The organism is Croceibacterium soli, assembly GCF_009828065.1.
Lineage (GTDB): Bacteria > Pseudomonadota > Alphaproteobacteria > Sphingomonadales > Sphingomonadaceae > Croceibacterium_B > Croceibacterium_B soli.
Window position 1 is genome coordinate 109,796 of sequence record NZ_WTYK01000005.1, and the last position, 114,915, is coordinate 224,710.

Annotated in this window: 96 protein-coding genes, 1 tRNA gene, 1 pseudogene and 1 riboswitch (2 of these 99 only partly in view); of the genes and pseudogenes, 38 read left to right on the forward strand and 60 right to left on the reverse strand. The window is 63.6% G+C overall.

Going from position 1 to position 114,915, the window contains the following annotated elements:
- Positions 1-533, reverse strand: partial view of a DUF4142 domain-containing protein gene (locus GRI75_RS10005; protein WP_160746837.1) — the 5' portion only. Its footprint begins 31 nt before the window's first position; the window shows 533 of its 564 coding nt (coding positions 1-533); the start codon lies at positions 531-533; the stop codon falls past the left edge of the window.
- Positions 534-697: 164 nt separating this feature from the next.
- On the opposite strand from GRI75_RS10005, the gene GRI75_RS10010 reads away from it, so the two are divergent.
- The gene (locus GRI75_RS10010; RefSeq protein WP_160746838.1) at positions 698-1,123 is read left to right on the forward strand and encodes an OsmC family protein; all 426 of its coding nucleotides are present in this window, start codon (positions 698-700) and stop codon (positions 1,121-1,123) included.
- 78 nt (positions 1,124-1,201) lie between these two features.
- Positions 1,202-1,336, forward strand: coding sequence for a hypothetical protein (locus GRI75_RS14695; protein WP_268891522.1), 135 nt, complete (start codon positions 1,202-1,204; stop codon positions 1,334-1,336).
- A 15-nt stretch (positions 1,337-1,351) separates the two neighbouring features.
- On the opposite strand, the gene GRI75_RS14450 is transcribed toward GRI75_RS14695, so the two are convergent.
- The gene (locus GRI75_RS14450; protein WP_202389697.1) at positions 1,352-1,507 is read right to left on the reverse strand and encodes a hypothetical protein; all 156 of its coding nucleotides are present in this window, start codon (positions 1,505-1,507) and stop codon (positions 1,352-1,354) included.
- 96 nt (positions 1,508-1,603) lie between these two features.
- On the opposite strand from GRI75_RS14450, the gene GRI75_RS10015 reads away from it, so the two are divergent.
- A complete protein-coding gene (locus GRI75_RS10015; RefSeq protein ID WP_160746839.1) occupies positions 1,604-2,065 on the forward strand; it encodes a YaiI/YqxD family protein in 462 nt (153 codons plus the stop codon).
- 294 nt (positions 2,066-2,359) lie between these two features.
- On the opposite strand, the gene GRI75_RS10020 is transcribed toward GRI75_RS10015, so the two are convergent.
- From GRI75_RS10020 to thiC, 6 genes are all read right to left on the reverse strand, one after another.
- Positions 2,360-2,674: a YciI-like protein gene (locus GRI75_RS10020; RefSeq protein ID WP_160746840.1), complete on the reverse strand. Its 315-nt coding sequence runs from the start codon at positions 2,672-2,674 to the stop codon at positions 2,360-2,362.
- 368 nt (positions 2,675-3,042) lie between these two features.
- Positions 3,043-3,420, reverse strand: coding sequence for a VOC family protein (locus GRI75_RS10025; RefSeq protein ID WP_160746841.1), 378 nt, complete (start codon positions 3,418-3,420; stop codon positions 3,043-3,045).
- Between the two features lie 635 nt (positions 3,421-4,055).
- Entirely contained in the window at positions 4,056-4,286 is a 231-nt protein-coding gene (locus GRI75_RS10030; RefSeq protein WP_202389698.1) for a helix-turn-helix domain-containing protein, read from the reverse strand.
- 49 nt (positions 4,287-4,335) lie between these two features.
- Positions 4,336-4,644 carry a HigA family addiction module antitoxin gene (locus GRI75_RS10035; protein WP_160746843.1) on the reverse strand — a complete coding sequence of 103 codons (309 nt, stop codon included), beginning with the start codon at positions 4,642-4,644 and terminating at the stop codon, positions 4,336-4,338.
- Positions 4,644-4,922 (reverse strand): type II toxin-antitoxin system RelE/ParE family toxin, encoded by a 279-nt coding sequence (locus tag GRI75_RS10040; protein ID WP_160746844.1) that lies wholly within the window; start codon positions 4,920-4,922, stop codon positions 4,644-4,646. The genes GRI75_RS10035 and GRI75_RS10040 overlap by 1 nt, the downstream gene beginning before the upstream one ends.
- Positions 4,923-5,085: 163 nt before the next feature.
- Positions 5,086-7,002, reverse strand: a complete 1,917-nt coding sequence (thiC, locus tag GRI75_RS10045) for a phosphomethylpyrimidine synthase ThiC (RefSeq protein ID WP_160746845.1) — start codon at positions 7,000-7,002, stop codon at positions 5,086-5,088.
- Positions 7,003-7,047: 45 nt separating this feature from the next.
- Positions 7,048-7,156: riboswitch (TPP riboswitch) on the reverse strand.
- A 154-nt stretch (positions 7,157-7,310) separates the two neighbouring features.
- Between thiC and GRI75_RS10050 the strand changes: the two genes are divergently transcribed.
- Positions 7,311-7,703, forward strand: coding sequence for a DUF6152 family protein (locus tag GRI75_RS10050; RefSeq protein ID WP_235911455.1), 393 nt, complete (start codon positions 7,311-7,313; stop codon positions 7,701-7,703).
- A 139-nt stretch (positions 7,704-7,842) separates the two neighbouring features.
- On the opposite strand, the gene GRI75_RS10055 is transcribed toward GRI75_RS10050, so the two are convergent.
- A complete protein-coding gene (locus GRI75_RS10055) occupies positions 7,843-8,241 on the reverse strand; it encodes a hypothetical protein (RefSeq protein WP_160746846.1) in 399 nt (132 codons plus the stop codon).
- Positions 8,242-8,405: 164 nt separating this feature from the next.
- Here GRI75_RS10055 and GRI75_RS10060 point away from each other — a divergent pair, with 164 nt between their 5' ends.
- The 6 genes from GRI75_RS10060 to GRI75_RS10085 all read left to right on the forward strand — a co-directional run bounded on the left by GRI75_RS10060 (position 8,406) and on the right by GRI75_RS10085 (position 16,560).
- Complete coding sequence (locus GRI75_RS10060; RefSeq protein ID WP_160746847.1) at positions 8,406-8,657, forward strand: hypothetical protein; 252 nt, start codon at positions 8,406-8,408, stop codon at positions 8,655-8,657.
- 114 nt (positions 8,658-8,771) lie between these two features.
- Entirely contained in the window at positions 8,772-10,262 is a 1,491-nt protein-coding gene (gene crtI, locus GRI75_RS10065; protein WP_160746848.1) for a phytoene desaturase family protein, read from the forward strand.
- A gap of 187 nt (positions 10,263-10,449) precedes the next feature.
- Positions 10,450-11,031 (forward strand): LOG family protein, encoded by a 582-nt coding sequence (locus GRI75_RS10070; protein ID WP_160746849.1) that lies wholly within the window; start codon positions 10,450-10,452, stop codon positions 11,029-11,031.
- Entirely contained in the window at positions 11,028-12,119 is a 1,092-nt protein-coding gene (locus GRI75_RS10075; protein ID WP_456236848.1) for a phytoene/squalene synthase family protein, read from the forward strand. Before GRI75_RS10070 ends, GRI75_RS10075 begins: the two co-directional genes overlap by 4 nt.
- Positions 12,120-12,294: 175 nt before the next feature.
- Positions 12,295-14,172, forward strand: coding sequence for an acetyl/propionyl/methylcrotonyl-CoA carboxylase subunit alpha (locus GRI75_RS10080; protein ID WP_160746850.1), 1,878 nt, complete (start codon positions 12,295-12,297; stop codon positions 14,170-14,172).
- 759 nt (positions 14,173-14,931) lie between these two features.
- Positions 14,932-16,560 (forward strand): MFS transporter, encoded by a 1,629-nt coding sequence (locus GRI75_RS10085; protein ID WP_160746851.1) that lies wholly within the window; start codon positions 14,932-14,934, stop codon positions 16,558-16,560.
- Between the two features lie 138 nt (positions 16,561-16,698).
- On the opposite strand, the gene GRI75_RS10090 is transcribed toward GRI75_RS10085, so the two are convergent.
- Positions 16,699-17,949, reverse strand: a complete 1,251-nt coding sequence (locus GRI75_RS10090) for a multidrug effflux MFS transporter (protein WP_160746852.1) — start codon at positions 17,947-17,949, stop codon at positions 16,699-16,701.
- Positions 17,950-18,029: 80 nt separating this feature from the next.
- Between GRI75_RS10090 and dinB the strand changes: the two genes are divergently transcribed.
- The gene (gene dinB, locus GRI75_RS10095; RefSeq protein ID WP_160746853.1) at positions 18,030-19,142 is read left to right on the forward strand and encodes a DNA polymerase IV; all 1,113 of its coding nucleotides are present in this window, start codon (positions 18,030-18,032) and stop codon (positions 19,140-19,142) included.
- 277 nt (positions 19,143-19,419) lie between these two features.
- Here the strand turns inward: dinB and GRI75_RS10100 are convergent, their stop codons facing one another.
- The 8 genes from GRI75_RS10100 to GRI75_RS10135 all read right to left on the reverse strand — a co-directional run bounded on the left by GRI75_RS10100 (position 19,420) and on the right by GRI75_RS10135 (position 25,345).
- Positions 19,420-19,908: an NUDIX hydrolase gene (locus GRI75_RS10100; RefSeq protein WP_160746854.1), complete on the reverse strand. Its 489-nt coding sequence runs from the start codon at positions 19,906-19,908 to the stop codon at positions 19,420-19,422.
- On the reverse strand, positions 19,896-20,516 hold the full coding sequence (locus GRI75_RS10105; RefSeq protein ID WP_160746855.1) for a 6-phosphogluconolactonase: 621 nt from the start codon (positions 20,514-20,516) through the stop codon (positions 19,896-19,898). The genes GRI75_RS10100 and GRI75_RS10105 overlap by 13 nt, the downstream gene beginning before the upstream one ends.
- Positions 20,517-20,835: 319 nt before the next feature.
- On the reverse strand, positions 20,836-21,297 hold the full coding sequence (locus tag GRI75_RS10110; RefSeq protein ID WP_160746856.1) for a Dps family protein: 462 nt from the start codon (positions 21,295-21,297) through the stop codon (positions 20,836-20,838).
- Positions 21,298-21,384: 87 nt separating this feature from the next.
- Positions 21,385-21,948, reverse strand: coding sequence for a hypothetical protein (locus GRI75_RS10115; RefSeq protein ID WP_160746857.1), 564 nt, complete (start codon positions 21,946-21,948; stop codon positions 21,385-21,387).
- Between the two features lie 6 nt (positions 21,949-21,954).
- Positions 21,955-23,667, reverse strand: a complete 1,713-nt coding sequence (locus tag GRI75_RS10120; protein ID WP_160746858.1) for an FAD-dependent oxidoreductase — start codon at positions 23,665-23,667, stop codon at positions 21,955-21,957.
- Positions 23,668-23,731: 64 nt separating this feature from the next.
- Positions 23,732-23,805: transfer RNA gene (locus GRI75_RS10125), tRNA-Gly, on the reverse strand.
- 80 nt (positions 23,806-23,885) lie between these two features.
- Complete coding sequence (locus tag GRI75_RS10130; protein WP_160746859.1) at positions 23,886-24,833, reverse strand: TauD/TfdA dioxygenase family protein; 948 nt, start codon at positions 24,831-24,833, stop codon at positions 23,886-23,888.
- Positions 24,834-24,892: 59 nt separating this feature from the next.
- On the reverse strand, positions 24,893-25,345 hold the full coding sequence (locus GRI75_RS10135) for a MaoC family dehydratase (RefSeq protein ID WP_160746860.1): 453 nt from the start codon (positions 25,343-25,345) through the stop codon (positions 24,893-24,895).
- Positions 25,346-25,707: 362 nt separating this feature from the next.
- Between GRI75_RS10135 and GRI75_RS10140 the strand changes: the two genes are divergently transcribed.
- From GRI75_RS10140 to GRI75_RS10175, 8 genes are all read left to right on the forward strand, one after another.
- Complete coding sequence (locus tag GRI75_RS10140) at positions 25,708-26,181, forward strand: hypothetical protein (RefSeq protein WP_160746861.1); 474 nt, start codon at positions 25,708-25,710, stop codon at positions 26,179-26,181.
- A complete protein-coding gene (locus GRI75_RS10145; RefSeq protein ID WP_160746862.1) occupies positions 26,178-26,567 on the forward strand; it encodes a Rid family hydrolase in 390 nt (129 codons plus the stop codon). Before GRI75_RS10140 ends, GRI75_RS10145 begins: the two co-directional genes overlap by 4 nt.
- Positions 26,564-26,875 carry an I78 family peptidase inhibitor gene (locus tag GRI75_RS10150; protein ID WP_235911456.1) on the forward strand — a complete coding sequence of 104 codons (312 nt, stop codon included), beginning with the start codon at positions 26,564-26,566 and terminating at the stop codon, positions 26,873-26,875. The genes GRI75_RS10145 and GRI75_RS10150 overlap by 4 nt, the downstream gene beginning before the upstream one ends.
- Positions 26,876-26,956: 81 nt before the next feature.
- Positions 26,957-28,102, forward strand: coding sequence for an acyl-CoA dehydrogenase family protein (locus tag GRI75_RS10155; RefSeq protein ID WP_160746863.1), 1,146 nt, complete (start codon positions 26,957-26,959; stop codon positions 28,100-28,102).
- Between the two features lie 355 nt (positions 28,103-28,457).
- Positions 28,458-29,516, forward strand: a complete 1,059-nt coding sequence (locus GRI75_RS10160) for an enoyl-CoA hydratase/isomerase family protein (protein ID WP_160746864.1) — start codon at positions 28,458-28,460, stop codon at positions 29,514-29,516.
- A gap of 89 nt (positions 29,517-29,605) precedes the next feature.
- Positions 29,606-30,520, forward strand: coding sequence for a sulfate adenylyltransferase subunit CysD (gene cysD / locus GRI75_RS10165; protein ID WP_328597971.1), 915 nt, complete (start codon positions 29,606-29,608; stop codon positions 30,518-30,520).
- Between the two features lie 153 nt (positions 30,521-30,673).
- The gene (cysN, locus tag GRI75_RS10170; protein WP_160746866.1) at positions 30,674-32,605 is read left to right on the forward strand and encodes a sulfate adenylyltransferase subunit CysN; all 1,932 of its coding nucleotides are present in this window, start codon (positions 30,674-30,676) and stop codon (positions 32,603-32,605) included.
- The gene (locus GRI75_RS10175) at positions 32,602-33,363 is read left to right on the forward strand and encodes a 3'(2'),5'-bisphosphate nucleotidase CysQ (protein ID WP_160746867.1); all 762 of its coding nucleotides are present in this window, start codon (positions 32,602-32,604) and stop codon (positions 33,361-33,363) included. Before cysN ends, GRI75_RS10175 begins: the two co-directional genes overlap by 4 nt.
- Positions 33,364-33,632: 269 nt before the next feature.
- On the opposite strand, the gene GRI75_RS10180 is transcribed toward GRI75_RS10175, so the two are convergent.
- The 4 genes from GRI75_RS10180 to ku all read right to left on the reverse strand — a co-directional run bounded on the left by GRI75_RS10180 (position 33,633) and on the right by ku (position 39,075).
- Positions 33,633-34,943 (reverse strand): alkaline phosphatase PhoX, encoded by a 1,311-nt coding sequence (locus tag GRI75_RS10180; protein WP_160746868.1) that lies wholly within the window; start codon positions 34,941-34,943, stop codon positions 33,633-33,635.
- Between the two features lie 109 nt (positions 34,944-35,052).
- Positions 35,053-37,578: a DNA ligase D gene (ligD, locus tag GRI75_RS10185; protein WP_160746869.1), complete on the reverse strand. Its 2,526-nt coding sequence runs from the start codon at positions 37,576-37,578 to the stop codon at positions 35,053-35,055.
- On the reverse strand, positions 37,575-38,051 hold the full coding sequence (locus GRI75_RS10190) for an MgtC/SapB family protein (RefSeq protein ID WP_160746870.1): 477 nt from the start codon (positions 38,049-38,051) through the stop codon (positions 37,575-37,577). The genes ligD and GRI75_RS10190 overlap by 4 nt, the downstream gene beginning before the upstream one ends.
- A 151-nt stretch (positions 38,052-38,202) precedes the next feature.
- Positions 38,203-39,075, reverse strand: a complete 873-nt coding sequence (gene ku / locus GRI75_RS10195) for a non-homologous end joining protein Ku (protein ID WP_160746871.1) — start codon at positions 39,073-39,075, stop codon at positions 38,203-38,205.
- A gap of 154 nt (positions 39,076-39,229) precedes the next feature.
- Between ku and GRI75_RS10200 the strand changes: the two genes are divergently transcribed.
- Positions 39,230-40,522, forward strand: coding sequence for a L,D-transpeptidase family protein (locus GRI75_RS10200; protein WP_160746872.1), 1,293 nt, complete (start codon positions 39,230-39,232; stop codon positions 40,520-40,522).
- A 307-nt stretch (positions 40,523-40,829) separates the two neighbouring features.
- Here GRI75_RS10200 and GRI75_RS10205 read toward each other — a convergent pair whose 3' ends face one another.
- Entirely contained in the window at positions 40,830-41,855 is a 1,026-nt protein-coding gene (locus GRI75_RS10205) for a phytase (protein WP_160746873.1), read from the reverse strand.
- Complete coding sequence (locus GRI75_RS10210) at positions 41,855-44,230, reverse strand: TonB-dependent receptor plug domain-containing protein (RefSeq protein ID WP_160746874.1); 2,376 nt, start codon at positions 44,228-44,230, stop codon at positions 41,855-41,857. The genes GRI75_RS10205 and GRI75_RS10210 overlap by 1 nt, the downstream gene beginning before the upstream one ends.
- A gap of 179 nt (positions 44,231-44,409) precedes the next feature.
- Here GRI75_RS10210 and trhO point away from each other — a divergent pair, with 179 nt between their 5' ends.
- The 3 genes from trhO (at position 44,410) to GRI75_RS10225 (ending at position 46,557) form a co-directional block, all read left to right on the forward strand.
- Positions 44,410-45,399 carry an oxygen-dependent tRNA uridine(34) hydroxylase TrhO gene (gene trhO, locus GRI75_RS10215; protein WP_160746875.1) on the forward strand — a complete coding sequence of 330 codons (990 nt, stop codon included), beginning with the start codon at positions 44,410-44,412 and terminating at the stop codon, positions 45,397-45,399.
- Complete coding sequence (locus GRI75_RS10220) at positions 45,353-46,021, forward strand: glutathione S-transferase (protein WP_235911457.1); 669 nt, start codon at positions 45,353-45,355, stop codon at positions 46,019-46,021. Before trhO ends, GRI75_RS10220 begins: the two co-directional genes overlap by 47 nt.
- 68 nt (positions 46,022-46,089) lie before the next feature.
- On the forward strand, positions 46,090-46,557 hold the full coding sequence (locus GRI75_RS10225) for a GreA/GreB family elongation factor (protein WP_160746876.1): 468 nt from the start codon (positions 46,090-46,092) through the stop codon (positions 46,555-46,557).
- Between the two features lie 589 nt (positions 46,558-47,146).
- Here GRI75_RS10225 and GRI75_RS10230 read toward each other — a convergent pair.
- Together GRI75_RS10230 and GRI75_RS10235 are read right to left on the reverse strand one after the other, a co-directional pair.
- A complete protein-coding gene (locus GRI75_RS10230; RefSeq protein WP_202389699.1) occupies positions 47,147-48,184 on the reverse strand; it encodes an ATP-binding protein in 1,038 nt (345 codons plus the stop codon).
- A gap of 41 nt (positions 48,185-48,225) precedes the next feature.
- Positions 48,226-48,912, reverse strand: coding sequence for a response regulator (locus GRI75_RS10235; protein ID WP_160746878.1), 687 nt, complete (start codon positions 48,910-48,912; stop codon positions 48,226-48,228).
- 153 nt (positions 48,913-49,065) lie between these two features.
- Here GRI75_RS10235 and GRI75_RS10240 point away from each other — a divergent pair, with 153 nt between their 5' ends.
- From GRI75_RS10240 to GRI75_RS10255, 4 genes are all read left to right on the forward strand, one after another.
- A complete protein-coding gene (locus tag GRI75_RS10240) occupies positions 49,066-50,217 on the forward strand; it encodes an efflux RND transporter periplasmic adaptor subunit (RefSeq protein WP_160746879.1) in 1,152 nt (383 codons plus the stop codon).
- Positions 50,218-50,232: 15 nt separating this feature from the next.
- Positions 50,233-53,364, forward strand: coding sequence for an efflux RND transporter permease subunit (locus tag GRI75_RS10245; RefSeq protein WP_160746880.1), 3,132 nt, complete (start codon positions 50,233-50,235; stop codon positions 53,362-53,364).
- Positions 53,365-53,366: 2 nt separating this feature from the next.
- Positions 53,367-54,770, forward strand: a complete 1,404-nt coding sequence (locus tag GRI75_RS10250; protein ID WP_160746881.1) for an efflux transporter outer membrane subunit — start codon at positions 53,367-53,369, stop codon at positions 54,768-54,770.
- 345 nt (positions 54,771-55,115) lie between these two features.
- Positions 55,116-56,672, forward strand: a complete 1,557-nt coding sequence (locus GRI75_RS10255) for an MFS transporter (RefSeq protein WP_160746882.1) — start codon at positions 55,116-55,118, stop codon at positions 56,670-56,672.
- An 85-nt stretch (positions 56,673-56,757) separates the two neighbouring features.
- Here the strand turns inward: GRI75_RS10255 and GRI75_RS10260 are convergent, their stop codons facing one another.
- From GRI75_RS10260 to GRI75_RS10300, 9 genes are all read right to left on the reverse strand, one after another.
- On the reverse strand, positions 56,758-57,993 hold the full coding sequence (locus GRI75_RS10260; RefSeq protein ID WP_160746883.1) for an NAD(P)/FAD-dependent oxidoreductase: 1,236 nt from the start codon (positions 57,991-57,993) through the stop codon (positions 56,758-56,760).
- On the reverse strand, positions 57,990-58,307 hold the full coding sequence (locus GRI75_RS10265) for a 2Fe-2S iron-sulfur cluster-binding protein (RefSeq protein ID WP_160746884.1): 318 nt from the start codon (positions 58,305-58,307) through the stop codon (positions 57,990-57,992). Before GRI75_RS10265 ends, GRI75_RS10260 begins: the two co-directional genes overlap by 4 nt.
- Before the next feature lie 273 nt (positions 58,308-58,580).
- Complete coding sequence (pcaD, locus tag GRI75_RS10270) at positions 58,581-59,372, reverse strand: 3-oxoadipate enol-lactonase (RefSeq protein WP_160746885.1); 792 nt, start codon at positions 59,370-59,372, stop codon at positions 58,581-58,583.
- On the reverse strand, positions 59,369-60,571 hold the full coding sequence (gene pcaF, locus GRI75_RS10275; RefSeq protein WP_160746886.1) for a 3-oxoadipyl-CoA thiolase: 1,203 nt from the start codon (positions 60,569-60,571) through the stop codon (positions 59,369-59,371). The genes pcaD and pcaF overlap by 4 nt, the downstream gene beginning before the upstream one ends.
- Positions 60,568-61,227 (reverse strand): 3-oxoacid CoA-transferase subunit B, encoded by a 660-nt coding sequence (locus GRI75_RS10280; protein ID WP_160746887.1) that lies wholly within the window; start codon positions 61,225-61,227, stop codon positions 60,568-60,570. The genes pcaF and GRI75_RS10280 overlap by 4 nt, the downstream gene beginning before the upstream one ends.
- Positions 61,227-61,934, reverse strand: coding sequence for a CoA transferase subunit A (locus GRI75_RS10285; RefSeq protein ID WP_160746888.1), 708 nt, complete (start codon positions 61,932-61,934; stop codon positions 61,227-61,229). Before GRI75_RS10285 ends, GRI75_RS10280 begins: the two co-directional genes overlap by 1 nt.
- Positions 61,935-61,944: 10 nt before the next feature.
- A complete protein-coding gene (locus GRI75_RS10290; protein ID WP_160746889.1) occupies positions 61,945-62,844 on the reverse strand; it encodes a dioxygenase family protein in 900 nt (299 codons plus the stop codon).
- Positions 62,845-62,867: 23 nt separating this feature from the next.
- Positions 62,868-63,158: a muconolactone Delta-isomerase gene (gene catC / locus GRI75_RS10295; RefSeq protein WP_160746890.1), complete on the reverse strand. Its 291-nt coding sequence runs from the start codon at positions 63,156-63,158 to the stop codon at positions 62,868-62,870.
- A gap of 3 nt (positions 63,159-63,161) precedes the next feature.
- Entirely contained in the window at positions 63,162-64,319 is a 1,158-nt protein-coding gene (locus tag GRI75_RS10300; RefSeq protein ID WP_160746891.1) for a muconate/chloromuconate family cycloisomerase, read from the reverse strand.
- An 83-nt stretch (positions 64,320-64,402) separates the two neighbouring features.
- Here GRI75_RS10300 and GRI75_RS10305 point away from each other — a divergent pair, with 83 nt between their 5' ends.
- Positions 64,403-65,308, forward strand: a complete 906-nt coding sequence (locus GRI75_RS10305; RefSeq protein WP_202389700.1) for a LysR family transcriptional regulator — start codon at positions 64,403-64,405, stop codon at positions 65,306-65,308.
- Between the two features lie 62 nt (positions 65,309-65,370).
- Here the strand turns inward: GRI75_RS10305 and GRI75_RS10310 are convergent, their stop codons facing one another.
- The 4 genes from GRI75_RS10310 to GRI75_RS10325 are packed head-to-tail and all read right to left on the reverse strand — an operon-like array spanning position 65,371 to position 68,832.
- The gene (locus tag GRI75_RS10310) at positions 65,371-65,886 is read right to left on the reverse strand and encodes an aromatic-ring-hydroxylating dioxygenase subunit beta (RefSeq protein WP_160746892.1); all 516 of its coding nucleotides are present in this window, start codon (positions 65,884-65,886) and stop codon (positions 65,371-65,373) included.
- On the reverse strand, positions 65,883-67,151 hold the full coding sequence (locus GRI75_RS10315; protein WP_160746893.1) for an aromatic ring-hydroxylating oxygenase subunit alpha: 1,269 nt from the start codon (positions 67,149-67,151) through the stop codon (positions 65,883-65,885). Before GRI75_RS10315 ends, GRI75_RS10310 begins: the two co-directional genes overlap by 4 nt.
- Before the next feature lie 9 nt (positions 67,152-67,160).
- On the reverse strand, positions 67,161-67,685 hold the full coding sequence (locus GRI75_RS10320; protein WP_160746894.1) for a nuclear transport factor 2 family protein: 525 nt from the start codon (positions 67,683-67,685) through the stop codon (positions 67,161-67,163).
- On the reverse strand, positions 67,678-68,832 hold the full coding sequence (locus GRI75_RS10325) for an amidase (RefSeq protein WP_235911458.1): 1,155 nt from the start codon (positions 68,830-68,832) through the stop codon (positions 67,678-67,680). Before GRI75_RS10325 ends, GRI75_RS10320 begins: the two co-directional genes overlap by 8 nt.
- Positions 68,833-68,892: 60 nt before the next feature.
- Between GRI75_RS10325 and GRI75_RS10330 the strand changes: the two genes are divergently transcribed.
- Positions 68,893-69,336 carry a MarR family winged helix-turn-helix transcriptional regulator gene (locus tag GRI75_RS10330; RefSeq protein WP_160746895.1) on the forward strand — a complete coding sequence of 148 codons (444 nt, stop codon included), beginning with the start codon at positions 68,893-68,895 and terminating at the stop codon, positions 69,334-69,336.
- Between the two features lie 24 nt (positions 69,337-69,360).
- On the forward strand, positions 69,361-70,173 hold the full coding sequence (locus GRI75_RS10335; protein ID WP_160746896.1) for a 2-keto-4-pentenoate hydratase: 813 nt from the start codon (positions 69,361-69,363) through the stop codon (positions 70,171-70,173).
- Positions 70,174-70,682: 509 nt separating this feature from the next.
- On the opposite strand, the gene GRI75_RS10340 is transcribed toward GRI75_RS10335, so the two are convergent.
- From GRI75_RS10340 to GRI75_RS10385, 11 genes and pseudogenes are all read right to left on the reverse strand, one after another.
- Positions 70,683-72,857, reverse strand: a complete 2,175-nt coding sequence (locus GRI75_RS10340) for an outer membrane protein assembly factor BamB family protein (RefSeq protein ID WP_160746897.1) — start codon at positions 72,855-72,857, stop codon at positions 70,683-70,685.
- A gap of 204 nt (positions 72,858-73,061) precedes the next feature.
- Positions 73,062-75,143 carry a TonB-dependent receptor plug domain-containing protein gene (locus GRI75_RS10345; RefSeq protein ID WP_160746898.1) on the reverse strand — a complete coding sequence of 694 codons (2,082 nt, stop codon included), beginning with the start codon at positions 75,141-75,143 and terminating at the stop codon, positions 73,062-73,064.
- A gap of 760 nt (positions 75,144-75,903) precedes the next feature.
- A complete protein-coding gene (locus GRI75_RS10350) occupies positions 75,904-78,291 on the reverse strand; it encodes a TonB-dependent receptor (protein WP_160746899.1) in 2,388 nt (795 codons plus the stop codon).
- Positions 78,292-78,709: 418 nt separating this feature from the next.
- The gene (locus GRI75_RS10355; RefSeq protein WP_160746900.1) at positions 78,710-79,213 is read right to left on the reverse strand and encodes a cupin domain-containing protein; all 504 of its coding nucleotides are present in this window, start codon (positions 79,211-79,213) and stop codon (positions 78,710-78,712) included.
- A gap of 28 nt (positions 79,214-79,241) precedes the next feature.
- Positions 79,242-80,690 carry a hypothetical protein gene (locus GRI75_RS10360; protein ID WP_235911459.1) on the reverse strand — a complete coding sequence of 483 codons (1,449 nt, stop codon included), beginning with the start codon at positions 80,688-80,690 and terminating at the stop codon, positions 79,242-79,244.
- Positions 80,691-80,744: 54 nt separating this feature from the next.
- Positions 80,745-81,173: pseudogene (locus GRI75_RS14830) on the reverse strand (NAD(P)-binding protein); the annotation flags it as partial.
- Positions 81,174-81,679: 506 nt separating this feature from the next.
- Positions 81,680-82,189 (reverse strand): flavin reductase, encoded by a 510-nt coding sequence (locus tag GRI75_RS10365; protein WP_202389701.1) that lies wholly within the window; start codon positions 82,187-82,189, stop codon positions 81,680-81,682.
- A 7-nt stretch (positions 82,190-82,196) separates the two neighbouring features.
- Complete coding sequence (locus GRI75_RS10370) at positions 82,197-82,937, reverse strand: SDR family NAD(P)-dependent oxidoreductase (RefSeq protein WP_160746902.1); 741 nt, start codon at positions 82,935-82,937, stop codon at positions 82,197-82,199.
- Between the two features lie 29 nt (positions 82,938-82,966).
- A complete protein-coding gene (locus GRI75_RS10375) occupies positions 82,967-83,326 on the reverse strand; it encodes a hypothetical protein (RefSeq protein WP_160746903.1) in 360 nt (119 codons plus the stop codon).
- Positions 83,327-83,369: 43 nt separating this feature from the next.
- A complete protein-coding gene (locus tag GRI75_RS10380) occupies positions 83,370-84,533 on the reverse strand; it encodes an acyl-CoA dehydrogenase family protein (RefSeq protein ID WP_160746904.1) in 1,164 nt (387 codons plus the stop codon).
- 451 nt (positions 84,534-84,984) lie between these two features.
- Positions 84,985-85,494 carry a MarR family winged helix-turn-helix transcriptional regulator gene (locus GRI75_RS10385; RefSeq protein WP_160746905.1) on the reverse strand — a complete coding sequence of 170 codons (510 nt, stop codon included), beginning with the start codon at positions 85,492-85,494 and terminating at the stop codon, positions 84,985-84,987.
- Positions 85,495-86,231: 737 nt separating this feature from the next.
- Between GRI75_RS10385 and GRI75_RS10390 the strand changes: the two genes are divergently transcribed.
- A complete protein-coding gene (locus GRI75_RS10390; protein ID WP_160746906.1) occupies positions 86,232-86,861 on the forward strand; it encodes a TetR/AcrR family transcriptional regulator in 630 nt (209 codons plus the stop codon).
- A 241-nt stretch (positions 86,862-87,102) separates the two neighbouring features.
- Here the strand turns inward: GRI75_RS10390 and GRI75_RS10395 are convergent, their stop codons facing one another.
- Both GRI75_RS10395 and GRI75_RS10400 read right to left on the reverse strand, forming a co-directional pair.
- Positions 87,103-88,509: an aldehyde dehydrogenase family protein gene (locus GRI75_RS10395; RefSeq protein ID WP_160746907.1), complete on the reverse strand. Its 1,407-nt coding sequence runs from the start codon at positions 88,507-88,509 to the stop codon at positions 87,103-87,105.
- A gap of 1,109 nt (positions 88,510-89,618) precedes the next feature.
- On the reverse strand, positions 89,619-90,896 hold the full coding sequence (locus tag GRI75_RS10400) for an AMP-binding protein (protein ID WP_160746908.1): 1,278 nt from the start codon (positions 90,894-90,896) through the stop codon (positions 89,619-89,621).
- Positions 90,897-91,618: 722 nt separating this feature from the next.
- Between GRI75_RS10400 and GRI75_RS10405 the strand changes: the two genes are divergently transcribed.
- The 3 genes from GRI75_RS10405 (at position 91,619) to GRI75_RS10415 (ending at position 95,499) form a co-directional block, all read left to right on the forward strand.
- The gene (locus GRI75_RS10405; RefSeq protein WP_160746909.1) at positions 91,619-91,945 is read left to right on the forward strand and encodes a hypothetical protein; all 327 of its coding nucleotides are present in this window, start codon (positions 91,619-91,621) and stop codon (positions 91,943-91,945) included.
- A 217-nt stretch (positions 91,946-92,162) separates the two neighbouring features.
- Positions 92,163-93,371 (forward strand): DUF1624 domain-containing protein, encoded by a 1,209-nt coding sequence (locus GRI75_RS10410; RefSeq protein ID WP_328597969.1) that lies wholly within the window; start codon positions 92,163-92,165, stop codon positions 93,369-93,371.
- A gap of 49 nt (positions 93,372-93,420) precedes the next feature.
- A complete protein-coding gene (locus tag GRI75_RS10415) occupies positions 93,421-95,499 on the forward strand; it encodes a TonB-dependent siderophore receptor (protein WP_160746911.1) in 2,079 nt (692 codons plus the stop codon).
- 677 nt (positions 95,500-96,176) lie between these two features.
- Here GRI75_RS10415 and GRI75_RS10420 read toward each other — a convergent pair.
- The 4 genes from GRI75_RS10420 to GRI75_RS10435 all read right to left on the reverse strand — a co-directional run bounded on the left by GRI75_RS10420 (position 96,177) and on the right by GRI75_RS10435 (position 100,311).
- The gene (locus GRI75_RS10420; RefSeq protein ID WP_160746912.1) at positions 96,177-96,518 is read right to left on the reverse strand and encodes an META domain-containing protein; all 342 of its coding nucleotides are present in this window, start codon (positions 96,516-96,518) and stop codon (positions 96,177-96,179) included.
- Between the two features lie 314 nt (positions 96,519-96,832).
- Positions 96,833-98,221: a YkvI family membrane protein gene (locus GRI75_RS10425; protein WP_160746913.1), complete on the reverse strand. Its 1,389-nt coding sequence runs from the start codon at positions 98,219-98,221 to the stop codon at positions 96,833-96,835.
- A gap of 463 nt (positions 98,222-98,684) precedes the next feature.
- Complete coding sequence (locus tag GRI75_RS10430) at positions 98,685-99,554, reverse strand: SMP-30/gluconolactonase/LRE family protein (RefSeq protein ID WP_160746914.1); 870 nt, start codon at positions 99,552-99,554, stop codon at positions 98,685-98,687.
- 115 nt (positions 99,555-99,669) lie between these two features.
- The gene (locus tag GRI75_RS10435; protein ID WP_160746915.1) at positions 99,670-100,311 is read right to left on the reverse strand and encodes a TetR family transcriptional regulator; all 642 of its coding nucleotides are present in this window, start codon (positions 100,309-100,311) and stop codon (positions 99,670-99,672) included.
- 75 nt (positions 100,312-100,386) lie between these two features.
- On the opposite strand from GRI75_RS10435, the gene GRI75_RS10440 reads away from it, so the two are divergent.
- Both GRI75_RS10440 and GRI75_RS10445 read left to right on the forward strand, forming a co-directional pair.
- Positions 100,387-101,424 carry an aromatic ring-hydroxylating dioxygenase subunit alpha gene (locus tag GRI75_RS10440; RefSeq protein ID WP_160746916.1) on the forward strand — a complete coding sequence of 346 codons (1,038 nt, stop codon included), beginning with the start codon at positions 100,387-100,389 and terminating at the stop codon, positions 101,422-101,424.
- 59 nt (positions 101,425-101,483) lie between these two features.
- Positions 101,484-103,895: a TonB-dependent receptor gene (locus GRI75_RS10445; RefSeq protein WP_160746917.1), complete on the forward strand. Its 2,412-nt coding sequence runs from the start codon at positions 101,484-101,486 to the stop codon at positions 103,893-103,895.
- A gap of 302 nt (positions 103,896-104,197) precedes the next feature.
- On the opposite strand, the gene GRI75_RS10450 is transcribed toward GRI75_RS10445, so the two are convergent.
- From GRI75_RS10450 to GRI75_RS10460, 3 genes are read right to left on the reverse strand one after another with little or no spacing between them, the layout of a single operon-like run.
- A complete protein-coding gene (locus GRI75_RS10450) occupies positions 104,198-104,773 on the reverse strand; it encodes a nuclear transport factor 2 family protein (protein ID WP_160746918.1) in 576 nt (191 codons plus the stop codon).
- 22 nt (positions 104,774-104,795) lie between these two features.
- Entirely contained in the window at positions 104,796-106,871 is a 2,076-nt protein-coding gene (locus GRI75_RS10455; protein WP_160746919.1) for a PQQ-dependent dehydrogenase, methanol/ethanol family, read from the reverse strand.
- Complete coding sequence (locus tag GRI75_RS10460; RefSeq protein ID WP_160746920.1) at positions 106,868-108,421, reverse strand: carotenoid oxygenase family protein; 1,554 nt, start codon at positions 108,419-108,421, stop codon at positions 106,868-106,870. The genes GRI75_RS10455 and GRI75_RS10460 overlap by 4 nt, the downstream gene beginning before the upstream one ends.
- 694 nt (positions 108,422-109,115) lie before the next feature.
- Here GRI75_RS10460 and GRI75_RS10465 point away from each other — a divergent pair.
- Together GRI75_RS10465 and GRI75_RS10470 are read left to right on the forward strand one after the other, a co-directional pair.
- A complete protein-coding gene (locus GRI75_RS10465; protein WP_160746921.1) occupies positions 109,116-111,503 on the forward strand; it encodes a TonB-dependent receptor plug domain-containing protein in 2,388 nt (795 codons plus the stop codon).
- A 7-nt stretch (positions 111,504-111,510) separates the two neighbouring features.
- On the forward strand, positions 111,511-112,788 hold the full coding sequence (locus GRI75_RS10470) for an aminotransferase class V-fold PLP-dependent enzyme (RefSeq protein WP_160746922.1): 1,278 nt from the start codon (positions 111,511-111,513) through the stop codon (positions 112,786-112,788).
- A gap of 940 nt (positions 112,789-113,728) precedes the next feature.
- Here GRI75_RS10470 and GRI75_RS10475 read toward each other — a convergent pair.
- Positions 113,729-114,915, reverse strand: the 3' portion of a protein-coding gene (locus tag GRI75_RS10475; RefSeq protein WP_160746923.1) for an FAD-binding oxidoreductase. The gene runs 364 nt beyond the window's last position; only the last 1,187 of its 1,551 coding nucleotides appear in the window; its start codon lies off the right edge, out of view; its stop codon occupies positions 113,729-113,731.

Consider the following 114,915-nt stretch of genomic DNA (forward strand, 5'->3'; position numbering starts at 1 on the left):
CCTTCGACCACGGTGGCCGTTTCCTGCGCGAAAGCTTTGAGCGCCTCGTTGTCGCCGTTCGCCGCATAGCCCTGGAGCAGTGCGAGCGTCGCTTCGTGGGCGGCGACCTGCTGCTGGGCATAGGTCTGGTCGAAGTTCTCGCCGGCATCGCGCAAGGCCTGCAGGTCCTGCTGCTGCTTGGGCGTCATCTGCGGGTTGACCGTTACGCCGGTCGCCTGTGCGGCGGCATCCTTCAGCTTGGTCGACGAACTGGTATGATCGTCGATCATCATCTGGGCGAACGACTTGACCCCTTCGCTGGTGCCGTTCTCCTGCGCCAGCCGCGATGCTTCGATCTCGTACATGTCGCTGCCGGCGACGGCGTCGACGAACTGCTGCGCGGTCTGCGGCTGGGCCGCCATGTCGTCCGCTGCAACCGAAGTCTGGTCGGCCGCGGCGGTGTCTTCCATCGGCGCTTCTTCCTCGGCATCGCCGCATCCGGCGAGGGCCAGGGCGAGCGCGCCGGCGGTGGCGAAAAGAATCTGCTTGGTCATGGTCCTCATCCTCTGCTGAGCCTCCCCGAGCAACCGGGCAGCGGCGGCTCGGTTCCGGCTCTCATCCGTTTTCGGCCACCCCCTACCGGAAGAGCAGGGGAACACCCGCGCGCGTCACGCGCTTGGGCCGTGGATCCGCGTTTTCTCGAGGAGGAGAACCACCGATGACCGTCAACACCGCCACCGCCCGCTACGAAGGACTCGGCAAGGACGGCCGCGGCCATGTCGCCACCGCTTCGGGAGTGCTCAATGCCTCCTACGGCTTCGGCACCCGCTTCGAGGGGCAGCCCGGCACCAATCCCGAAGAGATGATCGCCGCCGCCCACGCGAGCTGCTTCACGATGGCGACCAGCTTCGCGCTGGCCAAAGCCGGCCACAGCGACGGCACGCTGGAGACCGAATGCAAGGTCACGCTGGAGAAGGACGGCGACGGCTTCTCGGTTACGCGCTCCGCCCTGAAGCTGACCGGCCGGGTGCCGGGGATCGCGCGCGAGGAGTTCGAGCGGCTGGCGGGCGAGGCCAAGGCGGGCTGCCCGATCTCCAAGCTGCTCAACTGCGAGATCACCCTGGAGACCGCGTTCGAGGAGTAGCCCCGGCGAATTCGCGGGCGTTCGGCGCGATTTGCGCTAAGCTGCCGGCCGGGCATTCCGCCCGCACTGGAAACGACCATGGCCAAAGGCCAGAACAAATCGAACCGCGAAGTCCGCAAGCCCAAGGCCGAGAAGGCGCCGAAGCAGAACGCTTCCAACCCGTCGATCAAGCCCGGCGGCATCAAGGGCCTGGAGAACATGAAGAACGGCTGATCCGCCGGCGGCGCGCTAGGCCGGCTTGCGGGCCTTGTGCTCGGCGATCAGCCGGTCGAGCTCGGCGATCCGCTGACGCTCCGGCGTGTCCTTCGCCAGCCCCTTGAGCCGGCACGTCGCCCACAGGGCCTTGCGCTCTGATTCCAGCGCCTTGAGATAGAGATCGGCCATTCGGGCTCCTGTCGTTGGCCGCCGCATATAGGCATCGGCGGCGGAATAGGACAGGGCCCGCTTCGGCGATTCCCGGAGCTCAAGAGGAGACCCAGCATGCCCGGCCCGATCCGCATCCTCGTCGATGCCGATGCCTGCCCGGTGAAGGACGAGATCTACCGCGTGGCGGAGCGCCGGCAGGTGCCGGTCTCGGTCGTCAGCAACAGCCCGTTCCGCGTGCCGACCGGCCCGCTGGTGGAGCGGGTCGTGGTCTCCGGCGGGTTCGACGCCGCCGACGACTGGATCGCCGAGCGGGCCGATGCCCGCACCGTGGTGATCACCGCCGACATCCTGCTGGCCGACCGCTGCCTCAAGGCCGGGGCCACGGTGATCGGCAACAACGGCCGCCCCTTCACCGAAGCCTCGATCGGCGCCGCCATCGCCACCCGCGCGATCATGGCCGACTTGCGCGCCGGCGGCGACGCGATCGGCGGCCCGGCTCCGTTCGCCAAGGCGGACCGCTCGCGATTCCTGCAATCGCTCGACGAGGCGCTCGTGCGGCTGGAGCGCAAGGGCTGAACCTGGACGGCTAGAGCGGACCTGGCCGAAGTTGAGAGGGGGCCGCGACGCCGCCGGTCGGAGCTGCGCTCCGAACCCCTCTCCCAACCCTCTCCCGCAAGGGGAGAGGGCTTTGTTTGCGCCGCCTCCCCTCGCCCTCCCTCTTCGTCACCCCGGACTTGGTCCGGGGCCCATTTCTCCGCCCGCACCGACCTGTCCAGGCGGCGCGATGGATGCTGAAACGAGTTCAGCATGACGAAGGTGGGGGCGGATTGTGAGTGTTAGCGCGCGTTGAACTGACCCCAGCCACTCCGCCTAGAGCGGGTTCACCGCGCCTTCGCCCACGACCGTCAGCCACTCGCGCACCCGCCACGCCGAGACCAGCCCGTTCGCCACGTAAGGATCGGCCCTCGCGAAAGCCTCCGCGGGGCCGGCATCGTCGCCGGCGAACAGCAGCACCGCCTCCTCCGCCGGATCCAGCGCGCCGCCCAGCAGCAACTCCCCCCGCCCCGCCGCCGCCCGCGCCAGCGCGAGATGCTCGGCCCGAAAGGCCGGGCGGCGATCGAGGTACGCGGGCGCGAGGGTGTAGGTGAGCAGGAAATGGCGGGTGCGTGGGAGAGGTGCGGACATGGCGGCCTTTTCACTCGGCGGAGGCTCGGAGGGAAGCGCTTTCCGCGGCCTCGCCGCTGTGCCTTCTCTCCCCTTGCGGGAGAGATACGGAGGCTTGGCAACTCGTTGCCTAGCCGAAGTTGAGAGGGGGCTGCGAGGCCGCTGGTCGGAGCTGCGCTCCGAACCCCTCTCCCAACCCTCTCCCGCAAGGGGAGAGGGCTTTGTTCGCCGGGCTGCCCTCGCCCTGCCTGTTCGTCACCCCGGACTTGTTCCGGGGCCCATTTCTCCGCCCGCGCGGATCTGTCCTTGAGGCGCGATGGATGCTGAAACGAGTTCAGCATGACGGAGGTGGGCGGGTTGTGAGTGGTGGCTCGCGTGGCGCCCCGCGCTCACTCCGCCTGGAAGCAGACCGCCTCGATCTTGTTGCCGTCGGGGTCGCGGACGAAGGCGCCGTAGTAGTGCGCGTCGTATTCGGGGCGCAGGCCGGGAGGGCCGGCGTCGCTGCCGCCGTTGGCCAGGGCGACGCGGTAGAACTCGTCCACCATCGTGCGGGTCCCGGCCCAGAAGGCGATGTGCACCCCGTTGCCGACGCTGGCCGGCCGGCCGTCGCTTGGCTTTTCCAGGCTGAACACGGTCATCGCCGTGCCGTAGTCGACCGAGCCGTCCCGCTCGCAGATTTTGCGCATGCCGAGCACCGCGAGGACGGGATCGTAGAACGCCGCGGCGCGGGCGGCGTCGTTGGTGCCGAGGGAGACGTGGCTGAGCATTGCGCGGAAACGCGCGAGGCGCGCGCGGTTTCCGGGCGCGCGCGATTGCCCGCTGGCGAGTGCAGGCCTTTCGCCGGGAGGAGAGGCGAACGGGAGGCCGACGCCTGCCTGGGCACCACAGGCTTGCCTGCGAGAGCATCGTTGCGAACGGCGGCGAGGGCTACGCGGTAACTCGCTGCTCGGCCCTGTGGTGCGAGGCGGCGGCGGGCAGGGCTCGCAAGTGAGCCGCCGGCCGGCGGGAACTACCCCGCGCTGGGCGGACCGCTCTGGGTGGCCGGAGCCGCCCTTGGCCTGCGCCCTCGCATCCCGGTTCGGACACCCGTGAGGACGAATGTCCGCAGGGCGCCGGCCTTGTGCGGGGTGAGAAGCGAAGCGCTACCGCCCCCGCACCCGTCGCTGTCAGCGGTTGGCTGGCGTGGGGCGCCTAACCTATATGGTTCGATTTGTCAAGATGAATTTGCCGTTCGGGCAATCCGCGCGATGGCGGCTTTCATCTCGAAGAGGTTTGAGTCGCCCCTCGCCCAGAGCGGTCGGATGAAATCCGCGTAGATCCAGCCTTGCGATAGCTGATTAGTGAGCGCAAATTCTGCGGGACATAATACAAACTCAAACCGCCTTATCATCCGGCACAAAACTTACCCGCACTTCGTCCCCGTCGCCGCAGCGAGCTTGGCCAGCGTGGTGGCCGACGGCCGCGAGCGGCCGCTTTCGAGGCGGGCGATGGCGCTCTGGCTGGTGCCCAGGCGCTCGGCCAGTTCCTCCTGGGTCAGGCCGGCATGAGCGCGTGCGCCGATCACCGCGCTGGCGAGGGCGAACTCTTCCTCCAGCGCTTCGTATTCGCGAACGAACTCGGGTCCTTGCGCCACTCTGCGAACAGCACCCGTGCCGGGATGAGGGTGCCGCCGCTCATGGCTTTCACGCCGCCTCCAGTCGCGGGATTGCATCCAGCGCGTCGCCGAGTTCGCGTTCGGCGATCTTGAGGTCGTAGCGTTTCTGCAGGTTGAGCCAGATTTCCGGCCCGTCGCCGCACAGCTTGCCGATGCGCAGCGCCATCGCGGCGGTTATCGGCTGCTTCTCGTTCAGAATGTCGTAGAGCGTCTGGCGCGAGATGCCGAGCAGCCGCGCGATCTCCGCCTTGGGGCGGCCGAGCGCGGGTAGCACGTCCTCGCGCAGAATCTCGCCGGGGTGAATGGGGCGAATGGCCCAGAGCCGCTGTTTCGCCATCAGTGATAATCCTCCAGATCGACATCGACGGCATCCTCGCCGTCCCATGCAAAGGTGATCCGCCAGTTGCCCGAGGCGTCGACGGCAAAGCGGCCCTTGTCGCGACCCTTCAACCCGTGAAACCGCAGGCCCGGTGCGTTCATCTGCTCTGGCTGGTTCGCCGTATCCAGCCGAAGCAGGATACGCGCCACCCGCTCGACATTCGGCACGCTCAGCTTCGAGGCGTCGCCCTGCTCGACGAACTGGCGCAGGGCTTTGCTGCGGAACGAGCGGATCACGGGTGTAAGTTAGTGGCTGACAGATTGAGTGTCAAGCGTTGGCTTACAAGCTGCATCACGGTGCCAGCCTCGATCGTTGTCGAACACGTTGTCCGAGGTTAGCACCGTGTGCGGCGAAGCGTGGAGGAATTTACTCCGTTCCGGAGGTATCTGCCCCGCCGGGTCAGTCGTGCTCGCGGCCGCCCGCGCCCAGGTAGAGTTCGCTGCCGGTTTCGCGGAACTTTTCGGACATCTGCTCCATGCCGGCTTCGGCCTCAGCGATTGCCGCGGGGCCCCCTCCACCAGCCTGCGGCTGGTCCCCCTCCCTCCCCGCCTTCGCGGGGACAGGCTGGGGAGGATTGTTGTGTTGCCTCGCCGCGAAGTCCCGCACTTCCTGCGTGATCTTCATCGAGCAGAACTTCGGGCCGCACATCGAGCAGAAGTGGGCGGTCTTGGCACCCTCCGCCGGCAACGTCTGGTCGTGGTATTGCTCCGCCGTGTCGGGGTCGAGCGAGAGGTTGAACTGGTCGCGCCAGCGGAATTCGAAGCGGGCTTTCGACAGGGCGTCGTCGCGGACTTTGGCGGCGGGGTGGCCCTTCGCCAAATCCGCGGCGTGGGCGGCGAGTTTGTAGGTGACAACGCCGACTTTGACGTCGTCGCGATCGGGCAGGCCGAGGTGTTCCTTGGGGGTGACGTAGCAGAGCATTGCCGTGCCGAACCAGCCGATCATCGCCGCGCCGATGCCGCTGGTGATGTGGTCGTAGCCCGGGGCGATGTCGGTGACGAGCGGCCCGAGGGTGTAGAACGGGGCCTCCCCGCAAGCCTCGAGCTGCTTGTCCATGTTGGCCTTGATCTTGTGCATCGGCACGTGGCCGGGGCCTTCGATCATCACCTGGACGTCCTGCGCCCAGGCCTTCTTGGTCAGCTCGCCCAGGGTGTAGAGCTCGGCGAACTGGGCTTCGTCGTTGGCGTCGGCGATACTGCCGGGGCGCAGCCCGTCGCCCAGCGAGTAGGCGATGTCGTAGGCCTTCATGATCTCGGTGATCTCGTCGAAGCGTTCGTAGAGGAACGATTCCTTGTGATGCGCCAGGCACCACTTGGCCATGATCGAGCCGCCGCGGCTGACGATGCCGGTGACGCGCTTGGCGGTCATCGGGATGTAGGGCAGGCGCACGCCGGCGTGGATGGTGAAGTAGTCGACGCCTTGTTCGGCCTGCTCGATCAGCGTGTCGCGGAAGATCTCCCAGGTGAGATCCTCGGCAATGCCGCCGACTTTCTCGAGCGCCTGGTAGATCGGCACGGTGCCGATCGGCACGGGGCTGTTGCGGATGATCCATTCGCGCGTGTCGTGGATGTTGCGGCCCGTGGAGAGGTCCATCACCGTGTCGGCGCCCCAGCGGATCGACCAGACCATCTTGTCGACTTCGGACGCGACATCGCTGGCGACGGCGGAGTTGCCGATGTTGGCGTTGATCTTGACCAGGAAGTTGCGGCCGATGGCCATCGGCTCGGCTTCCGGGTGGTTGACGTTGGAGGGGATGATCGCGCGGCCGCGGGCGACCTCGTCACGGACGAACTCCGGCGTGACGTAGTCGGGAATGGCGGCGCCCCAGTCCTGCCCATCGCGGATGTGCTCGCGGATCTGCGCGCGGCCGAGGTTCTCCCGCTCGGCGACGTATTCCATCTCCGGCGTGATGATGCCCTGGCGGGCGTAGTGCATCTGGCTGATGTTGCCGCCTGGCTGGGCGCGCAAGGGGCGGCGCAGGGCGGTCGGGAACGGGGGCACGCCGCCGGAACGGTCCGGGCCGAGCTGGCCGTTGTCTTCCGGACGCACTTCGCGCGGGGCATATTCCTCGACGTCGCCGCGGGCGAGCTGCCATTCGCGGCGCAGGGCGGGCAGGCCGGCGGCGATGTCGATCACGGCGGCGGGGTCGGTGTAGGGGCCGGAAGTGTCGTAGACCCGCACCGGCGGCTCCCCGCTGGAGGGCTCGAGGTCGATCTCGCGCATCGCCACCTTAAGCGGACCGACGTGGACCTTGCGGCTGCCGCGGATCGGGCCCGTGGTGACGCCGATTTCGAGACGGGAGGGAATGTCGGCCATCGAGGTTCTCCAATTGCGGGAGGAGAACGGCCCTTCGACAAGCTCGGGGATGCCGCGCTCCCTCCCTACGCCGGTGTCAACCGGATCAGGTTCTGCGGGTCGAAGGCTGCTGCCTCCCTCTCAACCGCGCTGAGCGGTCCCCCGGGGATGGCCGGACCTTAGGCGCAAAGCGAAGCGACTTAAAGGGGGCAAACGATCCCGCCGCGCCCGACCCCTCGGACCGGCGACAGCGGATCCGGATTCTGCTATGGAGTCGCGACAATCCCGGTGTTGCCGCACCACCCGAGCGGCGGAAAAGGAGTGTGGCCATGAACCTTATCGCAGCACGAACCCTTGCCCTGGCGCTGGCGGCGGGCCTGCCCGCGGCGGCGGCGGCGCACCACGGCTGGGGCTGGACCGACGACGAGGAATCCCGCCTTTCCGGCACGATCCAGTCGATCAGCTTCGGCAATCCGCACATGCACCTGCAGGTCCGCACCGAAAGCGGCGGCATCTGGGAAGTCGACCTTTCGCCCCCGATCGTCGCCCAGCGCTCCGGCTTCGGGCGGGAGGCGGCGAAGGCCGGGGACAAAGTCGTCCTGACCGGCCACCGCGCCCGCGACCGCGATGTGCGCGCGTTCAAGGCCGAGACGGTGACGGTGCGCGGGAAGACCTACGACGTCTATCCGCAGCGGCCCAAGTCGCTGAAGCCGGACGCCTGAGGGCAACCCTAACCCCCGCCCGCCGTTCGTCCTGAGCCTGTCGAAGGACGGGAGTGCGAGCCTCCCGTGGTTCGACAAGCTCACCACGAACGGGGGTGGCTCACCACGAACGGGGGTGGTTCATTACGAACGGGCTCGCCTAAAGCCGCGAGAGGGCGACCAGGATCGCGCCGATCCCGAACAGCGCGGAGAAGCCGGCCCAGAAGCCGGGAGCGGCCATGATCAGCCGGCGCGCGAGCATGAGGAAGCGGTCGCCCGCGGCCAGGATCAGCAGGCCTTCGGCGGCGCAGATGCCGCCGATCACGCTGACCGCGATCGACAGCCAGTCCTCCGGCCGCCAGGGCGTCACGAGATAGATCGCCGCGCCCAGGGAGATGCAGAACATTCCGGTCAGGAAACGCGAGGCGGGGCTGCGCTCGAAGTCCAGCAGCATCGCCGCCCAGCCGCCCGGAGCGCGGAACTCGCCGGCTGCCGCGGCCAGCGAATAGAGCCCCAGGAACAGGGCAATCCAGGCGGGAATATCGGCGGCTTCGGCCATCGCGGCTCTCCTTTTCCTCGTCTCGGGTGCGACCGGTCTAGCGGTTCTCGGTGGCATATCAAAGGCACCTTCCGGGCGGCCGGATCGCAGCCGAACGGAAACCTAAAGGTTCCTTGATGTTGCATCGCGCGGAACGGACTCCCGCCATCGGGGGTTTGGTGCGCATGGCTTCGAACTCTACTCCCGCAGCGCGCCGCGCCGAGCGCCGGGACCTTCGCATCGTCTCCCGTCTCCTGCGCTGGAGCGGAACCGTACTCGCTCTCATCGGCGCCGTAGGTCTGATCGTATCACGCCCCGACGCATGGTGGTCCGGGCCATCCTGGTTCTCGCTGGTCGTCGGCCTGCTGCTCGCCCTGGCCGGTATCGTCAGCCGCGTGCGCGAGCGCCGCAGGCGCCCGCCCGGCACCGCCGGCTGAGGCCAACCACCTTCCCGTAAGCATTGCACGCCCGCGCGGGGCCGCTACACCGGCTGCGATGAGCGGGCGGAGCTGCGATACTGCGATGGCCGGCGGCGAGCCGAAGACCGCTTCATGACGGCCGAAGGCAAGCGCGCTTGCGTGGTCGGCAGCGGCTTCGGCGGGCTGGCGCTGGCGATCCGCCTGCAGGCGGCCGGGGTCGCGACCACGGTGATCGAGGGCCGCGACCGGCCGGGCGGCCGCGCCTATCACTTGCGGGAGGACGGCTTCACGTTCGACGCCGGCCCGACGGCGATCGCCGATCCGGCGGGCCTGCGCGAGCTGTGGGAGCTGACCGGCCACGACCTTGCGCTTGACGTCGAGCTGATGCCGGTTTCTCCCGTCTGCCGCCTCAGCTGGCCGGACGGAACGACATTCGACTTCTCCGCCGACGAGCGCGCGGTGCGGAACGAGATCGCCCGGATCAGTCCGCGCGACGTGGCCGGATACGATGCCCTGCTGGGCTATTCGGCCATAGTCCGGGAGGAAGCGACCAGGCTGGCCGGCATGCCGTTCCTCGACCGCAAGAGCATGGCGAAAGCCACCCCCGCCCTGGCGAAGCACCAGGCCTGGCGCAGCCTCTACAGCCACGTCGCCAGGCACGTCCGTCACGAGAAGCTGCGCGAGGCGCTGAGCTTCCACACCCTGGCGATCGGCGGCAACCCGCTGACCACCAGCGCGCTCCAGGCGCTGGCCTGCGCGCCGGCGCGAGACGGCGGGGTGTGGTGGGCGCGCGGCGGCATGAACCGGCTGGTCGCCGGCATGGCCCGCCACTTCGAGCGGCTCGGCGGCTCGGTGCGGCTGAACGATCCGGCGGTCCGCATCCACACCATCGGCAACCGCGTGAGCGAGGTCGAGACGCGCGGCGGCTGGCGCGAACGCTTCGACGCGGTCGCCAGCAACGCCGACCCGGTCCACACTTACCGCGACCTGCTGGCGAGCAGCCACCGCGGCCGGCAGATGGCCCGCCGGCTGGCGAAGCAGCGCTACAGCCCCGGCGTGTTCGTGGTCCATTTCGGCATCGAGGGAAGCTGGCCGGGCATCCCCCACCACACCGTTCTGTTCGGTCCGCGCTTCCACGGCCTGCTCGAGGATATCTACGATCGCGGGGTGTTGCCGGCGGATTCGCTGATCTACCTGCACCACCCGACGGTGACCGACCCGAGCCTGGCGCCCGAAGGGATGAGCACGTTCCATGCGCTCGTCCCGGTCGCCAACATGGGCAAGCTGACGATCGACTGGCAGCAGATCGCCCCGCTGCTGGAGAAGCGCATCCTCGACGAAGTCGGCCGGCGCCTGATCCCCGACATCCACGACCGCATCGTGACGAAGTTCTCCTGCAGCCCGCGGGACATGGCGCTCGAGCAGAACGCTCATCTCGGCAGCGCCTACGGCCCGGAACCGCTCCTCACCCAAAGCGCCTTCTTCCGCGCGCACAACCGCGACGACGTGATCGGTAACCTCTACCTCGTCGGCGCGGGCACGCATCCGGGCGCGGGGGTTCCGGGTGTCGTTGCGGGCGCTCGGATTACCGCGGGCCTGATGTTGGAGGACCTGGCGGGATGAGTGTTTTGCGCTCGCAGAGGCGCAGAGGCGCAGAGTGGGCTCCGCCGCAGGCGGCCTGCCGAAGCGACCTAACGGTCTACACGGCAATAGGGTGTAAAAAGCGGCTTCGCCGCAGGCACAACATCTCCGCGCCTCTGCGCCTCTGCGAGCGCCAATCATCCCAGAACCCAACGCCGGAGCACACTCCATGAAACGCCTCGCCGTCTACTGCGGCTCCGCCACGCCGGAGGACCCGCGCTACGTCGCGCTCGCCCGGGAGGTTGGCGAGGAGTTGGCGCGGCGGGGGATCGGGGTGGTCTATGGCGGCGGCCGGCTCGGGCTGATGGGGGCGCTGGCGGCGGGGGCACTCGAGGCCGGGGGCGAGGTGGTCGGCGTGATCCCGGAGGCGATGGTCGCGGCGGAAGTCGCCAACCCGGATTGTACCGAGCTCCACGTCGTGGCCACGATGCACGAGCGCAAGCAGGCCTTCACCGACCTTTCCGACGGGTTCCTGACCCTGCCGGGCGGGGTCGGGACGATGGACGAGCTGTGGGAAGCGGTGAGCTGGGCGCAGCTCGGCTACCATTCCAAGCCGGTCGGGCTGCTCAACGCCTTCGGATTCTACGACGGGCTGATCGCATTCGCCGCCCACATGGCCTCGGTCGGCTTCGTGCGCGAGGCTCATCGCGGGATCCTGATCGCCGAAAACGAACTTGGCGCGTTACTGCAGCGTATGGAGGCCTATCAGCCGCACAAGCCGATCTTCCGAATGACGGCGGAGGAGCTATGAGACGCCCGCGCCTGCTGGTGATGCCGCGCAAGCCGCGGCCGCTCGTGGCGTCGGGCATCATGCGCGCGCCCCCGCGCCAGACCGGCGGCGGGCGGGAGCGCGAGTCCCTGGTGCAGCTCGCGCATCAATCGATGCGTCGGGGCAGCAAGAGCTTCGCGCTGGCCAGCCGGCTGTTCGACAAGAGCACGCGCGAGCGGGCCTGGCTGCTCTACGCCTGGTGCCGCCGGTGCGACGACATCGCCGATGGACAGGACCACGGCGGCGGGCTGAAGCTCGACGAGAGCACCGCGCGCAACCGCATCGAGGCGATCCGCGTCCTCACCCGCCGTGCGCTGGAGGGCCAACCGACCGCCGAAGTGGCATTCGACGCGATCGGCCAGGTGGCGACCGAAGCCGGCCTGAGCGCCGACATGACCGAGGACGTGATCGACGGCTTCGCGCTCGACGCGGAAGGCTGGCGGCCGCGCAGCGAAGCCGACCTGATGCGCTACTGCTACCACGTCGCCGGCGCCGTGGGGGTCATGCTGGCGCGGGCCATGGGCGTTCCGGCGGACGATCACGACACGCTCGACCGGGCCTGCGACCTCGGCCTGTACTTCCAGCTCGTCAACATCGCCCGCGACGTATCCGAAGACGATGCGGCCGGGCGCTGCTACCTGCCGGTCGAGTGGCTGGTGGAGGCCGACATCCCGCCGGGCGAGCACATGCGGCCCGACTTCCGCGAGCAGCTGGTCGGCATGGTCGCCCGGCTGCTGGACATGGCCGAAGCGCACAAGGCGGCGGCGCTGTTCGGCGCGGGCCGGCTCCCGTTCCGCCAGCGCTGGGCCGTCATCGCCGCCGCCGAGATCTACGGCGCCACCGCCCGCGACATCCGCCAGCGCGGCCCGGCGGCCTGGGACCACAAGCCGCGCACCGGCTATTTCGCCAAGCTCGGCCTCATCGCCCAGGCCTTCTTCGCCGCCTTCAAGACCGCCCCGCAGCCCGACCCGATGCCCCGCTGGACCCGCGGCGAGCTGATGACGATGATCCGCATGGCCGGCCCGATCGCCCCGATGCCCACCACCCCTCTGCCCGACGAGGAGATGTGAGCCGCAGGGGCGAAAATCCTGCCCCGGGACTTGCAGCGCAACTGGTTTCTGTCGCAACAAGGCGACAAGATCTGGAGAGTTGCGTGAACGAAATCGTCGCTGCGTGCCGTGAGGCTGGGCCCCCTCCACCGTCGCTACGCGACGGTCCCCCTGCCCGTTCCGGGGAGGATTTGGAGTGATCGGCACTCTCCTGATCGCAAATCGCGGCGAGATCGCTTGTCGGATCATGCGCACTGCGCGGGCTATGGGGATCGGCACGGTGGCGGTCTATTCCGATGCCGACGCGAAGGCGCTGCATGTGCGGATGGCCGACCAGGCGGTGCATATCGGGCCGGCGGCGGCGGCGGAAAGCTACTTGCGCGGCGAGCGAATTATCGAGGCGGCGAAGGCGAGCGGGGCGGACGCGGTCCATCCGGGTTACGGGTTTCTCAGTGAGAATGCCGACTTCGCGCAGGCGGTGATCGATGCCGGGCTGGTGTGGGTCGGCCCGCGCCCGCAGAGCATTCGCGCGATGGGGCTGAAGGATGCCGCCAAGAAGCTGATGCAGGATGCCGGGGTGCCGGTCACCCCGGGCTACATGGGGGAGGACCAGTCGCCGGAGCGCTTGCAGCAGGAAGCCGACGCGATCGGTTATCCGGTGCTCATCAAGGCGGTCGCGGGCGGCGGCGGCAAGGGGATGCGCAAGGTCGACGCGGCGCAGGATCTCCTCGCCGCGCTGGAATCCTGCCGGCGGGAAGCGAGCGCCAGCTTCGGCAACGACGAGGTCCTGCTGGAGAAGTGGATCACCAGCCCGCGGCATATCGAGGTGCAGGTGTTCGGCGACACGCACGGCAATGTCGTGCACTTGTTCGAGCGCGACTGTTCGCTCCAGCGGCGGCACCAGAAAGTGATCGAGGAAGCGCCGGCCCCGGGCATGGATGCGGCGACGCGCGAGGCGATCTGCGCCGCCGCCGTGCGCGCGGCCCAGGCGGTGGACTATGTCGGCGCGGGCACGATCGAGTTCATCGCCGACGCCAGCGAGGGGCTGAGCGCGAGCCGCATCTTCTTCATGGAGATGAACACCCGCCTGCAAGTCGAGCACCCGGTGACCGAGGAGATCACCGGGGTCGATCTGGTCGAGTGGCAGCTGCGCGTGGCGAACGGCGAGCCGCTGCCGCTGCGGCAGGAGGAGCTGTCCATCCGCGGCCATGCCCTCGAGGCGCGGCTCTATGCCGAGGATCCGGCGAAGGGTTTCCTGCCGAGCCCGGGCAAGCTGGAGCACTTGCGCCTGGACGGGCGGATCCGCATCGAGACCGGGGTCGATCAGGGCGACACGGTCAGCCCGTTCTACGACCCGATGATCGCCAAGCTGGTGGTGCATGGCCCCGACCGCGAACATGCGCGCCTTGCGCTACTCGGCGCGCTGGATGCGAGTTACGTCGCGCCGGTTCCGACGAACCAGGGGTTTCTCTACGAATGTCTCGATCATCCGGATTTCATCCGGGCCGAGCTCGACACCGGCCTGATCGAGCGCGCGGGCGAGAGCCTGATCCCGCGCGCGACGCCCTCGCAGGAGGTGCTCGACGCGGCCGCGCGCCAGCACCGCCGGGACCGGAGCGGGGACGGCTTGTCCGACGGCCTGTTCGGCTTCCGCCTGAACGCGCCGGCTCGCGAGACGATCGGCCTCAACGGCCCGGGCGGGTATGCGGCCGGCTCCACCGAGGGGTATGCCACCGCCCCTGATGCCGGCGCGGCGATGGCTGCCGGCGGCGACATCCTCGTCACCCGGCGGGGACAGACTTACCTGTTCGGGAACGGGCCGGGCCATGCCTCCGCCGCCATGGCGGCAGACGGAACCGTGCTCGCGCCGATGCCCGGCAAAGTGATCGCCGTCGACGTGGCCGAGGGCGCGGTGGTGGCCCAAGGCCAGCGCCTCCTGGTGCTCGAGGCGATGAAGATGGAGCATGCGCTTACCGCGCCGTTCGACGGGCGGGTTGTGGAGCTCGGCGCCGCGCCGGGGCAGCAGGTCCAGGTCGAAGCGCTGCTGGCGCGGGTGGAGAAGGTGGAGGGTTAAGCCCGCCTCAGCCCCCCCAGTACCGTTCGCCCTGAGCTTGTCGAAGGGCCGCTCTCACTTTCAGCGCTGCGCCCGAAGAAAAGCGGTCCTTCGACAAGCTCAGGACGAACGGAAGGGGGGCTTGCCAAGAGAACAATCCCCGTTCGTGGTGGGCCTGTCGAACTACGACTGGCACCGCGCTTCCCGTCCTTCGAAAAGCTCAGGACGAACGGAAGGGGGCTTGCCAAGAGAACAATCCCCGTTCGTGGTGAGCCTGTCGAACCACGACTGGCACCGCGCTCCCGTCCTTCGACAAGCTCAGGACGAACGGGAGGGGGGCCTGCCAAGAGAACAATCTCCGTTCGTGGTGAGCCTGTCGAACCACGACTGGCACCGCGCTCCCGTCCTTCGACAGGCTCAGGACGAACGGAAGGGGGCTTGCCAAGAGAACAATCTCCGTTCGTGGTGAGCCTGTCGAACCACGACTGGCACCGCGCTTCCGTCCTTCGAAAGGCTCAGGACGAACGGAGGAACGGGGGCGCGGGTGGAGAAGGTGGACACCTGATCCTCCCCGGGACGGGGAGGGGGACCGCCCGCGCAGCGGGTGGTGGAGGGGGCCCGCGGCAAGCGCTGCACCAGGCGGAGGGCCCCCTCCGTCACCGGCCTGCGGCCGGCGCCACCTCCCCGTCCCGGGGAGGATTTTTCGGCGCGGCGCTCGCCCGCTTGTCAGTCCCCCGCTGCTGCGGCAGTCTTGGCCGCGTAAGGCTTTGGGAGAGCTTCGTGACCGACACCGCCGCCGCCGCGCCGCTGCGAGATTCCCATGTGAAGGTCATCGCCGCATCTTCCCTCGGCACGGTGTTCGAGTGGTACGATTTCTACCTCTACGGGCTGCTTGCGACGATCATCTCGGCGCAGTTCTTTTCCGGGGTCAACGAGACCACGGCGTTCATCCTGGCCCTCGCCGCGTTCGCCGCGGGGTTCGCGGTGCGGCCGTTCGGGGCGCTGGTGTTCGGGCGGATCGGCGACATCGTCGGCCGCAAGAACACCTTCCTGGTGACGATGGGGCTGATGGGCGCTTCGACTTTCGCAGTCGGGCTGCTGCCGTCCTATGCCTCCATCGGCGTGGCCGCGCCGCTGCTGCTGGTGGCGCTGCGGCTGATCCAGGGACTGGCGCTGGGCGGCGAATACGGCGGGGCGGCGACTTACGTGGCGGAGCATGCGCCCGAGGGGAAGCGCGGGCTCTACACCAGCTTCATCCAGACGACCGCCACGCTCGGCCTGTTCGCGGCGCTGCTGGTGGTCATCGGCCTGCGCACCTGGATGGGCGAGGAGGCTTTCTCCGCCTGGGGCTGGCGCCTGCCGTTCCTGCTATCGGCGATCCTGCTCGGCGTTTCGCTGTGGATCCGCCTGCAACTGCAGGAAAGCCCTGTGTTCCGCGAGATGAAGGAACAGGGCAAGACCTCCAAGGCGCCGCTGACCGAGGCCTTCGGCAGGTGGCGCAACTTGCGCTGGGTGCTGGTCGCGTTGCTCGGTGCCGTCGCGGGGCAGGCGGTGGTCTGGTACACGGGGCAGTTCTACGCCCTGTTCTACCTCGAGCGGATCCTGAAGGTGGACGGCGGCACGGCCAACATCCTGATCGCCACGGCGCTGGCCATCGGCACGCCGTTCTTCATCTTCTTCGGCTGGCTGTCCGACAGGATCGGCCGCAAGCCGATCATCCTGGGCGGCTGTGCGCTAGCCGCGGCGCTGTACTTCCCGCTGTTCGGGGCGCTGACCAGTGCCGCCAACCCTGCGCTGGCGGAGGCGCAGGCGCGCGCGCCGGTCACCGTCGCGGCCGATCCCGCGACCTGTTCTGTGCAGTTCGACCCGATCGGCAACGAAAGCTTCGACCAGACCGGGTGCGACATCGCCAAGTCGGCCCTGGCCAAGGCCGGCATCCCTTACGCGAACCAGGAGACCGCCGGTGGCGGCGCCGAGGCCCTCGTCACGGTCGGCGAGCGGCGGATCGAAGTCGCCCCCGGCACCGACGTGGCGGCGGAGCTGACCGCCGCGCTGGAGGAAGCGAACTACCCGCTGAAGGCCGACCCGGCGCGGACCGACACGGTGCTGGTCGTCGCCATCCTGACCGTGCTCGTGCTGCTGGTGACGATGGTCTACGGCCCGATCGCCGCGCTGCTGGTGGAGCTGTTCCCCAGCCGCATCCGCTACACCGCGATGAGCCTGCCCTACCACATCGGCAATGGCTGGTTCGGCGGCTTCCTGCCGACGATCGCCTTCGCGATGGTCGCGGCCACCGGCGATATCTACGCCGGGCTGTGGTACCCGGTCGGGGTCGCGGTGCTGACGCTGGTGGTGGGGCTGCTGTTCCTGCCCGAGACTTTCAGGCGCAGGATCGATCATGAGGGATAAAGATCCTCCCCGGCACGGGGAGGTGGCGCCGGCCGCAGGCCGGTGACGGAGGGGGCCCTCCGCTGAGCGCAGCGCTCGCCGCGGGCCCCCTCCACCACCCGCTGCGCGGGCGGTCCCCCTCCCCGTCCCGGGGAGGATTTACGCTTTCGGCTTCGCCGGCGGGTTGAGGCGCCGGAACAGCCGGCCCTTCTCGCTGTAGAACACCAGCAGCAGCGCGCCGACGCTGCAGATCAGCAGCGCGAGGGCGAAAGGCTGGGCGGTGCCGTCGTAGGACTGGCCGATGATCAGCCCGACCACTGCCGCGCCGAACATTCGGAAGAACGTCTGGATCGAGCTGGCGGCGCCGGCGATGGAGGCGAAAGGCTGCATCGCGATCGAACCGAAGTTCGCGCCGAGGAAGCCGAGCAGGCCGAGGTTGGTGGCCATCAGCGGCAGGAACCAGGCCAGGCTGTCGGGCCGGTAGTGCGAGGCCCAGACCTGCACGGCGCTGACCAGGATGAACACCAGCACGCCGGTGTGCGACACCCGCCGCGCGCCGAAGCGTTCGACGATGCGCGAGTTGACGACGTTGGAGACGACCATCATCGCGGCGGTCGCGCCGAACACGATAGGGAACAGCTCGCCGACCGCGAAGTGCTCGCCGATCAGCTGCTGCGCGCTGTTCACGTAACCGAACACGGCGCCGATCAGCAGCATCGTGCCGAGCACGTACCCGACCGAGGCGCGGTTGATCAGCGCCACGCGCATGTTGCGGACGATGACCGGCACGTTGATGTTCTGGCGGTGGGCCGGATCGAGCGTTTCCGGCAGGCGCACCCAGACCCACACCGCGGCGAGCCCGCCCATCAGCGCCAGGAACACGAAGATCCAGCGCCAGCCGGCGAACAGCAGCACCGCCTGCCCTATGCTGGGGGCAATCACCGGAACGGTGATGAACACGGCGCTGACAAGGCTCATCAGCCGGGCCATGCGGTCGCCTTCGTACTGGTCGCGGATGATGGCCGTGGGCACGACCATCAGGCCCGCCGACAGCACCCCCTGGATCCCGCGCAGGACCAGCAGCATGGTGAAGTCCTGCACCAGCGCGATCAGCAGCGAGAACACGGAATAGGAGGCCAGCGACAGCAGCAGCAGCGGGCGCCGCCCGAAGCGGTCGGCAAAGGCGCCGGGCACGAGACAGCCGAGCCCGTTGGCGAGCAGGAACACCGCGATGACGAACTGCCGCTGGTTGCCTTCCGCCGCGCCGAGTTCGCTGGCGATCTCGTCGAGCGCCGGCAGCATGCCGTCGATCGCGAGGGCGTTGAGGCTCATCAGCAGGGCGACGATCACGACCAGCTCCCGCTGGCCGATGGTCCTCTTGTCGTGAGAGAGCATGGTGCTGCCGGTCATACGATGCCTTTGCCTTCTGTTGCGTTGCAGCACAATGACTTTGCTATCGATGCGGCGAGCCGAGCCGCTAGACTGCCGGAATGCCGAGTCCCGTGCCCGATGATGACGAAGCGCCGGGGCTGCGCAAGATCATCCATGTCGACATGGATGCCTTCTTCGCCAGCGTGGAGCAGCGCGACAATCCGGAGCTGCGCGGCAAGCCGGTCGCCGTCGGCGGCTCGAGCGGGCGCGGGGTGGTCGCCGCGGCCAGCTACGAGGCGCGGAAGTTCGGCGTACGTTCGGCGATGCCGTCGGTCACCGCCAAGCGGCTGTGCCCCGACCTGATCTTCTGCAAAGGCCGGTTCGATGCCTATCGCGAAGTCTCCGGCCAAATCCGCGAGATCTTCCGCTCCTTCACCCCGCACGTCGAGCCGCTGAGCCTGGACGAAGCCTATCTCGACGTGACCGAGGACATTCGCGGGATCGGCTCGGCCACCCGCATTGCCGAACTGATCCGGCAGCGGATCCGCGAGGAGACGCAGCTCACCGCCAGCGCCGGGGTCAGCTACAACAAGTTCCTGGCCAAGCTGGCCAGCGACCAGAACAAGCCCGACGGGATCTGCGTGATCCGCCCGGGCGAGGGCGCGCGGTTCGTCGCCGGCCTGCCGGTGCGCCGCTTCCACGGCGTGGGCCCGCGCGGGGCGGAGAAGATGGCGCGGCTGGGCATCGAGACCGGGGCCGACCTCGCGACGAAGGACATCGCCTGGCTGCGGGCCCATTTCGGCAGCTTCGCCGACTACCTGTTCCGCGCCGCGAGGGGCATCGACCTCAGGCCGGTGCGGGCCAACAGGATCCGCAAGTCGCTGGGCGGGGAACGCACGTTCGGCAAGGACATTTCCAGCGGGCCGGAGCTGCGCGCGGCGCTGGAGGACATCGTCGAGATCGTCTGGGCCCGCATCGCCGAAAGCGGGACGCAGGGCCGCACGGTGACGCTCAAGCTCAAGTACACCGATTTCCAGCTGATGAGCCGGGCGCGGTCCCTGCCGCGTGCGATCGACGGCAAGGCCGAGTTTGCGCGAGTTTCGCGAGCGATCCTCGACGAACTCCTGCCCCTGCCGATGCCGATCCGCCTGATGGGCCTGACCCTGTCGAACCTGGAAGGCGAGGAGAGCGAGGACCGCCCGCCCGACACCGCGCAGCTATCGCTGCTTTGAGCGGGTTTCCACTTTTGTTTTTATGCGGGTCGACTCCGCCCACTCCGCGCGCGGGGCGAGATGGATCCTGAAACGAGTTCAGGATGACGGGGTTGGGGCTGCCCAACCGCTCCGCCCCAACCTCTGTTGTCACCCTGAACTTGTTTCAGGGTCCATTTGGCCGTCACGCACAGACGCCCGCCGGATCCGCCACGACGCCGGTTCGAACCGGCCCTTCCCCGTTCGTGGTGAGCCTGTCGAAACACGACTGGCGCCACGCTCCCGTCCTTCGACAAGCTCAGGACGAACGGGAACTCGCACTTATCTCAGGAAACGCCAGTAGCAGGCGGCGCCGCGCGGGGGCGGCGAGTCCCTCCGGCAGGGCATCGCGGGCGAACCAGCGCGCTTCGATCACCTCGCGCCCGTCGGGCCGCGGATCGCCCCGGAAACGCGCGGTGAACACGTACGCGCGGTGGGCCGCGCCGTGGAGCGGATGTTCGAAGCTGGCCGCGAGCGCCAGGTCCTCCAGCTCGCAGCCGAGTTCCTCGCGCATTTCGCGCCTGGCGCAAGCCTCCGGATCCTCGCCCTTGCCCACCCCGCCCCCGGGCAGCGACCACTTGCCGGAACCGTAACCGTGGCGGACGAGCAGGACCCGCCCCGCTTCGTCCAGGCCGATCACCGACACGCCTGCGCCGGAATATCCCGTCAGCCAGGGCCACCGCTTGCGCAACCGGTGCGCCAGTCGCAGCGCCAGCCGGTGCAGCGGCGCCGGGATCAGGTGAAGCATGTGACCCGCTGGCGCGCCGCGCCGAGCAGGCGGGCAACGGGCAGGTCGTTCTCCCCGCGCGCGGCGGCTTCGAACAGCGCGCGCTTTTCCGCCCCGCGGATCACGAACAGCAGTTCGTCGGAGTTGAGCAGAGCGGGGATCGTCAGGGTGATGCGATCGAACGGCGCTTCGGGCGGCAGCGGATCGGGCGTCAGCATGCGGATCGCTTCCGGATCGTCCACTCGCGGATCGGTGTTCGGGAACAGCGAAGCGATGTGCCCGTCCGCCCCCATGCCGAGCCAGGCGAGCGCGAAATGGGGCACCTGCTCCATCACGGTTAGCGCGACGACTTCCGCCCCGGCAGGTTCCAGCAGCGCACGGATTTTGCCTGTGTTGCTCGCCGGATGATCCTCCGGCACCTCGCGGTCGTCGCCCGGCCACACACTGACCCGCCGCCAGTCCAGCGGCATCGCGGCGAGCCGTTCGAGGATCGGGAACGGCGTCGATCCGCCGGGTACGGTGATCGCCACGGGCACCGCGGCGGCGGACAAGGCGGAGCGCAAGCGGCCGTGCAGCCACTCCGCTATCGCCGCGTCGTCGGCGCCTTCGATGATGTCTACCTCGGGCATTCGCCGTTCCTAGCCGTCATCGCGGGCAAAGCGAAGTGGTGCGGGGGTCGGGCGGCACTGGCATTCGCTGGTGTCGTGGACCTGTGCCGGCGGCGGGATGGATGCTGAAACGAGTTCAGCATGACGGGTGGTTGTTCATGCTGAAACGAGTTCAGCATGACGCGTGGCTGTTCATGTCCCTTCCCCCTCGTCGCCGTCCCCCCTCGTCGCCGTCCCCCCTCGTCGCCGTCCCCCCTCGTCGCCGTCTCCCCTCGTCACCCTTCCCCCCCTTCGTCACCCTGAACTTGTTTCAGGGTCCATCCCGCCGCACGCGCAACCCTCAGCGCAGGACCTGGCGCAGGAACCAGACGCGCTCCTCGGCGAAGTCGGTCCATTCGTCGACGACTCCGCTGGTGGCGTTGTCGCCGGCCTCTTCGGCCGCCTCCTTCACCTCCTTCAGGCGCGCGACGAGCTTCGCGTTGTCGTCGCGCAGCTGCTCGACCATCTTCTCGGGGTCGAGCGTGGTCGAATCCTCGTCGGCGATCTGGGCGGTCTTGCCGATCGCGCCGATCGAGGTGAGCGTATCGGCATCGTTCTTGCGCACGCGCTCGGCGATCAGGTCGACCACGGACAGGATCTGCTGCGCCTGCTCGTCGAACAGCAAGTGCAGGTCGCGGAAGCGCGGACCGGCCACGTGCCAGTGGAAGCTTTTCGTCTTCACGTAGAGCGCCAGGTGGTCGGCAAGTGCGCCGTTGAGCGCGCCGATCAGCGCCTTCTTCGAGTTGTCGCCCGTCTTCGCCATAGTCGTTCCCCTTGGATGGTGTTCAGGCGCGACAACGTGCGGGAGGGGCAAAGCGTTTCCCGAACAATCCTGCCCGCTGTGATCGGTTCAGCCGATGATGCCGCGCGCCGCGAGCGCGGCGAGAACAGCGGCGATCCCGAACAGCGCCGCGGCGGCGAACCGGACCGTGCGGACGAACACGTGCTTCTCCCACTGCGTCCCCAGGGCCCAGCCGGCGGTCAGCACCGCCCCGGTGCCGAGAGTCCCGCCGACCGCCGCCAGGGCCGGCGCGCCGGTCGCCACTGCGAGGGCCAGCACCAGGAACCGCGCCGAATCCGTCAGCTGGCCGGCGAACAGGACCAGGCCGATGGCGCCGAGCGAGCGGGTCGGCTCGGCCGGCGTGCGGCGCGGGGCGGCGAACAGCAGCTCCAGCGCCGCGACCGCCAGCGCCGCCGCCACGAACATCGTCTTGCCCGCCGGCGGCATCAGCGGGGCGAGCATGGATCCCGCCCAGGCGGCGAGCGCCGAGGTGGCCGCGGCGGTGATCCAGCAGGCGGCCAGCAGGCCTGCCCCGCCGCCGAGCGCCCCCGAAAGCCGCGCGACCAGCAAAGCGGTGCGCCCGCCGGCCATCCCCAGGGCGGCGGTCAGCAGAGCGAGGAACAGCGCCGGCATAAAGACCTAGCTGGGTGTTTCACGCCGGGCGGACGAGGCCTGCGCCACCGCAACCCCGTCGCGCCTGGCAATCGCGTCCGCCGTGCGCAGTGACAGAGCGGCAATGGTCAGCGTGGGGTTGGCCCAGCCGGAAGTGGGGAACAGCGAGCTGCCGGCGATGTAGAGGTTGTCGATCCCATGGACCCGCCCGTGGCCGTCGGCCACCCCCTGCTTCGGGTCCTCGGCCATGCGCGTGGTGCCCATGTGGTGGTAGCCGCCGATCGGGTGCGCGCTGATCAGCGGGTCCGTGCGCCAGCGGCGGTCCGGCTCCGAAAGCCAGGCGGCCGGCTCCACCCGGCCCAGCCCGAGCCGCTCCATCTCCGAGCCGAGCGCCGCGACCAGCCGCTCGACCGAATGGACGTCGAGTTCCGACGTGCGCCAGTCGAGCGCCACGCGCGGCATGCCCAGGCGGTCGCGCTCGGCCGACAGCGTGACCCGGCTGTCGGGGTTCGGCGCCTGCTCCGCCCGCACCAGCAGCGCCAGCTCGATCCGGTTCAGCTTGTGCAGCAGCCAGGGCCGCGCGGGGTCGACGATCGGCTGCACGGCCTGGACCAGCTTCTTGGTCCGCAGCCACGCGCTTCGCGCCCGGCGGGTCGGGTCGAGGTCGTGCTTGACCCGGTTGTAGGCCCGCATGCCCCAGAACTGGGATTTGCCGGCGGGCTGGCGGGGCGCGATGGTGAGCGAGGTGTTGAGCATCGCCTCGCGCGCCTGGAGCGCCTTGCTCGCACCGATCAGCACCGCGACGAGTTGCCGCTGCACGCAGTGCCGCCGCCCGAACGCCTTCAGCAGGCGCCAGACGTACGGCGTCTCGACGCGTCCGCCGCGCGCGTGCGGATGCTCCATGAAGAAGCGCCCGACCAGGTCGTGCCCGTTGCCGAGGCCCTGCGGCACGACCGCTTTGGAGGCGAGCAGCACGCGGGCGTTCTCGATCCCGCCGGCGGCGAGGACGTAAGTGCGTGCCGTGAACCGTGCGCTGCGGCCCTTGCTGCCGCGCACCGCCAGCGCAGTGACGCGGCCCGCGTCGTGATCCGTCTCGATCGCGGTGACCGTCGCATGGGTGAAGATCGTGCAGCGGGGGTGCGACCGCAGGTCCGCGCAGCGGGCAAATGTGAAGCGGTCGGGCTGCCGGTCGAACGACCACAGCTTGAGATCGATGCGCCCGGGATCGAAATCCGGCAGGCTAACGCCGCGCGGCAAGTCCGCCGTTCCGGGCCCTTCGGCAGGCAGCCCGAACACGCGGCGGGCTTCGGCGTAGTAGGGCCGCATCTCCTCGTAAGTCACCGGCCAGCCCGACCAGGGCACCCACTCGCGCCGCTCGAAATCCACCGGCTCCAGCGGGGCCAGCCGCCCGCCCCAGATCGCCGCCGTGCCGCCGAAGAAGCGCAGCCGTGCGTGGTCCAGCCGGTAGTATGGCTCTCCGACGTTTTCGCCCATGTTGAGCTCGGCCGCCGCCCGCTCGTAGTCGGTCCCGCCCGATTCCAGCAGGGTGACGGTGCGCCCGGCCGCCAGCAGCCGGCGCGCGAGCGTCAGCCCGGCAACCCCGCTGCCGATGATGCAGACGTCGGTGGCGTGAGTATCGAAGTGGGTGCGGTCGAAGTCGACGATTCCCGGTCGTTCGGACGGCAGCCGATCAGCGGGATCGTGAAGCGGTTTCGGGGCATCCCCCGCGCGGGCATCCATCGTCCGACCAGCCTTAGGCCAGCGTCCGGACTGCGGCAACTGCCGAAAGACATTGCGATAAAGGTGGAGCGGGCGAAGGGAATCGAACCCTCGTCGTAAGCTTGGGAAGCTTCTGCTCTACCATTGAGCTACGCCCGCGAAGCGCGAGCGAGCGATTAGCCCGGCCCATCGGCCGGGTCAATCGGTTCGGCCGCGGTGATCCGGATGCGAAGCGCGCCTCAGCGCCCGGAGGCGCGGGCGTTCTGGATGTCGACCACTTTCGGGCTGCTGGCGAAGAGCTCGGTGAAGGGATCGTCGAGGTCCATCGCGCGCGGTTCGGTGCCTTCGCGCACGGTGGTGCGGCGCATGTCGCGCTTCTTGTTGGCGTAATCGTATTCGCCGCCGCGGTGCATCGAGCAGAGGTTGTCCCAGATCACCATGTCGCCGGCGTGCCACTTGACGCTGAAGATGTACTGCGGCTGGGTGCAGTGCTCGATCAGGTCGCGGATCAGCTTGCGCCCTTCGGCCTTGTCCATGCCTTCGATGTCCATCGTGTGGGCGGCGATGAACAGCGCCTTCCGGCCGGAGCCGCGGTGGATGTGGACGAGCGGGTGCCTGGCGCGGGGCCGCGCCTCGATCTCTTCGTCGGCGATGTCGGCGCCGGCCATCTTGCGGCTCCACCACAGCGAGTTCAGCCCGACTTTGCCTTCGAGCAGGTCCTTCGTCTCCTGCGGCAGGTCCTCGTAGGCGCTGCGGGTGTCGGCGAACCAGGTCTCGCCGCCCTCGTCCGGCACTTCGTGGGCGAGGAGCAGCGAATAGGACGTGCGCTTTTCCATGAAGGCGCTGTCGGTGTGCCACAGGCGGTCGCCCTTGCGGTACTGGATCGCCGCCGGATCCTGGGTGATCTCGCCGTCGGCATTGAGGTTGGAGGCGTCGAACAGCTCGCGGAACGGCAGGCGCATCTTCATGTCTTCGCGCTGCGGGACGCGCTCGAGATAGCCGAAGTTGCGGCTGAACTCGACGTGCTGCTCGTCGTTCATGCCGGTGTTGCGCCAGACCGTGATGCCCCAGGTGTCCATCGCGTCGGTCACCTGCTTCACCTCTTCGGGCGAAAGCGGCTTGGTCAGGTCGAGCCCGGAGCACTCGGCGCCGAAGCGCGGCAGGATGGGTTCGACGGTCAGCGGCATGGTCTCTCTCCAAAACAACGTAGAAAGCTATCTAAATCACTTCCCCTTGTTTTGGAAGCTCAAACCGGCCGCTTGCGCTGCAGCGAGGCGCGCTTGCACTGCGCCACCAGCGTTTCGTCCTGGTTGTAGGCGCGCTGGGCGAAGGTCACGATCCCCTGGTCCGGCCGGGACTTGCTCTCGCGGATCTCGATCACTTCGGTCTCGATCCGCAAGGTGTCGCCGATGAACACCGGCGCCGGGAAACGCACTTCGTCCCACCCGAGATTGGCAACAGCGGTGCCCTGTGTGGTGTCGCCCACGGAGACCCCGACCATCAGCCCGAGGGTGAAGCAGGAATTGACCAGGATCCGTCCGTACTCCGTGCCTTTCATGAACTCGGCATCGAGGTGGAGCGGCGCCGGGTTGTGAGTCAGCGCGCTGATCATCAGGTTGTCGGTCTCTGTCACCGTGCGCCGCAGCGCGTGATCGAACACCTGCCCGACCGAAAACTGCTCGAACCACAATCCGGCCATGTCTTTCTCCCTGCAACCTCTTCGAGGGCCAACCGCCCGATCCCCTACCCGTTCGCCCTAAGCTTGTCGAAGGGCGTTGGCGCGCGCCTCATGCTTCGTCACCCTGAACTCGTTTCAGGGTCCATGGCTTCACCTGCACCTCCGCAGACGGAGGAGGAATGGATGCTGAAACGAGTTCAGCATGACGGAGAATGGGAGGACGGGCTGCAGTTCCCCTAGATCCGTTCACTCTGGCTTGTTTATGGGCCTTGGCGCGCGCCCCGCATGGTTCGACAGGCTCACCACGAACGGGTGGGGGCGGGCCGCGGAGGAAAGGAACGTCGTCTCGGCCGTTGAGGGTGCGGACAGACGAGGAGATCACAATGCGCCTTGCCCTGATCGCGGCCGTCGCCGCGCTGCCGCTCTCAAGCTGCGGCGATGCGTCGGAGCCTGCACCCACGCCCGAGCAGACCGGAGCCGTGGCCGACGTGAGCGCCCCCGAGACCGCGCCCATCGAAGCTACTCCGGCACCAGGCGAGATGCCCGATTTGCAGACGATCCCTGCCGCCATTCAGGGCCGCTGGGCTTTAACCGAAGCCGACTGCACTGCCGCGCGCGGCGCAGCCACGGGCCTGCTGCGGATCGGCCCGGAGACGCTGACGTTCTATGAATCGGCCGGCACCCTGGCCGACATCGAGGAAGCGAACGCCAACCGCATCCGCGCGGAATTCTCCTTCACCGGCGAAGGGATGACCTGGAGCCGCGACATCACGCTGGAGCTGCAGGACGGCGGCGCCGCGCTGGTCCGCCGCGAACACGGAGAGGGTGCCGCGTTTCGTTATAGCAAGTGTCCATGAGCGAACGCACCCGTATCCCGCCGCTGTCCCCGTTCGAAGAGCAGGCCGGCTTCACCCGCGCCTTGCGCGCCGGCAACCGCATCGTCGTTTCGGGCAACGTGGGGGTGGAGGAAGACGGCTCCGTCTCGCCCGACGCGGGCAAGCAGGCCGACCGCTGCTTCGCGCTGATCCGCGAGTATGTCGAGCAACTCGGCGGACGGATGGACGATGTCGTGCGGGTGCGCATGTTCGTGACCGACATCGCCGATGCCGACGCGGTCACTGCAGCATTCTCCCGCGCGCTCGGCCATGTGCGTCCGACGGGAACCCTGGTCGCGATCGCCGCGCTCTATCACCCGAGCTGGAAGGTCGAGATCGAGGCCGAAGCCATAGTGGGAGACGAATGATGATTGTCCGCAGCACGCTCGCCACGCTTGTGACCCTCGGCGCCCTTGCCGGCTGCGCCGCGACGACACCTCCGCCGGGCGATCCGCCTGTGCGCGAGCCCGAAGGAAGCTGCCGCGCCGAACCGGGGCAGCGTTTCGTCGGCATGCGCGCGAGCGCCGAAGTCGGCGCGCAGATGCTCGCGGCCACCGGCGCCCGGCTGCTGCGCTGGGTGCCGCCGCGCACGGCGGTGACGATGGACTTCAACCCTTCGCGCCTGACGGTCAGCTACGACGACAATTCGATCATCTCCACGGTCTCCTGCACCTGAGGCGGTTTCACCAGAAACGAGTTGCCCGCCGCGCGGCCGCGCCATAGAGATGCGGCGGGATACAAGCGGGACGGGACGACGATGACCGGCCAATTCGAACTGACCGACGACCAGTTCGCCATCCAGGAAATGGCGCAGCGCTTCACCGCCGACGCGATCAGCCCCCACGCCGCCGAATGGGACGAGAAGCACGTCTTCCCGCGCGACACGATCCGCGCGGCGGCGGAGCTGGGGTTCGGATCGATCTACGTCAGCGAGGAAAGCGGCGGCATCGGGCTCGGCCGCCTCGAAGCCGCGCTGATCATGGAGGCGATGGCTTACGGCTGCCCTTCGACGAGCGCGTTCATCTCGATCCACAACATGGCCAGCTGGATGATCGACCGGTTCGGGTCGGACGCGGTGAAGCAGAAGTACCTGCCCATCCTGATCGGCATGGAGACGATGGCCAGCTACTGCCTGACCGAGCCTTCCTCCGGCTCCGACGCGGCCGCGCTCAAGACCCGGGCCGTGCGCGACGGGGACCACTGGGTGGTTACCGGCACCAAGCAGTTCATCTCCGGAGCCGGCGAGAACGAGATCTATGTCACGATGGTCCGCACGGGGGAGGGTGGGCCGAAGGGCATTTCCTGCCTGGTGATCGAAAAGGGCATGGAAGGCGTCTCCTTCGGGGCGCAGGAAAGGAAGCTCGGCTGGCACTCGCAGCCGACTGCCGCGCTCAATCTCGACAACGTCCGCGTGCCGGCGGAGAACCTGGTCGGCGGCGAAGGCGAAGGCTTCCGCATCGCCATGATGGGGCTCGACGGCGGGCGGCTGAACATCGGCGCCTGCTCGCTCGGCGGGGCGCAGCGCTGCCTGGACGAAGCGGTGCGCTACACCAAGGAACGCCAGCAGTTCGGGAAGGCGATCGCCGATTTCCAGAACACGGAGTTCACGCTGGCGGACATGGCCACCGAGCTCGAGGCGGCCCGCGCCCTGCTCTACCGGGCAGCGGTGAAAGTGACCGAGAACGCCCCCGACAAGACCCGCTTCGCCGCCATGGCCAAGCGCTTCGCCACCGACACCGGCAGCACGGTCGTCGACCGCGCGCTGCAGCTCCACGGCGGCTACGGCTACCTGCAGGACTACCCGATCGAACGCTTCTGGCGCGACTTGCGGGTGCATTCGATCCTGGAGGGCACCAACCAGATCATGCGGATGATCGTCGGCCGGGACTTGTTGAGGCAGTGATGGCAGCGGAACCCAAAATCCTCCCCGGGACGGGGAGGTGGCGCCGGCCCCTTCGACGCCGCCTGCGGCGTCGCTCAGGACAAGCTCCGGCCGGTGACGGAGGGGGCCCGCCGACCGTGCAACGACTGCGCCTGCCGGGGGCCCCCTCCACCATGCTGCGCATGGTCCCCCTCCCCGTCCCGGGGAGGAATGGTGCGGCGCTGGACGAAGTTCAGATCCTCCCCTGCAAGGGGAGGGGGACCGCCGCCGCAGGCGGTGGTGGAGGGGGCCCGCCTCCTGGTGCGTGGTGCCTGCGGCGGGCCCCCTCCACCATGCTGCGCATGGTCCCCCTCCCCGTCCCGGGGAGGACTTGGGCATGACCCAGGAACTGCACCTTCACAGCCACGGCGGCGTTGGGCATGTCTCCCTCGCCCGGCCGAGGGCGCTGCATGCGCTGACGCACGGCATGTGCGAGGCGATGAGCGAGGCCCTGCTCGCGTGGCGCGAGGATTCCGCGATCGAGGCGGTGATCGTCGACCATGCCGAAGGGCGCGGGTTCTGCGCCGGGGGCGACGTGGCGCTGGTCCGCCGCTCGGCGCTTGAGGACGGCGGCGCGGCGGGGCGGGCGTTCTTCCATGCGGAGTACCGGCTCAACCACCTGCTGTTCACTTACCCGAAGCCCATCGTGGCGTTCATGGACGGGGTGACGATGGGGGGCGGCGTCGGCATTTCCCAGCCGGCGAAGTTCCGCGTCGCGACCGAAAACACTCTGTTCGCCATGCCGGAGGGCGCCATCGGCCTGTTCCCCGACGTCGGCGCGGGCTGGTACTTGCCGCGCCTGCCCGGCCGGGTCGGGCAGTTCCTCGCCCTCACCGGAGCGCGGCTCGACGGGGCGGAATGCCTCTGGGCGGGCCTCGCCACGCATTACCTGCCGAGCGAGCGCCTGGCCGAGGCCAAGGCGCGGATCGTCGATGCTCCGGGCGAGATCGACAGGATCCTGCAGGACCTCTCGGCTACACCGCCGGACGCGCGGCTGGCGGGCAACGCCGAGAAGATCGACCGCCTGTTCGCGTCCGACCGGCTGGAGGACATCGTCGCCGCCCTCGAAGCCGATCCCTCGGACTGGGCGGCGAAGGAGCTGAAGGCGGTCACCGCCAAGTGCCCGGCGACCGCCAAAGTCGCGCTGCGGCAGTTCGCCGAAGGCGCGCGCATGACAGATTTCGCCGACGAGATGCGCAGCGAATACCGCCTCGCCAGCCGGATGATGCTGCGGCCCGACTTCGCCGAGGGCGTGCGCGCCGTGCTGATCGACAAGGACAATGCCCCGCGGTGGGATCCGCCGACGCCCGAAGGAGTGAGCGAGGAGGCCCTCGACGCCATCTTCGCACCCCTGCCGACAGGCGAGGAATGGTCCCCCTTCCCGCAGGCAACTTAGGCTTGCGATAGAAATTCTGCCGTGCCTTGCCGGTTGCGGTCGTGCCATGCAGCGACCACTTCTCCACCGACCATCCACCGACAGGACTTATCCGCGCCACCATGCAGCGCCTTACCCATCTTCAGCGTCTCGAAGCCGAGAGCATCCACATCATGCGCGAGGTTGTGGCCGAAGCGCAGAACCCGGTGATGCTCTATTCGGTCGGCAAGGACAGCGCGGTGATGCTGCACCTTGCCCGCAAGGCGTTCTACCCCGCGCCCCCGCCCTTCCCGCTGCTGCACGTCGACACGACCTGGAAGTTCCAGGACATGTACAAGCTGCGCGACAAGGCGGCGAAAGCGGCCGGGATGGAGCTGATCGTCTACCAGAACCCCGAAGCCAAGGAGCGCGGGATCAACCCGTTCGACCACGGCCCGCTGCACACCGACATGTGGAAGACCGAAGGCCTCAAGCAGGCGCTCAGCCAGCATGGCTTCGACGCGGCTTTCGGCGGCGCCCGGCGCGACGAGGAGAAAAGCCGCGCGAAGGAGCGCATCTTCTCCTTCCGTACCGCCAGCCACGGCTGGGACCCGAAGAACCAGCGGCCCGAGCTGTGGAACCTCTACAACGCCCGCAAGAGCAAAGGGGAGAGCATCCGCGTCTTCCCGATCAGCAACTGGACCGAGCTCGACATCTGGCAGTACATCATGGCCGAGAACATCGAGATCGTGCCGCTGTACATGTCCGCCCCGCGCCCGACGGTGGAGCGCGACGGCCTGCTGCTGATGGTCGATGACGACCGCTTCCCGTTGCAGCCTGGCGAGGAGCCGGTCATGCGCTCGATCCGCTTCCGCACGCTCGGCTGCTATCCGCTGACCGGCGCGGTCGAGAGTACGGCGAGCACACTGCCGGAAGTCGTCCAGGAGATGCTGCTGACCACCACCAGCGAACGCCAGGGCCGCGCCATCGACAAGGACGAAGGCGGCGCCGGGATGGAGAAGAAGAAGCAGGAGGGCTACTTTTGATGGGCCGCGCGCAGATCCTCCCCGGGACGGGGAGGTGGCAGACGCTGAAAGCGGCTGACGGAGGGGGCTATCCCCCCACCACAGCATTTGCGGACAGCCCCCTCCACCACCCGCTTCGCGGGCGGTCCCCCTCCCCGTCCCGGGGAGGATCGCATGTCTGACGCTCCCGACACGATCTACAAAACCGACGCCCTCATCGCCGAGGACATCGAGAGCTATCTCGAGCTGCACCAGAACAAGGGCCTGCTGCGCTTCATCACCTGCGGCAGCGTCGATGACGGCAAGTCCACGCTGATCGGCCGCCTGCTGTACGATTCCAAGATGATCTTCGAGGATCAGCTCGCCGCGCTGGAGGCCGACAGCAAGCGCGTCGGCACGCAAGGGCAGGAGATCGACTTCGCGCTCCTGGTCGACGGCCTCGCCGCCGAGCGCGAGCAGGGCATCACGATCGACGTCGCCTACCGCTTCTTCAGCACCGAGAAACGCAAGTTCATCGTCGCCGACACCCCGGGGCACGAGCAGTACACCCGCAACATGGTCACCGGCGCGAGCACGGCCGATCTCGCGGTGATCCTGGTCGATGCGCGCAAGGGCGTGCTGGTGCAGACCCGGCGCCATTCCTATCTCGCGCACCTTATCGGCATCAAGCATCTGGTGCTGGCGGTGAACAAGATGGACCTGGTCGACTACGACCAGGAGACCTTCGACCGCATCGTCGCCGATTACCGCGCTTTCGCCACGAGCATCGGGATCGAGGACTTCACCGCGATCCCGCTGTCCGGCTTCAAGGGCGACAACATCACCGCCGCGCCTTCGGCCAACACGCCGTGGTACACGGGCCCGAGCCTGATCCAACACCTCGAGACTGTCGAGATCGCCGACCAGGCCGCGCAGGCCCGCGCCTTCCGCATGCCGGTGCAGTGGGTCAACCGCCCGAACCTCGACTTCCGCGGCTTCGCTGGCCTGATCGCCGGCGGCAGCGTGAAGCCGGGCGACCCGGTTCGCATAGTGCCTTCGGGCAAGACCAGCACCGTGCAGCGCATCGTCGCGATGGACGGCGACCTGGAAGAAGCCGTGGCGGGCCAGTCGGTCACCCTCACGCTCGCCGACGAAGTCGACTGCAGCCGCGGCGATGTGATCGCCGCCGCCGACGAACCGCCGCAGAGCGCCGACCAGTTCGAAGCGACCCTGGTGTGGATGAGCGAAGACGCGCTGATCCCCGGCCGCGGCTACTGGCTGAAGCTGGCGGCCCAGACGGTCACCGCCACGGTCGCCGAGCCGAAGTACGAGATCGACGTCAACTCGCTCGAGCACCTCGCCGCCAAGACGCTCGGCCTCAACGCCATCGGCATCGCCGAAGTGACCACGGACCGGGCGATCACGTTCGAGCCTTACGCGCAGTCGCGCCAGCTCGGCGGGTTCATCCTGATCGACAAGCTGACGAACGCAACCGTCGCCGCCGGCATGATCCACTTCTGCCTGCGCCGGGCGCAGAACGTCCACTGGCAGGCGCTGGAAGTCGGCCGCGAGGCCCACGCCGCGCTCAAGAACCAGAAGCCGGCGGTGCTGTGGTTCACCGGCCTGTCCGGCTCGGGCAAGAGCACGATTGCCAACCTGGTCGAGAAGAAGCTCCACGCCGCTGGGCGGCACACGTTCCTGCTGGACGGGGACAACGTCCGCCACGGGCTCAACAAGGATCTCGGGTTCACCGAGGCCGACCGGATCGAGAACATCCGCCGCGTCGGCGAAGTGGCGAAGCTGATGGCCGATGCCGGCCTGATCGTGATCACCGCCTTCATCAGCCCCTTCCGCGCCGAGCGCGAGCTCGTCCGCTCGATGCTGCCCGACGGCGAGTTCGTCGAGGTGTTCATCGACACCCCGCTGGAAGTGGCCGAAGAACGCGACGTGAAGGGCCTCTACAAGAAGGCCCGCGCGGGCGAGCTGAAGAACTTCACCGGCATCGACAGTCCCTACGAGCGGCCCGAGAACCCCGAGATCCGCGTCGACACGACCCGCTCCACGCCGGAACAGGCGGCCGAGCTCATCGCCGCGCGCCTGCTCGGCGAGTGGGCGCCGGACCTGTGACGCAGGCCGACGCGGCACTCGCCGCGGAACTCGCCGGGGAAGCAGGCCGGCTGCTGGTGGAGCTGCGTGAACGCGGCGAGTTCGAAGGCAAGGTGCTCGGCCAGGAAGGCGACCGGATCGCCAACCGGTTCCTGATCGAGCGGCTGCGCGCCGAGCGCCCTGACGACGGCATCCTCTCCGAAGAGAGCGCCGACACCGCGGAGCGTCTCGCAAAATCCCGCGTGTGGATCATCGATCCGCTCGACGGCACCCGCGAATATGGCGAAGGCCGGCCCGACTGGGCGGTCCATGTCGGGCTGGCGATCGACGGTGTCGCGGAGACCGGCGCGGTCGCCCTGCCGGGCTTCGACGGCGGCACCGTCCTGCGCTCCGACATGCTCGCCCCGCGTGTGCCCTACGACGGCCCCCCGCGCATGCTGGTCAGCCGCACCCGCCCCGCTGCCGAAGCGCTCGCCGTGGCCGAACGGCTCGGCTGCGAGCTCGTGCCGATGGGCTCGGCCGGAGCGAAGGCGATGGCGGTCGTGCTCGGCCAGGCGGAGATCTACCTGCACTCGGGCGGGCAATACGAATGGGACAACTGCGCGCCCGTCGCCGTCGCCCGCGCCCACGGCCTGCACTGCTCCCGCATCGACGGCAGCGAATTGCGCTACAACAACCGCGACACCTACCTGCCGGACCTGCTCATCTGCCGGACGGAATGGGCGGAGCAGGCGCTCGGGGTGGTTGCCGAGTCCGAGCCCTCATCCAAGCTGCGCTAGCCCGCTTCGCGGGCAAGCTCCGCTATCCTTCTCCCACCAGTGGGAGAAGGAGGTGACGGCGCCCGCAGCGCCCAACTTCCCTCTCCCACTTGTAGGAGAGGAAGGTGACCGAACCACCCGCTAAACTTCCTCTCCCACTGGTGGGAGAGGGAGGTGACCGAGCCGCCCGCTAAACTTCCTCTCCCACTGGTGGGAGAGGGATACGGAGGCTTGGCAGCTTGCTGCCTAGCCGGAGTTGGGTGAGGGCTCCGGCGATTGGGTGAGCGCCCCTACGCCGCCCACGGCCCCGTGATCGCCACTGTCTTGGTCGGGCTGTAGAGGTTGACGAACAGCGTCCGGCCGTCGGGTGAGAAGCAGGCGCCGGCCCATTCGGTCTGCACGGGGGTGAAGGCCAGCACATAGGGCTCGCCGGCCGGCGTCAGGCCGATGAGGCGGTTGGCGACCTCGTCGGTATAAGCATCCTCGCACACGATCAGATGGCCGTTCGGCGCGATGACGAGGTTGTCGCCGTAGTTGAACTGCTCGATCGAGGTGCTTTCGAAAAACAGTTGCAGCCGGTCGGGCGCGGCGGATTGCGGGCGCAGGCGGAAGATCTGGCCGAGCTTGGCCGCGCCGCCGCTGGTGCAGCAGAAGTAGAGCTCGCCGTCGCCCATCCAGATGCCTTCGCCGCGCGCGAACAGGGTCGCACCGGCCGCCGCGCCGCGCTTGCGCAAGTCGTCGTCGGGCGCCTCCACATTGTCTAGATCGATCCAGCGGACCGCCTGCCAGCTCTGCGGCGCGAAAGCGGCGCCGCGCCAGTTGCGGCTGTCGGGCATGCCGTCGATCGCAAGGGCCTGCAGCTTGCCGCCTGCCGCCAGGTTGCCCGGCTGGTTCGGGATGAAGCGGTAGAGCAGGCTGTCCTCGCGGTCCTCGGTCTCGTAGACAATGCCGGTGGCCGGATCGACGCAGGCCGCTTCGTGGTTGAAGCGGCCGAGCGCCTTCAGCGGCACCGGATCGACCGGCCCGGTCGCGCTGGCCGGCACTTCGAACACCCAGCCGTGCTGCTTGTTCTGCCCCCGCCCCGGCCCGGACACGTCTTCCTCGCAAGTCAGCCAACTGCCCCAGGGGGTGATCCCCCCGGCGCAGTTGCGGATCGTGCCGGAGAGGGAGCGGAACTGCCGCTCGACGGCGAGCGTCTCCGCATCGAGCACCAGCGTGGTCGTGCCGCCGGGCAGCGGGATCAGGCTCTTGGCGACCGTGTCGTAGGCCCGCCCGCTGGCCCCGCCCCCGTCGTGCTTCGCCTGAAGCTCGTGGTTGCGCACGAGGGCGAGCTTGCCGCCGCCGAGGTCGAAGCAGCCCATCCCGTCGGCCCGGTCCGGCACCGTGCCGCCGTCGCTCATCGCTTCGCCGAGACTGGAGATCACCCGGTAGGAGAAGCCCGCCGGGAGATCGATCAGGCCCTTCGGATCGGGCATCAGCGGGCCGTAAACGTCGGCGGCCGCGGCGGAGGAGCCCAGCCCCGCGCGGACGCATCCGCTGGCGGCCAGCGCGGCGAAAGCGCCGCCGGTTGCATGGAGGAAACGGCGGCGGTCGGCGATCATCGAGCAGCTCCTGGCACACGGCGAACGGCCCCCCGCCGCTCGCTCGATGGTCATACCTGCTTTGATGACCGCTTGATGACAAGCGCGCAACAATATGTCGTTGCTGTCGCTACAAGTCCGGTAGCGCCTGTTCCGCGAAGCCCCAGCCCGCCAAGCCCTTGCCCTTGGCGCGGGCGAGCAGGCGCTTGGCGTCGGAGATCGTGAACGAATGTGCGTCCTTGAAGTCCTTCAGCTCGCCCCAGGCGATCGGCACGGCCACCGGCGCGCCGGCGCGGGCGCGGGCGGAGTAAGGCAGGATGGCGGTGCTGCCGCGCTGGTTGCGCAAGTAGTCGATGAAGATCTTGCCCTTGCGCTTGGCCTTGGAGAGGTTCGCGGTGAAGCGGTCGGGCTCGGCCATCGTCAGCGCCTCGGCGAAACGCTTGGAGAAGTCCTTGTGCGCGTCCCATGAATGGCCGCGGGTCAGCGGCACGACGAGATGCACGCCCTTGCCGCCGGTCAGCATGGCGAAGCTGACCAGACCGATGTCCGCCAGCCGGTCGCGCATGTCGTGCGCGGCGGATTTCACGTCCTCGAAGTCAAGCCCTTCGTCGGGATCGAGGTCGAACACCATGCGGTCGGGCCGCTCCACTTCGTCCACCCTGCTGCCCCAGCCGTGGAACTCGATCGTGCCCATCTGCACGCAGGCCAGCAGGCCGGCAGTATCCTCGACGTAAAGGTAATCCTCGGTGCCGCCCTTCTTCTCGGTGATCGGCACGTGGTGCACGTGCGGTCCGAACGCGCCGTCCTCGTGCTTCTGGAAGAAGCACTTTTTCGCCCGCCCCTGCGGACAGCGCACCAGGCTGACCGGGCGCCCGGCCGCCCACGGCAGCATCAGCGGGGCGATTGCCTCATAGTAGTCGGCAAGCTGGCCTTTGGTCTGGCCGCTTTCGGGGAAGATCACCCGATCGCGGTTGGAGATTTTCACCGCCGCCTCTTCCTCGGGCGCTTCCTCAGCCTTTTCCGGAGTGACGTCTTCCGCCTTCTTGTCCCCGCGCAAGCCGATGAAGCTGCCGTGGCGCACGCTTCCGTCGGCGGTGAACTCGGCGAAGGCGACTTCGGCCACCAGCTTCGGCTCCAGCCAGGTGACCCCGCGGCTGGACACCCGGTCCACCTCGGCGGGCGGTGTCTTGCTCTCGATCTTGGCGAATTCCGCCGCCAGTTCGCGCAGCGTCTCGGTGTTGAACCCGGTGCCGACGTTGCCCTTGTAGACCAGCTTGCCCTTCTCGTTCTGCGCCAGCAGCAGGGAGGAGAACGGCCGGCCCTTCGCGGTCGACTTCTTCCAGCCGATGACGACGAACTCCTGGCGCAGCGTGCACTTGACCTTGACCCAGTTCTTGGTGCGCTTGGAGGCGTATTTCCCGTCGATCCGCTTGGAGATGATCCCTTCCTGCTCGGCCTTGCACATCGCGCGGTAGAGCTTCTCGCCCGCGCCGATCACGTGGTCGGCGAAGTGGATCGGCGGCTTGGCCTCGGCGAGCAGCGCCTCCAGCCGTTCCTTGCGCTCGATATTGGTCTGCTGCGCCAGATCCTCGCCGTTCAGTTCGAGCAGGTCGAAGGCGTGGAAGGAGAGCTTGTCGCTCTCCTTCTCCGATCCGTGCCCGCGCTTGAGCACGTTCTGAAGGCTGGAGAAATCGGGATTGCCCTTGTCGTCGTAGGCGACAATCTCGCCGTCGATCAGGCAGCTCGGCAGGTCGAGCGCTCTGAACCGTTCCGCAAGGGGCACGAACTTGTCGGTCCAGTCCTTGCCCGATCGGGTGTAGACCCGCACTTTGTCGCCCGCGCAGGCGATCAGCGCGCGGTAGCCGTCGAACTTGATCTCGTGCATCCAGCCGTTCCCGGCCGGCACCGCATCGACCAGGGTCGCCAGTTGCGGCTGGCGGAATTCGGGCAGCGCGGCGACTTTCTTCTTAGGAGTTTTCGCCGCGCCTTTCTTCACCGCCGCGTTGCGCTCCGCGGCTTTCTCCATCTGCGCGGTGAACTCGCCCTTCTTCTTGCCCGCCAGCGCGTATTCGCCCTTCTTGTCGGCGGCGATCTCCGCCATCGAGCGGCCGGTCAGGACGCTTGTCAGGCCGCGCTCGACCAGCGTGTCGCCTTCCTCGGCGTGCTCGTCCTGCAGCTTGCGCAGCAGCCAGTTCTCGCGCTTCTCGCCCGGCTTGCCCTTCAGGCGGATCAGCAGCCACTCGCCCTTCATCCGCTCTCCGTGCAGGACGAAGTGCAGGTGCCCTTTCTCCAGGTCCTTCCAGCTTTTGCCCGGCACCGGATCCCAGGTGCCGCGGTCCCACAGCATCACCGTGCCGCCGCCGTATTCCTCCTGCGGGATGATGCCTTCGAAGTCGGCGTAGGCCATCGGGTGGTCTTCGGTGCGCACCGCCAGCCGTTTCACGTCCGGGTCCGGGCTCGGCCCCTTGGTGACCGCCCAGCTCTTGAGCACCCCGTCCGCCTCCAGCCGGAAGTCCCAATGCAGCCGGCTCGCTTCGTGCTTCTGTACGATGAAGCGGTTGCCGCCCTCGCCCTTCGCCCGCTTCCCGGCAGGTTCCGCGGTCTTCTTGAAATCCCGCTTGCGGTTGTATTCGGCCAGCGGGTCGCGCGCGCTCATTCGCCGTCCTCTCTTTCGGTGTTCGGGAACAGCCGCACTTCGGCGAAGCCCAGCAGCGTCAGCAGGACCAGCGAGATCACGGCGGCGATCACCACCAGCGGCCACTGGCCCGCGCCGCAGGCGATCCCGACGACCGCGGTGAGCCACAAGTGCGCGGCAGTGGTGAGGTTCTTCACCTCGCCCTTGCTGAACACGATCAGCCCGGCGCCCAGGATGCCGACGAACGCGCCGGTCGCCTCGAAAATGCGCAGCGGGTCCATCCGCGCGCCTTCGATCTGGTAGTACAGCGAGATGATCGAGGCGGTCATCGCCGCCGACGCGAAGCAGATGATGCCGTGCGTGCGCAGGCCCGCCGCATGGCCGCGGATCTCGCGGTCGAGCCCCAGCAGGACCCCAAGCACCGCCGCCGCGCCCAGCCGCGCCACGAGATCGCCATCCATCCAGTGGATCAGGACCGGAGGGTTAAGCTCCATCGTCAGTTCCTTGCCGGGCGTGCTTCGACAAGCTCAGCACGAACGGAGGTTGGGGATGAGGCCTTCACAAAAATCCCGTTCGCCCTGAGCTTGTCTAAGGGCGGGCGCCCGCCTCTCCTCAGTCCGCCGAAGGACGCGCGCACCACCGCCGTCATGCGCTCTTCTTGGCCTTGGCCGGCGCCGCTTTCTTGGCCGGGGCCTTCTTCGCCGGGGCCTTCTTGGCCGCCGGCTTTTTGTCGTCGCCCACCGACCGCTTCAGCGCCGCCATCAGGTCGATCACGTTGGAGCCGCGCCCGGTTTCCGGCTCCTCGACATCCTCGAGGACCTTCTTGCCCTTGGCCTTGGCCTTCTTCTCGATCAGGCTGTGCAGCGCCTCGACATAGCGGTCGTGGTACTCGCCGGCGTCGAACGGAGCGGTCTTCTTGTCGATCAGCGTCTTGGCCAACCCGAGCATTTCCTTGGCCGGCTTCTCGTCGGGAATGTCCTTGAAATACTCCTGCGCCGCGCGGACTTCGTCCTCGTAGCGCAGCGTCTCCATCACGATGCCCTTGCCGCAGGGCTTCAGGCTCACGAGGTACTCGCGGCCGCGCAGCGCCAGCTGGCCGATGGCCACCTTCTTGGCCTGCTTGAGCGCCTCGCGCAGCACGATGAAGGCCTCGTTGGCCAGGTCGTCCGCCGGGACGACGTAATACGGCTTCTCGAAGTAGAACACGTCGATGTCGTTGGCGTCGACGAACTGGACCAGCTCGAGCGTCTTCTTGCTCTCGATCTTGACCGCCTCGATCTCGTCCTCGTCGAGCAGGACGTAGTTGCCCTTGGAAATCTCGTACCCCTTGACGATGTCGTCGCGGTCGACCGGGCCGATGCCCTGCACGACTTTCTCGTAGTTGATCCGCTTGCCGCTCGGCTCGTGGATCTGCCGGAAACTGATCGACGCGCCCGATTTGGTCGCCGAGTAAACCTCCACCGGTATCGAAACCAGCGCGAGGCGGATCTGCCCCTGCCAATAGGCGCGTGCGGCCATGTCTCCGTTCCTCCTGCTTTCGCACGAGTCAGCGCGCGGAGGGGGCGGAGGTTCCAAAAGGGTTGCAGGCGTTCAGTTCCGCGAAACCGATGAGCGCGCAAGGCGTTGAGCAGCAAAACGATATCGGGAGTGCGCCGCCTGCGGCGCGACAGTTATGCGGAACACCATTCGGATCATTCTGGGCGCCGCGGCGCTGCTGGTCGCGGCACCCCTCTCGGCCGCCACTCCGCGCGGAGACGAGCCGGTGGCGGTGCCGACCTCGATCAAGCAGGGCATCGACTTCGTCTATGTCGACCCGGAGATGAGCTCCGTGGCGCAGCGGCGCCAGCGGCCGCAAAACTGGCTCCGCCGCATCTTCAGCCGCGACTGGCGCGACGGCAACCGCCGCAACGCGCCGAACCCGATCTTCGAGCAGCTCGGCCGCGGCCTGGAGCTCTATCAGGCGAGCTGGGGCAGCCTGCCGCAAGTCAAGGTGCCGGCGGGGCCCGTTCTCAAGGCCGGTGCGAAGGGCAAGCGGGTGGACACCCTCCGCACCCGCCTGGGCCTCGCGCCCGGCGGCGGCTATGACGCGGCGCTGACCCGGCGCGTGGCCGAATACCAGCACGTCCATGGCCTCGAGGCGGACGGGATCGCCGGAAGGGCAACCATCGCATCCCTCAACCAGGGGGCCGAGCATTACGCACGCCGCATCGCGATCAATGTCGAGCGCGCCTGGCGCCTGCCGCGGACCAACACCTTCGAGCGCTATGTCATCGTCGATTCCGGCATCGCCGAAGCCTACCTTTACGAGAACGACAGGTTCGCCGAAGGCATGCGCGTGATCGTCGGCTCGCCCAAGACCAAGACGCCGATGCTGGCCGTGATCATGCGGAATGCCCGGGCCAATCCCTACTGGAACGTGCCGCCGGACATGATCTCCAACCTCACGGCCAAGCGCGTGCTGGCCCAGGGGACCGACTACCTGAAGAACTTCCACTACGAAGTGCTGTCCGACTGGACGCCCACCGCGCAGGTCGTCGATCCCAAGCGGATCGACTGGAAACTCGTCGCCGCCGGCAAGAGCGGCGTCCGCGTCCGCCAGCTCCCCGGCCCGTGGAATTCGATGGGCGAAATGAAGTTCGAGATGCCGAACGACTACGGCATCTACCTGCACGACACCCCGGTGAAGGAGCTGTTCGCCAAGGACGACCGCTGGCTCAGCAACGGCTGCGTGCGGCTGGAAGACTACCGCCGCTTCGCCGAGTGGGTGTTCGGCGAGGTGCCGCGGACCAACTCCAATGCCGAGCAGGTCATCCCGCTCCCGCGCCCGGTGCCGGTATACATGACCTACTTCACCGTCTCGCCCGCGGCCGGCGGGGTGATCTTCCGCGACGATCCCTACGGCTTCGACGAACTCGCCATGCCGCAGATGTTCGACGGGGAAGGCCAGCTCGCGCTGGCGTCCTGACCGCAAGATCCTCCCCTGCAAGGGGAGGTGGCAGCCCGTAGGGCTGACGGAGGGGGGCGGAGGTCTGCCGCGGCCGTTCGTCCAGGCCAGGGGCCCCCTCCACCACCCGCTACGCGGGCGGTCCCCCTCCCCGTACCGGGGAGGAATTAGTGGACGCCTAAATAGATCCTCCCCTGCAAGGGGAGGGGGACCGCCGCCGAAGGCGGTGGTGGAGGGGGCGCGGCCTGGACGAACGGTTACACCAGGCGGCGCCCCCTCCGTCAGCGCTTCGCGCTGCCACCTCCCCCAGAGGGGGAGGTTTGCGGGCCTACAACCCCAGCGCCGCCTTGATCGCGGCCCAGGACACCAGCTTGAAGTTCTGGCCGAGCGGCTGGTTGTGGCCGTCTTGCGCCACGAACAGCCCCTCCGGGTACTCCGGCCCGAAGCTGCCGCCGATGAGTTCGATGCCGTCGGTCTCCTCGGCCCCACCCAAAGCCCCGGCGGCGATCGCGAAACGGCCGAGCGGCGCCAGGTCCGGCAGGCGGAACACGGCATAGGCGTTGTCGCCCTGGCTCGACGCCACCAGATAGCCGCCCTCGGAGCCTTCAGGCAGCAGCGCCAGGCCTTCCACGTCGGCCACCAGCGTGCGGTTGTCCACCGGCAGGACCAGGTCCCCAGCCGTCGCGCCCGCAGCGAAGCGCCAGATGCCGCCCGCTTCCTCCCCGACATAGAGCGTGCCGCTACGCTGGTCCGCAACGCAGCCTTCCGGCTGGCTCGGCACCCGCAGGATCCGCAGCGGCGTGGCTGACGGCGCAGCCCCCAGGGTCAGCTCGTACTCGTGGATCGCGCCCTGCTTGAGAACCGAGTAGGCCAGCAGCCGCTGCCCCTGCTTGAGCAGGCAAAGGCCGTAGCCCTCGCCCGCCCCGCCCGGCACTTTGCCGAGCAGCGCGAGCTGCCCGCTGGCGGTGTCGAGCCGGTAGACCAGCAGCATCGCGCGGGTGAGGTCGTTACGGTCGCTGGCGACGACGATCACGCCGGCCCCACCTTGGCTAACGGGGCCCATGTCGGCGAGGTCCACATTGTTGACCTCCCCGGCCTGCGCGAACGAGCGGGACTTCCCGTCGAGCCCATAGACATGGACCCCGCCGCGCTTGTCGGTGCCGACGATCAGGCTCGCGGCCGGATCGGCCGGGTTGCGCCAGATCGCCGGATCGTCGGCGGCGTCGACCCCGGCGGCCTGGGCCACCGGCTCGGTCTCCGCGATGGCGGTGACCGAGACCGGCGGCAGGACCTGCGGGGCCGAAGCGCACGCGGAAACCGCGGCGGCGAGCGCGGCTGCGGTGAGCGCGCGCATCAGAACGCGTACCGGGCGACGAGCTGGAACACCGGCCCGGCACGCTCGGCCTCGAGCTCGTATTCGTCGAAGTCGCGGTCCTCCTGGTCCTCGATCGTGTCGAACTTGTTGAACACCTCGCGCTTCTTGCCGTCCAGCAGGTTCGATCCGACCGCCCGGATCGTGAAGCTGTCCCCGATGCGCTTCTCGACGAACACCTCGAGATCCGCTCCGTAAGTCGTGGTCACTTCCTCGCTGACGATCCGGCCATAGGCCTTGCCCTGCTTGCGATAGCTGGCGCCGAACGCCGCGCCGAGCTGGCGCAGGTTCTGGATGAAGCCGAAGTTGTAGACGTATTCGGACTGGTCGTTGAACCGCCGCTCGCCGAACATGTCGGTGATCTCGCTGTCGAGCAGCGAGACGTTGCCGAACACGCCGGTGTCCGGCAGCCCCAGGAAGGCCAGGTCGGCCGAAAGGTCGAACTCGATGCCGTAGACTTTGCCGTCGCCCACGTTGCGCGGCTGGAGCACGAAGCTGCCCTCGCCCTCGTCGCCTTCCTCGCCGGTGTTCACCAGCTCGACCAGGTCCTCGACCTTGCGGTAGAACAGGTTGACCCCGATCACGCCCGTGCGGCCGAGGCGGTGCTCGTAGCCGAGATCGCCGCCCCAGGCCATTTCCGGCATGAGCTGCGGATTGCCGCGCAAGTCGTTGTCGCCCAGTTCGCCCTCCAACGTCACCGGAGTGAGATAGTCGAACTGCGGCCGGCGTACGGTGCGTGCGACCGAGGCGGTCACACGGCCCGCTCCGGTGTCGAACTTGATCGATGCCGAAGGCAGGAAGTGATCGTAATCGTACTCGGTCTCGGCATCTTCCGGATCGGCGGACAGGTCCACGATGCGGGTCTCGGTGTTCTCCCAGCGCACGCCGGCTTCCCAGCTCACGGGGCCGTGGTTGCCTTCCAGCAGCGCGTAGACATCGCGGCGATCCTCCGCGATGGTGCTGAGGGCGCGGTCGTCTTCCTCGAATGCGTCGGCATCGATCAGCCCGGCCGGGGACACGGTGAACTGGTCCCAGGCCCGCCCGTCGAGCTCATCGCCCTGCTCGAAGGTGGTGATGTCGGCGCGGCGGTCCTTCTCCTGCAGGAAGCCGCCGATCACGAAGTTCACGCCGGCAGACAGCGGGAAGGCGTGATCGAGCGCGAAGGACAGCTCCTCGTCCACGTTGCGCGTGACGACCAGCTCGCTTTCCCACTCGGCATTCTCGGGCGCGCCTTCTTCCCCGGTCTCGAAATCGACTTCGGTCTCGATCCCGTCGGCATTGTCGTTGAAGCGGGCATAGCCCCACTTGAAGGCCGTCTTGCCCAGCGACCATTCATGGGAGAGCTTGCTGGCGATGCCCCAGTTCTCCTGCTCGATGTCCTCGAGCTGATATGCGTCGGTCAGCAGGCCGGGCTCCTCGTCGCCGTCGAAGCCGATCGGGCCGGGGGTGCCGGTGGCGACGTTGTATTCCAGGCTGCGCTCGGTCTCCGTGCGGTCGGTGCGCACGTAGTTGCCGCTGAGCTCGAAGGTGGTCACGTCGGATTCGAGCGCGTAGCTGCCGTTGAAGGCGTAGTCGGTGCCGTCGCGGATGTCGCTCTGGTCTTCGCGGTTGTCGAAGTCGTCGGTGAGGAAGTCCGGGTTGTTCTCCGGCGAGTCCCCGTAGCGGAAGCTGGTCTTCTCCTTGGGGTTGTAGCGGCCCTGGACGTTGGCCCCGATCAGCACGCGGCCCGGCCCGAGTTCGCCACCGTAATAGAAACCGGCAGTCGGCTTCAGCTCGCCGTCGTCGAACAGCAAGCCGCCGCCCTTGATGTAACCACCGTCGAGCGACAGCGCGTCGCGCAGCTTGATGTTGATCGTGCCCGCCACCGCGTCACCGGTGCGGCGCGCGGAGGAGGAACGGACGATCTCGACTTGCTCGATCAGCTCGGCCGGGATGCGGTCGAGGAAGAACGAACGGTCCGGGTTCGGACCGGGCACTTTCTCGCCGTTGATCAGGATCTGCGTGTAGCCGGGATCGAGGCCGCGCAGGCGCGGGCCGTCGCTTTCGATCACGTCGGACAGGAAAGTGACCGAAGGTACGCGCTTGAGCGCGTCGCCGGCCGTGAGCGGCTCGAACCGCTGGAAGTATTCCTCGTCATAGACCAGCACGGGTTCGGCCTGGTCTGTGCGGTTGCGATAGCCGATCTCGCCCTGGACCACGATTTCCTGGCTGCTCTTCGGAGCCTCGGTTCTTTCGCCGACGACGCTGCCGCCGACTTGCGCCTCATCGGCTGCGTCCGCCGCCAGTGCGGGCCAGGCTGCCAGCGCCAGGGCACCCGCGCCGGCGCTGAGTAGGAAGCGGTGTGCTGTCTTGTTCATGATCGTTCTCCGTCCAGGTCCCGGCGGCCCGCTAGGTGGGCTGCGTGACGGATGGGTGACCGAGCCGTGACGGTTCGATGACGCCCCGAAGGTGTTGCGCGAACGCTTCACCCGGGTGCGGCAGCGTCTCCGCCGCCGGAAGCGGGACAGGAGTGCTGACGCGCAGCCGGATCGCCGCTATGGCGCCCGCCGTGGACCCTGACCTTTCCCCTTCCGACTGGCCGGTGACCGTGGCGGCCTTGTACCGGTTCGCCCATTTCGCGGATCCCGCGAGTTTGCGCGCACCGCTCGAGAGCCTGTGCCGGAACCAGGGCCTGCGCGGCACCCTGCTGCTCGCGCCGGAGGGGATCAACGGCACGGTCGCCGGATCCGCCGAAGGCATTGCACGGCTGCTGGACCACGTCCGCGCCCTACCCGATTGCGCCGATCTCGAGGTCAAGCTGTCCGGCGCGGCCGCCATGCCGTTCCACCGGATGAAAGTCCGCGTGAAGCGGGAGATCGTCACGATGGGCCAGCCCGGCATCGACCCCCGGGCCAGCGCCGGCACTTATGTCGAGCCGCAGGACTGGAACGCCCTGATCTCCGATCCCGAAACGATAGTGATCGACACGCGCAACGATTACGAAGTTGCAGTCGGCACCTTCGAGGGCGCGATCGACCCGAAAACCACCACCTTCCGCGATTTCCCCGCCTGGTTCCGCGAGACCCGCGAACACCTGCTGGGCGAGGGCAAGAAGCCGAAAGTGGCGATGTTCTGCACCGGGGGAATCCGCTGCGAGAAGTCCACCGCCTTCCTCAAGCAGGAAGGTGTTGAGGACGTCTACCACCTCAAGGGCGGCATCCTGAAGTACCTCGAGACGGTGCCCGAAGACGAAAGCCTGTGGCGCGGCGAATGTTTCGTGTTCGACCAGCGGGTGACGATCGGCCACGGCCTCAAGCCCGGCACTTTCGAACTGTGCCACGCCTGCCGCCGGCCGGTGAGCGCGGACGACCTGGCCTCGCCGCTCTACGAAGCGGGCGTGAGCTGCCCGGCCTGCCATTCCGAACGGACCGACGAGCAGCGCGCTTCCTATCGCGAGCGGCACTTGCAGGAGACGCTCGCCGCGGCGCGCGGCCAGGCCCATGTCGGTGCGGCGCCTCCCCGGCGGCAAGATGATCCCGCAGCCTGAGCCCGTCCTCTACAGCTTCCGCCGCTGTCCATATGCGATGCGCGCGAGGCTGGCCCTGGCGGTCAGCGGAACGCGCTACGAGCTGCGCGAGGTTGCGCTGAAGGCCAAGCCGGCGGCAATGCTGGAAGCCTCGCCCAAAGGCACTGTCCCGGTGCTCGTCCTGCCGGACGGGGCGGTGATCGACGAGAGCATCGAGATCATGCGCTGGGCGCTGGCGAACTGCGATCCTGAGGGCTGGCTGGCCCGCAACGATGCCGCCCTGATCGCCGCGAACGACGGGCCCTTCAAGCACGACCTGCACCGCTACAAGTATCCGGAGCGGCACGATGCCGACCCTCTCGCGCACCGGGAGCATGGCCTGGCATTCCTGGGCGAACTGGATCGGCGGATCTCGGCCGGCGGTCACCTTGGCGGCTCCGCGCCCGGGCTGGCCGACGCAGCGATCATGCCGTTCGTGCGCCAATTCGCCGCGGTCGACTTGGAGTGGTTCGGTGCGCAGCCCCTGCCCCATCTCAAGGCCTGGTTGCACCGGCATACCACTTCCGCACTGTTCGACGGGATCATGGTACGAGTGGCGCCCTGGCACACCGGCGATCCTCCGGTGTTCATGCCGCGGCACTGACATCGCCCCTCGTCAGTTGACTCGGGGCGCGGCGCATCCTCTGATCGGCGCGTAGAGGAGACTGTTGGATGAGCGTGGCATTCCGTCGCGAAAGCGACGACGAGCATCTGGAGCCCAAGTTCGAGCTTCCCATTCCGGCCGGGCCGAACCTCGTGACCGCGCGCGGGCTGCAGCTGATCCGGGAGCGCCGGGCCGCGCTCGAAGCCCGGCTGAAGGGCTGCACCGATCCGGACCAGACGACCGTGATCCAGCGGGACTTGCGCTACTGGACCACGCGCGAAATCACGGCCGAACTGGCGCCGACCCCGTCCGGCAACAAGGTCGAGTTCGGCACGACGGTGGACATTCTTCTGCAGGGCAAACCCAGGACGCTCCGCATCGTCGGCGACGACGAGGCGGATCCGGCCGAGGGCCTGGTATCCTTCAACGCACCACTAAGCCGCGCGATGTTGGGAGCGGAACCGGGCGACTTGCTATCGTTCGGCGGCGCAGCCGATGCGATCGAGGTTCTGAACGTCGAAGTCACTTCCGCCTGACCGCTACGCGGCCAACGCAAAATGCCCCGCGGCGTGAGCGGCGGGGTTGTTGTGTATGTTGTGGATGGGTTTTTGGTGGTTGCGGGGGCTCGATTTGGCCTTTGCAGAACTCGCTTTCGCCTCATCAAGCAATACGTCGCTTCGAGGCGAAAGAACGGGAGGTAAAGCTGAGCGCCGCTCTGCTCCCAAGCGGCGAAACCGAAGCTGGGCTTGCCAGAAAGCTCTGGACACATGTGCTCGTGGATCGCTCCGGACCTCCCGCTCCTCTCGGCACCAGAAACGGTTGGAGCCGAATGCCCGTTTTTCTCTGTCAGTCTAACGGTTAGCTGCTCGTCAACGAGCGGCCCCCCCTTAAATTGTGGAGGAGCAGAACGCGCATCATGCGGTGCGATGGCATCAGGCAAGTTGATCGGGATGATCAAGCAAGGGGTGACCGCTACACGACGATGATCGTCCAAAACCCGACGGTCCGAGTTATACGTGCCTCCTCTCACCTTGAGGCTACACCTGAAGCAGTGGCAGCTTGCGGCGAGCCGACTTTGTCTGCTGAACGTTGGCTATGCTGGCGAGCGTCGTCGTGCAAGCGCGATCAAGCTTCGAAACTCGGCACTCGTCGCGGCAGCATCATAATGAATGCTGACCCTTTTCCGCTGGGCTGATAACTCGCGGTGCCGCCATGAGCGCGCGCGATCGCTTCCACTACTGCGAGGCCAAGGCCTGAGCCGGAGCGGTGCCTAGCGGCTGCATCGTCGGATCGAGTGAACAGCCGAAAAGCATCCTGCGCGAACGAGGCCGGCATGCCGGGACCAGGGTCGATGACTCGCAAGTCCACGTCGTCATCAGTCAGGCGCAGCTCGATCCGAAGGGGGCCCGGATCGGCGTAACGTTGGGCGTTGTCTATCAACGCAAGGATGGCTTGCCGAACTCTTGCCGTGTCGACACGTGCCTTTCCGCGCGCCAGCTGGAGCTCGAGTGAGAATCCAGCTTTATCAAGAGCTGGTTTCACGAGCAGGATGAGATCCTCGATCTCGCTGGCGAGGTCGACGTCAGCCAGCTCCAGGCCCAATCGCTCGCTTTCGACCAGGCTCACGATCCGCAGGTCCTCCACCAGCCGACCCAAGCCTTCCACCTGCGCAAGCAGCCTGCGGATCATCGCTTCATCCGCTACGAAAACGCCATCAGCCATCCCCTGAAGCCGCCCCTTCAGGATCGTTAGCGGTGTGCGCAGTTCATGGGCAATCTGCGCATTCCACGTGACGATGTCCATCGCCGCGCGTTCCAGCCTTTCGGCCATGGCATTGAAGTCCTCGATTAGCATGGCGGTTTCGCCGATGGCGCCGCTTTGAGACTCCGCTCGAGCGCTTAGGTCACCGTCAGCGATGCTGCGCGCAGCGCGTCCCATGGAGTGCAATGGCGCAACGATCCGCCGCGCCAACGCGACAGCGGACCGTGAGGCTATTGTGAGGCCGATCACGCAAAGCCCGGCAAGTGTGAGAAATTCCCATCGGGTTGGCGTCAGCGAACTCTCGCTTGGTATCAGTGGCGAGTCCGCGAGCGCAAGGATGGCATAGACGACATAGAAGGTGACGAACGTCAGGAACAGCATCGCCATGGCGATCATCGCCATCGAAGCCGCGAGTTGCCGGCCTAGATCGTGACGATGGCTCATTAAGTCGAGGTGAGCCGATAGCCGACGCCGCGTATGCCTACCGGCATGTCGGCAGCGCCCGCTTCCGCCAACTTGCGGCGCAGCTTGCTGACGTGACTATCCACCGTCCGATCCAAGGCATCTCCGCCAGGTAGGCAGGCGTCGACAAGCTCCCCGCGCGAAAAAACGCGCATGGGTGCGCGAGCCATGTGGGCGAGCAGCCGGAACTCCGTGAGCGTCAATTGCAGTTGCTGCATTCGGCTGCCTTCATAAACTCTAGCAAAGTGCCCTTCGGTATCGATTTCCACAGGTCCGATCCGGATTACAGCATCAGTTCCTCCTGCGCTGCTACGGCGCAGCACTGCCTTGACTCGCGCCACGACCTCTACCGGATTGAATGGCTTCACGACATAATCGTCCGCACCGATTCTGAGCGCCTGCAGCTTGTCGATGTCCTGGTCCAGAGCGGTTGTCATAACAACAGGGGTAGCGCCGCGGCGGCGGACTTCGGCCAGCACTTCCCAACCATCAGCACGTGGCATCGACACGTCCAACAAGATCAAATTGGGACGAAGGGCGAGGTGGAGATCGAGGGCTACACGTCCGTCTGGTGCCACGACTGTGCGGAAGCCCTCTCGCTCAAGATAAGCCTCAAGGATGTCAGCGATCTCGGCCTCGTCCTCGGCGATAAGGATTAGTTCATTCATTGGTCGAGAACTCTCGATCTTGCCTCGCCTTCTGCATAGCGCCGCTCGGCCGAAACTATCCACCCGTCTCCACGAGCTCTCCACACAACATCCATGCAACCGAAACGCGGTTCGACGATAGGCGCCGCCGGATCGATCATGGAGGCTTTCACAATGAAACGGGTGCTACGATGGGCAGCCCCCCTGGCTTTGGTTGGGGCGTCGGCATTAGCGCTGGGCGCCTGTCGGGGGCCGGAAGCGCAGGCTGAGGCACCAGTCCCCGTAGAGGTGCTGGTCACGAAGGTCCGGCAGTCGCCAATTGAGCTTAGCGACGAACTGCCTGGGCGAGTTGTCGCTTACCGCATTGCTGAGATCCGCCCCCAGGTAAGCGGGGTTGTTCAGCGCCGGCACTTCGAACAAGGCGCAGCAGTAGGCGCTGGGCAGCCGCTGTTTCAGATTAATCCGGCGCCGTTTCGCGCTGATGCCAACAGTGCTGCGGCGGCTCTCACACGTGCTGAGGCGACCTATGCCCGTGCTCGCACGCAGGCGGAGCGGCTGCAACCGCTCGTCGATGCGGATGCGATCAGTGGACAGGCCTATGACGACGCAGTGGCCGCACGCGACCAGGCGGCAGCCGATGTGGCGCAAGCCCGCGCGGAACTCGCCCGCCGCCGTCTCGATCTCCGCTTTGCGCGCGTTGCGTCCCCGATTTCTGGGCAGATCGGTCCAGCACTTGTCACAGAAGGAGCGCTGGTGTCGCCGCAAGATGCCAATCCGCTCGCGACGGTGCAGCAAATCGATCGGGTCTATGTCGACGTGCGGCAGCCGGTAGAGCGTTTCCAGCTACTGCGCGAGGCATTGGCGGAAGGCCAAGGGCCGGGCTCCGCCACAGCGGAGATTTTATCTCCCTCTGGGCGTCCTTATCCGGTCAGCGGCCGAATACTATTCTCTGATGTTACGGTCGACCCGGGCACCGGCAATGCGATCGTGCGCGTTCTGGTGAACAATTCCCAGCGCTTGCTACTGCCAGGAATGTACGTTCGCGCGCGCCTGCCGCGAATGCGCATACCCGATGCGCTGACAGTGCCGCAGCAGGCGGTGACACGGGACCCGGGCGGCAATGCGCTGGTCGGAGTCATCGATGGTCAGGGCCGGGTGCAACCGCGCAAAGTGATCCTCGGGAATGTCGTCGATGGGAACTATGTCGTGAAATCGGGCCTGAAAGTCGGAGACACCATTGTGGTTGTCGGCATGGATCGTGTTCAACCCGGCACTCCGGTCAATCCTCAACCTTGGCAGCCGCGTGCCATCGCGTCGCAACGCTGACACAGGGATTATCCGATGCCTCAGTTCTTCATCAACCGCCCCATCTTTGCTTGGGTGGTCGCTATTGCGATCATCGTGCTCGGCTTGATCTCCATTCCGCAGCTCCCGGTCGCCCGCTTCCCAACCGTCGCGCCGCCTTCGATCAGCATCTACGCGTCCTATCCAGGGGCAACGCCGCAGACGATGAACGACAGCGTAGTGACGCTGGTCGAGCGCGAGCTGTCGAGCGTCAAGAACCTGCTCTACTTCGAGAGCTCAACCGATACCTCGGGCGAAGCCACGATCACTGCGACTTTCGTGCCGGGCACTGATCCTGAGCTGGCTCAGGTCGACGTCCAAAACCGATTGAAGACGGTGGAACCACGCCTGCCCCAAGTGGTGCGCCAGACCGGCGTCACCGTCGAAGCGGCGAGTTCCGGTTTTCTGATGATGATAGGCTTGTTCTCGGAAACCGGAGAGCATGACGAGATCACCCTCGGCGAATACATGTCTCGCAACATCGTCGAGGAACTGAAACGGATCCCTGGCGTGGGACGAGTTCAGAACTTCAGTTCCGAGCGCGCGATGCGCATCTGGGTCGATCCCACAAAGTTGATTTCCTACGGCCTCTCGATGGGCGACATCACCGCTGCGATCGCCGAGCAAAACATACAGCTTGCTCCGGGCAGTCTCGGCTCGCAACCGGCCGTCGAAGGGCAGCGCGTACTCGTGCCGCTAACTGCCGAGGGACAGTTGAAGACCCCAGCGGAGTTTGCGCGCATCGTTCTCAAGGCGAACACCGACGGCTCCAGCGTCACCCTCGGCGATGTTGCCCGGGTGGAACTCGGGGCTCAAACTTTCGCGTTCGCGGTCCGCGAGAATGGCAAAGGCGCAACAGCCGCGGCGATCCAACTCGCTCCCGGCGCCAACGCCGTGCAGACAGCCGAGGCCGTTCGCGAGCGGATGGAAGAGCTAGAACAAGCTATGCCCGCAGGTGTGAAATGGTCGGTGCCGTTCGACACCGCTCCATTTGTGAAAATCTCCATCGAGAAGGTTCTGATCACCCTGCTCGAGGCGATGGTCCTCGTATTCCTCGTGATGTACCTCTTCCTACAGAAGTTTCGCTACACGCTGATCCCGGCCATCGTTGCACCGATCGCTCTACTCGGCACTCTGGCGGTTATGCTGGTGACGGGGTTCTCGATCAATGTTCTCACGATGTTTGGGATGGTCCTGGCGATCGGCATCATCGTCGATGATGCGATCGTCGTGGTCGAGAATGTCGAACGTATCATGCACGAGGAGGGGCTTGCCCCCAAAGCCGCGACCCGAAAGGCGATGAAGGAGATTACGGGTGCTGTGATCGGCATCACCCTGGTGCTTTCGGCGGTGTTCATTCCGATGGCGTTGGCGAGCGGCTCAGTGGGCGCAATCTACCGCCAGTTCAGCATGTCGATGGCCGTCTCAATCCTGTTTTCGGCCTTTCTAGCCTTGTCGCTGACTCCCGCACTGTGTGCAACGATGCTCAAACCGATCACCGGCGATGAGAGGAAGAATCGTTTCTTCACCTGGTTCGACCGAACGTTCGAGCGGATGACTAACGGATACGAGCGTTGGGTCGTGTCGATTCTCAAGCGCACCGGCCGGGCGATGCTTGTGTTCGCAGCTTTGCTAGGCGTGCTGGGGATCGCGTTCAGCAACTTGCCGTCGGCATTCCTTCCAGAAGAAGACCAAGGCTATTTCATGACATCCTTCCAGATGCCGGCGGATGCTACTACCGCGCGCACGCTCGAAGCCGTCGAGGCTTACGAAGAGCACGTCCTGAGCAGGCCCGGGATCAGAGGCAATGAATCGGTCCTAGGCTTCGGCTTCTCCGGTTCGGGACCTAATGCCGCATTAGCCTTCACAACGCTCAAAGACTGGTCGGAACGCGATGGAGCAACTGCTGGCGAGGAAGTGGCGAATGCGACCGCTGCCATGGCCGACGCAGTGAAGGAGGGCACGATCATCACGCTGCTGCCGCCGGCCATCGACGAACTCGGAACGTCCTCCGGGTTCGCGATGCGGCTGCAGGATCGCGGCAATCAGGGCTATGAAGCGCTGTTGGCGGCGCAAGACGAGCTGCTGACGATGGCTGCTCAAAGCAATCTCGTGACCGACGTTTACCCCGAGGGCCTGCCCCCAGGCACCAGCGTGCGGCTGGAGATCGATCGCCAGAAAGCCGAGGCGCTCGGCGTCTCGTTCAGCGCGATCAGCGACACCATCTCTGCGTCTGTCGGCTCGTCGTACGTCAACGATTTCCCGAACCAAGGGCGTCTGCAGCAGGTGATCGTGCAGGCGGACGCCCCCTTCCGCATGCAACTCGATGACGTGCTGCGCCTCAACGTCCGCAACACCGCGGGAGGCATGGTGCCGCTGGGACAAGTTGTGACCCCCGTTTGGGATCAGACGCCTTTGCAGATGGTGCGCTACAACGGCTATCCGTCGCTGCGCATTTCCGGCAGCGCTGCTCCGGGGGTGTCGAGCGGCGAAGCAATGGCGGAAATGGAGCGGCTCGCCAACGAACTGCCTAGAGGCTACGAGATCGCCTGGACCGGTCAGTCGCTTCAGGAGCAACAATCGGGAGCGCAGGCACCGATGTTGCTCGCCTTCTCGATGCTTGTGGTATTCCTGGTGCTCGCAGCACTTTACGAAAGCTGGTCAATCCCGCTGTCGGTAATGCTGGTCGTACCTTTGGGACTGATCGGCGCCGTGGCGGCGGTGTTGCTACGCGGGATGCCCAACGACGTGTTCTTCAAGGTTGGTCTGATAACAATCATCGGCCTGTCGGCGAAGAACGCCATTCTCATCGTGGAGTTCGCAAAACAGTACCGCGAAGAAGGATCGGGATTGGTCCAGGCAGCCGTGAAAGCGGCCAAGGTCCGGCTGCGACCAATCCTCATGACGAGCCTTGCCTTCACCATGGGTGTTGTACCGCTGATGATTGCCGGCGGCGCGAGCGCCGAGACGCAGCATGCGATCGGCACAGGCGTGTTCGGCGGAATGATCAGCGGAACCGTCCTCGCGATCTTTCTGGTACCGGTCTTCTTTGTAGTCGTCCTCGGTCTGGCTGACCGGGTGCGGCGGAGAAGCCGGGCTGAACCAATTATCAACTCTGCGGAGGCCTGACTATGCGCCGCATCTTACCTGTTACGCTACTGTTGCTCGCCGGCTGCTCGATGAACCCGAAGCTGGATATGCCGCCACCGCCCGTGGCGGCAGCTTATCCAGATTCTTCACCCTTCGACGAACAGAACGCTGCCGATCTCGGATGGCGGGAAATGTTCGGCGACCCGCGCCTCCAGCAGCTCGTCGAGCTGTCTCTCAGGGACAATCGCGATTTGCGGATCGCTGTGTTGAATGTCGAAGCCGCACGTGCGCAGTTCCGCACACAACGTGGGGCTGAGCTGCCCGGACTCGAGGCACAGGGCAGCTACACGCGCCAGCGGACTTCACCTGCGGGTGCGGGAGATAATAGCAGCCTACCGCTCGCAAATGGCTTCGAATTCGGGCAGTTCAACGCACAGGTCGCGCTGACGGCGTTCGAAATCGACCTGTTCGGAAGGCTGCGGTCGCAAAGCCAGGCGGCGTTTGAACGATACCTAGCCACCGACCAAGGAAGACGCGCGGTTCAGATCGCGGTGGTGGGCGCCGTGGCCGACGCGTACCTAGCAGAGCGCCTTGCAGCGGAACAGGTTCGCCTAACTCAGGCGACACTACAGGATTGGCGCTCTTCACTCCAACTCACACGCCGGTTGCACGCGGCGAGACAGGTCAGCGGGCTGGAAGTCACCCAAGCAGAGGAATTGGTTCACCAAGCCGAAGCCGACCTGGAGCAGCGACGCCGTGAGTTGGCTCAGGCAACCAATGCCCTAGTCCTCGCCGTGGGAGCGCCTCTCCCGGCCGACCTGCCGGCACCTATCGATCTGCTACAGCAGCCAATCCGCACTCAGCTTCCGGCCGGCCTGCCGTCGGAGCTGCTGCAGAGGCGTCCGGATGTCGTCCAGGCCGAACACGAGCTGCGTGCCGCCAACGCCGATGTCGGCGCCGCGCGCGCGGCATTCTTCCCGCGCTTGTCGCTTACCGCAGCTTTGGGGCTTACAAGCCCCGCGCTTGACGAGCTGTTCAGGGGCGCAAACAGAAGTTGGAGCTTCTCGCCCGCACTCACCGCGCCGATTTTTCAGGGCGGTCAGCTGCAGGGCAATCTTGACCTTGCAGAATTGCGTAAGTCCATTGCGGTTGCCCACTACGAGCGCTCCATCCAAGCCGCTTTCCGCGAAGTTGCTGACGGCCTTGCCGCGCGCGCGACGTACGCACCGCAAGTCGCTGTGCAATCGCAGGCAGCGGAGGCCGCTGCCCGCCGGGTTGATCTATCGAACCTTCGCTTCCGCGCGGGTGTGGAAAGCCGGCTCGAACTGTTGGACGCTCAGCGAAGCGCTTACAGCGCACGGCAAGCTCTGCTGAACATTAGACACCAGGAGATGGCCAGTGCGATCGGCCTTTATCGCGCCCTTGGTGGAGGCCTAACGCGGTAAGATAGGCGTCGCTTTGCGTGAGATCGGGTGTGACTAGTTGATCGGAACGGAGCGACGGTGCCCGGGTGCTGCCTGGGGACCGTCGTCTGCTCAGGCAAGAAGAAGCGAGCAGGAGCCTGTCGTAGGAAAGTCCAGCACACGAAGTGCAGATTTCAACTGATACCGATGTTGCATCGAAACTCACCCCTCCTATGTTGTGAGCGCCGAAAATAGAGTAGCGGGCTGGTAGCTCCCGCACCCGTCAGGGTTCTTCTCCGCCACGGCGTCAACCTAACCTTTCGCGGGAGAAGGTGCTCGGATTTATCCGCAGGGCCGCTCCCGATCGCTGTCAAGGAGCGCGCTGTAATGTCGCTAATCCCCGGATTGCACCCAAGTACGGAGGCTTCGGCCAAGCGCAAATCAGCTCGATGGTTGGTTCTCGCAGCTGTGATGCTCGCTTATCTCCCGGTCGTGGTGGATATGACGATCCTTCATATCACCATTCCCTCATTGACGCTCGCGCTCCAGGCGACTGGCACAGAAGTGCTCTGGATCATCGACATCTATCCTCTCCTCATGGCTGGCCTGCTTATTCCGATGGGAACCTTGGCCGACCGTATTGGTCATCGAAAGATCCTGCTTACCGGCTTAGCCATTTTCGGGCTGGCCTCTTTAGCAGCCGCATACTCGGTGAGTGCCACCATGCTGATTGTTTCCAGGGGTGCTCTGGCTCTCGGCGCCGCTATGATCGCGCCCGCTGTACTGGCTCTCATTCGCAGCACGTTCGACGACGAGAAGGAGCGCGGTTTCGCGCTAGGGCTATGGGGTACGGTTAGCTCTGCAGGCGCGGCAGTGGGCCCCCTCGTCGGTGGAGGCTTATTGGAACATTTCTGGTGGGGAGCAGTGTTCCTCATTAACGTTCCATTGGTGCTGATCGTGTGGGCGGCCGTTTTCGTGCTCATTCCCAATCGACCCGCAGCTGCGGGCGGCAGGTGGACCATAGGTCAAGCTTTGGTGCTGATCGCCGGCCTTATAGCCATTGTCTACGCCATCAAAACTGGCGTGAAACCAGGGGCATCGCTGCCCCTGATGGCAGCAATCTTTGCCTCGGGCCTCGCGCTGATGACAGCTTTCCTGCTCAAGCAAAGATCGTCAACCAATCCAATGCTTGATCTATCACTATTCGCAAAACCGGCCATTCGTACCGGCGCCATCATGGCCTTGGTCGTGTCGGGGGCGCTCATCGGTGTTGAACTGACGATCGCCCAAGAGTTGCAGTACGTTGTGGGCCTCACTCCCTTTGAGGCCGGCATGTTCATGATGCCGTTGATGGCTGCGGCTGCAGTCGGGGGACCACTTGGAAGTGTCCTTCTATCCAAGATCAAGCTTCGCTTCGTTGCGTCTGGCACACTGTTCATCGGCGGCTTGAGCCTCGCAGGTCTTGGAATGAGTGACTTTCGCAACGCTGGCGCGGGCATCATCTGCTACATGGCTCTTCTGGGGTTTTCACTCAGTATCGGCCTTACCGCATCATCTATCGCAATCATGGGGAGTGCGCCGGTTGAAAAGGCCGGTGCTGCCGGAGCGCTTGAGGCAGGCGGTTACGAATTGGGAGCTGCGCTCGGAGTCACCGCCTTCGGCGTTTTGCTGGGCAGTCTTTACCGGACGGGGCTTGCAGTACCGGGGGGGCTAACGTCCGCAATCCCCAGCGAAGCCTCCGGCTCCATCGGCGAAACGATGATCGCTGCTCATGGTATCGGCGGGGAACAAGGTGAAATGCTGAGACAAGCGGCTAAGACTGCCTTTGCAACCGCGCATGGAGCGGTTCTTCTCTCTGCGGCCGCTCTCCTCTGTCTCTTGGCGCTTTTCGTGCTGATGAGCCTAAAAGAGACGCAGGACGTCCATCCCGAACAGCAACCTTGAGCGGCGTCACGCGCACCCCTTTCCCAGCAACTACTGGGCGGCCTCACGTGAGAAGTGCTGGCCGGGATCTCGGCAAGTGCTTGCGCTATAGACACGTTTTCAGCGGTACTTGGGGATCCCGCAGGCACTCAACCGCCGGGTTAGCACGTGCCTCTACTAGGCTCCTGCCCTGCACATAATCCTTCATGGAATTCACACAATCGAGCGCGATTACCCTGCCCTGCTTCAGGTAAACTACAGAGAAGCTGCGACTGGCAAGATCACCACGAAGCACCGCCTCGTCGTAGCCGAGGCTAAGTCCCACCGTCTGCAGCTTTAAGTCGTATTGATTAGACCAGAACCAAGGCACCGCGCTATATGGGCTGGGCTTCTCGCAGATCGACTTCGCGGCGACTGCGGCCATGTCATTGGCATTCTGGACGCTTTCAAGTCTGATCACTGCCCCGTCGGCGTAGCGGTTCGCATGGGCGGCACAATCTCCAATCGCGTACACATCTGGCAAGGTAGTTTTACAGTACTCATCCACCAACACGCCATTGCCACCTGCAGCACCGGCTTCAATCATAGGCTCCACGGCAGGCACGATGCCGATGCCGACGATCGCCAGGTTGATGGGGATGACATCGCCGTTCGCTAGTCTCACACCAGTGACTCGCTCCTTGTCACCTTCCAGGCGTTCGACCGACGTACCGAGCCGAACATCGACGCCCTGCGCACGATGTTCAGCCGCGTAAAAGCGGCCTAGCTCCTCTCCTGAGACGCGTGCCAGGACCCGCGGCAGCGCCTCCAGCAGAGTCACCTCGCAGCCGAGCTTCCTCAGCACCGCCGCAGCTTCGAGACCGATGAACCCGCCGCCAATTACAGCGACATTGGTCGCCCCGCGATCCAGCTCAGCCATGATCCTATCAACATCGGCCTTGTTCCGCACAGAGTGTACACCTGCAAGATTAGCACCCGCACAAGTCAGCGTCCGCGGGTCACCGCCGGCGGCCCAGATCAACTTAGAGTATCGGACCAGTTCGCCGTTTGAGAGTTCCACCGACTTCTCATGCGGGTGCACTGTAACAACACTGAGACTGAGCTTTAGGTCGACATCCCTCTCAGCCCAGAAATGCGGAGGACGGATATAAATCCGCTCGAACTGCTTCTCTCGCGCGAGATATTCCTTCGAGAGCGGTGGACGCTCGTAGGGCGGTTCACTGTCGCGCCCGATTATCAGGATCGAACCGGCAAAGCCTTGCTGTCTCAGCGAAATTGCAGCCTGCGCGCCGCCGTGACCGGCCCCGACGATCACGATATCTGCCTGGCTGGTCACGCTCAATCCTCCGGAGCAATCGTCGCCATGAGGCCGTCCAACGCCGCGGTCAGCTCAATCTGGCAAGACAGGCGCGAGGTTCCCGTACGATGTTCAGAGCTGTCGAGGAGGTCGCTTTCGTCCTCGCTCATCTGCGATATATTGCCAGCGAAGGATGGGTCGACGTACACGTGACAGGTAGCGCAAGAGCAGCAGCCTCCACACAGCGCCACGAGCTCGTCGATTCCGGCGCTGCGGATGGTTTCCATCAGCGTCATACCAGACTCTATCCCTAGCCGGTGCACCTCGCCCTCACGTGTGGTGACGATCACTTCTGGCATATCTCAATCCTCAACTTAGCGGATGCGTGAACTTGTTCGCGTCAGGTACAAGCCGTTCATCAGCTGGGGAGAGACGCGGTGCGCGTGGCAGGTGCCGCCCCACTCCGGATCCGAGGAGCTCCCTTTTTGGCGGTACGCATGTTCATGAGCTATTCTTTCTCGCATACGGGTAGCCGAGCGATCCACCGGTTTAGATCAGCCTCGCCGGCGCGGGACGGCGGATGATCGCGGCCTCCTCCTCAGGGAACCAGCTACTCTGCATGACAGCCGGCTTCATGAGTTGCCTGTGAGAAAAGCCATAAGCAGCTCATTGAAGCGCTCCGGCTGCTCAAGATTAGACAAGTGTGCAGCATCGAGCAACTCACAACGGGCGTTCCGAATGCCCGAGGCGAGCGCCTCTGTGTGTGGAAGCGGCGTTGCGGGATCTGCAGTGCCGCCAATCACCAAGACCGGGCGTCTGATAAGGCCCAGCACCGGCCGCATGTCCATGTCTCTGATCGCCGCGCAACATCCAGCGTACCCTTCCGATCTGGTGCCGATAAGCATCTCTCGGAACACTGCGACCTTGCCGTGATCCGCACGAAAGGTCTCTGTGAACCAGCGCTCGAGAACAGGGCTGGCGATTGCGGCCATGCCTTGCTCGCGCACGGTGTCAATCCGGGTGTCCCAGGCCGACGGAGGCCCCATGAAAGGCGAACTGTTGGCGATCACTAATCGGTCGATCCGCTCGGATGCTCGCCAAGCAATCCATTGGGCCAGCATACCGCCTAGAGACAGGCCGCAAAACGAGAAGCGGTCCAATCGAAGCGCATCGGCAAGCTCAAGCACATCTCGGCCGAGCCTATCCATCGAATAGGCGCCCGCAGGAACGTCCGATCCACCATGACCGCGCGTATCATACCGTATCACACGGAACTCGGCGGTGAGTGCTGGCAACTGCGGTTCCCACATCGCCATTGTCGTTCCGAGAGAGTTGGAGAGAATGAGGCAAGGTGCGTCCTCGGGTCCCTCGGCACGCCAGGCAATTCGACAGTGATCCCCGGTTGTGATCGTACCGAAGTTCATACCCGCTCCAGCACCAAGGCAATGCCCTGCCCAACACCAACGCACATAAAGACCAGCGCGAGGTCCCCTCCGGTACGCTGCAACTCCTCAGCCGCTGTCATAGCCAACCGAGCCCCCGACATCCCCAGCGGGTGACCGAGAGCGATAGCCCCGCCGTTGGGATTGACCCTTGGATCATCCCACGGGACGTCCAACTCGGCGAGGGTCGCAATCGCTTGACTAGCGAAAGCCTCGTTGAGCTCGATTACGTCGAACTTCGAAATGTCTAGTCCTGTGCGGGCAAAGAGCCGCCGAGCAGCTGCTGCAGGTCCGATGCCCATAATGCGCGGTGCAACGCCTGCCGAAGCCATCGCGACAATCCGTGCGCGTGGAGTAAGCCCGTGCCGCTTCGCCGCCGATTCTGAGGCGATCAGAAGTGCTGCTGCACCATCGTTCAAGCCGGTCGCATTGCCAGCGGTGACTGTGCCGCCCTCTCTCGCCACCGGTCGAAGTGCAGAAAGCGCTTCGATTGTGGTCTCTCGTATGTGCTCGTCGTGCTCGAAAACGAACAGTTCTCCTTTCCCTCGCGGAACCGTTACGGGCACGATCTCAGCAGCCAGTCGACCGCAATCACGTGCGTTCGCCGCCCTCTGCTGGCTCGCCAGAGCAAAGGCGTCTTGCTGCTCGCGCCCGATGCTCCACTGCTCCGCCACATTCTCGCCCGTCTCCGGCATTGAGTCCACGCCATAGGCAGCCTTCATCGCCGGATTGACGAACCGCCACCCGAGCGACGTGTCTTCCAACTTCTGACCACGACCAAAGGGTGTTTCTGCCTTCCCAAGTACATAGGGGGCGCGCGTCATCGACTCGACACCGCCGGCCAGAATGAAGTCGGCATCGCCTGCTCGAATAGCTTGTGCGGCGCTACCGATCGCGTTCAGGCCAGAGCCACAGAGCCGGTTAACTGTCGTACCGGGTACGCTCTGCGGCAGCCCGGCGAGTAGAACTGCCATACGCGCGACATTGCGGTTGTCCTCGCCGGCCTGGTTCGCGCATCCAAAGATTGCGTCGTCGAGAGCTTCCCAGTCGATCCGTTCGTTGCGCTCCATCAGGGCCCGGATTGGGATTGCGGCGAGATCGTCGGCACGGACGCTCGCGAGGGCGCCATGCAACCGGCCGATGGGTGTTCTTATCGCATCGCAGAGAAAAGCGTGGGTCATCTGCTTGGCCCTTGCCGGAGTGCCATTTCGTACCGTGCCGTCACAGAAGCTGATACTTCCTCGAGCGTTACATCCGGTGCCAATTCGACGAGTTGGAAGGACGAGTTACGATCCACCCGCTCGAACACACAGCGATCAGTCACAATCATGTCTACTACGTTCCGTCCCGTAAGGGGGAGCGAACACCGCGGCACTAATTTTGGGCTGCCGTCCTTCGCAGCGAGATCCATGATGACTATTATGCGCCTGACCCCCGCAACTAAGTCCATCGCCCCGCCCATGCCCTTGAGCATCTTCCCAGGAATGGTCCAGTTCGCGAGATCGCCGTCCTGCGAAACTTGCATGGCGCCAAGCACCGCCATGTCGATGTGGCCGCCGCGGATCATCGCGAAGCTATCCGCCGAAGAAAAGAAGCTTGAGCTCGGCAGTGCCGTGACCGTCTCCTTACCTGCGTTGATCAGGTCGGGGTCCACATCTTCCTCGAAAGGGAAAGGGCCAACTCCCAACATTCCGTTCTCAGACTGCAGCGTGACCTCGACGTTCTCTGGCACGAAGTTCGCCACGAGAGTTGGAATCCCGATGCCCAGATTCACATAGTACCCATCGCGCAGCTCGGCCGCAGCACGCTGAGCCATCTGTTCACGCGTCCAAGGCATCAGGCGTCCCTCCGCAAGCGGGTAGTTACCTTCTCAACCCGCTTCTCATTGATCGTAGAGATCATCACCCGATCGACATAGATGCCAGGAGTATGGATGCAGTCGGGATCGAACGTTCCCATCGGCACGATCTCCTCGACCTCCGCGACAGTGACCTTGGCGGCCGTGGCCATGGTAGGATTGAAGTTGCGAGCGGTTTTGCGGAACATGAGATTGCCGGCCGGATCTGCGCGCCAAGCTTTCACGATCGCCAGATCTGCCCGCAACCACGTCTCGCGCACATACTCCTCACCTTCGAACACCTCGACGGGCTTGCCCTCGGCCACCACCGTGCCCACTCCTGTCTTCGTGTAGAAGGCAGGGATACCGGCCCCGCCGGCGCGTATCCGTTCAGCCAAAGTACCCTGAGGATTTAGCTCAAGCTCTAGCTCTCCGGATAGATACTGCTGCTCGAACAGCTTGTTCTCTCCCACGTAAGAAGAGATCATCTTCTTAACCTGCCTACTCTTAAGCAGCGTCCAAAGACCAAAACCGTCTGCGCCAGCATTGTTAGATATGATAGTCAAGTCGGCGACACCCCGGCCGTGGATTTCCCGGATCAGGGTCTCAGGGTTGCCTGTGAGGCCGAAGCCTCCAGACATGATGGTCATTCCGTCGAAGAGCAATGACTCGAGGGCTAAGGACGCGTTGGGAACTGTTTTGTCCATTTGAACGGCGCTACGCTTCTGCAATCGCGCGGGGGCGAGTAGAGAACGCCTCATCGTCTGCAGACGCCGCCCGCTGAAGCTCAAAGTCGAACGCTACGAAGGCGTTTTCACCTTGCCGATTTGGCGTCGGCAGCAGACCCTCTCGCGTTGCAAAGGCGAAGTCGTCCTGCGCGAGCGGATCGTCACCGAAATTGATCTGCGTGGTGAGCGTGCGGTACCCAGGCGCCTCTACGAAGAAGTGGACATGCGCAGGCCGGTTGCCGTGGCGCCCTAGCACCTTCATCAAGCGATCGGCCGCTCCACCGGGCGGAACGCTGTAGCCCGAGGGGAGTTTAGAGCGGAAGCTGTAGCGCCCATCCTCCCGCAGCTTTATGCGCCGACGGTTGTTGAACGGCGTCTGCTCACCTGTGGGGTCGAAGTGTGAGTAGAACCCCTTGGAGTTTGCATGCCAGACATGGAGAATGGCACCCTGCACCGGCTCGCCATCCGGGCCTTTGACTTGTCCGGTCATGTACAGCGTTCCCGTATCATCGGGATCGCTCGTTAAGTTGACGTCATCTCCTTCGACCAACGGCGCACCCTCAACATACAGCGGCCCTTCGATAGTCCGCGGAGTACCGCCGGTACGCCCGGCTTCGCGGTCACGCTCGTCTGTCACCAAATCCATGAAGTGCTCTAAGCCGATACCAGGAACGATAAGCCCGAACTCCTCGCCACCTTCCTGGAGGAACTTGATGGCCTGCCAGAGCTCGCCCTCAGTGACATCATACTTCACAATGACCTGCATCACAGCTTCGACGAGATCCCGGGCGACACCCTTAAGCCGCTTGTCCCCCCCCTCTCGGTCGATGCCGGCTGCACGATCGAGTAACTGCTGGACCGCATCGGTTTGGACGAAGTTCTTATTCATAGCCTCTCTCCGAAAGATACTTGTCAGCGATCGTCGGGATGGATCGACGACGGGTGGCGACATAGTGGTGTGATCCGCACATCCATGAGCGGATAGAGCGGAAGCGTCGTAATAAGTTCATGCAGGCGAGCATTGTCGCTTACATCGAAGATACTCACGTTGCTATACTGTCCAACCACTCGCCAAATATGGCGCCAAGTACCGGCTGCTTGCAGATCTTGGAAGCGCGCCTTTTCAGCTGCCTTGAGCTCTTCGAGCCGTTCTTGATCGTAGCCGACCGGGACATTTACATCCATTTCAACTTTGAAAAGCATACGTTAGCCCCTTTCGCCCGCTGCGATGCTGATAGTGCGCCGCGATGCGTCTCGACGCATGAAGGAGATGCGGTCTTCATCCAACGCGATCCCCAAGCCCGGCCCCACGGGCACTTCAAGGCCGAATTCGCGATAGTCGAGGGGCTGCTGCAAAATCTCTTCGGTGAGTAGAAGCGGGCCGAAGAGCTCCGTTCCAAACGCCAGTCGTGGAAACGTTGCAAAGACATGAGCCGAAGCGATCGTGCCAACCGCGCCTTCGAGCATTGTTCCGCCATAAAGCCCCACGCCCGCGGCATCTGCCACTGCCTGCACCTGCTTCGCAGCGATCAGGCCGCCCGATTGCTCTATTTTCACGGCAAAAACATCGGCAGCCGCCGCGCTGGCGTAATCGTAGGCGCTAGCTGGGCCATTTAGCGCTTCATCTGCCATGATCGGTACATCCGAGCGCGCCACGAGCCGCGCCATACCGGCTCGGTTCGATCGATGGATCGGCTGCTCTACAAGATCGCAGCCCGCGTCGGCGAGCATCGCTAGCGCAGGGCGGGCCTCCAACTCACTCCAAGCCATGTTCACGTCGACGCGAATGGAGGCGTGAGAGCCGAGGGCCCGTTTGATCTCTGCCACATGGGCCACGTCCTCCTCGATAGGGCGCTTACCGATCTTTATCTTGAAAGCATCATGCCGCCGACACGCGAGCATCTTCTGAGCCTCATCGATGTCACGAGCCGTATCGCCACTTGCCAATGTCCACAGTACCGGCAAGCGATCATGCACTCGTCCACCCAGCAGTTCGCTTATTGAAAGGCCAGCGCGCTTACCGTGCGCGTCAAAGAGTGCCGTTTCCACGGCGCACCTGGCAAAGTTGTTGCCGACGATATGGCGTCCTAGGCGCTCCATCGCCAACGCCGGCTTAGTGGCATCCTCCCCAATAAGGGCCGGCGCAAAATAGGTGTCAACCGCAAGCTTAATCGTCTCAGGCGCCTCAGGACCGTATGATAGGCCTCCAATCGTGGTCGCCTCGCCAATGCCCGTGATACCATCGGAGCAGGTGATCCGTACCAGACAAAGCGTCTGGTGATGCATCGTCGCCATCGCCAGCACGTGAGGCCGAATCGTCGGAACATCGATCAGGATCGCCTCGATTTCGGCAATGGTGATCATTTCAAGCCTCCCATGACGCTTACATAGAGGCTTGCCGGAGCCAACGGAAAGACTTACTAGGTCCGATATAATACCAGATAGGTATGATAGAGCTTCGCCAACTTCGCTACTTCGAAACCGTCGCTAAGGAGCGCAATTTCACCCGCGCAGCCGAGCGGCTGGGAATAGCGCAGCCGCCGCTCAGCCGGCAGATTAAAGCGCTAGAAGACGAGATGGGCATCGTCCTTTTCGACCGACAAACCAGGCCTGTGCGTCTGACGGAAGCGGGTCGCGTCTTCTACGAGCAGGCCGCGCAGATCCTCTCTAGCGTAGAGCAACTGAGAGAATCGATGTCGAGGATCCGCTCGGTCCAGCAAAAACGCTTCGTCATCGGGGTCGTAGGCTCGATTATGTATGGCGAGATGCCGCGCATCATCCGCAGGTTCCGAAGGCACAATCCGACGATTGAAGTCGAATTGGTCGAACTCATCACGCTTGAACAGGTGGACGCCCTGAAGGGCGGGCGCATTGATGCCGGCCTAGGTCGCGTGCGGATCGACGACCCTGCCATCCGACGCGAAATCTTGCACAATGAACCGTTGTTCGCAGCCCTCCCGGCCGACCACCAGCTCGCGCGCGCCTCACACCCGCTACCGATACATGCGCTGACAAATGAGGTTCTGATTGTCTACCCCAGTCAGCCTCGCCCTAGCTATGCGGATCAGGTATTGAGCCATTTCCGGGATCACGGCAGTCGGCCGGCTCGGGTGGTCGAAGTGCGCGAAGTTCAGACCGCACTTGGATTGGTCGCCGCGCAGGCAGGTGTGGCGATTGTGCCGTCCTCAATGCAGCATCTGCAAAGAGATGATCTCGCTTATCGCCCGATTGCCCACACCGATGCGACATCGCCCATCATCTTAAGCCAGCGGCTCAGCGACGACAGTGCAGAAGCAGAGCAGTTCAGGACGATCGCTCGGACTGTTCTGGGAACAGATCCGCCACAGAAGTGACGGACCTCAGCAGATGAACATGATGAGTGGCGCTCACGTAGACGGCCGGAGATTCGCGGGCCTCAGATCAGATAGCCGACCCCCCAAAGTGCGTCGTCGGAGTTGATAAGCAGCACTTCTTTGCGCTCCATCTTCAGCTCACCAGCACGTCGCACCAAGCGGTATGTGGCGTCACCAGCAAGCACGCGGGTCCTCTCGAACTTGTACTCGACGATGTGCTGCGCACAGCGCACTTCCACGCTCGCCTCGTCGCCCGCGCTTAACACAAAGCGCGAGGTGGTACGTACTGTACGGGCCGAGGGAGCCGATGAAATAGAGAACCCGCTTTTCAGGCGTTTGACCCGCGCCTTGCGCATCTCGGCGTCATCATAAAGAACGTTCAGCTTGGCAGCATTGTCACCTTGGTCGCGCTCGATAGGTACGATGTAGAGCCCTTCATCGAGCCAAAGGGAAAGCCATTCCTGATACTCCTGGCGGTCTAGCAGTTCTGCCTCGCGCCAGATGAACTCAGCCGCCTCCTGCAGCGTGATCACGCCCTCCCGTGCTATAGCGGGACCGATTTTCTCCAAGGTGCTCATGCGCTCATCATCCTTTTCCACTGAGCATAGGCGGCCCGCATGCCGGTTTCCGCGCTCACGTCAGTGACGTTGCTCCCGGCCACGTGACCAATCAACGGATCGATCCCGCGGTTCACCAGAACATGAACATCTTCGCCCGCGGCCGCGCCGCGCTGCACACGCTCCCAGCCTTCAGCATCATCTGGCGATCCAAAACCCATGGGTCCCTGAAAGTGCTCGTGCAATCGCATACGCACGCGGTTTCCTGCTTCGGGACCGCCGTCCATTCCAATAGCTATATGCCGGATCTCGGTCTCGTCCACGGAGATGGGACGCAGCACGCGGAAGAATGCCATCGAACACGCGACGTTAGGGAACAGGTTCAGATTGAACCCGCTCCCTCCGACTGCGCGCACCACTTTGCGCACTTCCCCCTCCTCATATCCTTCGCTTCGCAATTCATCCGCCAACTCGCGAAAGCGCTCTGGTATCTCGTCTTCGAGGTTTTCCTCTAGATCCACCAAGGCAGGGATCATCACCATGACGCTATGGCCCTTGCCAAGATCCTCGACCCAGCCGCCCTGCCCAAGGACATCGAAAACATTGCTAGTGTCGGCATCGAGCGAATCGAGGAAAGTCTTGTGGACGATGGGGAAGTGGTAGGCGTCCGTAGTATTTTCGAGCTGGATCTTCCAATTACCGCTGAACCGAAACCGATGCTCGCCAAGCGTCTTAACGGGGTGTCCGGCCCCCTGCTTCATGAACAAGTCGATCCATTTCTTGGCCGGCCCCAGAAAATCGACGAGGGGCTCTATGTCCGCGCGGAAGGTTGCAAAGATCATTCCCGCATATTCTTCGACACGAAGTGATACTAGCGGAAAATCCGCTTTGTTGAAGTCGTCACCATAAACCGACGCATGCGGCACTGCGCGCAGCTTACCGTCTAGCGCGTAACTCCATCCGTGATAAGGGCAGACGAAGACACTGGTTTTGCCGCGCTTTTGCTCGCAAACGGAGGCCGCGCGATGGCGGCAGCGATTGAGCAGGACGTTAACTTGCCCAGTCTTGTCGCGCACGACAATTACCGGCTCCTTGCCGACAAAGGATTTTACGAAGTGTCCCTTGTTTGGCACTTCGCTAGCATGAGCGACCCACACCCAAGTACCTTTGAAGATTCGATCCATCTCCGCGTCAAAGATCTCAGGATCAGTGTAGAGCGAAGTGTCAAAACGGTCAGGTTGTACGAGGTCGCTGACGTCGCGTAATTCCCGCACTTTGATGTCCATATCAATCTCCTATGATTTCGCTGGGACGGGAACTGGCGTGGGATCATCCCAGCGTTCTACTGCCCTGCTGAACAGGTTCTCAGTTTCGAAACGACTGATGCGCCACTCGCCTTGCTCCCGAACGAAGCGAACGCGAAGGCGTGCGGAGCGCAAATCAGAACGCCCGTCAGCGTAGGTGGAGGCCTGCAGCATCATCCAACTTCCGCGCGCGCTCTCGCGATCGACCGTGATACTCTCAGAGCAAAGAAAATGGGCGTTCATCGCGAAGTGCGGCGGCGGACCACGATACCGGCCGAGCATCGCCACAATGGCATCTCGTCCTTCGTAACCGCCGAAGGTCGCCGCATACCTCGGCCCAACTCCGGCCCAAACAGCATCTTGCGCGAAGAGCTCTCCGAGTTCGTCCATCGGAGTAGCCGGCCCCAGATCATCGCAAAGTTCCATATAGCGTGCCATGACGGCGCGAACGGCCTTTTCGGCTTCTAATTGCTCAAGACGGGAGGTTAGTTCTTGGATAGCGGAACGCTCATTCATGGAGGGCCTCCGCGACGATTTCGCCGATCGCGCACAGCTTCGCATCTAGATGCTTACCTCCAACAAGCTGGACCGCCGCCGGCAGGCCATCCGCAGTGGGGGCAGGAATGCTCAATGCCGGATGGCCGGACAGATTGAAGGGACGCACGAATTTTGTAAGCTGGAGCGCCGCCTGGGCATCGCCCGCATCGGCGAGAAGTGGCGGAATACCAGGCAGGACGGGGGTAACGAGCGCGTCAAAATGCTTGATCGCCTCGTCCACCTCAGCAGCAAAGCGCCGGCGCACGGCTTCAGCCTCCGCCACCTGCTCTCGCGTGATAGCGGAAGCCGCACTGAGCCGACCATCGATATCCGCGCCGAGCAGGCCAGTTCCGCACAAGTGACCGAACAATGGAGCCATCTCCGCGCCCATTATGGTCAGGCCCGCCATGAACGCCTCATCGAAACTTGCGAGCTCCACGGGCTGGACATCTACCGCGGCACGGCCAAGAGCCGCATCGACAGCCTCATCGACGCGCCTGTCTGCGCTCACCAAGACCCTGCCCAACTTCGGACGACCGGAGAATGGGCCGCCCTCAAATCCAGGGGAGATCATACGCATGGCCTCAGAGATGCCGGACATGTCACGCGCCAGCGGTCCGATACAATCTAACGAGCTTTCGCGGGGCTGAGCACCGATGCGAGGGACGGCGCCGAAAGTCGGCTTCAGGCCGAATACCCCGCAACACGCTGCCGGCACACGAATAGAGCCGCCGGTGTCCGTCCCGATCGAGAAATCGACCAGTCCCGCAGCTACCGCGACGGCAGGGCCGCTTGAAGACCCGCCCGGGATCCTCTCTGGGAAATTGACGTTTAAAGGAGTTCCCGTCCAGGCATTCACGCCGGTAACGCCATAGGCAAGCTCGTGCATGTTTGCCTTGCCGACAATCCGGCAACCATGGTCGAGCAAAGCTTGAACGACCGCAGAATTCTCGCGCGCCGGCGGAGCGTTCGCGAAAGCTTGGCTACCGCAGCTAGTGCGGAAACCCGCTATATCAAGGCAGTCCTTCACTGCGACGCGCAATTCACCCTCCCCCACATCCACATCGACGATGAAGGCCAGCGTGTCCGAAACTGATGCGCAGGAGCTTGACATGGACGTGATCATAGGGTGATTCACGTGAATGGTCAACTATTATGCCTCATGAGGAACGCGGTGAGGAGAGGTATGGAAGCACCTAAGCAGAGCGATCTCTCATTCGACGCCTGGCCATTCTACTGGTTGATCCGTGCGAATGTGCGGTATCTAGATGCTCTGAACTCCGCACTTGAGGGGACGGGACTCGATCCTTCGTCTTGGCGGGTCATCATGGTTCTGGCAGAAAACCATTGGCTCTCAGTCAGTGAGTTAGCGTCTCAGGCGAACACGAAGCTGTCGACGATGACCAAGACCGTCAACCGAATGAAGGCTGACGGGCTCGTCACAACACGCGAAGGCACGGTGGATAGGCGAGTGACCGAAGTGACTACTACTGCGAAGGGGCGCGCTCTGGCGCCCATAGCTAATGATGCTGCACAGCATGTTTACACTCGCGCCTTCGGTCGCATGTCTGAATCAAGCGCTGCACTGCTCAACGAATTGCTGAGTGAATTGGCAGATAACCTTCGCTGACCACATGTAAATGGACGTCGCTATATGATCGAGAAGAGTATCACTGAGACAGCGCAAGCTTTTGCTAGGCTCCGCGCTAGCGCGAAGTGCTGTAACGCGTATCCGGGCATTCTACCTACTAGTCTCGCTGAAGCGTACCGAGTTCAAAAGGCCGGTATCGATGTTTGGGGCCGGCCAGTTGCTGGCTGGAAAATCGGACGCATCGTCGGCGAACTAGAGGAGCGCCTTGGCGAAGACCGCTTTGTCGGCCCGATATTTCCAGACACGATTGTTCATGCTTCAGCCGAGCACGTCGAATTCCCGATCGTGCCGAATGGGTTCGCAGCTCTGGAGGCGGAGCTCATCGCTGTGATCCGAGGACCAGTCATACCGCCACGTGGGTTGTGGACGGCCGAGAACTGTGCCCGATCAATAGCGCGATGGCATATCGGCATCGAGTATGCAGGCAGCCCTCTATCAGCCATCAACGATCTGGGCCCTCTCGCGTCGATCGCCGGATTCGGAAACAATAATGGCCTAGTGATTGGGCCAGAGCTTCGAGGAACTGACCCAGAGCAAGTAAGTTGCAAGGTGGCGATCGGCGATTTTGTGTTCGGTCCGGCGTCGTCGAAAAATCTCCCAGGCGGTCCACTAGCCGCAGTGGCTTTTGCTCTCAACAAGCTCACACAGCTCCGACAAGGCATCTTCGACGGAATGCTACTGTCCACGGGCGCTATCACGGGCGTTCACGAAGTGGGCATAGGCGTGCGCTGCAAAGCCGAATTCAATCCAGGAGGATCGGTCCTATGCGAAACAGTTGCTCAGAAACCCGATAACTCTTGGCACATGCTAAAGTGATGTTGTGGACGACCTCTGCAGCAGCTGAGCGTTGGTAGATATAGCGCTCGTAGGACCACGCCTTAGTCGTTCAATGGACCAAGGAGTCGTCAACCTCGGATTGGATCGAACGGAGGACATACTTCACGTGTACGCTCGACACGTAAGCTGCATGTCGGCGAAGGAACTGGTCTTTGTCACGCGCACTGGGCCTACCTGAGAGTACACTCTGGGTGGCGCCGATCCGCTGACACTGCTGACCCCTGCGGCTTTCGCGGTAACATGTACCTTCATGCTGCCGGTCAGCACGCCGCGAACGCAATCCTTGACACCCGTGCAGAGACGATCGCACAGATGGCGCGGCGGGTTCAACCGAGATGGTGCTAGTCGCGCTGCCCCCCTTTCAGTTGCCTGCTCGGCGGCCGCGCGGTCGACCTAGAGTTCTAAGCTGATCAGGTCTCAAGCCTCGTGAGGAGCAAAGCGAACTTCCTCATCGGATGGCAGGCGTCAGCCAAGGTCCCCCGCAAGCCTTAGTGCGTTCCAGTGCTCGATTGCTCCCCGGCCAGCCGTTTCTGGTCCTCGCGGTAGGCCTTCCACTGTAGATCAATCAGGAACGCGTGAAGCGCTCTCGCTTCGCCGACTGTCATCTGGTCGGCGATGGGCCAATTGACATGCCCATCAGCGAACCCGGGCATCCCTTGTTGCCGGCGGCTACCCCCCATCACTATTCCGAGGAACAGATCGTGTGCATACTTTGGCATGTAGCGTAGGTCCGGAACCGCGCCATTCTTAACCCATGCGCCGACACCATCGAGTTCAAAGCCCCCATGACAGCCCCAGCAGGTGAATTTCGTCATCACCTCCCCTCCTTGCTTAATCATCTCGGCGCTCGCCCTTTGAACAGGTGGCTCCGGGACCCGAGGCACCACAACCTCGGGGTATGGGAACGGTGCCTTCGCACCTAGCTTAAAGGCGAGGAGACGCGAAGGTCCGTACCTCGACTTCAGGGTCGAGAGACCGCTCGCCCCGTCGAACAGCAATGTGCCCGAACCAAGGCCGACAGGGATCAGAATGTACTGCTCGCCCTTAACGCGATAGGTTACTGGGACGCCCTGGATGGCAGAGCCTGTGTCGATCGACCAAAGCTTGCGTCCCGTCCCGGCCTCATACGCGGCGAACTCACCCGTGGCCTCCCCCTGAAACACGAGATTCCCGGCAGTCGACAGGACACCGCCATTGATGGGCAGCCGTTGAGCGACCGACCATTTTGCCGCCTGCTTCACTGGATCCCAGGCGATGAGTTGCCCAATGCCGCCTGCGGCGAGGCCGTGCTGGTGAGAGTTGCTCGATGATTCGTATACAGGCACGTAGACAAGCCCCGTAAGCGAACTGTAACTCATCGGCCACCAGTTCTTGCCAACCATATTCCGCATGTGGCCATCCGACGTCGGTGGCCCTTTCTGCTCGGCCGGTCGGTCCGCCAGTGATTTCCAGGAAATGAGCTCCCCGTTCTTCGCATCGATGACGAAGAACCCACCCCACCGCGGCATCGTCATCACCACACGGCGCTTCGCACCTTCGATCATCAGATCGGTCACGATGACGTGAAAGACCTCAGTAGGCGGATTCTCGGGGAGGACGGTGCCGGGCTGGTAATGCCACGCATACTCGCCCGTATCCGCATTCAGCGCGACGACAGCGCTAGAGAAAAGCCGATCACCGCTCGTCTCAATGACGCCCCCCAGACCCGTCGACGGGCCGGCTGTGCTATAGATGAGGAGCCCGGTGGACTCGTCGTACACAATGGACTCCCAGGCGGCGCCGCCACCTCCCTTCCACCATTCGTCGCCCGCCCAGGTTTTCGCCGCCATCTCATGCGCTTTGCTCTCAAAACCCTCTGCCGGGTTGCCCGGGGTGTTCCAGAAGCGCCAAGCTAAGTCGCCGGAGTTTGCATCGAGCGCGACTATCGCGCCTCGCGTTCCCGTGTCGGAGCCGAAATAGCCGATGTAAACCTTGCCACCGCCGACTCGGGGCGCACCAGTGATCCCCGTTTGATTAGGGTCGCAGACAGCTTTGTCCCAGAGTTGCTCGCCGGACTGAGCGTCAATCGCGATCATCCGGCAGTCGCCAGTCCCTAGGAACACCTTGCCTTCCCAGACGGCGACGCCTCGCGGGATACGGGCGGTGTATGACCCCATCATACCCTGATCCAGGCGGATCTTTGGATCGTACTTCCACAACTGACGTCCGGATGTGGCGTCGATTGCAAACACGCGGTTCAGCGAGCCTGTAACGTAGATGATGCCATCGACGACGATTGGCTCAGTGGCCATCCCAACCGCGCTGTCAATGTCGGCGGACCACGCGAGCCCGATGTTCTCGATATTCTGGTCGGTGATATCCCGAAGCGGACTAAAGTGGCTCGAGCCGAAGTCGCGACCGTTGACGAGCCAGTTATCGCCGCGAGTAGCCTCGGCCAGCACGCGCGCGGCATCGACAGCACCGGCGGAGACTTTGCCTGGCACGCCCGCATTCTGACCCACAGCAGGCAGGGCAAGCCCTGCAGCAAGCGCCCCCAGCACCAGCCCGGACAGGATCGGGCGCCCACGAAGACGTCGCAACGGGCCCTGTGCGGCAGTAACATGCTGCAAGGTGTCCCGTTCGATGCTGCTGCCTGTGCCTGACTGATTTGGCTTCTTTGCCATTACTTTCTCTCCCAGCGCCCGCTTCAGGACTCGAAACAATTCGAGTATTCGCTTAGCCGCTGGGAGTGTCAACCTTGAATATCTGAGCCTACTCCGAGAATGTCTTCGAGCCCGACAACTCTGCCAAAGTTCAGCGGCGTTCAGCACGTCGGCCTCCCTCCACAGGGCAGATCGGGAATCCCCCGACGCGCTTGGGATTTGGCGCTATGAGAACGATCCTTTCACAAGCAGTCTGAAGATCGGGCCAATCGATTGATGGTTAGACTGATGATAAAGCGTCGGATCCCGCAGTCGACGCCCATCGTAGACCGTCCGCTCTGATCGGTGGCGGGCGAACAATGAAGTGCTTACCGTCGCCCGTACAGTGAGGCCAATCACGTTCTTGTTCTCAATGAACACGTCGTCAAACAGTGGCCCCTCCCAGCTGTCGTTGATCTCGGTGAGATAGTAGTCCTTTTCCGATCGGTCGTGCTTAAGCGAGATGCCCCAGGTCCAATCGCTGTTTGGCATATCATGTCGGAAGGTTGTCTCCCATCGGTCCCTCAGATTATTGCTGATCGGCCGCTTGTCGCCCGACAGCGGATCACGCACGCTGCTGTCTTCGATCTGAACGTTCAGATCGAGTCGCGCACCCTCGAGGCCCAGCGGGTCCATTTGAAGTGTGCCAATCCATTCCAGCCCGAAGCGCCGCGCCCTTGGCAAGTTGCCGACGGTCTCACCATCGAGCCTCGCCGGAATGATGTCGACAATGTCCCCGATTAGATGAGCATAGAGCCGCACTCTCCCTTGCCCCCAGGCACCTAAATCTCGGCTGACCTCGACCTCGCTCTCCCAGCTTTGCGGTGGAACAAGGTCGGGGTTGCCGCTGTTCTCCCGCTCCTCCTCCAAATTGGGTTGCGCAAGGAAGTCGTTGAAGCTGATTTGCCCCACCCGGCGGCGCAAGCGCAGGCTCAAGTCCCATTTTTCGCTCGGCCGCCAGCCGAGTGTGACGCTTCCTTTCGGACGGAAGAACTTGCGCGGCTTGATGTCGCTATCGAAACGCGCAAGTTCGGAGATCTCCGCCCCTCCTGCGATCTGGACGTCGGCTTGCGAGCCGAGCGGTCGGCTCCAACTGACGATGCCCTCATGGCGGGTTTCGACGACATGACCACTGCCCTCGGGATAGGGAACCTCTCCGAACTCGCCATCAGCTCCGAGAAGAAACAGCGAACCGCGCTGGTCTAGCGAGTTGTATGCGCGCTCGAGCGAGACCTGCCAATTGTCCACTCCGCCTTTCCAAGCGTACTCCGCCCGGACTACCGTCTCGCCAATCCGGTTGTCGCGCAAGAAGCGAATGCCATCGTCGGGTGAGGCGTCGTCGTAAGAACTAACCTGAACCACATCGAACGGCTCCCGATCGAAATGCCTCAAGCCGATCAGCTTGAGCCTGCCGGGTCCGAGCCCGAACCTATAATCGCCGCTTACATCGATGTAGTAGCCGTTCATGCTCTCTACGGTCAAGCGGGTGTAGTCCACGCCGCTCACAGGCGCACGGCGCTCTCGATTGTAGCTGGGAAACCAATAAGGTGTGTAAGCTAGTGTCAGATTGCCTTCCGAGCTTCCCGGACCGGCGACACCCGACTTAACCTCGAAGGTTACCAGATCGCCTTTCGAATGATTATGCTGCTCCCGCGTCTCAATTAGATTACCTGAAGGATCGGTGATTGCGACTGGACCGCCGAAACCATCGCGTTCCCCCTCGCTGCGAACCGAAAGCGTATAGTCGAGCCATCCGGCCTTGCCTGAGTAGCTGACATTCGCCCGGAACGGGTTTGGCTTTGCGTAGCGTGCGTGGACCTCCGGATTCCATTCGAACTGGCCGCTGGACTGCTTCTGGCGAACGATGACGTTGGCTACCTGGCCGGACAAGCCGGCGATGCCGGTGCTTGCCGCGTCGAGAATCTCGATCCGTACGACACTGACGGCAGTGATTTTCTGCAGCTCGTCGACGGCCCCGCCGCTCTTATTAGCGACGCGCTGTCCATTGATTAGAACGTTCTCCGAAGCCTGACCCAGGCCGCGTTCCCGATCTGAGGAGCGAATGGAGAAGCCCGGCACGCGCGAAAGCATGTCGTAGGCAGTCCTAGGCGAGAAGCGAGTGAAGTCCTCGACCGTGTAGACCTGCTTTGCTCCCGCCGTCGCTGGCACTGCGCCAGCCACTGATCCGCCGAGGTCCTGAGCTACCGCAGGCACAGGCCAGGCAATCGCAGCCGAGATCCCAAGCCCGATGAGAGATCGGATGGTCATTTCACTTGCCCTACTTTCAGCTCCCCAGACCCGTCATGCGCCCTTTGAGGAGACCGGCGGGAGTGTCTCAACTAGCACCTGTCCCTGCACCCGCGCTCCGCCGCCGCAGTTCACTTGGCGTGGCTGGTGGCGTCTGCGCTAGGTAGGGACAGCCGTCCGAAACCTCTTCATCAAACTCGCTGCTGGGGGCCGGCAGGCATTCGCACCGCATTCACTAAATTAAGCCAGTGCTCCGCCGGTTCGATATCGTTTGCTCACCAGACCGTCCTGGGCAGCGCTCCCCCTGCCCCGCCCTGCTCGCCAGGCTCACCCCAGATGGGCTGCTGTCTGCGCTGCCGAACCACACGTATTGCTTCCTCAGAGCCTCGTGCATCTTTGCTACAGCCCTGAAACGTTTTGGGATGAGGAACGTGTCACCCTTTACGGATTGCGCTCCCAAGCCCGGACATGGGGCGCCTCCTCTCGTGCCGTGATCGAAATTGCGGGGTCAAACTCCACGAGCCGGGTTGAGCGCTCCGCCGGCGCAGCCGCTGGCGGGGCGCATGTCTGGTCTTCTTTGCGACCCGCGCTGCCCGCGTCGCTGGCAGCGCCCGAGTGTACAGTGCACCTCCTGCCGCGCAGCGGAAAGAAGTCCGACGCATGGGCGGCACTGTTTCTGAGGCAAAGGCGGGTGAAACGATGTGATATCGCGCGACCTCCTTGCTCTTTGCCGCGGCGGAGCACTTCACCTCAGACCTCAGAAGACGTGCCGGTGCGGCACCTATCGCCTGTAGGACACCGTCAAGCCGATAGTCCGCGGCCGGAGGAAGGTTTGAAAGTAAGCTGGGCTTCCCAACTGTTGGTTCTCTCGCGCAACAAGCTGACGCGAACTCCACAAGTTATTCACGAATAGTGAGACATCGAGATTGTCAAAGCGGACGCCGCTTCGGATCGAAGCACGCTGGATGGACGGCTGCGGGAAGTTATCTGGATCGAAGGACGAATTCAGTGGGTTCTCGCTAACCAACGGCCCCCGATAGTCTGCGGCATAGTTGTATTCAGCATGCAGATATGCCTCATTGGACCCGATTGGCACGACATAATCTCCGCTGAGACTGACGGTCCAGGGCGAGACAGGCACTCGGTCCCCCTCGGTCACGAGATTCTCTCCAGTCGCAAGGGGGATCGTCTCTTGGAAGCGGGCGTTCACGTGCCCCACTGCGACTCCCATCGTCAGGTTATCCGTCAGACGAGCGTCGGCCTGCAGGTCGAAGCCGCGGATGCGGGCACTTCCGAGATTTGTCGTAAAGCCGAACCCGCAAAGGGGCAGCGCCACTCCTCGCTGGATGTTCGTCCAGTCAATGTGATATGCACTTGCCGCGACGTTGAGCCCCCTAGCGATCCTGCTCTTGGTACCTAGTTCGTAGCTCCACACGCTGTCTGACTCGAAGGAAGCGGGCTGCCCAGTGAGACCAAGGTCATTCAACTCCCCGCTGCACTGATCAAGCGGGATTGGTTGGTTCGCCCCTCCGGCGCGGAACCCTTTGGCCGCCGTCGCATACACCATGATGTCATCATTGACGTCGTAGTTCGCGCTGAACTTGGGAGTTACTGAACTTTCTTTTGTGCTCCCGGACTGCTCATTGAGGCCGTTGTTATACGGGCCATTAGAGTAATTACGATAAGTGTATTTGGACTCTGCAATCCGGACTCCGGCAGCAAGCGAAAGCCGATCGGTCAAATCGAAACTGATCTCACCAAAGCCGGCGATCTGTGACGGCTCATGCCAGAGCGATATGTCGATGCCCACATCTCCAGGCAACAGGGGCTGCCCGAAAAACTCGACCACCGTCATGCCGAAGGTGTTTCCAATCAGTTGATCCAAGGAGGGAGCCATGACGAGCTCCTGGTTGAACTGCTTGTTCTTCTGGTAGAACGCTCCGACCACCCAGCTCAGACGTCCATCAGTGTTGGATTGCAGGCGCACTTCCTGTGTGAGCGTCTTCTGCGTATTTGCTGCAACACCATGCGAGTCGTAGTCCGCTACGCCTGGAACTGCCGGACCGGTAGAGGTTACAAGGCCAAAAAGCGCTGCCTCGAACATCGAAGCATCGGTAACATTGCGATTCTTCCGGTCATAATATGACGAGTTCGAGAACAGGCTAACCGGTCCAAGATCATACTCGACCGCCAAGCTATAGAGAGTGAGACGATCCCGACCCGGGGTCTCGATGCGCGCGCCATTGCGGTAAATACCGCGATTTGGGTCGGAGAACCCCTCCCAAGCAACGTCCGGCCCCGTGTCTGCGTAAGATCCCGAATGATGCTGGAAACGGTTCTGATGAAGTATCGCAGGCGTGATCTCAAGGCCATCGATGGGCGCCCAAGTCAGAGCTCCCCTGAGGACATATGTGCGCTGCCAGTCATGATCCTCATCTATGACCTCTCCCGTGCGGCGATCGACTCTATCGATCCATCCTGCGTCCCGCCTAAAGATGCCGCTCACTCGGAAGGCCAGCCGGTCAGCGACGATCGGACCTCCAGTGGCGACCCCGGCCTCGTAGCTCACTCCTCCGCTTTGAAGGGCCGACACTTCTGCTCGAGCGTACGTTGAATGTCCGGTCAGATCCGGCTGTGGGGTGATGTAGCGAATCGTTCCGCCCATCGAACCGGAGCCGAACAGCGTTCCTTGCGGGCCGCGAAGAACCTCGACTCGCTCAAGGTCAAAAAGCAGGGGAAGAGCATCGGTCGCAAAGCTAGCTGAATAGACCTGGATGGGCGTGTCATCGATATAGATGCCCGTCGTGCCCGCATTTCCACCAGGGATAACGCCGCGAATCGAAATCCGATTACCGCCCGATATGGCAACGCCCGGAGTTATGTTTGCGATGTCCTCAAATGTTTTTACGCTTCGCACGTCCATCTTCTCTTGCGAGAACGCACTAATGCTGATCGGAACATCACTTATGAGCTCCGATGTACGTCGCGCGGTAACAACGATATCGCCGCCGAAGCTATCCGCTGGGGATCGTTCCTCCGCTGCAACCCCCTGAAGGCCAGCGTCGGCGCCATCGGCATCCGATTGGACCTCCTGAGCGAACGCAGAGGGGCTGAGGACGGGCAGAAATGCCGAAGAACAGATCAGCGCCGCACGGAAACCCTTATTCATAGCATCAACCTCCCAAGCCTCGCGAAGTCATCCTCGTGCGGGAGAGTCGTTGGGCCGAACGAGGAGCACCCCCTCCCCAGACCGCGTCTCCCGAACTCCTCTATTGAGCGACTTACCGCATTTAGATCTCAACAATATACTTTTAACGTGAATAGTCAAGTAAGTTCTTACAGTGCCGGAGCCGATGTCGAGAACCTGCCGTTCACGCCGGGACCACCGCAGACAAGGCGCACCTGTTCGTCTCGCCGGCAATCCCGCGGCGTGTTCGAGCAAGGGCCTGCTAAAAGCCGAAAGCTCGTCGTTCGACGCGGATGCAGAGAAGGCGGGAAGCGGGCCTGGTCTGTAACGACCAGCATGCGCCGCCCCCCACGAGGCAGCTCAGCTGCCTACGTCCCCGCATTCGCAGCAGCTAGTGCAGTCAGTCGGCGGAACCGCTGAAAGTAACATACTGCTTTCGGAACGTACTCGGCTGCACTGCAAAACCGCGGTAACCTTTGGGGAGGACGAAGGAATCCCCTGCCTCGAACGTCTGAGAATAGCCCGACTCGTTCGTGAACGTTATGGAGCCCGCCTCGACGAACATGAACTCGTCAACCGGATAGCCATCAATTGGAACTGTTCCGGCCGTACCTTCCCAAACTCCGACTTGGAAAGCGCCGCCTCCGGCACTGTACGCCTCTACTGTCCCGCCGATCGAAGCATCCTTGCCCGGGAGGCTCGGCATAGGGTCCTTCTTCTCGATCGCGATACCCTTGGGAAGTGCGATAATGCGCTCACTTTGAGCGGCCGATTGGGCCAAAACCTGCTGAGTGGCGAGCGTTGCGCAGCTGCCCGCGAATGAGCCGATGACTATCAGTGAGACACCCTTCTTGAATATCGCCCCAGGTTGAATGCGGCCGTTCAATCCGTTGGTCATCTTCATGTCCTTCTCCACTTGTTAAGTTGAAGTCTCACCCGAGTTCGTTGACAGCGCGAATGCCCTCAACGATGGCCTCACCAGCTTCTGCGTTCGCTCCAGCATCTGAGTTGGCAATCGTAACACGGCCAAACTTGCGCCGTCCGACGATGTTCGGCGCTTCGCCGGGCGCCCATGCAGGATCGTCGAGCCCCGTCAGCGAGTCTGCATAGCCGTGCGGCCAACGATTGACGGTAATAGCAGCGATATCCCGCTTGGAATTGAATCCGCCAGCACCGAACATCCGATCCAGCTGATCGTACGCATTGCGCTCGAATACCTCGAACGGCGTGGAATAGAGGAAGTACCTCCCGGCGCGCCGCTGATCTCGAGGGGGGATGCCTCGAGGAGTAGGAATGTGCGTAACAAGATGAAGCAATGCGGGTTCATCCGGGGACTGAGTGAACCGATACTCCCCCATGCTGACCGGGAAATCCATCATCACAGTGTAGTAGAAGCTATTCGGACAGTAAACCTGATCAACCCCTAGGGATTTGATCGCCCTCCAATTCCGAATAGCTACGTTCGTGTATACCAATGGAACTTTAACCGGATACTCCAACGCGGTTTTTTGCTCCTGCGGCAAATCCGTGATGATGCGCGGAATGATCATATTATAACAAGCCATCACCACACCGCCTGCGCGTACCCGCTCAACCTCGCCATTCCTGACATAGGTGACTTCCGCTTCGCGAGCAGTCATAGGGCTGCCGATGTTTGCGACCTTTACAACTGTGCTGTTCAAGCGGATCCGCGCGGCTGAATCCGGCTTATCCAGCAGAGCATAGTCCATTTTCGCCGTGACAAGATCTTCCATGGTGCTTCCGGGCAGCGCCTCCGGGACTAGCGCGCGCGCAATGCCGCGTACAATACCTGCATTGCCGTCCGGAAAGTGGCAGACGTAGCCGTAGGCATCGCCGGGCGTGATCCCTAGATGCATTCCTTCGAGAAGATTCCACATCATGGAGATCGGCTCGGGATACGTTTGAGTGAATGTTCCGGCAGTTAGCGCCAAAAGGGCGGAGCTCGCATCAGAGCCAATTCCACTTACCTCGCATGGAATCGAGTGAAAGAACTTCACGACATCCGCATCTACCTTGGCGTGCTTAGTGAGGAAATCCTCAAACGTGATGCTAGCGAGGAGCGCGAACTTCTCTTCGAGGGTCATGCCCTTAAGGTAATCAACCTTCTGGGTGAATATCCGGATTAGATCCTTCTTCGCCTGCTCGCTTATCGGCGCTTCTGCAAAGACCTGCGCAGGCGGCAGATCGACCGTGCCTCGAGTAAGGTGATCGCGCCCGAATGACTCCTTCCCAAAGAACGCGCCGGTCATGAGGTCGTGACGACGGCGGAAGTCCAGATCCCAATAACCTGTGAAGGGGCGGAGCTCGATACCTATCTCGGAGAGCAGTGACAGCGCCTCAGCCGGATAAGTTGTCATCATGCTCTGCGAACCCCCGTATCCGATCAGATGATGACCATCTACGTCGAACTCATTTCGCTTGGCATGACCGCCGATGTCGTCATGATTATCGAGAACCAGAATCTTAGCGCTAGGATGCTTGCGACGGTAAGCATAGGCGGCACCCATTCCGCTAATGCCCGCACCGACGATGGCCACATCGTATCGCTCGCCCGTATCTCTGCCCTCCTCGCCAGTCCAACCACCTTCGTCGCGCAACTGGTGCGCGACCGGATATGAGCCAGCGTGACTTCCGCGCATTCCAGTCAGGCGGGGCGGGTAGTACCCAGGGTCCTGTTGGGATATGCCAGCACGCTGTAGCGGCGTTAGGGTCGTGCCGTCTGGGCCGCTCTCCAATGCGCTACGCGCATGCACAGCAGCAGGCACAAGAGTGGCACCCACCGCGAGCGCAGTGCCTTGAAGAAAGTCCCGGCGCCCGATGCTGGGCTTATCAGACTGGCTCATATCCTACTCCCGCTGCGCGCCCCGGGCGCCATTTGATGCTAACTGCTGCCGATCACGAAATCTGAAGATAGACTATGCACGTGAATTGTCAACTATTCGCTCTGAGGCGTGTAGTTCCGCAGAGTCTGCGCTCATGCTTGCGATCTCTCATGAGAATCTGCGGCCCCTTCACCGGTGTGCATCCGGCCAGAATTCGACAAAGCGTGGCAGATCTTCGAACTACTCTGGACTATCCGTTGTGCGGGAGTTCCGGTGCAGCTGCGCAATTGATCGAGCGGCATCTCTGGGCCGGCCGCGCCAGCGCCTTCGAATGCATGAGAACTTCACGCGGCCAACCCGAACTGGAGCAAGATCAAGTATCACCAAAAATCTGGTGAAACCGCGATAGCCAAGCGCTGCACAAGCATTATTAGTGCACCCTCAAGCAACTTGGATGCAGCAGCATCTAAGAATTACGCCAAAACACCGCCTATCCCCACCGTTACACGGCTATTCAACCACGAAGCCTAAGGCATCTCGTTCAGCGACGCCAGACTGTGATAACTCCGATCGAAATAGATCAGGGCGTCTTCTTTCTCTCCTAAGCGCACGTCGATCACGTGGCAGAAGAAGACACTGTGCGTTCCGACTTCCGATATCTCGTCGATACGACAGTCCAAGATCACCGCCGCGCCGCGCAACCCGGGCGAGCCCGTCGCCAGTGTGGTCCAGCGATCCGCCTCACCAAACCGCTCATCGATCGACAAGGACCGATCGCAAAACTGGTCGGTGACCGGCCGGTGATTCTTGGTCAATATGTTCAAGCACAAGGATCCGTTAGCCTTCAGCTTTCCGTTCGCGGCAGACTTGCGGTTCACGCAGACAAGTATCGTTGGAGGCTCATCGGTGACGCTGCAGACAGCAGAGGCGATCATTCCATGGCGCCCCGCAGTACCATCTGTGGTGACCAGGTTCACCGCGGCTCCAAGTCTAGCCATGGCTTCTCGGAAGATAAGCTGGCTGTTTTGATCACTCATACTAACCTCAACGCATGTAAAGTCCGCCGTTGACGTCCCAGGTCGCGCCAGTCACGAAACTTGCACGGGGCTCCGCCAGTTGAACGGCGACGTCGGCGATGAAAGAAGGGTCACCAAGAACTCCGACCGGAATACCCGCTATGAGCTGGGGGAGCAGCTCGGCGGAGACCGTGCGTCGTACCGATGGCAGGTCGAGTGGCCCGGGGGCGATAGCGTTGACTGTGACCCCGAAGGAGGCAAGGTCGCGGGCAAACACTTTCGTGAGCGTGATGATCGCTCCCTTAGAAGCCGCGTAATGAGCGCCCGTTGCAGTGCCGCCATTCTGGCCCGCCAGCGAGGCGATGTTGACTATGCGCCCATAACCGGCAGCTTTGAACAGTCGGCCGAACACTTGGCTGCCGAGGAACGTGCCGCGTACGTTGATAGCCATCACCTCGTCGAATTCGGCGGGTGCAATGTCGAGCACGGGCTTAGCCGCCGTAACAACGGCGTTATTCACCAGGACATGTGCCGCACCCCACTTATCGATGATGGCATCGCGCGCCCGCTCGAAATTATCTCCACACCTCACATCGAGAGAGATGGGCAGCACCGTTTCGCCTTGCGGATCAAGAGACCGCGCGAGCGCGGTGGCGCCCTCCTCATCGATGTCTGCGAGCGCGACCCGAGACCCCGCTGCATGGAAGGCGCGGCTTATCTCCGCTCCAAGCCCCTGCGAGGCTCCGGTTACCACCACCACTTGACTCATTCTGTTGCCCTTTCAGCAAGCCAGAAGCACTACTCAGGGATAACCAGCTCTCGTCCGATGCGCGCTTCTACGCGCATGTAGCGCCACAGGCGGTGTTCGCCGACCGGCGTGATCCGAAACAGATTGCAGGCCGCCACGACAGTCTCACGATCAGGTGCGTCGGCCAGGATGTAGAAGGTCCAGGGCCAGCCATTCGGGGACGTCCCAACCATCGTTTCGTCGTCGTCGATTGTCCCCAGCACTTCAACGCCTGGGAGATCGCGGATGCCCTTCAGCATCTCGGCAACCCCAGCCCACACGGCGGGAACTTCGGAAGGAGGCAGGTCAAAGAAATTCTGGGTCACGGCACTGCAAAACAGAACGCGCAGTTTCTTAGGCTGGTCGGTCATCGTAGGTTCCTTCTCGCAAATGCGCAGTCAGCGCGCAGGGCTCTCAGGGGAACCCCGGAGGGCTTTCAAGGCCAAGCAGAATCTGCCCTGCGCTTTGCCAAGTCCCAGTCGATAAAAAGGCATGCTGTGCAACCACTAGCGCGTCGTTGAACTGCCTAGCGATCGGATGGTCAGTATAGATAGCCGCCGTGCCGGAGAGCCGATAGGCGGTCTGCGCTACGTCGACCCCAACTCTGGCTAGGTGGGTGGAAGACAGCCGCAGCAGGTTGACCTTGTCGAGCGGCAGGGGCTCGCCGGCGACGAGTGTTGCATAGGCGTCCTCAGCCGCATCGTAAAAGAAGGCGCGTGCTGATCGCAAAGCGGCCTCGGCTTGCGCTACCTCGCTTTGAACATAAGCACGGTTAGCTAGAACCGGAGCACCCGTGATGGAGCCGCGGCCACCTGCCATCTCGATCAGCGTATCGAGCGCGGATCGCGCCACGCCAAGTCCGACAACCGCGAGCACTTGCGCAGCGAGCGCCATCACTGGATATCGGAAGAGCGGCCCATCTAGATTTGCCGCACTCCCGCGGATGAAGGTCCACTCCACCGGGACAACCACCTTATCTACGACGACATCATGGCTGCCGGTGCCACATAGCCCATTGACGTCCCAGTTCGGGACGATCGTAACCTTGTCGCGCGGCATCAATGCCATGCGCGGTGCGCCGCCGTCATCAACGCCTTCGGCTTTGATGCCCACTCCAACCAGGTCAGCGGTCGAAGTGCCGCTACCGAACTTCCAGCGGCCCGAAACCTCGAGCCCGCCATCGACTGCCTTGGCATTGTGGGGCGGAAAAAGCGCGCCACAGACGCTGACGTCTGGTCCGTTCTCATAAATCCTCTCGAGCGTCGCAACCGGCAATGCTGCGATGTAAGCTGACGCATGACCGAAGCTCGCCACCCAGGCCGCCGAACCATCAACCACGGCAATCTGCTCGATAATTTGAATGAACTCGGCGGGCGTCATCTCATCGCCACCAAACCGACGTGCGACTAGTGCGCGGAAGATCCCGGCGCGTCGCATCAGCTCAACGACATCCGGCGCGACCTGCTGGGCCCTGGTAAACTCGACGCGCCGCTCGCGAACTACGTCAAGTAGTGCTGACAAGGAGATCCTCTCTTCCGGCTTCACGTTAAACACCGAGCTGGCGTCAATCGCATTCATCCCTCGTCTCTCCTTCACAGGCGCCAAGCCTTCCGACCAAGCTTTGCTTCGCACAGGGACGCGCGCGCCCCGCTTGAAAGAATGTGTATAACATTCACTGGAAATGTCAACTAATTTTGTGTCGCTAGCTGCGGAATTGTCACTCGGACAGCGCCGCCGCGCCCGGTGGAGATTGGCGAAACGTACACAGATCAGAGCAGATGATGGGGAGCAAAAATCGCACGCCCCTTCCGCTCCTGATCCAGGCATTGGCCGGCGCTGCTTGGAGATCGATGACCCCGCTTGTTTACGTGTGACGTTCACTCGCTCGATCACCGGTAAGTGCTTGCCACACAGCTTGATCCATCAAGGGGGGCGCTTACCCGAATGCATCTCTCGTGACGAACCCGGAGGGGATCAAGGCAGACCGGAGCCACGAGCACCTCGAGAAGCGCTTCCGTAGAGCTCCAGGTCAGCTGTCAAAGTTCGAGAAAATTCGCCGCAGCTGCTGATTGAGCGCCTGTATCTCTCCGCGACCAAAACCCTCGAATCCGCGGTGAAAGACACGACTCGCGAGCACTCTGACGCGAGAAACGGCATCAACACCTGCTGGAGTGAGGCGCACTTCAGTTACACGCGCGTCGGCTGCGTTCACACGCTTCTCTACCAGCCCGTCGATTTCAAGCCGTTGCACGATCTTAGTCATCGTCGAAAGCTTGATGACCGCGTGTTCCGCGATCAAGCTGACGCTCGGTGACTTCAGTTCAGACACGATTATCAGAACTCGCCACCGGGGCATGTCCATGCCGACCCGCTTCAATACGGTATCGAGTTCGAGACTGTAGCGGTTGGCGACTCGAACTAGCCAGTAGAACGGCCAGTCTTCCATTTTGAAGGAAGGATCGACCGGATCTGCCGCCTTGAATGTTCGTGCCACTTTAAGCGCCCCTGCAGCAGTGATCGCCCCACGTATCACCGCCATCAATTAGAAGTCCACCGTTCACGTTCACGTCAACCCGCCATGGCCGAGACGCCTCACCCTGATCCAGCCTTTTGCCGCCGGCGGAAGGCTCTGAGTAGCTGGAAGTGATCTGGCGTTGCGGCAATTCGGAGCCCTCAAAAAGACGGGCCGCGGGTACAAGCGGCAAAGCGACGCTGCTCATTGCCGCATCCGCTCCGCGCACGAAGGTGCCTGTCCACCGGTTGACTTCGGCCGGAGCGCGGGCAAACCGGTCGCTGTCGCACCGACGTTCTCTAGGCGAAGAATGCATGGGTTCACTGATCTGATCTTCTTATGTGGGAGACCCCGAGACGACCGCTCTCAGAAGCCTTTGCAACGCGAACTTATTGAAACCTGAGCGAAGCCGCAGCCACTCATTGCGTGGGCCTGTCGTGTCAGCTCAGCTTCGACCGAGTGACGCTAATCGCCGCCCCATGCCGGGCCATCGGGCCCGCGCCGTTTCGGCCAATCATTCAAGCATTGGAAGCTTCACCATCGCTCAACCCTTGGAAAATGGCACCCCAACTTTCTTCAAAGTCGGGGTGCCAGTCGGGCGGGCCGATGGGGAGAGGGCTGGCCCGCACATGCCAGTAGAACTTGGCTTCTTGAGCTTCCCGTGAATGCAACTCACTCGGGCATTCGCGATCCCCCAGCGGTCGACGCCAGCGGCCGGACGGGCTAGTACCGCCTCAACTCCGCACCCATCAATCGGATTCTCAATGGCGCAAGCTGCAAAAGTGATGAAGCATACTCAGGCGCGCGGCCGCGCCCGGCGTCAGAGGTTGCTGGCCGCCGCGCGAGCTCTGCTAAAAGATCGAGATTTGGATCAGATTGGCATCTCCGCGGTGGCCGATCAGGCCGGCATCCCAGTAAGTTCAGCATACCACTTCTATCCTGACATGACCGAGCTGTACAAAGGGCTTTCCAGAGAGATCGCTTTTGAAATGATCGCCAATTACGGCAAGCCGAAGTTGGCAGAAGAGTGGGAAGATGTCGTTATCCAATTTGTGACGGAGTCGAGGAACTTCTTTAACTCTGATCCAGCGGCTCGCCAGCTAATGCTAGGCCCAAAAGCGGCGGCCGAAATAAAGCATGCGGCTTGCCGCGAGGATTATCGGTTTGGCAATTTCTTGCTGACCTCCATTTCTGAACATTTCATTCTTCCTCCGCTGGATAGAATTAATGAACGTTTCTTCCGGGCCGTTCAGATCGCAGATATGATCTTCTCGCTCTCGGTACTTGGAAGTGGCGCAGTGACGGAAGAGGACGCTGCTGAGGCTGCCGCCGCGACTATCGCGTACCTAAATCTCTATCTGCCTAGACACCTGCCGGTGAAGCCTTCCCACTAATGTCCTCACTTGTTGAACCTGCCCATAGCGCCCCCCGCGATGCGTCAGAAAGATCTGCGGTAGCGATCCACACGTTCCCCAGTGGTGGTTGAGGCCTCCAAGTCACGAGCTCCCTTTCGCTTGGCTAAGCTCGCTTCTAGGAGGCCGACGCCTAAACGCTCTGTGTGAAACCCGGACTTTCCCATCCGTCCGCTCGTCGAAGCTCAAGGTAAACCGTGGCCGGCGTACGTACCCAACGATGCTATGAATGCACGACCTGAATAGAGGTGTATTCCTCGAGACCCTGGCGGCCGAACTCGACGCCGATGCCGGAGGCTTTGACGCCGCCGAACGGCGCGAACGGTTTGACCATTCCGTGATTGTTGATCCAAACGCTACCACACTCGAGCTGACTGGCGACCTGCTTCGCTCGGTCAATATCCGACGACCAGGCGGATCCGCCGAGGCCGCTCTCAGAAGCGTTGGCTCTTGAGATCGCATCATCAAGACTGGAGTAGCGAATTACCGGCAACACTGGCCCGAATTGCTCCTCATCTACAAGGCGGAAACCGTCGCTGACGTCGGCTACGATGGTTGCCGGATAGAAGTATCCACTGCCCTCTGGAACGGTGCCACCACACAAAATCCGCGCTCCTCTCGCCCTAGCATCTTCAACCAGCTCGACCACCTTGTCGAACTGCATCTTGTTCTGAATGGGACCAAGGATGCTGGTTTCATCAAGGCCGTCGCCCATCTGGACCTTTGAGGCATATTCGACAAGTGCGGCGCAGATCTCATCGTGAAGGGCGTCGGGGACGTAAAGCCGCTTGAGCGCAGCACATGTCTGGCCGTTATTTATGAACGCGCCCCAGAATAACCCCTCCGCTATTTCGCTGGGGTTGGCATCTGGGAGCACGATCCCAGCATCGTTTCCTCCCAGCTCCAGAGTGACGCGTTTGAGAGTGTCAGCCGCCGCCTGCATCACCTTCTTGCCTGTGGCGGAAGAACCGGTGAAGACGATTTTCTGAATACCGGCATGCTCCGTGATCTTCTGCCCCAGATCATCCCGGCCTGTGACCACATTGAGCACCCCGGCGGGCAAGACCTCATTCAGCAGTTCCACCATTCGGATCGTGCTGAGGGGGGTGTATGGCGAGGGCTTCAGAACGACGGTGTTCCCGGTACGGATCGCCGGGGCGATGTGCCAGATCGCAATCATCAGCGGGAAATTCCACGGCGTGATCGATCCGACAACACCGAGGGGCTTGCGATGCAGCTCAACCGAGCCACTTTCGTCTTGGTGCAGGATTTCAACCGGCAGATCGATCGTAGCTGTATGCCTCGCCCAAGCCTCGGCACCCTGCAACTCGAAACGCGAACCCAATCCGTTCAGAGGCTTCCCCTGCTCTCGTGTGAGCAGTTCGGCGAGCTCTTCAGAATTCTCCCTAATCACATCGGCCATTCGGCAGACAGCCGCCTTGCGCTCTTCGTCTGGAACTACACTCCACGCCAGGAACGCTGTGGCAGCGGCATCGACTGCAGCGTCGAGGTGCTCGTCCGTTGCAATGGGACACCGTCCGACAACCTGTTCGGTGGCAGGATTCTTGACGTCAAGATGATCCGAAGTTGTAACGCCTTCGCCGCCGATCACGAGCTTGTAATCCGCCATAGCTACTCATCTCCCCTGGGGCCGGGACGCGTCGGCAGCCGCGTCTCGCCATAATTGTTCGAATGGTTTGCCGAACGTTCCGAAAACTACATCAAAGGTGAAGTGCCGGATGCGGCCATGTGCCGCAGCATCTAAGACCCTGGCGGGCCACGCCTCTGCATACGCGGCGACTTCCGCCAGACCTTGCGGAAGTACTCACAGATAGTGCCGCTTGCCTGCGGCTGCTCAGGCCCGGTGCCATATCCTTCTCCCGATCTGCCTCTGCTCAAGACTCGACAGAATTCGAGTATCTGAGTCGTTTGCGGGGGTGTCAACCCTGATCACCCGAGCCGCACAAATGAAAAGGTTCATTCTCTCCTCAACAACTCGCCAAGCAGGAGCGCAACGTCGTTCGATCTTTTTGCTATAGCGGCTTCGACGACACCCGCAGATCGATCCTTGGGTCGATCGTGCCTCCTCGGGACAGCCGCAAACGCCCGAGCCTCCCGCAGAATAGAACCTAAACGCATGCGGAGTTGGGTTCACCGGATCACCCCCACAGGCGCCAGAATGCGGTGGTCCCCACTTGAAAGAAGAGGCCACAAGATAATCGGCCGAACCGGTCACCACATCCTTGTGCGGGCGGAAGCGCCGAGGTCGGAACGCTAATCACGAGCACGAGCGGCTCGAGCTCAGTGGAAGATCCAGGCTCGCTCGGGCCCGTTCAAGGCCGTGTTGCTCGCTGGCAGTATAACCTAGATGCCAGTAGGACCTGTAGGCTATCGTCGCATTGGCTTCGCAATCCCCCGGACCGTCGATTTCTAAACTACACTGAATGGCACGAGGTCACCCTTGGAATCGCTAAGCTGTTGACCCAGTTAGGGCTGGCTCGACTACATTGTCCGTCAGAAATCAGTACGAGCGCGAAGCCGTTTGAGGGGGCGGTCATCACCCCGCCTGCCATGCCGTGCTGGTGAGTGTCGCTTAAAGATTTGCGCACCGGCACGTTAAACAGCGACACTGGCGTCTGAACCAGACGACTGGTCCGCCCGAAGCACCGCTAGTACGTCATGGCCGAAACGCCAGCATCAAACGCATCCGCTTCTGAGGATCGACAGCCGCCAGTTCAATCATGCGCTACCAATCTGTCGCAGATCGCGGACTCTTACCGCTTTTCCGACGGAGCGATCGAGCGTGCCGCTAGGTCGAAGCTCCACGCGCAGCGTAATGCCGATCACCTCCTTCACGCGATGCGCCAGCAATCGCCCCTGCTCTGCACAGAGGCCGTGATCGGCGTCGGGTCTGCCCTCGACAAAGAGGGTAACCTCGTCCATCCGCGCCGGCCGGGTCAACTCGATCAGGAAGTGCGGCGCCAGCGCCGGGCAGGCGAGTACCTGTTCTTCAATCTGTGTAGGGAAGACGTTCACCCCGCGCACTATCAGCATGTCGTCGCAGCGACCAGTTATCCGCGCCATTCGCCGCATAGGCGTCGCATCGCCGGGCATCAGGCGCGTGAGATCTCGAGTACGATAGCGGACGATCGGCAGTGCCTGCTTGGTGAGTGACGTAAAGACCAGTTCACCTTCCTCACCGTCCGGAAGCGGCTCGCCGGTTTCCGGGTCAACGATCTCCGGATAGAAATGATCCTCCCAGATCGTCGGCATGCCGTCGCCGGCGAATTCCTGGGCCACACCGGGTCCTATAACTTCGGACAGGCCATAGATGTCGGTCGCACAAAGCCCGAAACCCGTCTCGATTTCACGGCGCATTGGCTCGGTCCAGGGCTCGGCTCCGAAAACGCCGAAGCGCAGTGACGACGCGCGGGGGTCCACACCTTGGCGGCGGAACTCGTCAAGCAACGCGAGCATATAGCTCGGAGTTACCATGATCGCGTCTGGCTTGAAGTCGCCGATCAACTGGACCTGCTTCTCACTCTGACCGCCGGACAACGGAATGACGGTGCAGCCGAGCGTTTCCGCGCCGTAATGCGCGCCAAGTCCGCCGGTGAAGAGCCCATAGCCATACGCGACATGTACCTTCATGCCCGGCCGCACACCTGCGGCATGAAGCGAGCGCGCAACGAGGCCAGCCCACATGCGGATATCATCTGCAGTGTAACCGACAACGGTAGGCTTACCTGTCGTCCCCGATGACGCATGAATCCGGGCGACCTGCTCCATCGGCGTGGCGAACATGCCGAAGGGGTAGTTCGCACGCAGATCCTGTTTAGTAGTGAAGGGAAAGCGCGCTAGATCTCGGAGGTCTTGCAGATCTTGCGGTGAGACACCGTGGCGGTCGAACGCCTGTGCATAGAACGGTGAATTTGCATAGGCGTGCGCCAACGACGCGCGTAGGCGTTCGAATTGCAGGTGCTTCAACTCACTGGCGGAGGTGGGTCCGTAGTCCATGGTCGTTAAGCCGCGCTCATTGTGAGAAAATCATAGTTTGCCACCAATTCATCCTCCTGATTATAGACCGACACAGCCCAACGTACTCTCCCTGATCCTTGGAGCGCTGTGTCTTCGATTTTGAAGGTCAGGTCCACACGCATCGAAACACCGGCTTCAACGGCTAAGCCCGTCCAAGCCGTAAATCGCGAGCACCGGGCCTTCCGCGGGATCGACGAAGAGCCCGCGACGCGCCCGCCAAAGATCGGGCTGCGCGTGCACCCGTCTCGTCCATGTGCGCGGAGAATTTGTCGCCAATCAAGATCGCGAAACGCTCACTGTCTTAGGAATGATGGGTCCGAGCCGGCGTCTTCAGAGTATAGCCGATTGGCAACTCGCCGAGACGCATACGGAACAGATGGACCGCGCCTTGTGCTGCGGCGCACTCGGGAACCACCGTCCGATCGCGGCCGAGAGCTGGCGTGGCAATCGGCTACTGGGCCGGTAGCTGAACTGCGGGTTCCAGGATCGAAGATCGGTTAGCTGCCGTTCCGTTCCTCGATGCTAAGCATCAGCAGACATGAATGAGCCGCGCGATCTTTCGACACGCAGCTTCGGCCATGCGGGATCAAAGCAACGCACCTAATTACATGAGCAGAGCGCGGCACGATCAAGCACTCTTGCGCTGAAGCACGCGTGATGTTATCACATTACGCGTGCTTCGCTTTTGCGCCCTATTGCTGATGCTCACTATCGCCTTCACGAATAGCGCCGCTGTCGCTTCGGCGCTCTGTGGGCATGCCGACGCTCTGGCCCATGCCGCCGCACTTGCAAGCTCAAACGCCGAAGCAGCCGCCCAAGCGCGCGGCGAGGACCACGCGGCGGCGAAGGTATCTCAGGATAGCACCTTGGTTGACGCGGCTAGCAGCCAACTGGCGAGTTTCACGATGCCGCGCGCTGCGACCATTGAGGCTCCTGAGAACCCCGGTCGCGCCAACCCTCGGCTGCGAAACGATGCCGCACTTTTCGGCCGGGCGATCAGCCCGCTGCTCGAGCCCCCACTGGCCTGATCCTAATCCGGCGCGGGTGCAAGCAGGCGATCTCAGGCTGGCTGAGGGCTCGGATTAACCGCGCCAGCGGCTGTCGACAGACCATGACTCCGCGCATCGCCCGCACAGCGCGCACGTTTCTCCTCCATCCTCGACTGCCCCAAGCTCAGCAGCGTCAGCAGCTACGGGCCGGCATTTCAGCTACCGGAAAGCCTAATTCATGAAGCGATCCCAAGCCGTGGAACTCGGCTACGACGGTGCACGGCAATCTGCGCCGCTCGCCGTCTCCGCAGCGGCAACACTCAACGCTGCTGCGAAGCAACGAATCCAGTCAATCGACGCTCTGCGCGGAGCGGTGATGCTCCTGATGCTCGTCGACCATGTGCGGGAGTTCTTCTTCCTGCACGCCCAAGTGCCGGACCCGATGGACATCAGCACCACCTCGCCGGGGCTTTTCGCCAGCCGCCTTCTGGCGCACTTCTGCGCTCCAGCTTTCATCGTGCTGACCGGGCTCTCAGCCTGGCTCTATAGCCAGAGCAGGGGCGGCAAGGCTGCCGCATCCGCCTTTCTGTTCAAGCGCGGCCTGTTCCTGATTGTCCTCGAGTTGACCGTGGTCAGCTTTGCCTGGACCTTCTCGCTGCCGCCGCAGACCCTGTTCCTTCAGGTGATCTGGGTCATCGGCCTGTCGATGATTGCTCTCTCGGCGCTTCTCTGGCTGCCGCGCGCGGCCGTGCTCGCCATCGGGCTTCTTATCGTCCTTGGCCATAATTTCCTCGACCCGATCGCCTTCGCCGCTGGAGAGCCGGGTCACGCGATTTGGGCTATCCTTCACGATCGCGGATACATCGAGCTGACGGAGACCGTACGCGCTCGCACTTCCTATCCGCTCCTGCCGTGGATCGGGGTGATTGCCTTGGGCTGGTGCGCCGGACCCTGGTTCGGACGGAACACGCCGGCAGGCGTACGCCGCGGGAGGCTTATTCTCGTCGGGTGCGCCTCTGTGGCGCTGTTCGCGCTGCTTCGCGCCACCAACATCTATGGAGACCCATACCCTTGGCTCACAGGCGCATCGGCGCTGCAGACGGTAATGAGCTTCTTCAACGTCACCAAATATCCGCCCTCGGCCGACTTCATCCTGCTCACCTTGGGAGTGGGTGCACTTGTCCTTGCCTGGCTTGAGAAGGTGCCAACCCGCGGGCTCGCGACGATCGCCGTCTTCGGTGCAGCCCCTCTCTTCTTCTACGTCATCCACCTCTACGTGCTGCACCTCCTCAATCTGGCCGCGCTTGCAGCCTTCGGCCCGAACCAGGGCGCCTACTTCAGCCTGGCCAACGTCGGCGCGCTTTGGCTGCTTTCCGCCGTCGTCGCGGTGCCCTTGTGGTTCCTCTGCCGCTGGTTCGTGGGGGTGAAGCGCCGCAGCGGGAACACGCTGCTCAGCTACCTCTGAGCTTTAGCCCCCCCTCTTCTCCACATTAACCAAAACGGGAGCATTCCCCTTGCTGGAACACGTCCTTGCGACGATCGCCGTTGCTGCTGCCGCAGAAGCGCCTCCCTTGCCGCCCGCCGAAGCCGTCGAATCAACACAGGTGCCACCGGCACCGGACGCTGAAGAAATCGTCGTCCTGGGGACCCGGACCACGCGCGCTGACCGCACGCTCTCTTCCGACATCGTCACCGAACGCATGTCGCCCTCGAGCCGATCGGTGGAACGGGACCTGCTGACCGCGGCGGGCGCTTATCGCCTTTCGGATGCGCTCGAACTTATCAGCGGCGTCAGCAACCAGAACAACCGAGGGGGCTTTCTCGATAACTTCGCCATCCGCGGGTTCCTCGGCACTCCCGACGGAGGAGCCGAATATTACGTCGACGGCTTCCTCGCCAATCGCGGGATGGGTCCGCCGCGTGACCCTGCAACGGCCGAGCGGATCGAACTGCTCAAAGGTCCGGGCGGCGCGCTGTTCGGCGACGTGGATCCCGGCGGCCGCGTAAACATCGTCTCCAAGACGCCGCGCTTCGCTCCCGACGCCCAGCTCACGCTCACCGTTGGCTCGTTCGACACGCGGCGGGCTGAGTTGGACGTGACAGGGCCCATTACCGACACGCTCGCAGCCCGGATGGTCGTAGCAGCCGAGGACAGCGATGGATGGCGCAACTTCGTCACGCTGAAGCGGCGGGTAGTCGCGCCATCGCTCACATGGAATCCGCTTCCGGACCTTCGGCTCACCTATGTGGGTGAATTCACGGAGTTTGATGCTCCATTCGACCGAGGCATACCCTCCGTCGGTGGCGATGCCAACGCGCTGCCTCGCGGCAGCTTCTATGGCGAACCCGGCGACGGCATGACCCGGTTTCGCAACCAGCGGCACCAGTTGACCGGCCTTGCGCAACTCGGCGCCCGCTTCAGCCTCAACGGCGGCGTAGCCTACCGGACGGGATCGCTAAAGGGGCTCTCGTCCGATCAGTCTCGCCTCGTCGATGATCGAACGCTCTGGCGCCAGCGGCGCCAGCGCGACTTCGAGGTCATCGACTTGTCGACACGGTTTGAACTTACCGGCGAACTTGGCGCGCACCGCGCTAGCATCGGAATCAAGGGTTATAAGCTCGACTACCAGGAGCGCTGGATGCGTCGGAATCCGACGGCGGCAAACCCCTATCCTATCGACATCTACGATCCCGTCTACGGAGGCACACCACCCGAGCTGCTCCCCTTCATCAACAATCGTGAAACGCGTGAAGTGGGGACGATCTACCTGCAGGACATGTGGACCGTGAGCGAGCGGCTAACTCTGTCGGGCGGCGTGCGGATCGACGCTTACCGCCAGGACATCGAAAACCTGCTGACTAACACGACCGGCAGGGCTGTCGGCGAGCCTGTCAGATTCAGGATCGGTGGGCGCTACGAGCTCAGTGACATCTTCGCAGTGCACGCGAACTGGGGCGAAAGCTACCTGCTGAACTCGGGCATCGGCAGGAATGGCGACGGCTTCGCTCCAGAGAATGGCTATGGATATGAACTCGGAGCCACGGCGTCGTGGCCCGGTATTGATATCGCACTCACCTGGTTCGACATCGAGAAGCAAAACATCCTCACGACCGACCCGGTCGATCCGAACTACCTCGCTCCCGTCGGAAATCTGAGGAGCCGTGGCATCGAGTTCGACGCTTCGCTCCGGATTGCTCAGCGGTGGCAACTCGTAGCCAACTACGCCTGGACGCCGGCCCGCGCTGACGATGCCGCCTTCGCCACGGAAGCGGTCCTCAATGTTCCCGATCATTCCGGGACCGTGTTCGCACTCGGCCGCTTCCTCGATAACCAGGGCCGCGGCCTGACGGTAAGCTTCGGTGCGAGCTACGTGGGCAATCGCGCAGGCGCGCTCGACACCAGCGGGTTCGTCCTGCCGGCTTACATCAAGTCGAAGGCTGCTGCCGAGTACGTCTTTTCGCCCCAGGTGACGCTGAGGCTTGAAGCCGACAATCTGCTCGACGAGCAATATGGCCAGAGTTCTTACAACACGGTGTGGGTCTACCCTGGCGCGCCCCGAACTGTCCGTGCGACCGCTCGCTTCTCGTTCTGAGCGAGCGGGCAGTTTGGTGATGAGTCTGCCTGCGGCAGCTGAGGCCGCGGTGGCCGGCTACTCGTGTTTGAGCGGGTAGCCGCCCAGCGGCTTCGAGCTTCGACAGGAGCGGCTGGCCGCTCCCCCTGATAGCAGACCGCAGCTGACGGAACAGCAGCCTCTCGTCCCCTGCGGGGCGCCCGCTGAGCTGTTCGTCCTGCAAGGTCAGCTCGGCGTAAACCTCTACGTGACGGCGACGGCCTCCCGTGGCGGCCGCTAGCCATCGCTTCATCGTCACTCTCCCGAAGGCATCGCTGCCCGGCGGCTTCGTCATGAGCGGCCGGGCAATTCCTGGGCCAGTTGCCGTCTGGCGGGCTCTGGAGCTTGGAACCTACAAAGCTAACGCTCAGCCGCGCTCGCTATCCGGCAACTCCCGCCGACAAACCGGTCGTTTAGCTGCCGGGATCGCCCTGCCGGAACCGGCCGTACGTTCACGCAGAGACATCGGGTCGCATATGGCGGGTATCAGAGGGTGTCCGGGAAAAGCTTAGCGACGGAAGATGGGTGGTGAGCTGCCGTGCCCTCAATGGTATTCTGACTTAAGCCCAAGACGTGCGGAGGTTCCATCGCTCGCATGGATCACCAGCAGTTCCCCTGTGCGATTCCACCTCTGTGCCTTCCCCATCAGCCTCCAGAACTTACCCGCAAAGTCCGTTTTTGTCCTGGTCGGAGCAACCTATCAGTGTGAAGATGATCGGGCCGCCCGCGCCACTGAACCCGCCATCTTTCGTCCAGCGCACATAGGCTGTACCGCCGCTGTTGCACTCCCAAGTGCCTCCTATCGCCCCGTCAGTGCCCATGAAGAGCGTCGCAGCGGGATAGTCGGATCGTCTAGGGGCAGGCATACCGTCAATGCTGATCACTTCCCAGCGGCTGCCGGACTGCTGAGATCTGGCTGGCGCTTCGGACGGCTGGGCTGCATCTGCCGGTGAATGCGCGAGCGAGATCGCAATCCCTAGTGCTAATGCGCGGATCGTCATGGCTCCAACCCCTGGGTGGTTCACCGGCAGCCTTCCACGCAATTATGTGGAGATGATGTCAAAGACTAAGATCGGGTCGGGTCCAGATAGGCCGGTTTCAATAGGGAGGCGCGGCTAACTGCCACCACCCCGGGCCCCGGTGCTTGCGGCACTTCGCGCCGACAAAGCCGACAGTCGCGGCGCTTAGCCTGAGCGTGGAAACCGGCCGTTCATTCACACGGCGAGTTATGGCGCCTTCTGGGCCGCTTACGGAAGGTCTGCTGCCGGGCAAGAAGGGGCTTATCCTGCCGCTTTCTCGAGCCGTGCATTCCGGATCACGGTTCCGGCTTCTCCGGTGAGCCGGACCTGTCTTGGGATTTCTCCGGCCACTCGGCCTGCGTCAAGATTGCGGATGCGTCAGCTTCGGAGGGCAGCGGATCGTACTCGACGTCAGGATCTTTTTTGAGCGCTGTCTCAGTGCGGGCGATGAGGGCCGCGTGCAACTCTGCGTCTGAGATGTGAGATTCTCCCGACAAGCGCTGGACTAGGTCGGCATGCATTGGGGCGAAGTCGTGCCTCGGATCGAGACGGCGGGCGGCAAGCCTTCGCAGGTGAAGGCGGCGGCGCGCTTCGGCCGAGAGATGGCTGCGCCCGCGAACCCAACCCGCGGCCATAACGCCGATCAGTATCAGCCCAAGGTAGCCAAGCGCGGGATATACGTATGCGACCAAGTCGCGGAACCCGACGAAGCTCAGAGCAAAGCCGAGCAGCACCACTGCGACGTAAACAGTGCGGAAGCGATCGGGCCGGCTACGTGTCAGGCGCTTGCCCAGAGCGTAGAACATGGCCAATGCGGTGTTGAAGATCATGCCGAATACGACGATCGACATGGCAGTGCCAAGAACCGGGTGCACCCGGTTAACCAGGGCAAGCATGGGCAACTCGGCGTCACCGACGAACTCGGAGCTTAGGAACAGCGCAAGCACGGCAAGCATCAAGAGCAGCAGAAATATGCCTCCGCCGATCAGGCCGCCTAAGCCGGCGGTGCGACTATCGAGCATGCTGCCGCCGATCACGATGGTCATGGAAACGCCGCTGATTGCGCACAGTCCGACATAGTTGAGCGCCGCCAGCCACCAGTTCGGCAGGCTAGTTGGCACTGTTCGAGCCGCCAGGTCAAGCGCGGCAAAATCGTATTCGGCCGTGGCGAGTGTCCACGCCGAGATGCCGACCAGGAATACGATGAGGAACGGCGTGATCAGCCCGATAAGTCGGGCAACCTTGTCGACGTTGAACATGCCTGACACCAGCACCGCAACCAAGGTGCTCGCCGCGCCCACCCAGACGGGCCAGCCGAACTGCTGGGCCATATTGGCACCCCCACCAGCGAACATGACAAAACCGATGGCGAACAGAGTGATCACCGTCGTGACGTCGAGGAACCGCGCGATCAGCGGATGCGAAACCTGCCGGAAAACCGCGACGTGCTCTTTCGCCTGAACGTGACTTCCCAGCTGCAGCGCAGCGACAGCGATGAACGTCATTATGAGCGAGGCGATCAACGCTCCGAGAATGCCGACGGCGCCGAACGCCACAAAGAACTGCAGCATCTCACGACCAGAAGCGAAGCCCGCCCCGACAATGAGTCCGATGAACGCCATTCCGATGCCAAATGCGCGCTTGAACACGGTGGTGCTCTCCTCGTGCAGTTCCTGGATCGTCAACGCTCCAACGCACGCAAGTGCCCTTGCTGCCCCAAGAGTTTAGCGGATCGAGAGAAACTTGGAGGTCTCGAGCACTCACCGTTGGTGACGGCATGCTCGTTCTCCTAAGCCGCTGGGCCGGCTAAAGCAGGTCAACGTGATCCCGAGCCACTCACTGCTGCCCTGGTTAGACATAGCCGGGCTGTCGGCATTCGTGCGCGTCAAGTGCTCGCGGCGGCACGGAAGCGGCGGTAACTTGCTGAGACTGGAGCCTCAACCGTGCGCAGCTGTCCATCAACGCGCGGCTGAGGGAGCCCGGCTTGCTCAGTTAACAGCGCTTTCGACCGAGCGGCTGCGTACGCTCCGGACTCTCCCTGTAGAAGACGTGGCCTGCGTCGGTGACCGGACCGCATCGCCGTAGCACTCATCTACGCTTGCCGCTGATCGCTTTATCTACGGCCGCCTAAATACGAGCCGGATCGCTTCAGCCGGCAAACCTCGGCTCCGCAATCCCGTGGATCATCAGCTCCTCTATAACGAACGTGCAGCCGTCTAACGGATCAGCAGGCCGGCCGAGGAATGCGGGACTGAGCGTCGGCACAAAGATCTGATCCATGTTCGCGCCACCGAACATAACGCTACCCGGCAGCTTAACCGGGAAATCCACGATGCGTTCGATGCTGCCATCAGGTCGGAAGCGAACGAGCTTCCCACCCTCGCAGATGGCGCTCCAAACATGACCTTCCGCATCCACGGTGGCTCCATCCGGGATGCCGCCGAGCTCCTCGGTGCTGGCGAAGGGGCGACGGTTGGCAACGGTGCCGCTCTCGATGTCGTAGTCGTAAGCGTATATGAGCTTGCGGATGCTGTCGGCATGGTAGAAGATCTTATCATCGGGCGACCAGCAGGGCCCATTCGCAAGGAAGACATCGTCGTCGATTGCGCGCAATTCGGTTGCACCGGGATCAAGCGCGTATAACTTGCCCCGTGCTTCCTTCATGCCACGGTCGCTGGAACCGACAATAAAGCGACCGCGCCGATCGACTTTCCCGTCAGCCAGCTGCACTCGATCGTCTAAGTCAACGTGGCGCGCCAGCAAGCTGCACTCGCCGGTGTCAAAATCAAGCGTGTGCACTCCGCTAGCGAGTGCCACAATTGCGCCGCCTTGCTCACGAAGTGCCATGGAGCCGATCAGCTCAGGCATGATCCATTCGCGCACGACGCCCGTCCGGGGATCGGATCGCACCACCCTCTTCTCGAGGATGTCGATCATGTACAGAGCCTGCTCCAGAACGTCCCACAGCGGGCCCTCCCCAACAGAGCATCGCGGCACGCCCAGACGCGTAATCCTCATAGTTCTCGCCCTTTAGTAGCTAGCGTGCACGCGTCCGATCTGCGCCGGCCGAGTTGACTCGGTTTTCGGATGATTACGAGAAGCCTCAAGTTTCGTTGGACGGAAGCGCGCACCATTAAGGCAAGATCCGAACCCCTCTCGCCCCTCGACCATCGGCGCGCTCGCTTGTGGACCGGCGAGATCCCCGATGCACTGCACCTCGCTTTGCCTTGAAGCCGGCGATCAGCGCATCAAGCCCTACCTCGAAGCTCTCGTCGAAATCCATAAGGTCCTCAAGGTAGCTGCGCATTGTGCCCTGAGGCTCGTAAGCGCTCCAGCCGATCGCCAGAGAGGTGACCGCTGCGATGGCGTCTAGGGCCAGCTCCTCGGCAACGCTGTGCTGCGTCAACGGTTCAGCAATCGAAGCGGCAGTTATCGAAACCTCGCCTTCGAGGGGCTGCGCGATCGCGCAGATGCGTGCAGCTCCCGGTTGACTGGAGAAGCGCTGTCGCAAAGCGCGGCCGTAGGTGATGAGCCATGTGGTCCAGTCGTCACACGGTTGCACTGCAGTACGAGCGTCCCGGTAAATGGCCGCGGACATGTGGCCGAGCAACTCGGCTTTGCTTGAAAAATGCCAGTAGAAGGCTGGAGCCTGAACACCCAGTCGATCGGCCAGGCTTCGCAAGCTAAGCCCTGAGAAGCCCCTTTCATCGAGCAGGGCGAATGCTTCGCGGAGGACTGTTGCCCGGTCTAGCGGCTGTGCAACTCGTGTGCCCATCTTCTGACGATTGACAATTTAACGCCGTTAAAGTCAACTCCTCTGCGGAGAGTCGAAAACCTGAGGCGCGGCGTGATGAGCTATGTCCACAACGCTTGGTACGTCGCGGCCTGGTCGCATGACATAGCGCAGCTGAAGCCCTTCGCGATCACGATCTTGGAGACGCCGATCGCCATCTACCGCGGTGAGAGCGGCCGACCGGTGGCGCTGGAGGACCGCTGCGTTCACCGTCTCGCACCGCTATCCTTGGGCCGCTGCGAAGGTGATGCCCTGCGGTGCATGTACCACGGCCTGCTCTATGCTTCCGATGGTGCGGTGGTCGAGATCCCGGGTCAGGAGCAGATCCCGCCGCTGGCGCGGGTAAAATCCTATCCTGTGGTTGAACGCCACAGCTGGATATGGGTGTGGATGGGTGCTCCGGAAGAAGCGGACGAGGGCCTGATACCGTCCGCTGTCGGACTTGACGATCCCAACTACATACTAGGACACGGGCACCTGGACTACACGGCCGAAGCGCGGCTCATCAACGACAACCTGCTGGACTTCAGCCACTTGTCGTTCGTGCATGCGGAGAGCTTTCAGGCCGGACCGGAATTCGCTCAGACCCCCGGCCGCATCACTCCCTTGGCCAGGGGTATTCGCTACGAAAGGTGGACCGAGAACTCCACGGGCTCTTCTTCGCGCAAGTCAGAGGTGCCGATGGACAGCTACATGTCTTACGACTTCCTGATCCCGGGTATCCTCCTGATGACCGGAGGCGTCTTTCCCCTCGGCACCGCAGAGGCATGCGGCCGCTCCGCGCCCAACCTCGAGGACGCTATCGGAGGCGTTACTTTTACCAGTCAAGCGGTCACTCCCCTCACAGGGAAAACATCGCGATACTTCTTCTCCTGGGGACCCCGCCGTGATCACGGCGACGAAGCTCACCGGGACATGCTGATGGGGCTCGCCGCCAAGGCATTCGCTGAAGACAAGGTGATGATCGAAGCGCAGCAGCGAGTGATCGACCTGACGCATGAGCCTAAGGTGATGCCGACCGCCCACGACAAGGGGGTCACGATGTTCAACCGCCTGGTGGAACGGCTCGCGAAATCCGAACGAGTAGCAAACTAACCCGCAGCCCGGCGCAAGATCGGGCCATCGAACCAAACCAGATTTTCAGGGAGATGAAGATGGCTAAACCTGTTGGAGTTCAACGTAGCGCGCAGTTGGTTCGCGGCTTCAGCGCGCTGGCGATTGCAATTGGCACCGCTCCCGCGCTCGCGCAGGACGGAGCGGCGGTGGCGGAGTCCCCGGAGACCGCTGACGCCGGCCCGAGCGGTAGCGAGATCGTCGTCACCGCGCAGTTCCGCGAGCAGCGGCTCCAGGACACACCGCTTGCGATTACCGCAGTCAATTCCGAGATGCTCGAGGCCCGGAGCCAAACAAACATCGCGGAAATCGCTGCGCAGGCTCCTAACGTCACGCTCAAGCCACAGGGGGCGGCGTTTGGCCCTTCTCTGGGCGCCTCGATCCGCGGTGTCGGCCAGTATGACTTCAATCCAGCTCTCGAGCCGGGTGTCGGCCTCTATGTCGATGACGTTTACTACGCTACGCTCACCGGCGCCATTTTCGATCTTCTCGATCTCGACCGTGTCGAAGTCCTGCGCGGCCCACAAGGCACGCTGGCCGGTAAAAACTCGATCGGCGGCGCCGTTAAGCTTTATTCGAAGCGACCCACAGGCGACGGCAGCGGGTACGTCGCAGGCGCCTATGGCAGCCGCAACCGGCTTGACCTGCGCGGCAGTGCCGACATCGGGCTCACCGACGATTTGGCTATGCGGCTTGCCGGTGTCGCCAAGAAGCAGGAGGGCTACGTCGACCGGCTTGATTTCGGTTGCGTCAACCCGCCGGGCTCGGCTCTGAACCCCGCGGTCGGCGGAGTTCAGCCGACTACCGGCGAAGGCGACTGCAGCGTAGCGCGTGACGGCGAGGTCGATTACATGGCCGGCCGCGTGCAGCTGCGCTACCAGCCGAGCGACCGGCTCGACGTCAACTTGATCGGCGACTACACGCATGACGATCGCACCGCCGCCGCTGGCGTCCTACTGCTAGCGAACAACCCCGCGAACCCGAACATCCGTGGAAATGCGGACGCGGTTCCTTACGATTCGCGGTTCGTCTGCGGCCAATACTGCAACTATGCGAGCTACTTCTCGCCGGCTGATACTTGGCTCACTCCTCCCGTGGCCGGCTACCCGCTGATCGAGACGCGCGGCGACGGCCGGACCAAGTTCAACGGCTGGGGCGTGTCTGGGCAGATCGACTTCGACCTCACCGAGAACCTGCAGCTCCAGTCGATCACGAGCTATCGTGAGTACGTGCTGCACTTCAACAACGACGACGATTACTCGCCGCTCGCAGTTGCCAACGGCTTCGGCGACCTTGACTACTGGGGCTTCACTCAGGAGCTGCGCCTCAACGGCGTACTGCTCAACGACACAGTAAACTGGACGCTGGGCGCGTTCTATCTGGACCAGCGCTCGACCTACGCGACGTTTCAGGATCTGCGCTATGCGCCGATCCCGCTGCAGTTCCAGGGCGATGATCCGGTCAATGCCGACACGAAGGCGGTATTTGGGGCGATGTCGTGGGAGATCGTCCCCGACCTTACGTTCAACGGCGGCTTGCGCTACACCGAAGAGCACAAGGATTACACGTTCGTTCGCCGAAACCGCGACGGCTCGCTGAACCCGTTCCTCGGTGCGCTCGACGGGGTGAGCGGAGAGTTCGACGGCGACAAGATCGACTGGCGCGCCAATCTGCAGTACCGCCTAAGCGAGCAGCTGATGACCTATGCGCAGGTTTCCACCGGCTTCAAGGGCGGCGGCATCGGCCCGCGTCCGTTCAACCCGGCGCAGGTTCAGCCATTCGGTCCAGAGACGCTGACGGCGTACGAAGTGGGCTTCAAGAGCGACCTTTTGGATCGCGCGGTACGCCTGAACGGAGCGGTATTCTTCTCCGACTACAAGGACATTCAGCTTACATTGCTCTCGTGCCCGCAATTTGGCGGACCCGGTCCTTGCGCTCTGCCGCAGAACGCCGGCGACGCAGAGATCAAAGGCGCGGAACTTGAAACGACGATCGATCCAGGCAACGGGCTGCTGGTCGACGCCTCCGTCAGTTACCTCGATTTCGACTACAAATCGATCAATCCGCAGGCGGGTGGACCGAACGGCGTGCAGATCGGAATGGTCCCGCCGTATACACCCGAATGGAAGTGGGCGTTCGGCATTCAGTACGAGGTCGATCTCGGCGGCTCCGGTTCTCTCATCCCGCGATTCGATGCCAATTATCAGTCCGAAGTGTTTTCAAACGCCGTCAACGGACCGAACAACCTGATCGACGGCTATACGCTAGCCAACGCGCGCGTCACCTGGCGCAACGCTGAGGAGGATCTGGAGATAGCGTTGGCAGTCACAAACGTCTTCGACAAGTACCACCTCCTTACCAGTTTCGATCTCACGGGGGCGGGCGCAGGTATTGTGGCCGCTCAGCCAGGCCGCCCGCGCGAGTGGGTGGTGAGCGTCAAGAAGAGCTTCTGATTATGTTGCGCCTGGGCGGCCTGAGGGCTGCCCAGAGCGTATTCAGCTTTTGTGGACTGCCCTGTCCGCACTGAGCATGCGCAGCAAGCGAAAAGCTCAAGTGGAATTCCGGGGTGGTGAACGCTGCCGTGGCGAGCAGCGGACCGCAATAACTATATGGCTCCGTGCCTCGATCCAGGGGCAATTGCGCCAAGAAGATGTAGACGGGAGACCGGCCGGACGGTTCCGCCGGTAACCTGGCCCACCGACGGAACAAGCAGTAGCGAACTGTCGAATTGTTCTGCAGTGCTACTTCTCTCCGCTCAAGGGCGCTCGGCTGTTTGATCCATGGTGCTCACCGGATTCCCTGGGCCGGAGTTGCGATTAGGGATGAACTCGTTGAGTACGCGGCGTTTGGCGAAGAGCCACTGGCCGTCAACCTGCTTCATTTCATCCTCATAGATGCCATATGTGCCGATCTTCGGCTCATCGCCGGGTCCGTTGTTTGCCATCTCCAGCCACTGCGAGCGCGACCAAGCCCGGTCACCCTCTACCCGGATTGCGGTCTGCAGGATGATGTGGCGCAGCTTGGCCGGTTTACCGTCCGCGGTGTGGTAGAACCGGCCGATGCCAGCAGAGAAGTCTGTCACCGCCTTGCGGATCGCATCGCGACCCCTGGAAGTGCCGTTGGCAAATTCGAGTTCTCCATTTTCGGCGAACGTGGCGACGTAGGCGTCCCAATCGTGATAATCGATCGCGAACAGGTAACGCGCGTGCAGGTCCTCGATCTGGGCCCGGTCCTGCGCGTAGGTCGGCCCGTAAGTGACCTGCGCTTGCGCGGGCAGCGCAGGGGCTGCGATTAGGAATGCGCCTGCTAGCGCGATCTTGCGGAACATCATTTGCATTGTCCTTTCGTGCCCCTCACGGGGTCTCCCAGTCGGCGTTCGCTCTCGCGATTACGTAGTGATGGATCGCCTCGGCCTCCTCGCGGGAGAGCACGTCGGCGAAGCTCGCCATGCCGTTGCTCGCGCGAGATCCGCCGAGCACGATGTCGAGAAAGGCGGTGTGCGTCTCCGGCGACATATGCCGCAGATCCTTGACCCCACCGCGTGCGGCGGCACCGTGGCATAGCGCGCAGTTGGCCCCGTAGAGTTGCTCGCCGCGGCGGACCGCATCGGCAGCCGCGGCGAGCTTCGGGGGCGGGCTCAGTTCCGGCACGGCCATTGAGGACGCCGGCAGCGGCGGGAGCTTGGCCCTGCCCCCAAGCTTGAAGACCAGCAGGCGCGGCTTCGAGAGATGCATCTGCGAGTAAGCGGACCGCTCCACATGGGCGAGACCGCCACCCCAGCCGGCGTTCACCGCAATGTGCTGCTCGCCGTTCGCCATGTAGGTGATGGGCGCGGAGATCGGCACTTGCTGCACCGGCATCTCCCAGACTTTCTGCCCCGTATCCGCGCGGTAGGCGGCGAATGTTGTGCCGATCGTCCCCTGGAAGACCAGATTGCCGGCGGTGACGAGCACCCCGCCGCTGCCTTTCTGCTCCACCGGACCGCGCCAGACCTCGCGCTGAGTGACCGGGTTCCAGGCCGAGAGCCAGCCGCGCGAGTGGGCGTCCGCGTATTCGGCGATCTTCTTGCGCTCGGCATCGTGCCCGGCGAAACTGGCGCCGGTTCCCCCCTGAGCAGGGTCGAAGCTCTCCGCCGCCGCATAGGCCATGTAAGTTTCCGCCACCGGCACATAGACGAGGCCGGTGAGAGGACTGAACGCCATCGGGTTCCAGTTGTGTGCCCCGCCCGCCCCGGGCGAGATCATCACGGGCTTGGTGCCGTACCGAGCAGCGGGGTTCTCGATCGGCCGGCCGGTTTTCATGTCTATGCCGCTGGCCCAGGTGATCGGCACGATCTTGTCGGCCGAGAGCAGTTCCCCGGTTTGCCGATCGAGTACGTAGAAGAACCCGTTCTTCGGCGCCTGCATCAGCACTTTGCGCGTGCGGCCATCGAGAGCGATGTCGGCGAGGATCATCTGTTGAGTGGCGGTGTAGTCCCACTCCTCTCCCGGCACCGTCTGGTAGTGCCACTTGTACTCACCGGTCGCGGCATCGAGCGCGACGATGGAGGCAAGGAACAGGTTGTCGCCGCCGCCTGGGCTGCGCCACTTCTGCGTCCATGGCGAACCGTTGCCGGTGCCGATGTAAACCAGGTTCAGCTCGGGATCGTAGGACATGCTGTCCCACGCGGTGCCGCCGCCTCCGGCCTTCCACCATTCGCCCGTCCACGTCGCCGCCGCCATTCTCATGGCCTCGTTCTCGAACCCGTCCGCAGGGTTGCCGGGCACGGTGTAGAAGCGCCACTCCAGCTTGCCGGTCTCGGCGTCGTAAGCCGAGACATAGCCGCGCACGCCCGATTCTGCGCCCCCATTGCCGATCACGACCCTGCCATCGAACACGCGAGGCGCGCCGGTGATGGTGTAGCTCTTCGCGTTGTCGACGGTCAGTTCCGACCACACCGGGGTGCCGGTCTTCGCATCCAGCGCGATCAGCCGGCCATCGAGGGTGGCGACGTAGATCTTGCCTCGCCAGGCGGCGAGCCCGCGCGATACGATGTCGCAGCACGCCAGTCGCCCGAACTTGAGCGGCACTTGCGGATCGAAAGTCCACAGCACCCGTCCGGTCGCCGCATCGTAGGCGGTGACGATGTTCCACGGCTGCACGTTGTAGAGCACGCCGTCGATCGCGAGCGGGCTCGCCTCCATTCCCCGTTCAGTGTTGATGTCGGCGAACCATGCGAGCCCCAGGCGATCCACGGTGCGGTCGCTGATCGCGTCGAGCGGGCTGAAGCGCTGCTCATCGTAAGTGCGCCCGACGCTCATCCACTGGCCCGGCTCCCGATCGGCACGGAGCATCCGAGCGTGGTCGACGCGCGCCCTGTCCTGCGCTCCGGCCGGTAGGACGAGGGCGGCTGCCGCCAGCGCGCCAAGGGCGCGCGACAAGAGCTTCATGCGGCTGACGCTCCGGGGATCTGGCTGGCGTCGGCCCAGAAGCCGTGGACCTGGCCCACGACCTGGAACGGCATCTTCACGCGCGCGACCGGCCCGGCGGCTGGGTCCTTGGTGTCCACCAGGATCAGGTCGGAGCGGCCGTTCTCCTTGATGCTCGATCCGATCCCGATCAGGTACCCGTCGCCCTCGGGGGCATCGGCCTTGCGCGGCACGAACGTCATCTCGGATAGCCGGTAGTCAGGAACCGTGACCTGCTGCACCGAACTGTCGGCGTGGTCGATGATCGCCCAGCCGGCACCGGAGTTCAGGTAACCGTAGCGGTACGGCAGGGTGTGGAACCGGTCGTCCTGCCGGGACAGCACACCGTTGACCTCGGGGAACAACGTCTCGGTCTGGTAGCGATCGTTCGTCCGGCTGGAGAGATCGATGGTGAACCGGCGGATCAGCCCGGTGGCCTTCGCAGGCTCGAACGGTGCCTTGCTGGGGAAGAACGGGAACTGGTTGCCTTCGCCACCGTCCCAGTCGGTCACGATCTTGTCGCCATCCGACCAGCCGCCCATGACGTGTGTGCAGAACAGGTTGGCCCCAGTGAACCACTTCAGGTCCTTGCCGTCGCCGCCACGGCGCATGACGCCCATGTAGCAGGGCTTGCCGGGATCGTAGGTGAAGTGCACCCCGCCGGCACGGATGCGCTCGGCATCGGCGACCATATTGGTGAGGTAGAGTACGATATGGCTCTGCGTCACCGCGAAGTCGTGCATCATGCCCGCATAGGGCGCCTGCACGGTAGTGCTCCAGTTCACCTGGCCGGCCCGGTCGGCCGAGAACACGAAGATATCCTTGGAGAGCAGCCCGCTCGCCTCGTAGCCGAAGCCGATGTACTCGCCCGTCAGCGGGTCGATCTTCGGGTGCGCCGTGTGGGTCTGGCTGTTCAGCTTGCCGCCGAAGGTGTAGTAATCGTCGATCGTTTCGAGCGTCAGCGGGTCCAGGTGAACGGGCGGGCTGTCCTCCTTGTACACCAACAGCTTGCCGTGGTGCAGGAACAGCTGGGTGTTGGCCGTGCCCCGGCTCAGCCCTTCGACGCTCGGATCGTCGGTCAGCGGGTTGCGGTACATCCCGAACAGTGAGCGGCGCGCCTCGTGCTGCGCCTTCCAGCGTTGGTTGCGCACATAACGGGTCTTGTAGTCCACATGCCCGTCCTTGATGCGGAACATGCTGACGTGTCCTTCGCCGTCAAACGGGATGTCGCCGGCCCACTTCGGGTCCTTGGGATACTGCGGGTCCGGCCCGACGCGGTAGAACACGCCGTCGAGATCCTGGGGCCAGTTGCCTTCGACCTCGCAGTCGAACAGATCGATCTCGGCCCGATTGACGGCCCCTGCGGCGCTGCCGCCACCGCCGAAATCACGGGGGTTCTCGGGGAAGTCGACTTGCGGAGATGCGAGGGCCTGGGCGCCCTGCCCAAAGGCCGGACCGGAGCCGGCGAGCCCGGCAATGGCAGCCCCGGTGCCGATCGTCGCAGCTCCAATGAAGCGGCGCCTGTCCAGCACTGTGTTGGCAGCCGAAGCAGACTCATCCCGGCCTCCGCCAGTGCGCTCATTTTCCACGTTGATCCCCTCCCGCGATCTATGTCGCAAGCAGCAAACTTGTCTGTTCGCAATCATTTGGCAAGCGCTGTTTCAGGAGTGCGGCTTGGCCGGGTTGCTGTGCTGATTGGCTAACGGCTCAAGTGATCAGCAAGAATCAACTGATCCTTGGACACTACGCTGCTGGTCACGCGATTAGTCTGAGCTGGGACGGCGGTGGATGGCGACGCCGTAATGTGATCGAAGAGAGGCCGCTTGCGACAAGTGCCAAGTTGGCCCCACATCGGTCTTCGAGCGCGCAGCTGGCCAGCGGCTCAGCCGTGTGCAGTCCGTCAGTTCGTGGGTTGCAAGCGCAACGTCTGCTCTTGATGCGCGATTCCGCCCCGCCTTTCTGCACCTGCCGCGCGCTGTGGCTGCACTACGTTGGCGCCTCTTCATGCGTGACAGACGTCTGCTTTGCGGCGCCGGGCAATCTCCGCGAAATGACGCGAATTGGGCGCATAGCCGACAGGCTGCTCGCTGAAGCAGGTTGGCCAAATGCCGAGAGGACAACGCGGCAAGCGATTCTGTACTGCAATATCAGTGCAGTCGATCCGTCATCAAGCTGACCCTAGCCGATCATAGGGGCCCCACAATCTTCAGTGAACAGGGGCAACAGGTGAACAAGGCATTCCTCGGTTGTGCGCTCGGCGCGATTCAATTTGCGATAGCCGCACAATCTTACGCTCAGGACGTAGACAGCGCGAATGAGTCCGCCGACAGCAACGCCGGAGCGGCCATCGTGGTTACCGGCACACGTGACATTGGGCGAACGGCATTCGACACTGCCGCGCCGGTAGATGTGTTGACCAACGAGGCAATCGATTCCGTTGTTTCTTCGGACTTGTCCTCAGTCCTCGCGCGGCAACTTCCGTCGTTCAACGTGCAGAGGCTGCCGGCAGCGGACGGCCTCGCATTTGTGCGGCCGGCGAGCTTGCGCGGCTTGTCTCCCGACCAGACGCTCGTGCTCGTCAACGGTAAACGGTATCATCGTTCCGCCCTGCTGGGATCGCGCGGATCGCAGGCTCCTGACCTGAACACCATCGCCGGATTGTCGATCAGCCGTGTGGAGGTGCTGCGCGACGGTGCATCGGCTCAGTATGGCTCCGACGCGATCGCCGGCGTGGTCAACATCATTCTGGACGATCGGCCCGGAATCAGGGGCTTCGGTCAGTACTCCGAATATTACGACGGCGACGGCGAGACCTACCGGGCCGGCCTGCAAGCGGGGATCGCGCTGAACGATCGCGGCGCGCTGGTCATCACCGGGGAGTTCTCCGACGGGGCGGCGACCTCACGAACCCGCCAGCGCGCTGATGCCATCGCGCTGCAGGAGGCCCGGCCCGATCTCGACATCCCCGATCCCGTCCAGCGCTGGGGTCAGCCCGACGCGCAAACGCTGCGCGGCGCTGCCAATTTGCAATACGAGCTGTTCGAAGCGGCCGAACTCTACGCCTTCGGCATGATCGCGGATGGGGAGGGCCGCACCGACTTCAACTGGCGGAACCCGGCGAACACCTCCAGCGTGTTCCGCAACACGGACGCATTCCCTGGCTTCAACTTCGCCAGCAGCTATCCGGCCGGCTTCACTCCGCGCTTTGGAACCGACTTTAACGACCTCCAGGGCGTCGCAGGTCTTCGCGGATCCTTGGCGAACGACAGCTTGACCTACGATCTCAGCGCGTCTGCGGGTCGCAGCCGCATCGACTATACGCTCGATGAATCGCTCAACGCATCGTTTGGCCCGGACAGTCCGACCAGCTTCTACCTGGGACGGCTGGAGCAACGCGAATTTAACCTCAATCTGGACTTCGTGTACCAGCTCGATCTGGGTGGGTTCGAGCCGCTCAACCTGGCGTTCGGAGCCGAACGCCGGGAGGAAACCTACGAGGTTTCACCGGGCGATCCCGAATCCTACGCCATAGGTGCGGGAGCTGCGGAAGGGCTGGCGCCCAACTCCAATGGCTTCCCTGGCTTCAGCCCGAGCCAGTCGGGCGAATTCGACCAGACCAGCTACGCCGCGTACGTCGATCTCGAGTGGCACCCCGTAAACATGCTCACGCTGGGCGCAGCGGCGCGTTACGAGGACTATTCGGAGTTCGGCAATACGTTCAATTACAAGCTGTCCGGCCGCATCGAGCCGGTCGACGGACTGGCTGTCCGGGCGACTTACTCCACGGGCTTCCGGGCCCCCACACCGGGCCAGCTCAACACTTCGCGCACCAGCCAGGGCCTCGACACCAACACGCTTCAGGTCTTCACCGCCGGGCGCCTCTCTCCGTCAGATCCGATCGCTGTCGCACTCGGCGCAGAGCCGCTTGAGCCCGAGGAGTCGGAGAACATCACCGCAGGCATCGTCTTCCGCTCGCCAACAGGGATTACGGCCAGCCTCGATGCCTATCAGATCGACGTTGAAGGGCGTTTCGGCCAATCGCGATCCTTCGCCGTACCCGCCGGTGTGCCCAACCCGCTGCGCTTCACCAGCGTGAGCTACTACACCAACGACTTCGATACGCGCACGCGCGGCATCGATGCCGTGCTCGCATATACGACTCTGCTTGGTCGGGGGCGGATCGAAACCAGGCTGGCCTACAACTACAACGATACGGCCGTGACCGGCGGGACCAGCGCCACCATCGGCAACGAGGACCAGCGCCGCATCTTCGAGGAGCGCCTGCCGGAGCACAACGCCACAGGCACTATCGCTTATGAACTGGACGCGATCCAGCTGCGCCTGCACGGCCGTTACTACGGCCCATGGACCGACAACAGCGACAACTCTGACGGGCAGATCTTTCAGCGGTTCAGCTCTATGGTGCTGTTCGACGCATCACTGACATACGACATCACCGAGGCCGTCAACTTGACGGTCGGCGCGGAGAACATCTTCGACGCTTATCCCGACGAAGCGACCTTCCAGGCCAGCCGGGGCCTGATCTACTCCCGCAACGCTCCCTACGACACAGACGGGGGCCTCTACTACGTTCGCCTGGGCGTCGAGTTCTGACCCGATCATGACGTCGATCGACCGCAGGAAGTGGATCCAAGGGGCGGCGGCCAGTGTCTTTCTGGCAGCCGCCCCTAACCGCGCCTTGGCAGGCCCTGTCGCGGCCGCCGATATTTCGCTCGCTCGTGACGAAGCCTATTGGGCCAGTATCGCCGCGCAATACGATGTCAGCGACGATGTCGTGCAGTTGGAGAACGGAAACTGGGGCATCATGCCGCGCCCGGTACTCGCCGCGTACCAACGGCTGGTGGAGCGGGTCAATCGTGAGAACAGCTTCTACGCCCGGCGCGGCATGGGCGGTGATCTGACCGCCGTACGCGACCGGGTGGCCGCCTTCCTAGGTGTCGATGTCGAGGAGATCGTGTTCACCCGCAACGCGACGGAGGCGCTAAAAGCCCTGATCGGGAGCTATAACCGCATTCATCCGGGCGAGGCCGCGCTCTACGCCGATCTCGACTATGGCAGCATGCAGGCGAGCCTCGCTGCCGCGATGGAGCGACGCGGCGCGCACACGATCAAGATCGCTCTTCCAGAGCCCGCGACGCATGACAATGTGATCGCCGCTTACTCCGAGGCGCTGGCCCAGCATCCGGAAATCAGGCTCATTTTGCTCACCCACATCAGCCATCGAAGCGGGCTGATGATCCCGGTAAAGGAAATCGCCACAATGGCTCGGGCGCGCGGCGTGGATGTCATCGTTGATGCGGCCCATAGCCTGGGCCAGGTGGACTTCACGATTCCCGATCTGGCAGCGGACTTCGTAGGGCTGAACCTGCACAAGTGGATCGGCGCGCCCCTCGGAGTGGGCGCAGCCTACATCCGAAAAGACCGGGTGTCGGCCATCGATCCCGACCTCGCTGACGAGGACAAGGACTCCGGGACCATCTTGTCCCGTGTGCACACCGGAACGGTCGATTTCGCCGCCTTGTTGACCGTTCCCGAAGCGCTATCCTTCCAAGATCGCATCGGCAGCCGGCTGCGGCAAGCCCGGTTGCGCGCGCTCCGGGACGGGTGGGTCGCGGAAGTGCGGGAGAATCCGCGAATTCAGGTGCTGACGCCGGACGATGACCGGATGCACGGCGGCATCACCTCGTTCCGGCTGGTTGGGAAAACTTCCGTCGAGGACAATGTAGCCCTCGCAGCGAGACTGCTGGCGGATTTCGGCATCTTCACAGTGCACAGGACAGGCATGGCCAGCGGAGCTTGCGTTCGAGTGACGCCAGCATTGTTCAATTCCATGGAAGATGTTCGGGCGTTAGCCGTTGCGCTCAACGAGATAGCCTGACTAGCTCGCCGAGTTCTTGGTCTTCTAGAGACCGTAGCTAGCAGGCCCAGCATCTGAGTTGGCAAAATTCCGCGTGAACTGGAGAGTTTCTGCAGACCACCACCTCGAGCTGAGCTGGCGCGAGAGCGGTGTCGATGCGGTGCCAAAACCTAGCCAAACGGGGTTCGGCACTCGGCTCCTGACACGAGGTCTGGCGCTAGAGCTCAACGGCCGCGTCGATCTCGACTTCAATTTGGAAGGAGTTGTTTGCCAAATTGCCGTTCCGCTCACGGAAACTCGGCTTACCTGAACTTCTGCGCTTGGCAGCCTTGAGGGCAGCTTGGTGCGGAACAGTGGAGCTTAGGGCTGCATAGTTGATGGGTGGAGCGCTCTAGCTCTTCCACGGCTCTGAGCTCCCTAACGATGCATCCGTCGGGCGGACGGTCCGCTCCTGACAGCTTCAGAGGGCCGCGGGAATGAACGATTATGGGCGCTAAGCTGACATAGAGGTCAGGCTCCGATGGTCGCGGCCTTAGCAAATGCTGCTGATCGGGAGCCGAGATTGTTCCCCGTCCGTTCGGATTACCGGGTGTCTCATCAGGAGCAGGTTCGATACGGCTACACCCTCTCGCTCAAATGGTGTGGATAGAGCGCTCGTGCGTGGCGGCGAGCGGCGGGAACTGGCCGAAAGCAGACGGTCCGCTTCTGGCCATAGCTTTGAAGATGCGGACTTCGAAATCGCACTTCATCCACCGACGCGCTGTACGATGCGCGCTGATGAGCACGCCACCTAGACTGCGGCAACCGGAGGGCGCTGGACTAGCCTCCCGGCAGTGTGCCTACGTGCGGAGATGATCTCCAAGTCCGACCACCCTTGACCACCAATCAACCCTTGCTCGGACGCGGCCACCTCAACCCTCTTCCCCGGGCTGTACCCAAAGGGATCGTCACGCTGAGCCGCTCACCTGCAGTTTGCTGGCCAGATGCCCTGTTTGCCAGGCGAGAGGATGCCGTTAGGATCGAGGCAGTCCTTGATCTTCTCGGCGAAGCGGCGCTGCGCGTTGTCGTTGAAGTCATAAAGCGCAGCCACTTCGTCCATGAAGTCGAGGTGGCTGCGGTACTCTCCGTATCCGAGCTTGGCTGCCGGTTCGAGCATTGCCTTAGTCGCGGCGTATGCCTCTCGGGTCTGCTGGTCATCCTTGGTGTCGAATACCACCAGCGCCACATGGATCATGCTCCGCCTGCCGACAATTATCGCGGCAGAGTAGTCGAGCCCGCGCTCGTTCAGCAGGTTGCGAGCGAGGTCACGGATCGCAACACCGTCCTTGCCCGCGATTGGCATGGCGCAGGAAAAGCCGATGTGTCCGCCTTCCTCCCCGCCATACCAGCGCGTCATCTGATCCAGCGCCATCGAGGGTACGCCCGCCTGAACGCGGTGATGCGGGTTCGTAAGTTCGGGCAGGTTCCAGCCGTCGTACTGGTCGAATGAGACGGCGCCACCTGGAATGGCAGTCAGGGCTCGCTCAATTTTGGCACGGTTGTGCGCCACAACCGGCTCGTCGCCATAGAGAGCGAAGCGCATGACCCAGCGTCCGAAGCCCGGCGTTGCTGCGATCCTGTCGAGCACCTCTTCGGGGATCGGATCGGCGCCTTCGTACCATTGCTTGCGCTCACCGAACGCGCTTGCCGCGCACACTGCATTGATGATCATGGGCTGATTGGAAATGGTGCCGTCGATCATGAGAGGTCGCAGCACTTCCAGAAACGTCCCGAAATGCTCTTCATTGTCGAGCGTGAACCAACCAGGGGCGTAGACTTCGGGCGCAGGAAACAGGCTCACTCCCATCTTCGTCACGATGCCGTAGTTGGACTGACTGAACATGCCGTCCCACGATGGCCCGCAGCTGTAAGGGTAGATCAGCCAGTTGTGCGGATTCGACATTCCGCCCATGCCCGTGCGCAGAATGTCGCCATCGGGCAGGACGACTTCCATCCCGCAATGATTTGCAAAGTGATCGCCGATCGGCGTGTATCCCACCCCGTGCTCCAGCGCATTTCCGATGACGCTGCCCGCTCCAAGATCCGGGACTGACATCCACAACCTGGAGCCGGTCTTGCGCAGATGGTCGTATAAATCGAAGAACCGGA

Excerpts from the sequence above, each read along its gene's own strand:
- trhO (WP_160746875.1), top strand. The coding sequence starts at position 44,410 with ATGGCGCCCGCCGTGGACCCTGACCTTTCCCCTTCCGACTGGCCGGTG.
- GRI75_RS10440 (WP_160746916.1), top strand. The coding sequence starts at position 100,387 with ATGAGCTATGTCCACAACGCTTGGTACGTCGCGGCCTGGTCGCATGAC.
- GRI75_RS10350 (WP_160746899.1), bottom strand. The coding sequence starts at position 78,291 with ATGAATAAGGGTTTCCGTGCGGCGCTGATCTGTTCTTCGGCATTTCTG.
- GRI75_RS10070 (WP_160746849.1), top strand. The coding sequence starts at position 10,450 with ATGAAACGCCTCGCCGTCTACTGCGGCTCCGCCACGCCGGAGGACCCG.
- pcaD (WP_160746885.1), bottom strand. The coding sequence starts at position 59,372 with ATGAACTTCGGTACGATCACAACCGGGGATCACTGTCGAATTGCCTGG.
- GRI75_RS10320 (WP_160746894.1), bottom strand. The coding sequence starts at position 67,685 with ATGAATGAGCGTTCCGCTATCCAAGAACTAACCTCCCGTCTTGAGCAA.
- GRI75_RS10420 (WP_160746912.1), bottom strand. The coding sequence starts at position 96,518 with ATGACGATCCGCGCATTAGCACTAGGGATTGCGATCTCGCTCGCGCAT.
- GRI75_RS10325 (WP_235911458.1), bottom strand. The coding sequence starts at position 68,832 with ATGATCACGTCCATGTCAAGCTCCTGCGCATCAGTTTCGGACACGCTG.
- GRI75_RS10200 (WP_160746872.1), top strand. The coding sequence starts at position 39,230 with ATGCGGAACACCATTCGGATCATTCTGGGCGCCGCGGCGCTGCTGGTC.
- ligD (WP_160746869.1), bottom strand. The coding sequence starts at position 37,578 with ATGAGCGCGCGCGACCCGCTGGCCGAATACAACCGCAAGCGGGATTTC.
- pcaF (WP_160746886.1), bottom strand. The coding sequence starts at position 60,571 with ATGACCCACGCTTTTCTCTGCGATGCGATAAGAACACCCATCGGCCGG.
- GRI75_RS10400 (WP_160746908.1), bottom strand. The coding sequence starts at position 90,896 with ATGGACTACGGACCCACCTCCGCCAGTGAGTTGAAGCACCTGCAATTC.
- GRI75_RS10230 (WP_202389699.1), bottom strand. The coding sequence starts at position 48,184 with ATGGCGATGATCGCCATGGCGATGCTGTTCCTGACGTTCGTCACCTTC.
- GRI75_RS10155 (WP_160746863.1), top strand. The coding sequence starts at position 26,957 with ATGACCGGCCAATTCGAACTGACCGACGACCAGTTCGCCATCCAGGAA.
- GRI75_RS10140 (WP_160746861.1), top strand. The coding sequence starts at position 25,708 with ATGCGCCTTGCCCTGATCGCGGCCGTCGCCGCGCTGCCGCTCTCAAGC.
- GRI75_RS10060 (WP_160746847.1), top strand. The coding sequence starts at position 8,406 with ATGGCTTCGAACTCTACTCCCGCAGCGCGCCGCGCCGAGCGCCGGGAC.
- GRI75_RS10430 (WP_160746914.1), bottom strand. The coding sequence starts at position 99,554 with ATGAGGATTACGCGTCTGGGCGTGCCGCGATGCTCTGTTGGGGAGGGC.
- GRI75_RS10190 (WP_160746870.1), bottom strand. The coding sequence starts at position 38,051 with ATGGAGCTTAACCCTCCGGTCCTGATCCACTGGATGGATGGCGATCTC.
- GRI75_RS10250 (WP_160746881.1), top strand. The coding sequence starts at position 53,367 with ATGCGCCGCATCTTACCTGTTACGCTACTGTTGCTCGCCGGCTGCTCG.
- dinB (WP_160746853.1), top strand. The coding sequence starts at position 18,030 with ATGCCGAGTCCCGTGCCCGATGATGACGAAGCGCCGGGGCTGCGCAAG.
- GRI75_RS10150 (WP_235911456.1), top strand. The coding sequence starts at position 26,564 with ATGATGATTGTCCGCAGCACGCTCGCCACGCTTGTGACCCTCGGCGCC.
- GRI75_RS10450 (WP_160746918.1), bottom strand. The coding sequence starts at position 104,773 with ATGATGTTCCGCAAGATCGCGCTAGCAGGCGCATTCCTAATCGCAGCC.
- GRI75_RS10370 (WP_160746902.1), bottom strand. The coding sequence starts at position 82,937 with ATGAGTCAAGTGGTGGTGGTAACCGGAGCCTCGCAGGGGCTTGGAGCG.
- GRI75_RS10055 (WP_160746846.1), bottom strand. The coding sequence starts at position 8,241 with ATGGCCGAAGCCGCCGATATTCCCGCCTGGATTGCCCTGTTCCTGGGG.
- GRI75_RS10310 (WP_160746892.1), bottom strand. The coding sequence starts at position 65,886 with ATGAGCACCTTGGAGAAAATCGGTCCCGCTATAGCACGGGAGGGCGTG.
- GRI75_RS10050 (WP_235911455.1), top strand. The coding sequence starts at position 7,311 with ATGAACCTTATCGCAGCACGAACCCTTGCCCTGGCGCTGGCGGCGGGC.
- GRI75_RS10455 (WP_160746919.1), bottom strand. The coding sequence starts at position 106,871 with ATGAAGCTCTTGTCGCGCGCCCTTGGCGCGCTGGCGGCAGCCGCCCTC.
- GRI75_RS10075 (WP_456236848.1), top strand. The coding sequence starts at position 11,028 with ATGAGACGCCCGCGCCTGCTGGTGATGCCGCGCAAGCCGCGGCCGCTC.
- GRI75_RS10135 (WP_160746860.1), bottom strand. The coding sequence starts at position 25,345 with ATGGCCGGATTGTGGTTCGAGCAGTTTTCGGTCGGGCAGGTGTTCGAT.
- GRI75_RS10090 (WP_160746852.1), bottom strand. The coding sequence starts at position 17,949 with ATGACCGGCAGCACCATGCTCTCTCACGACAAGAGGACCATCGGCCAG.
- GRI75_RS10010 (WP_160746838.1), top strand. The coding sequence starts at position 698 with ATGACCGTCAACACCGCCACCGCCCGCTACGAAGGACTCGGCAAGGAC.
- GRI75_RS10245 (WP_160746880.1), top strand. The coding sequence starts at position 50,233 with ATGCCTCAGTTCTTCATCAACCGCCCCATCTTTGCTTGGGTGGTCGCT.
- GRI75_RS10265 (WP_160746884.1), bottom strand. The coding sequence starts at position 58,307 with ATGCCAGAAGTGATCGTCACCACACGTGAGGGCGAGGTGCACCGGCTA.
- GRI75_RS14695 (WP_268891522.1), top strand. The coding sequence starts at position 1,202 with ATGGCCAAAGGCCAGAACAAATCGAACCGCGAAGTCCGCAAGCCCAAG.
- GRI75_RS10355 (WP_160746900.1), bottom strand. The coding sequence starts at position 79,213 with ATGAAGATGACCAACGGATTGAACGGCCGCATTCAACCTGGGGCGATA.
- GRI75_RS10315 (WP_160746893.1), bottom strand. The coding sequence starts at position 67,151 with ATGGACATCAAAGTGCGGGAATTACGCGACGTCAGCGACCTCGTACAA.
- GRI75_RS10240 (WP_160746879.1), top strand. The coding sequence starts at position 49,066 with ATGAAACGGGTGCTACGATGGGCAGCCCCCCTGGCTTTGGTTGGGGCG.
- GRI75_RS10365 (WP_202389701.1), bottom strand. The coding sequence starts at position 82,189 with ATGAGTGATCAAAACAGCCAGCTTATCTTCCGAGAAGCCATGGCTAGA.
- GRI75_RS10145 (WP_160746862.1), top strand. The coding sequence starts at position 26,178 with ATGAGCGAACGCACCCGTATCCCGCCGCTGTCCCCGTTCGAAGAGCAG.
- GRI75_RS10470 (WP_160746922.1), top strand. The coding sequence starts at position 111,511 with ATGACGTCGATCGACCGCAGGAAGTGGATCCAAGGGGCGGCGGCCAGT.
- GRI75_RS10345 (WP_160746898.1), bottom strand. The coding sequence starts at position 75,143 with ATGACCATCCGATCTCTCATCGGGCTTGGGATCTCGGCTGCGATTGCC.
- GRI75_RS10110 (WP_160746856.1), bottom strand. The coding sequence starts at position 21,297 with ATGGCGAAGACGGGCGACAACTCGAAGAAGGCGCTGATCGGCGCGCTC.
- GRI75_RS10235 (WP_160746878.1), bottom strand. The coding sequence starts at position 48,912 with ATGAATGAACTAATCCTTATCGCCGAGGACGAGGCCGAGATCGCTGAC.
- GRI75_RS10220 (WP_235911457.1), top strand. The coding sequence starts at position 45,353 with ATGTCGGTGCGGCGCCTCCCCGGCGGCAAGATGATCCCGCAGCCTGAG.
- GRI75_RS10285 (WP_160746888.1), bottom strand. The coding sequence starts at position 61,934 with ATGGACAAAACAGTTCCCAACGCGTCCTTAGCCCTCGAGTCATTGCTC.
- GRI75_RS10180 (WP_160746868.1), bottom strand. The coding sequence starts at position 34,943 with ATGATCGCCGACCGCCGCCGTTTCCTCCATGCAACCGGCGGCGCTTTC.
- GRI75_RS10375 (WP_160746903.1), bottom strand. The coding sequence starts at position 83,326 with ATGACCGACCAGCCTAAGAAACTGCGCGTTCTGTTTTGCAGTGCCGTG.
- GRI75_RS10300 (WP_160746891.1), bottom strand. The coding sequence starts at position 64,319 with ATGATCACCATTGCCGAAATCGAGGCGATCCTGATCGATGTTCCGACG.
- GRI75_RS10210 (WP_160746874.1), bottom strand. The coding sequence starts at position 44,230 with ATGAACAAGACAGCACACCGCTTCCTACTCAGCGCCGGCGCGGGTGCC.
- GRI75_RS10130 (WP_160746859.1), bottom strand. The coding sequence starts at position 24,833 with ATGCCGCTGACCGTCGAACCCATCCTGCCGCGCTTCGGCGCCGAGTGC.
- GRI75_RS10305 (WP_202389700.1), top strand. The coding sequence starts at position 64,403 with ATGATAGAGCTTCGCCAACTTCGCTACTTCGAAACCGTCGCTAAGGAG.
- GRI75_RS10115 (WP_160746857.1), bottom strand. The coding sequence starts at position 21,948 with ATGCCGGCGCTGTTCCTCGCTCTGCTGACCGCCGCCCTGGGGATGGCC.
- GRI75_RS10205 (WP_160746873.1), bottom strand. The coding sequence starts at position 41,855 with ATGCGCGCGCTCACCGCAGCCGCGCTCGCCGCCGCGGTTTCCGCGTGC.
- GRI75_RS10035 (WP_160746843.1), bottom strand. The coding sequence starts at position 4,644 with ATGGCGAAACAGCGGCTCTGGGCCATTCGCCCCATTCACCCCGGCGAG.
- GRI75_RS10435 (WP_160746915.1), bottom strand. The coding sequence starts at position 100,311 with ATGGGCACACGAGTTGCACAGCCGCTAGACCGGGCAACAGTCCTCCGC.
- GRI75_RS10390 (WP_160746906.1), top strand. The coding sequence starts at position 86,232 with ATGGCGCAAGCTGCAAAAGTGATGAAGCATACTCAGGCGCGCGGCCGC.
- GRI75_RS10290 (WP_160746889.1), bottom strand. The coding sequence starts at position 62,844 with ATGAATAAGAACTTCGTCCAAACCGATGCGGTCCAGCAGTTACTCGAT.
- ku (WP_160746871.1), bottom strand. The coding sequence starts at position 39,075 with ATGGCCGCACGCGCCTATTGGCAGGGGCAGATCCGCCTCGCGCTGGTT.
- GRI75_RS10445 (WP_160746917.1), top strand. The coding sequence starts at position 101,484 with ATGGCTAAACCTGTTGGAGTTCAACGTAGCGCGCAGTTGGTTCGCGGC.
- GRI75_RS10120 (WP_160746858.1), bottom strand. The coding sequence starts at position 23,667 with ATGGATGCCCGCGCGGGGGATGCCCCGAAACCGCTTCACGATCCCGCT.
- GRI75_RS10405 (WP_160746909.1), top strand. The coding sequence starts at position 91,619 with ATGCTCACTATCGCCTTCACGAATAGCGCCGCTGTCGCTTCGGCGCTC.
- GRI75_RS10025 (WP_160746841.1), bottom strand. The coding sequence starts at position 3,420 with ATGCTCAGCCACGTCTCCCTCGGCACCAACGACGCCGCCCGCGCCGCG.
- GRI75_RS10395 (WP_160746907.1), bottom strand. The coding sequence starts at position 88,509 with ATGGCGGATTACAAGCTCGTGATCGGCGGCGAAGGCGTTACAACTTCG.
- GRI75_RS10160 (WP_160746864.1), top strand. The coding sequence starts at position 28,458 with ATGACCCAGGAACTGCACCTTCACAGCCACGGCGGCGTTGGGCATGTC.
- catC (WP_160746890.1), bottom strand. The coding sequence starts at position 63,158 with ATGCTTTTCAAAGTTGAAATGGATGTAAATGTCCCGGTCGGCTACGAT.
- GRI75_RS10015 (WP_160746839.1), top strand. The coding sequence starts at position 1,604 with ATGCCCGGCCCGATCCGCATCCTCGTCGATGCCGATGCCTGCCCGGTG.
- GRI75_RS10335 (WP_160746896.1), top strand. The coding sequence starts at position 69,361 with ATGATCGAGAAGAGTATCACTGAGACAGCGCAAGCTTTTGCTAGGCTC.
- GRI75_RS10255 (WP_160746882.1), top strand. The coding sequence starts at position 55,116 with ATGTCGCTAATCCCCGGATTGCACCCAAGTACGGAGGCTTCGGCCAAG.
- GRI75_RS10225 (WP_160746876.1), top strand. The coding sequence starts at position 46,090 with ATGAGCGTGGCATTCCGTCGCGAAAGCGACGACGAGCATCTGGAGCCC.
- cysN (WP_160746866.1), top strand. The coding sequence starts at position 30,674 with ATGTCTGACGCTCCCGACACGATCTACAAAACCGACGCCCTCATCGCC.
- GRI75_RS10340 (WP_160746897.1), bottom strand. The coding sequence starts at position 72,857 with ATGGCAAAGAAGCCAAATCAGTCAGGCACAGGCAGCAGCATCGAACGG.
- GRI75_RS10105 (WP_160746855.1), bottom strand. The coding sequence starts at position 20,516 with ATGCCCGAGGTAGACATCATCGAAGGCGCCGACGACGCGGCGATAGCG.
- GRI75_RS10360 (WP_235911459.1), bottom strand. The coding sequence starts at position 80,690 with ATGATGACAACTTATCCGGCTGAGGCGCTGTCACTGCTCTCCGAGATA.
- crtI (WP_160746848.1), top strand. The coding sequence starts at position 8,772 with ATGACGGCCGAAGGCAAGCGCGCTTGCGTGGTCGGCAGCGGCTTCGGC.
- thiC (WP_160746845.1), bottom strand. The coding sequence starts at position 7,002 with ATGGCCGACATTCCCTCCCGTCTCGAAATCGGCGTCACCACGGGCCCG.
- GRI75_RS10280 (WP_160746887.1), bottom strand. The coding sequence starts at position 61,227 with ATGCCTTGGACGCGTGAACAGATGGCTCAGCGTGCTGCGGCCGAGCTG.
- GRI75_RS10380 (WP_160746904.1), bottom strand. The coding sequence starts at position 84,533 with ATGAATGCGATTGACGCCAGCTCGGTGTTTAACGTGAAGCCGGAAGAG.
- GRI75_RS10020 (WP_160746840.1), bottom strand. The coding sequence starts at position 2,674 with ATGTCCGCACCTCTCCCACGCACCCGCCATTTCCTGCTCACCTACACC.
- GRI75_RS14450 (WP_202389697.1), bottom strand. The coding sequence starts at position 1,507 with ATGGCCGATCTCTATCTCAAGGCGCTGGAATCAGAGCGCAAGGCCCTG.
- GRI75_RS10100 (WP_160746854.1), bottom strand. The coding sequence starts at position 19,908 with ATGCTTCACCTGATCCCGGCGCCGCTGCACCGGCTGGCGCTGCGACTG.
- GRI75_RS10385 (WP_160746905.1), bottom strand. The coding sequence starts at position 85,494 with ATGGCGGTGATACGTGGGGCGATCACTGCTGCAGGGGCGCTTAAAGTG.
- GRI75_RS10330 (WP_160746895.1), top strand. The coding sequence starts at position 68,893 with ATGGAAGCACCTAAGCAGAGCGATCTCTCATTCGACGCCTGGCCATTC.